This is a genomic window from Cupriavidus nantongensis (assembly GCF_041726985.1).
In the GTDB taxonomy this organism is placed as follows: Bacteria; Pseudomonadota; Gammaproteobacteria; order Burkholderiales; family Burkholderiaceae; genus Cupriavidus; species Cupriavidus nantongensis_A.
This window is the reverse complement of record NZ_CP168302.1, coordinates 1,991,483-2,105,000: the sequence shown is the minus strand read 5'-3', so window position 1 is coordinate 2,105,000 and position 113,518 is coordinate 1,991,483. Positions and strand designations below refer to the sequence as shown.

The window sequence follows — 113,518 nt, the reverse complement described above, 5'->3', positions numbered from 1 at the left end:
ATCGGAATTCGGCCTCACGCGCAACAACGCCCAGCGCATGGCGGGGCTCCTGCTGTACGTCAACGACATCCACGCCGCTATTTCGAGAAGCTGAAGAAGATGCCCAACATGAGCCAGGCCGGCGCGTATTCGTCGGTGATGCACTACCTGAAGGCAGTGCAGGCGGCGGGCACCGACGAGACCGCGGCGGTGATGAAGCAGATGAAAGCGATGCCGATCAACGACTTCTTCGCGAAGAACGGCCGCATCCGCGAAGACGGCCGCATGATCCACGACATGTACCTGTTCGAGGTGAAGACGCCGGCCGAATCGAAGTACCCGTGGGACTACTACAAGGTGGTGGCGACGGTGCCCGGCGAGCAGGCTTTCATGCCGGCATCGAAGTCGAAGTGCCCGCTGCTGCGGCACTGACAGCGTTGATCGGGGTGCAACGAGCCGCGCTGCCCATGCGCTCCTGACGGAAGCAGCATGGGCACGTGCCCGCTCAAACCTCCAGCTCTTCCAGCACCCGTCCCTTGGTCTCGATGCCAAGGCAATGCACGGTGATGGCGGCCAGCGCCGGCACCACCGACAGCGCGAAGAACGCAAAGCTCAGGTCGCCGCTGCCGATGGTGCTGGCGATCAGGCCCGGCGCGAAGATCGCTGCCAGCTTCAGCCACGCTCCGCCGAGGCCGCAGCCCATGGCCCGCACACTGGTCGGGTACAGCTCCGGCGTATAGACATAGGCGGTGATGAAGCCGCTGGCGAGGAAGCCCATCGCCAGCGCGCAGAAGGTCGCGACCACGTACACGCTGGAGGCGTGGAACACCCCGGCCAGCACCAGCGACAGCGCGCACAGCAGGAACGACACATTGATCACCGGCTTGCGCCCGACCTTGTCGACAATCATGGCGCAGACCAGCGAGCCCACCACGCCCAGCACCGATGCCGCCGCGGCCAGGTTCAGCGCCAGCTGCAGCGGCGCGTGGTAGACCGTCTTGTAGACCGTGGGCAGCCACGTCGACAACCCGTACTGGATGAAGCCGCACGTAGCCCATAGCATCCACACCGCCAGCGTGCGGCCGAGATAGGCCTTGCTGACCAGGTCACGCACGCCCCGGCGCGGGTGATGGACCATGTGTTCGTAGGCGCCGGCGTTCTGCGGCGGCGGCAGCGGCCCCCTGGCGCGCGCCTCGAACGCGCGCAGCGCGGCGTCGGCCTCTTCCAGGCGGCCTTTTTCGGCCAGCCAGCGCGGCGACTCGGGAATCACGCGCCTCAGGATGAAGAACAGCACCAGCGGCACGCCGCCAATGAAGTACATCACCTCCCAGCCGTAGTGCGGCACCAGCCAGGCGCCGACGCCGTTCGACACCATCAGGCCGATCGGGAACACCACCTCGTACAGCAGCACGAAGCGCCCGCGGCCGTGCGCGCGCGTGACTTCGTTGATATAGGTGGCGGCGACCGGCAGCTCGCCGCCGAGGCCCAGGCCCTGCACGATGCGCAACAGCAGGAAAATCTCGAACGACGGCGCGAAGCCGCAAGCAAGGCTCATCAGGCCGATGATGCCCGCGCTCCAGCCGATCGAGCGTAGCCGGCCAAAGCGCTCGGCCAGCCCCGGAAACAACAGCGCCCCGACCAGCTGCCCGACCGACGGCGCCGCGATCAGGACCCCGATCTGCCCGGGTGTAAGCGACCACTGCGCGATCAGCAGCGGCAGCGTGGCGGCGATGGCGATCACGTCGAAGCCATCGAAGAAGGTCGCCAGGCCGATCAGCAGCCGGGCGCGCACATGCATGGCGTTGCCGGGCATGCGCTCGATGCGGGCGACGATATTGCCGCGCGTCAGCGGGCCGGTGCGGGCGCTGGCGGCGCGCTGGCCGGCGCTGTCGGCCGTGGCCACGATACCTGCGGTGGCGGCCACCGGTGCGCCGGGGGACGCTGCGTCTTGTCTCTGGGTTAGCACGGGAACTTCTCGGTAGATTCTGGGGCGGCCCGCTTGGGGAAGGTTTGCTCCCCTCTCCCGCCTGCGGGAGAGGGGCCGGGGGTGAGGGCCGGCGGCTCTAACGGCGTGGTGCCTTGCCAAACCACCCCTCACCCTGCCCTCTCCCCATGAGGGGAGAGGGGAACACCGTCGGCATGCGATGGCGCTACGGCAGGATTACAAATCCAGCACCAGCTTGCTGCCCTTGCATCCCGACACGCACACCATCATGGTCTTGTTGCTGGCGCGCTCGCTGTTGCTCAGCACGCTGTCGCGGTGGTCCGGGCAGCCTTCCAGCACGGCGGTCTCGCACGAGCCGCATACGCCTTCGCGGCAGCTGTATTCGACCTCCACGCCGGAATCCAGCAGCGCGTCCAGCAGCGACTTGCCCGACGGCACCTTGACCAGGCTGCCGGTGCGCGACAGCTGCACCACGTATTCGCCTTCCTGCACCGCTTCGGTCGACGGGTCGGCGGCGAAGCGCTCGATATGGACGTTGGGATAGGCATGCGCTTCGCAGGCGGCCTCGAACGCATTGAGCATCGGGCCGGGGCCGCAGCAGTAGAAATGCGTCTGCGGATCCAGTCCGCCCAGCATGTCCTTCAGGTCCGGCGGCGCGCCCGCTTCGTCGTCGAAATGGAAGCGCACCGCATCGCCGTACTCAGATAGCTGTCCGACGAAGGCCGCCTCGGCACGCGAGCGCGCGCAGTAGATCAGCGTGAACGAGCGGCCCAGCTCTGCCAGCCGGCGCGCCATGCAGACGATGGGCGTGACGCCGATGCCGCCGGCGACCAGCACGGTGTGCGCGGCGCTCTCGTCGAGCTCGAAGTTGTTGCGCGGCGCGCCCACGGTCAGCGTGGCGCCGACGCGCAGCTGCTCGTGCACGTAGCGCGAGCCGCCGCGGCTGCCGCGGTCCAGCAGCACGCCCACGGTGTAGCGGGTGCGCGTTTCCGGCGCGCCGCACAGCGAGTAGCTGCGCACCAGGCCGTTGCCCAGGTGCAGGTCGATATGGGCGCCGGGGGTGTACTCGGGCAAGGTCTTCCCTTCGGGGTCTTGCAGTTCGATGCTGACCACGCCGCGCGCTTCGTAGCGCATGGCCTGGACCCGCAGGGTCAGGGACTGGTGGGCACTCATTTGCTGCTTCCTTCGTCTGTCATTCCCGCGAAGGCGGGAATCCAGTGTCTTCTTGAATGTCGCCAGCGCTTCAAAGACGCTGGACTCCCGCCTGCGCGGGAGTGACGATGGCTTACCGCTTCTCGGTCAGGAACTTTCCTGCCGGGCCGCCCGCGTCCTTCTGGCGGCGGGTGTTGCCGTCGATGCCGCCCTCGATCGCCCATTCGGCGAACATGGTCGGGCCCGGCTCGAAGGCGCGCGGCTCCCAGTGCTCGTCGAGCTGGTCTTCGTCGGCGTAGTACTCGATCAGGCCGCCGGCCGGGTTCCTGAAGTACCAGAAGTAGGCCGACGAAATCGGGTGCCGGCCCGGGCCGAGCTGCGTATCCCAGCCCTTGCGCGACACATGCATGCCGCCGCCGAAGACCTCGTGGATGTCGCGCACGGTGAAGGCGACGTGGTTCAGGCCGCTCTTCGGCTCCGGCAGCTGCAGCAGGAACAGGTCGTGGTGGCCGCCGTCGGCGGTGCAGCGCAGGAACGCGCCGCGGTCGGGGTAGCGGTCCGACGGCACGAAGCCGAACTTCTCGACATAGAAGCGCTCGGTCGCCTTGACGTCCTTGACGAAGAACACCACGTGGCCCACTTCGATCGGCGTGGCGTGGTCGTAGATCGGGCTGCGCTGGTTCAGGCGCGGCTTGTCGTTCCACGTGTTCATCAGCGCGCATTCGACCTGCACCTCGTGCTTGCGCGTGACCTGGAAGCGCACGGCCAGGCCGTTCGGGTCGGTGCAGCCGAGGCGCAGGGTGTCGCCTTCGCCCTGCTTCACAAAGCCCGGCGCATCGGCAATCGCTTCGGCGAGGTGGTCGAGCGATGCCTGCGATTCGACGCCCCACACCACTTCGCGCAGCGTCGGCCCGGCCTCGATCGCGGGCGGCAGCGACGGATCGTCGATGCGACGCACCAGCACGCGGCAGCCATTCAGCGTTTCGAAATCCAGACCCTGCGCGTCGTCGCGCTTGATGGCCAGGCCCCAGTCGGTGAAGAAACCGCGGCAGGCGTCGAAGTCATCCGCGCCGTACACGATCTCGTCGATTCCCAATACCTTGATCATGGCTTTTTTCTCCAGCGTGCCGGGTTCAGTGGTTGGCCCACGGCAGCGGTTGTTCATTCAGGCCCCAGTACACGCTCTTCTGCTCCATGTACTGCAGGATGCCCAGCCGTCCCTTCTCGCGGCCCAGGCCGCTGTCGCGCCAGCCGCCGAACGGCGTCGAGATCGAGAACTGCTTGTAGGTGTTGATCCACACGTTGCCCGCCTGCACCGCACGGGCCACGCGCCAGGCGCGCTTGTAGTCGCGCGTCCAGATGCCGGCGGCGAGCGCGTAGACGCTGTCGTTGGCCTGCGCGATCAGGTCGTCCTCGTCGTCGAACGGGATCGCCACCAGCACCGGGCCGAAGATTTCTTCCTGGCTGATGCGGGCGTGGTTATCCAGACCTTCGATGATGGTCGGCGTGTAGAAATAGCCGTTGGGCAGGCCGGCCACGTCGGGGCGCACGCCGCCGGTGCGCAGCTGGCCGCCTTCGTCCACGCCGGCGGCGACATACGACTCGATCGAATCGCGATGGCGGTCGGTGATCAGCGGGCCCATCTGGGTGCGCTCGTCGGCCGGGTCGCCCACGCGCAGCTGCGCGGCGCCATGCGCCAGGCGGTCGATAAAGGCCTCGTACTGCGAACGCGCCACGAACAGGCGCGAGCCGGCGATGCACGATTCGCCCGACGAGCTGAAGATGCCGTACAGCACGCCGTTGACCGCATGGTCGAGGTCGGCATCGTCGAACACCATGGTCGGCGACTTGCCGCCCAGCTCCAGCGACACCGGCATCATCTTGTCGGCGGCGATATGCGCGATGTGCTTGCCGGTGGTGGTGCCGCCGGTGAACGACACGCGCCGCACCAGCGGATGCTTCGTGATGGCGTCGCCGATCACCGAGCCCTTGCCGGGAAGCACGCTGATCAGACCCCTGGGCACGCCGGCCTCCTCGCAGATGCGCGCCAGTTCCAGCGCCATCAGCGGCGTGACCTCGGCGGGCTTGACTACCACGGCATTGCCGGCGGCGAGTGCGGGCGCCATCTTCTGCGCCTCGCTGGCGATCGGCGAATTCCACGGCGTGATCGCCGCGACCACGCCCATCGGCTCGTAGACGCTCATGGTCAGGCAGTCGCCGCGCTGCGGCGTGATGGTTTCTTCCAGCGTTTCGCAGGCGGCGGCAAAGAACTGGAAGGTGCCGGCGGCGCTGGCCACCAGCGCGCGGGTTTCGCTGATGGGCTTGCCGTTGTCGAGGCGCTGGCGCTGGGCCAGTTGTTCGCCCTTGGCACGGATCAGTTCGGCGACGCGATACAGCACGGCGGCGCGCTCGTGCGGCTTGCGCTGGGCCCAGCCGCTGGTAAGGAACGCGTGGTGGGCACCCTGCACGGCTTCCTCGACGTCGGCCAGGCTGGCGGCGTTGAGTTCGGCGACGACTTCGCCCGTGGCGGGGTAGCGCGTGGCGTAGCGGTCGCCGGTGCCCGGGCGCCAGTGGCCGGCGATGCAGATGGAGAGTACTTCTTGTTTCATGTCGTTGCCTGCTAGTTCTGTTTGCCTGCGGAGCGTTGCTGCCGGCTGTACTGCGTTATCTCGGTGCGATGCCCCCACCCACGCCGGGGCGGGACTCCCCTCTCCCGCTTGCGGGAGAGGGGTGGGGGAGAGGGCGGGAGTCTCCACGAAGTGACGCGCGTCGTGCCTGGCACGCTCCTGCCCTCTCCCCCGGCCCCTCTCCCGCGCGCGGGAGAGGGGAGCAAACCGTCGGTCCTTCAAATCGATACCGCGTGCGCCCTATTCCCCAGCGCCCTTACCACGCTGAACACCGTCAGCGCCGACGTCTTCGGATTCGCCGCCAGCGGCTTGCCGCGCATGGTCAGCTCAAACCCGCCGAACGCCCCGCGCGCTTCCACGTGATGCACGTTCTCCACGGCATGCGGATCGGCCAGCAGCTTCACCGAAGTCCGGTCCAGCCCGAGGCCAGCCAGCGACACGGTGGCGGCGACATTGGCGTTCTTCGGATAGAGGCGCGCCGCATCGCGCGCGGTGCCTTCGAAGATCACCGTGGTCTCGGTCAGCGCCTCCAGGTCGAACAGCTGCTCGGCCGGCGTGCCGGTCCATGCGCGCGCGGGCTTGCGGCCGGTGTAGATGACCTCGTCGAGCCCGCCGACACGGGCCGCGGCCAGCGCGTCGATCGCGCCGATCGCGCCGGACAGCAACTGCACCTGCGTGCCGCCGCGGCGCGCCGCGGCTTCCAGGCGCTCGGCCATGCCCGGCTCGGACAGCGCGCCCACCGACACCACCATGCACGGGATGCCGCGCTCCAGCGCCGGCACGATGTGCTCTTCCAGCGCATGGTGGCCGGCGCACTCGACCAGCAGGTCGGGCCGCTGGTCGTCCAGGTGGGTGGCGACGCGCGCGCGCGGCGCCAGCGCGGAGACTGCGCCGCGGGCCTCGTCCATCGTGTGCTCCGGCACGATCACCACGTCAAACACCACGTCCGGATCGCTCTTGAGCAATTCCAGCACGCCGCGGCCGATCGCGCCGCAGCCAACCATGGACACATGCAGCATCGCGGCTCTCCCTCAGGCGTTGACAGTGGTTTGTTCGCGCGCCGGCTCTTCGTTATCCTTGTTCACCGGCGGACCGGCGAAGATGGTCTTGAAGGAACCGATCGACAGCATGTCGATTTCCAGCAGGAACGGGCCGGACTCGGCCGTGGCCGCCGCGAGCGCAGCGCCCACCTCGGCCAGGTTGCTGACACGCGCGTGGCGCAGCGACAGCGACTTTGCCAGCGTGGCGTAATCCGGCGTATGCAGGTCCACATAGTGGCGGCGGCCGCCGTACTGCGCGTCCTGGATGTTCTTGATCACGCCGTAGCCCTTGTCGTTCATCAGCACGATCACCATGTCGGCGCGTTCCTGCACCGCGGTCGCCAGTTCGCCCAGGTTCAGGATGAAGCCGCCGTCGCCGGCCAGCGTGTAGGTCTTCTTGCCGGAGCCGGTGGCCGCGGCACCGATCGCGGCGCCGATGCCCATCGCCAGGCCCTGGCCGATGCCGCCGCCCAGCGCATGCACGCCGGCGCGGGAGTCGAAGATACGCAACTGGCGGTTGCCCCAGGTGCTGTTCGACACCGTCACGTCGCGCACCCAGTTGAAATTGCGGCCGACCGCGTCCTGCAGCGCCCGCACCAGCGACGAGTACGGGCCCAGGCCGTCGACCAGGCTGTTGACCGCGGTATCGTGCGCGCGGCGCAGGTCGGCGGCGAACGCCGGGTCGACCTGCATGCGGCTTTGAAGCCGATCCGCCAGCGCATCCAGCGCCAGCGCGGCGTCGCCGCTGACAAAGTAGTCGCTCATATAGCAGCGGCCCTCGGCGGCGGGATCGGCGTCGATGCGCAACAGCGGGCGCGGCAGCTTCAGCTCGTACTTCAGGGTTTCATTGCCGCGCAGGCGCGAGCCCACCACCAGCATCGCGTCGCAGGTCTGGTAGAAGTTCTCGACCGGCTTGTGCAGGTTGAACGCGCCCAGCGAGCGCGGATCATCCTCCGGCACGATGCCGCGGCCCTGCGTGCTGGTGACCACGCCGAAGCCCAGGTCCAGCAGGCGCTGCACCTGCTTGCTGGCGTGGCGCGCACCGCCGCCCAGCCACAGCAGCGGGCGCTTGGCCTTGACCAGGCGCTCGGCGAGCGCGTCCAGCGCATGCGCCGACGGCACGTGCTGCGGCACCGGCAGCGGCTGCAGGTCGGCCGGCAGGTCGATCAGCGCGGCCTGGATGTCGATGGGGATTTCCACGCTGACCGGGCCGGTCGGCGCCGTCAGCGCGGTCTGCACCGCCAGCTTGATGGTGCTGATCGCGGTGTCGGCGCTGCGGATGCGGAAGGCGGCCTTGGAAACGGCCTTGAGCATGGTGAGCTGGTCCGGGGCTTCGTGGATGTACGCGAGGCTCTGGTCCAGGTAAGGCGTTTCGATCTGGCCGGTGATATGCAGCATCGGCGTGCCGGCGGTCAGCGCTTCGACCATGGCGCCGGCGGCGTTGCCGGCGGCGGTGCCGGTGCTGGTCAGGCACACGCCCAGGCCGCCGGTGGTGCGTGCGTAGGCGTCGGCCATATTGGTGCCGCCCGCTTCGCCGCGCGCCGGCACAAAGCGGATCTTGCCGCGCTCGCCCATGGCGTCGAGGATCGGCATGTTGTGGATCGAGATCACGCCGAACGCGGCCTTGACGCCGCACTGCTCGAGAAACGCCGTGATGGCGCAGCCGACGGTAACCTGCTGCTGTTCGTACGGTTGTTGATTAGGCATGACGGGAGTGTCCTCCGGAGATATCGATATGGCTGCCCGTGGTGTACGAAGACAACGGCGAGGCAAGGAACAGGATGGCGCGGGCTGCCTCGACGGGCAGGCCCAGGCGGCCAAGGGGAATATGTTTCTGCCGGGCCAGGCGCGCGGTCCACGCGGCCCAGTCCAGGTGACGGTCTGCTTCGGGACGCGCGTCGAAACGGCGGCGCCACTGGCCCGACTCGACCAGCCCGATCAGGATGCCGTTGACGCGCACGCCCTTGGGCGCAAACTCGGTGGCCATCGAGCGCACCAGGTTGAGCACGCCGGCGCGCGCGGCGGAGGTTGCCACCATGTGCGGCTCGGGCTGTTGCGCCAGCAGCGAGTTGACGCAGACGATGGCGCCCTGCCCCGACTGCTCCAGCTGCGGCAGGAATACGCGCGTCGGGTGGATCACCGAGAAGAACTTGAGCTGCAGCTCGTCCATCCAGGCCGCGTCCTCGGTATTGGCGAAGGTGGACACGCGGCCCTGGCCGGCGTTGTTGACCAGCATGTCGACGTTGCCGAGCCTGGCCTGCACCTCGGCGGCAAAGGCGGCGACCTGTTCGGCCTGGAGCACGTCGCAGCTGGCGGCATGGAGCCGGCAACCGGGGAATTGCTCGCGCAGCTGCGCTTCGGCGCTGCGCAGGCGGGCCTCGTCGCGGCCGCACAGGGCGACGGCGGCGCCCGCTTCGAGCAGCAGTTCGACGGTCGCCAGCCCGATGCCGGAGGACCCGCCGGTAACGACGGCAACCTTGCCGCCGAGATCAATCATGGACATAGTCCTCACTCCCGATACAGATTCACCACCTTGCCGGCGCTGTGCAGCGACGGCCGGTAGTCGAGCAGGCGCGACAACTCGCCCGCGCTGTCCCTGACCTTCTCCACCATCGCGTCCAGCTGGTCCGGATCGAAATGCGCCGGATCGATATGCGCCGCGGGGATGGTCGCGCCCAGCGCCGCCACCACCTTGCCGGTGCGGTCGCGCACCGGCGCCGCGATGGTCGAGATGCTCGATTCGAAAAAGCCTTCCTGCAGCACGTAGCCGCGCTCGCGGTCACGCTGGACGATGGCGAAGAGCGCATCGGCCGTGCGCGGCGTGCTGTCGGAGAACACTTCGAGCTGCACCTCCGGGTACAGCGCGCGCAGTTCCGCCAGCGACAAGTCTTCCAGCAGCACCCGGCCCAGCACGGTGGCATGCGCGGGCAGCCGCGTGCCGACGTTGACGGTGCTGGCGAAGGGCCGCGGCGACACCGCCTTGGCCACGTAGACGATCGAACGCCCGTCTCGTACCACCAGGTTGGTCGGATAGCCGATCTCGTCGCGCAGCCGCTCCAGCAACGGGCGGCCCAGCTCGGTCAGCTCCAGCGACGCCAGGTACTCGAAGCCGAGCCGCAGCACCGCCATGCCCAGCCGGAAGTCGCGGCCGCCGTCCGCGCGCTCGACGAAGCCCAGCATTTCCAGCGTCGCCAGCAGGCGGAACACGGTGGAGCGCGGCACCTTCAGGCGGCGCGCCAGTTCCGCGGCCGACATGCTGCGGTCCTTGCTGCTGAACTCGCCGAGCAGGCGCAGGCCGCGCTCCAGGCCCGGGACGATGTACTTGTCCGGGGTCTCGTTGGCGGCGGGCGTGGTCGGGATGGCGTTGGTGCTCATGGTGGCGGCGTGCGGCTGGGCCGAGGGCGCGTCAGCGCTTGATCTTCGTCAGCGGGTGCTCGGGCGGATAGGTCGGTGTGATCGGCTTCTTGGCGCCGAGCATTACGCACATCAGCGCGTCTTCCTCGCCGATATTGATTTCCTCGCGGTACACGCCCGGCGGCACCGAGACCAGGTCGCGGTCGGTCAGGATGGTCTCGAAGCGCTCGCCGTCCTTTTCCAGGATCAGCTTGATCTTGCCGCGCAGGATGAAGAACACCTCTTCCACGTCGGTGTGCAGGTGCGACGGGCCTTCATGGCCGGCCGGGATGATCATGGTGGAAAACGTGAAATGCTCGCTCGGCACGGTGTTGGTATCGGCGGCCACGCCGGTGCCGCCGGTGCCCAGGTAGCGCATCTGCGCGCGGCGGTACTTGGGGTCATAGTCGGCCTGAAACTTCAGCGCGTCCCAGTCGTACTTGCGCGTGGCGAAGCGCGCGACGCGGCTTTCCATCCACTGGTCGAACGAGGCGCCCTCCGGCTGGTCCCAGGAACGCTTGATGTTTTGCTGTTGGGAAAGATCGCTCATTTGGATTCCTTCTGCTTGATGGGTCTTTCAGTGGATCGGTTGGATCAATGCATGACAAAGCCGCCGTTGACCGCCAGGGTCTGGCCGGTCACGAAACGGGCAAGGTCGGACAAGGCAAACAGCACCGCGCCGCAGACGTCGTCGGGCAGCTGCTCGCGCGAGATCGCGCGCTGCTCGCGGTACAGGTCGTGGCGATGCTGCGGCACGTATTCGGTGGCTTCCACCAGGGTCAGGCCCGGCGCCACGGCGTTCACCGTGATCTGGTCCTTGCCCAGTTCACGCGCCAGCGAACGGGTCATGCCGATGATGGCGCTCTTGCTGGCCACATAGGCCAGCAGGTTGGGCGCGCCCCACAGCGGCGTATCCGAAGCCAGGTTGACCACCGCGCCGCGGCCGCTGGCGCGCAGCGCCGGCAGGCAGGCGGTAGTCATCAGCCAGGTGCCGCGCACGTTCACGTTCATCACGCGGTCCCAGGTGGCGACGTCGATGGCAGCGGCGTCGCGGCCACCAGAGTCGGTCACGGCGGCGTTGTTGACCAGGCCGTCGAGGCCGCCCAGCGCCTTCACCGCCGCGTCGGCGCAGGCCTGCACCGAGGCGGGATCCGACAGGTCCAGCGTGACCGGCACCACCTTCAGGCCGCGGGCGCGCAGCGCATCGGCTTCCTGCTGCAGGCGCTCGGCCAGGATGTCGGCCATCGCCACGCTGGCGCCGGCTTCGGCCAGCGAGGTGGCGAAGGCCAGGCCCAGGCCGCGCGCGGCGCCGGTGACCAGCACCTTGCGCCCCGCCAGCAGCGGGTTGTGCTTGATGGCTTCAGGCATGGCTGGCGGCTCCGGCAGGCTTGAGCATGGCCACCGGCTCGTCGGCGACTTCCTGCTCGGCGCGGCGCTTGAGCAGGCGGCGCACGCGCGTGATGCCGGCGTCGTGCTGGTACAGCATCTCGTGGTCGCGCGCGTTGGGCGCCATCATTTCCAGCACCACGCGGTCCTGCTCGAGCACGTCCCAGTGCAGCTGCTCCAGGCGGTTGCGATACAGGAAGCGCCACACGTCGCGCTCCCAGCCCTGCACGTGGCGGGTGCGCCAGAAGAACACCATGCAGTGGTCTTCATCCACCGGCGTGGCCATGCCGACGATGCCGAAGGGGCCGCCGGGGCCGACCTTGGCGCGGTACGGGATCGCCAGGCGCAGCCACAGCGTGCCGGTCTCGCCGAACTCGACCCAGTCGAAGTTGACGCCGCGCTGGCCGGTCTTCTCGAACACCAGGCCATGCTCGGTCTCGCGGATCTGCATCACGGCGGACTTCTCGCCGGACGCCATCGAGTGCGACACCGCATGCAGGTAGGCGCCGTGCATCGGGTCCATGACGTTGTCGATGGCGTAGCGGTAGTTGCAGTCCCAGTGCGCCACGCAGAGGAAATGGCTGTGTTCGTCGCTGACCAGTTCCTCCGGCAGGCGCAGTTCGTCGGGACTGCCCTCGGCCTGCGGGGCCTGGTCGCCGAACCACAGGAAGATCGCGCCGGCCTTCTCCTGCACCGGGTAGTTGCGCACGCAGGTGCGGCCTTCCAGCGGGCAGCTTTCCACTGCCGGCACGCTCTTGACCTGGCCATCGCCGCCCACTTCCACGCCGTGGTACCAGCAGGCGACGCGGTCGCCCAGGTTCCAGCCCATCGACAGCCGCGCGCCGCGGTGCGGGCAGCGGTCTTCCAGCGCATGCACCTGGCCGGCGCTGTCGCGCCACAGCACGATGTTCTGGCTCAGGCGGGTGATGCCGATCGGGGCATGCGTCACCGCCCACGAGGCGGCGACCGGGTACCAGTAGTTGCGCAGGCCGGTGTTGAGGCGGGCTTCGGCGCGGGCTTGCTTGTTCGATTCCATGTGGTTCTCGCTAAGACGCTGTGCTGGGGCGGCTGGGGCTTACGCGTTCAGGCGCCCAGGCGGCGCATTTCCGACAGGAAGCGCTCTTCGGTCCAGGGCTGGCTGTCGGCGGTGAGGAAGCCGGCGGCGTTGAACGCGCGCACGATGTCCTGCGGGTTTTGCGCCCCGCCTTCGAAGGCGGCCTCGAGCGCATCGCCCAGCGCGTTCTCGTACGCGCTCGGTGCGGCGGCGCGGGTCTGCCAGACGATGTTGGCGACCTTGCCGGGTTGCTCGATATGGCCCTTGCCCGCCACGTTATTCGGCGCCGGACGCTCCCACGGCACCAGGTTCGGGTTGTACGAGAGGCTTTCCATTGCGCTTGGCTCCATGTCTTGCAGCAGGGGGACCGTGTTCCGCGTGTGCGGCGGGCCTTTTCCGGCTGCCACGCTACGTTTTACTAATGAAACACTGGTTTAGATATTGAACACAGGTACGACTATAGACAACGACGGCGCAAAAATTGACTGGGGTTAACCCGCGACCCGGGCTGATTGCCCGGCGCTGCGGCGCAAGCGAGGCGCCGCCGATGCGGAGACCGCGGCGGCAGGAGGCCGCCGCGGGATTCAGTGGCCGGCCGGCAGCGCCGAACGGATCAGCCGCGCCGTGGCGGCGGCCTGGTCGATATAGCAGGCATGTCCCGCATCCGGGATCAGCGAGAACGGCAGGCCGAAGCGCTCGGCCAGCGCCGCGCAGGCGGGCGGCGTGGTGACGACGTCGCGGCCACCGCAGGCGATCTGCGTCGGCAGTCGTTGCGGGCGGCGCGCCAGGTAGGCGTCGATGTCGTCGCCGCACAGCATCGCCACGGCCTGCCGGTAGCCGTCCGGGTTCAGCCGCCGCATGTTCCAGCGCACCCAGGCCTGCGCGCCTGCATCGGCCGCTTCGCCGAGCAGCCGCGCCGGGCCGCGCTCGGCCAGCCCGTCGACGCCCAGCGACGCCAGCGCCTCCAGGCGCTGGCTTGCCACCGCGCTGGCCTGCGCCTCCTTGCCGGCCGCGCCGTAGCCTTGCGCCACACTCAGCAGCAGCAGGCGCGCCGGCAACTGGCGCGCGGTGGCGGCATAGGCGGCCGCCATCAGCGCGCCCAGCGAGTGCCCGACCACCAGCGCCGGCTGCACGCCAAGCGTCTGCAGCAGGCCCTCGAGCCGCCGCGCGTAGTCCGAGGCCAGCGGCCGTGCCTGCGCCAGCGGCGAAGAATCGCCGTAGCCGGGCGCGTCCCAGGCGATCACGCGCGCATGCGCGGCAAGCAGGCTGGCGCACGGCAGCCACGACGCCGCTCCGGAACTGATGCCGTGCAGCAGCACCACCACCGGCCCAGAGCCGCCGCCGCAGCGGTAGGCGACACGCTCGCCATCCACATGCGCCACGCGCTGGGCAAAGCCGCTGTCGAGTGCCTCCAGCAAGCCGCGGTCCGGATCGGGGGGCATCTGCGGCTGATTTTGTTCCATATATAAAACTTTAGTTGGTAAATAAAACCATTGAAGGATAGGCGCTGTCGCGATGCCGGCGGGATCAGGGTTAACGATAGGCAAGCCTGTAAACGGCGTCGCCACGCCAGCGCCGGTCATCAAGGTCCCCGGCTTTAGGGATAACCCTCCTCACATCTTCCGGAAAGTCGCGGCTATATTTTGCTCAACGTTTCTTATGTTGTTTGACGTTTCATATATAAAACACAAAAGAGACCGAGACGACATCCAGTGCCGCCATCCGCAGGGGTACCGGAGCACAAGACCAAAACACCACAAGACGGAAAACGGAAGGAAACTGGTAGATGAAACTTGCACGAACCGCCGCGGCGCTGCTTGCGGCTTTCCCCCTGCTGGCCTCGGCGCAATCGTCGCAGTCGTCGGTCACGCTGTACGGCGTGATCGACAGCGGCGTCGAGTACGTGAGCAATGTCGGCGCTAACGGCGACGGCCTTGTGCGCATGCCCAACAACACCGCCACGGTGCCGTCGCGCTGGGGCATCCGCGGCACGGAAGACCTCGGCGGCGGGCTCAAGGGCCTGTTCGTGCTGGAATCGGGCTTCTCGCCCGACACCGGCAGCGCCAACCAGGGCGGCCGGCTGTTCGGGCGCCAGGCGCTGGTCGGCCTGAGCAACCCGTACGGGCAGCTGTCGTTCGGCCGCCAGTACACCATGCTGTTCTGGGCCATCCTCGATAGCGATATCCTCGGGCCCAACGTCTACGGCTCGGGCTCGCTCGACAGTTACCTGCCCAATACGCGCGCCGACAACGCGGTCGCGTACAAGGCCAATTTCAAGGGCTTCGTGGTCGGTGCCACCTACAGCTTCGGGCGCGACGCGGTCAACGCCGGCCCCAGCCCCGCCGGCACCAACTGCGCCGGCGAAAACCCGGCCGACAAGAAGGCATGCCGCGAATGGTCGGCCATGGTCGGCTACGACAACAAGAGCTGGGGCGTGATCGCCGCGTACGACTCGCAGCGCGGCGGCCCCGGCGCCTTCGGCGGCCTCACCAACAGCAACCTGACCGACGACCGCCTGTCGCTGGGCGGCTACATGCTGCTGAAGAACACCAAGCTCGGCGCCGGCTGGATCCGCCGCGACAACGAGGGCAGCCCGACGCCGGTCAGCGACCTGTACTACGCCGGCATCTCGCACGACATCACGCCGGCGGTCAACCTGGCCGGGCAGGTGTACTTCCTGAACTACCACGGCAGCGACAACCAGGCCCTGCTGTACGCGCTGCGCGCGACCTACAGTTTCAGCAAGCGCACCTCGGTCTATGCCACCGCGGGCTTTATCAACAACGGCGGCCAGCTGGCGATGTCGGTCAGCGGCGGCTCGCCCGGTTCCGCCCCGCGCGCGGGCGAGAACCAGTGGGGCTCGATGCTCGGCATCAAGCACATCTTCTAAGTCCGCACTATCCATCCGAGCCGCCGACGCGCGCCGGTTCCACGCAACGCGGCACCGCCCCCGGGCCGGTGCCCGGTTTTACCGAGGTCTGAAGATCATGAAGTCCGCACGACGCCACCTCCTGGCCACGCTGGCCGCCGCCACGCTCGCTCCCGCCGCCCTGCTGGGCGCCGGCAGCGCGCTGGCCCAGGGTTCGTACCCGAGCAAGACCGTCACCATCGTCGTCGCCTACCCCGCCGGCGGCGACGTAGACGTGCTGGCGCGCATGCTGGCCGAGAAGCTCGCCCCGCGCCTGAAGCAATCCGTGGTGGTGGAAAACCGCACCGGCGCCGCCGGCACCATCGGCAGCGCCTACGTGGCGCGCGCCAACCCGGACGGCCACACGCTGCTGCTCGCGCCCAACACCGTCGCGATCGCGCCGCTGGTGCTGCGCGCCGGCACAGGCGCCAGCTACGACGTGCAGCAGGACTTCACGCCGATCAGCCAGATCGGCACGCAGTCGCTGTTCGTGGTGGTCAACAAGGGCACCGGCATCACCAAGGTCAGCGACCTGGTGGCGCGCGCCAAGGCCGGCAAGGTCGAGACCTATGCCACCCCCGGCAACGGCTCGCCGATGCACATCATGGGCGAGCTGTTCAACAAGTCGGCCGGCATCAAGATCAGCCAGGTGCCGTACCGCGGCCTGGCGCCCGCCATCGTCGACGTGATCGGCGGGCAGGTGCCGGTCACTTACATCACCTACGGCGCGATCTCGCAGTACGTCGGCAATGGCAGCCTGGTGCCGCTCGCGGTGGCCGACCCGAAGCGTTCGCCGTTCGCGCCCAACGTGCCGACGCTGGCCGAGCTGGGCTACAAGGATGTCGAGATCGGCGCCTGGCAGGCGCTGCTGGGGCCGAAGAACATGCCGGCCGAGGTGGTGCGCACGCTCAACGCGCACGTCAACGAGATCCTGAAGATGCCCGACGTGGTGGCGCGCATGGCCACCATCGCGGTCACCCCTTCCGGCGGCGAGCCGGCCGTACTCTCCAGGCTGATCGCCAGCGATACGTCCCGCTATACCAAGGTCGTGAAGGAGTTCGGCATCCAGGCCGACTGAGCGCGCCCTGCAGGCACGGCCAGGCCGTGCCTGTAAGAATTACCATTCGATACCTGCGGTATAGCGGCGCCGGCGCCACCGTGCGGGCGCTGGCCACTGTCAATGTGCTGGCAAGAAAGTTGCAGCGCCGCCAGCATGGACTTATCGTTCGACTGGCGCGAAGCGCTCTTCTTCACCATCTCGCCGCTTGAGATCATCGTGCGCGGCACGGTGATGTACTGGTCGCTGTTCCTGCTGTTCCGCTTCGTGGTGCGGCGCGATATCGGCTCGATGGGCATTGCCGACCTGCTGCTGGTGGTGATCGTCGCCGACGCGGCGCAGAACGGCATGGCCGGCCAGGGCGAAGGCGTGGCCGACGCCGTGCTGCTGGTGCTCACGTTGATCGTATGGAATCGGCTGATCGACTTCCTGTCCTACAAGTACCCGGCCTTCCAGCGCTTCGCCGAAGCCAAGAAGGTGCTGCTGGTGCGTGACGGGGTCAAGCTGCACGAGAACATGCGGCGCGAGAACATCACCGACGACGAACTCGAGGCCAAGTTCCGGCAGGAAGGTGTCGAATCGATCGAAGGCGTCAAGGCGCTTTACCTGGAAGCGGACGGCAAGGTCAGCGTGATCAAGAAGGAGTAGGAATCGGGCCACCGTCGTTCCCGCGCAGGCGGGAACCCAGTGACTTTGAAAGACGCTGGATTCCCGCCTGCGCGGGAATGACAGTAGTGTTTGATACCTTAGCTGGACAGCTCAGTTCACCTGCCGGTTCATCCCCTCCCAGAACGGTTCGCGCAGCTTGCGCCGCAGCAGCTTGCCCGACGGGTTGCGCGGCAGCGCGTCGACGAACTCGATGCTCTTCGGCACCTTGAAACCGGCCACGCGCTGGCGCGTCCAGGCGAGGATGGCATCGCGGTCCGCCGCCTGCCCCGGCTTGAGCACGACGATGGCCTTGACCGCCTCACCCCATTTCTCGTCCGGCACGCCGATCACGGCCACGTCGGCCACCTGCGGATGGCCGTAGATGGCGCTTTCGACCTCGGCCGGATAGACGTTCTCGCCGCCGCTGATGATCATGTCCTTGACGCGGTCGTGGATGTACAGGTAGCCCTCGGCATCCATGTAGCCGGCGTCGCCGGTGCGCAGCCAGCCGTCGGCATCGATGGTGCGCGCGGTCTCTTCGGGCTGCTTCCAGTAGCCGGCCATGTTGTGCTGCGAGCGCACCACCACTTCGCCGACCTCGCCCGGCGCCAGCTGGCGCCCTTCGTAATCGACCACCTTCAGCTCCACCCCCGGCAGCGCCTTGCCCGCGGCGCGCATGCGCGGCACCTCGTCGGTGGTGTGGTCCTCGGGCGGCAGCGCGACGATGGTGCCGGTGGTTTCGGTCATGCCGTACTGCTGCACGAAGCCGCAGCCGAACACTTCGATGCCTTCGCGCAGCAGCGCCGCGGGAATCGGCGCGGCGCCGTACAACAGGTACTTCAGGCGCGAATAGTCGACCTGGCGCGCGCGCGGGTCGCGCAGCACGATCTGCATCGCGGCCGGCACCAGGAACAGCTTGCTGACGCGTTCCTTCTCGATGAAGTCGAGCACCGCGCGCGGATCGAACTCGCGCGCGACCACGCCCTTTGCGCCCGACAGCAGATTGCGCAGGCCCCAGCCGGAGCCGCCGATATGCGCCACCGGCATCGCCACCAGCGAAATATCGTCGGCGACCCAATGCGACCAGGCCAGGTGCTCGCGCTCGCTGACCTCGGTGCCGATGGTCAGGTTGCGGTGCGTCAGCATCGCGCCCTTGGGCCGGCCGGTGGTGCCCGACGTGTACAGCTGCAGCACCACGTCGTGCGCGGCCGGCTCATGCGCCGGCGGCGTAGCCGGATGCGCGTCGCGCCACTCGGTGTAGCAAGGCCAGTCGCCCTGCCCGTCGCACGGCTCCATCACCACCACCTTGCGCACCAGCGGCAGCGCCGGCAGCAGGTTGCGCACCATCGCCGCCGACTCGGCGCCGACAAACAGCACCACGGCATCGCAATGCGAGAGGATGAACTCCACCTCGGGCGGCGCCAGGCGCCAGCTGGCCGGCGCCATCACCGCGCCGGTCTTGCCCGCGCCCAGCAGCAGTTCGAAATAGTGGTCGCTGTTCTTGCCGATATAGCCGATGCGGTCACCCGCGCGCACGCCTTCGGCCAGCAAGGCCTGCGCCACGCGGTCGGTGTTGCGCTCGAATCCGGCGTAGGTGGTCTGCCGGCCTTCGAACGAATACGCCACCGCCTCCGGCCGCAGTCGCGCGAAATGGCGCACCGCGTGAGGCAGCGTCGTCAGATAGCTGAAATCCATCCGCGTCTCCCAAAGATTTCATGCCATGCGCGGACTCGCGTGACGCGGATCCGCACAGGGCGACATGCCGCTCGTGAGTTCAGCGCGGCGCCATGCGGATGGCGCCATCCAGTCGCACCGACTCGCCGTTGAAATAGCCGTTGCGGCACATCTCGACCGCCAGCGAGGCAAACTCTTCGGGCTGCCCCAGGCGCTTGGGGAACGGCACCGACGCGGCCAGTGCGGCCTTGACGTTCTCGGCCGCGCCCTGCAGCAACGGCGTATTGAAGATGCCGGGCAGGATGGTGTTGACGCGGATGCCTTCGCCCGCCAGGTCGCGCGCGATCGGCAGCGTCATGCCAACCACGCCGGCCTTCGACGCCGAGTACGCCGCCTGCCCCATCTGTCCGTCCTGCGCCGCAACCGAGGCGGTGTTGATGATCACGCCGCGCTCGCCGCCGGCGGTGTCCAGCGTCAGCATGCCGGCAGCCGAACGCGCGATGCAGCGGAAGGTGCCGATCAGGTTGATCTGGATGATGCGTTCGAAGGCGTCGGACGGGAAATGCTTGATCTGGTCCGGCGCCTCCTTGGAGCGCGAGGCGGTCTTGATGGCGTTGCCGGTGCCGGCGCAGTTGACCAGGATGCGTTCCTGGCCGATGGCGGCGCGCGCCTTGGCAAAGCCGGCCTCGACCTCGGCCTCGGAGGTCACGTTGACCTGGCAGAACACGCCGCCGAGTTCACGCGCCAGCGCTTCGCCCTTCTCGGCGTTCAGGTCGAACAGGGCCACGCGCACGCCCTGTGCCGCCAGCGCCCGCGCCGTCGCCGCACCCAGCCCCGAAGCGCCACCCGTTACCACTGCCGATACCGATGCATTGAGTTCCATGCCGTCTTTCCTTTGTCTCTTGTTGCCATGCGGCCGGCGCTGCGCGGCCGCGTTCTGGTTGAAGCCGGCAGGCGAGAAGCGCCTGTACCGGTGTGGGTTCGAGATTCGGGGATCGGGGCCGCCGATGCATCGTCTGAAGCGACGAATGCGACGAATGCGCCCGATGCGTGCACCAGAAGGCCGCCCGGCACACCACGCGACCGATGCGTTACAGTGGCGCGATCGATGGCCATTCCGGCGCCGGCGCCAGCCGGCAAACGATCACCCGCCATGCGCAAACCCGACTCTCACGCTTTCGCCCGACGCCGCCGGCCAGCCGCCCTGGCCACGGCACTGGCCTTGCTGGCCAGCCTGCTTGCGCTGCTGTGCGCCATGCCGTTGCGCGCCGCCCCCGCCGGCCCACTCGCCGCGCTGCTGGCGCCGGCGGAAAAACCCGCGGCGCCCGCCAGCACCGCTGCCGCCAGCATGCCGCTGGCGCAGTCGCTGGACCAGGTGATCACCACGCTGCAGGACGACGGCGAGCGGCGCGCGCTGGTAAGCCAGCTGCAAACCCTGCGGCAGGGCCTGGCGGCGTCGGCGGCCACGGCGCCGCCGGCCGCGGCCTCGGCACCCGGGCTGATCGGCGCCGTAGCGCAGGTGCTGGACGAAGTCGACTTGCACCTGCGCGAAGATCGCGGCCCGTGGCAGTACTGGGGCTGGCGCACGCGCTTCGCGGCCGAGGAATGGCGCGCCGCACTGACGCAGGGCGGCACGCGCCCGGCACTGGACGCGTTGCGCGAATTCGCGCTGGTGCTGGCGGCTTGGGGTGTATGCGGCTGCCTGCTGCGCGAGGCCGGCCATCGGCTGCGGCTGCGGCGGCGCACGGCCGGCGCCGCGCACGCGCCGCGCGGCAAGCTGCCCGAACTGCCGTCGTGGCTCGACGTCGGCATCTACATGCTGCGCCATATCGGGCCGTGGGTAGTGGCGTTCGGGTTGACGCTGCTGCTGGCCCGCCAGCTGTTCGCGCAATCGCCGGCGAGCGTCGCCGCCGTGCTGCTGGCCTACGCCATCGTCGCCGGCGCGGTCGCGGCGGCGGTGTGCCAGGTCATCTTCGCGCTGTTCCGCAGTGCGCACCGGCAACTGGCGGTGCGGCAACTGCTGACGCGTTCTCCGTGGCTGCTGTTCTGCACCGGCGCGCTGGCAGCGCTGGGCAACGGCGCCGCCGACGGCCGCGTGGCCGCGGTGCTGGGCGGCAACCTGTGCGCGCTGGTCTCGACCCTGGCCAATATCGCCGCAGCGCTGGGGATCGGCGTGTTCGCGCTGGGCTTCCGGCGCCAGGTCGGCCAGTTGATCAGCCAGCGGCCGCTGGGCTTCCGCCAGGCCCATCCCGCGGTGACCGACCTGCTGCGCCTGGCCGGCCACGCCTGGCACCTGCCGGTGCTGGCGGTGGTGGTGGCATCGGTGATTGGCACGGTGCTGGCCACCGGCCATGCCGATGTGTTCCTGCGCCGCACCGTGGCGTCGGTAGTGCTGTTCGTCGCCGCGCTGCTGCTGACCATGGTGCTGGGGCGCTCGCCCAAGGCCGGCGCGCGCGCGCCGCGCATCCGCGACCGCCGCCGCTCGGCCTACCTGCAGCGCTTCGGGCGCTTTGCGCTGGCGCTGGTGCGCGTGCTGGTGTGGGCGGTGTTCGTTGAAATGGTCATGCGCGTGTGGGGCTCGTCGCTGGTGCGGCTGGCCGAGTCGTCGGCCGTCGGGCGCCACCTGACCGAGACCGCGTTCCGCGTCACCAGCACCGTGCTGCTGGCCTGGCTGGTCTGGCTGCTGATCGACACCGCGATCATGCAGTCCCTGTCGCCCGCGCATGCGCGCGCCGCGCAGCCCAGCCTGCGGGCCCGGACCATCCTGCCGCTGGTGCGCAATGCCTCTTTCATCGGCCTGCTGGTGCTGACCGTGATCGCGGTGCTGGCCAACCTGGGCGTCAACGTGACGCCGCTGCTGGCGGGCGCCGGCGTGGTCGGCCTGGCGATCGGCTTCGGCGCGCAAAGCCTGGTGCAGGACCTGATCACCGGCCTGTTCATCGTGGTCGAGGATTCCATCGCCATCGGCGACTCGATCGAGCTGCCCGACCACGCCGGCGTGGTCGAGGCCATGACCATCCGCACCGTCAAGCTGCGCGACGGCCGCGGCGCGCTGCACACGCTGCCGTACAGCCAGATCAAGGCGGTCAAGAACCTGTCGCGCGGCTACGGCTACGCCGTGCTCAGCATCGGCATCAGCTACCAGAGCGACCTGGACCGGGCACTGGAGCTGATCCGCACCACCGGCGCCGAGCTGGCGCGCGACCACCGCTACAGCCGCAAGCTGATGTCCGGGCTCGAGATCCTGGGCCTGGACCGCTTCGATCCGAGCGGCCCGGTGGTGATGGCGCAGATCAAGACCCGGCCGCTGATGCAGGCGGAAATCACGCGGGCCTTCAATGCGCGGCTCAAGCGCAACTTCGACGCCAACGGCATCCGCATGGCCTCGCCGAACCTGCCCATCCAGGTCGATAGCGGCGCGGTGGAACTGCCCGCGGGCGAACTGGCGACCAAGGCGGCGCCCCAGTGACCACGATCGCGCCCGCCAGAGTCAAAAAAAGCGTCGCGCAATGAGCCTTATCAGGAATCTTGCGCCCACAATCGGGGTTTCCCCCCCCAACACGGGGTATAAAACATACAACATTGTTTGGCATGATTGCGGCACGGCAAGCGCGACCGACCAGGCGCGCTGCCGGCAGCAGCCGTATCGGCGCCACTACAGAACGCCAGAACGGAACCGATAACACGAAGGGATGTGGCCACTTTGCCGTGGCGCAGAGCAAGAGGCGTTTGCCACCGGGGGGATTTGAACATGGGCGAACACCCGACAACGGACGAGGACTTCCATCGTCTGGTCGACTCCATCTATGAGTCCGCGCTGGACGTCGCGGCCATGCCCGCCGCCCTCGACCTCTTTTCACGGTACACCTGCACCGTCAGCCCGCGCTACCTGATCTGGGACAAGCTGGCCGGCCACGCCCGCCTCGGCGTGACCCCGCACGGCTGCTTCACCGGCGGTGCCAGCCTGCCCGACCGCCTGCCGGGAACGCCCGACGGCGCCTGCCACGGTGCCGGCCCGGCCCCGCTCGACGCGGCCGCGCTGTACTACGGCGGCGCCGCGACCGCCACCGATGTCGCGGCGCTGGCCTGCAGCGAACTCGAGCAAGGCATCCGGCTGGTCGAGAACGCCGAAGTCTGCGTGCTGATGAGCGGCACCAACGCCGGCAGCATCAGCACGGGCCAGCGCGAACGGCGCCTGTCACATGTGATGCCGCACTGGGTGCGCGCCGCGCGCATGCAGCAGCGCAACTTCGAACTGAGCGGGCTGGCCAGCCTGGGCCTGGCCGGGCTGGATACCCTGGACTTCGGCGTGATGGTGCTGCAGGCCGACCTGCGCGTGCGCTACGCCAACAGCTGGGCCGAAGCGCTGGTGCAGGCCGACAGCCACCTGTCGCTGCAGGACGGCGTGCTGCGCGCCCACAGCGACACGCTGCAGGCGGTGCTGCGCAAGCTGCTAGACGGCGCCATGCGCGGCCGCGGCGCCGACGCCGCGTCGGGCTCGTGGATGCATATCACCTCGGGCGGGCAGCCGGTGCCGATCATCGTCACGCCGCTGGTGTCGCGCCAGCCGGTGGAGGGCCCGTGGCAGTTGCCCGCGGCAATGCTGCTGCTGGGCAACTCCGAATCACGCTCGGTGCTGGATGCCGGCGTGCTGACTTCGCTGTTCGGGCTGTCGCGCAAGGAAAGCATCATCGCCATCCGGCTCGCCGCCGGCGAAACCCTGAACGAAATCGCCGAACGCGAGTTCCTCTCGCCCCATACCGTGCGCGTGCATATCCGCGACACGCTGCGCAAGACCGGCACGCACCGCCAGTCCGAACTGGTGCGGCTGCTGCACCTGCTGCCGGGCGTCAACCTGGAGCGGGCCGGCATGACCTCCGCGGTGCGGCCGCGCGCGCCGCGCCCGCGCGCCGCCTGACGCGGCGCAGCCTGCTTCGGCTATTTGTCCGCCGCCTGCACCGCGGCCTGCGCCGCCGCCAGGAAGCGCTGCACCTGGCGGTCACCGTCATCGGGCCGCGCCGCCAGAGCAATGCCGATGCGGCCGGCCGGCCGCGGGCTCGACAACGGCAGGAAGCGCACGCGCTGATTGGCGTAGCGCGCCGCCACGCTCGGCACCAGTGCCACGCCCAATCCGCTTTCCACCAGGCTCACCTGGGTCTGCACCTGCACCGCCTCCTGCGCGACGCGCGGCACGAAGCCCGCCTGCTGGCACAGCATCATCGCCACCGCATGCAGGTTGGGCACCTGGGCCGCCGGATACATGATGAAGGGCTGCTCGGCCAGGGCGCGCAGCGCGATCGCGTCCGCGCGCGCCAGCGCGCTGTCGGCCGGCACCGCGGCGACGAAGACATCGTTCTCCAGCGGCGTCAGCGCATAGCCGCCGCTGCTCAGGATCGGGAAGCGCACCAGCCCGGCATCGATCTGGTGCTTCTCGAGCCGGTCGAGGATTGCGGCGGTGGTCGATTCATGCAGGATCAGCTCGATGCCGGGATGCGCGGCGCGGAACGCAGGGATCAGCTTGGGCAGCAGCGCATAGGTGGCCGAGCCGATAAAGCCGATGCGCAACGCGCCGCGCTCGCCCTGCCCCGCCGCGATCGCCGCGGCGCGCGCCTGCTGCGCGTGGAACAGCGCCCGGCGCGCGTCATGCAGCGCGGCCTCGCCCGCCTGCGTCAGCCGCACCCCGCGCGAGGTGCGCACGAACAGCGCCGTGCCGAGCTGCTCCTCGAGCTTGCGGATCGAGATCGAAAGGGGCGGCTGCGCCATGTGCAACCGCTCGGCGGCGCGGTGGAAGTTGCCGGTCTCGGCCAGGGCGACAAACTGCTGCAGTTGGCGCAGGTCCATGGTTGCCAATATTCAGGGAATATCGATTGCTAAAAAACTAATATTAGACCAGCCGTTGCCCCGTGATCTACCCTGTGGTCCACAGTACAAAAGACCGGAGACACTATGCTGCCGCTTGCAGGCATCCGCGTGGTCGGCCTGTCCACGGTGGTGATGGGGCCGTATGCCAGCCAGTGGCTGGCCGACCTCGGCGCCGAGGTGATCAAGGTCGAGCCGCCCGAAGGCGATTCCACACGCCGCACCGGGCCCGCCGCCGAACCCGGCATGGCGGCGATCTTCCTGGGAGTCAACCGCAGCAAGCGCAGCGTGGTGCTGGACCTGAAGCAGCCCGCCGCGCAGGCCGCGCTGGAGCGCGTGCTGGCCGGCGCCGACGTGCTGATGCACAGCATGCGCCCGCAGAAGCTGGCGGCGCTCGGCCTGGACCCCGACGCGGTGCGAGCGCGCCATCCGGACCTGGTCTTCGTCAGCCTGCTGGGCTTTGCAGAGGACGGACCCTACGGCGGCCGGCCGGCCTACGACGACATCATCCAGGGCCTGTCGGGCAATGCCGCACTGATGGCGGCGCAGACCGGCGACAGCCGCTACTTCCCCACCATTGCCGCAGACAAGACCAGCGGGCTGGTGGCAGCGCTGTCGGTATGCGCGGCGCTGGCCGGCCGCGCGCGGCGCCAGGCCGATGGCGGCGCCGGCCATGGCACGCTGGTGGAAGTGCCGATGTTCGAGTCGATGGTGGCGTTCAACCTGGTCGAGCACTTCTACGGCCGCCACTTCGAGCCGCCACGCGGCCCGAGCGGCTATCCGCGCGTGCTGGCGCCATTGCGCCGTCCCTACCGCAGCGCCGACGGCCATGTCTGCATGATGCCGTACACCGATGCGCACTGGCGCGACTTCTTCCACGCCGCCGGACGCCCCGAGCTGGCTGCCGATGCGCGCTTTGCCGACATCGCCGCCCGCACCGAGCATATCGAGACCCTGTACGAACTGACCGGCGAGATCGTGCAGGCGCACGGCACCGCGCACTGGGTGGCGCTGTGCGAACGGCTGCAGATCCCGGTGGCGCGCATCAACACGCTCGACGACCTGCCCCACGATCCGCACCTGGCCGCGACCGGCTTTTTCGAGACCGCCGACGATCCGGCCATGGGCAAGCTGCGTTTTCCCGGTGCGCCGGTGCGTTTCGACGGCCAGCGCGCGCCGCTGGCGCTGCCGCCGCGGCTGGGCGAGCACACCCGCGCGGTGCTGGCCGACGCCGGTCTCGACGCCGAACAGATCGCACAACTGCAACAGAGCGGCGCCGCGCATTGCGCCACCGCCACGGAGACACCATGACGCATGCCGAACTGCCCCGCCTGGGCCAGGGCTTCTACTGGCAAGACCTGCACGAGGGCCAGGCCTTCCGCACCTTCGCCCGCACTGTCACCGAGACCGACCTGGTCAACTTCATCTCGGTCACCGGCATGGTCGAGGCCATCTTTATCGAAGCCGGCTACGACGGCGGCGCGATCCAGGGCCGGCCGGTGCCGGCCGCGCTGACCTATGCGCTGATCGAGGGCTTCATCCTGCAGACCATGATCCAGGGCACCGGGCTGGCAATGCTGGAACTGACGCAGCAGATCCACGGCCCGGTGCTGGTCGGCGACACCATTCACGCCACCGTGACCGTGACCGGCATCCGCCCCACCTCGCGCAGCGGCCGCGCCGTGGTGGACTCGCGCATCGAGGTGTTCAACCAGCGCGGGGAACAGGTGATGACCTATACCGCGCGCCGGCTGCTGGCGGGACGGTGACGCTGCGCGGAATCTCAAGCACGCCTCTGCCATATCCAGCGACAGGACTCAAACGTGACAGCATTGCTCTCCACCTTCAGCCTCACCACCCTGCCGCCCCACGCCGCGGCATTCCGCGCCGAGGTGCGGGCCTTCCTCGACCAGCACCTGCCGGCGCTGCCGCCCGAAACGCGGGCGCGCTCGTGGATGGGCTTCGATGCCGGCTTCAGCCGGGCGCTGGCCGCGCGCGGCTGGGTCGGCATCACGCTGCCGGCGCAGTACGGCGGCGCCGGGCTGGATCCGTTTTCGCGCTTCGTGCTCGTGGAAGAGCTGCTGGCGTGCGGCGCGCCGGTGTCGGCGCACTGGATTGCCGACCGCCAGAGCGGCCCGCTGATCCTGCGCTACGGCAACGACGCGCAGAAGGCGCGCTACCTGCCCGCGATCAGCCGCGGCGAGGCCTTTTTCTGCATCGGCATGAGCGAGCCCAATTCGGGCTCGGACCTCGCCAGCGTGGCGACGCGCGCGGTGCGCCAGCCGGATGGCAGCTGGCGCCTGAACGGGCGCAAGATCTGGACCACCAACGCTGACCGCTGCCACTTCATGATCGCGCTGGTGCGCACCTCGGGCACGCCGCAGGACCGGCAGGCCGGGCTGTCGCAGTTCATCGTCGACCTGCAGGCGCCGGGCGTCACGGTGCGGCCGATCCGCGACCTGGCCGGCGATGCACACTTCTCGGAAGTGACCTTCGACGACGTGGCGCTGGCCGCGGATGCGCTGGTCGGCAACGAAGGCAGCGGCTGGGAACAGGTCAACGCAGAGCTGGCGTTCGAGCGCAGCGGTCCGGAACGGCTGTATTCCAGCGTGGTGCTGCTCGACACCTGGCTCGACGCCGTGCGCCAGCTGCCGCCCGCACGCCGCGACACCGTCACCGCGGGCCGCCTCGCCGGCCACCTGGCGGTGCTGCGCGCGATGTCGCTGGCGGTCACGGCGCGGCTGGCCGGCGGCGAAAGCCCGGTGGTGGAAGCCGCGCTGGTGAAGGACCTGGGCACCACCTTCGAACAATCGATCCCGGCCCTGGTCGAAGCCGCGCTCGGCGATGAGCCCGCGCTGGCAGCCGACGGCGCACTGTACCGCACGCTCGCCTATGTCACGCAGATCGCGCCGTCGTACTCGCTGCGCGGCGGCACCCGCGAAATCCTGCGCGGCATGATCGCGCGCGGACTGGGCCTGCGCTGATCCGCTCCCGTCGACCGCCATCCTGAACGAAATTGCCCATGCATAACGCCTACTCCGATGCCCTCGACGCGCTGCTGCGCGACTGCTGCACGCCCGCCACGGTGCGCGCCCTGGAACAACAGGCCGACCCGCAGCCGCTGTGGCAAGCGCTGCAAGACAGCGGCTTCGCCGACTGCCTGTTGCCCGAATCCGCCGGCGGCGCCGCGCTGCCGCTGCGCGAGCTGGCGCCGGTGCTGTTCGTCACCGGCCGCCACGCGCTGCCGCTGCCGCTGGCGCAGACCCTCTTTGCGCGCGCGCTGCTGCATGCCAGCGGCGTCGCGCTGGTCGACGGACCGATCGCGCTCGCAAGCCTCGACGACGGCGCCGCCGCCACGCTGGTGGCGGACGCCCGCCATGCGCGGTGGTTCCTGCTGCAGGACGGCGAGCGCTGCCTGCTGCTGCCCGCCGCGGCGGCACGTGCCGAGGCCACCGGTGCGCACGGCGACCTGACGCTGCGCGTGCCGCGCCCCGAAGCCGCCGTGCCTGCGGCATTCCAGCTGCCGGCCGGCACCGTGCGCACGCTGGGCGCCTGCCTGCACGCGGCGCAACTGGCCGGCGCGCTGTCGCATGTGCTTGACGTGACGCTGCAATACGCCAACGACCGCCAGCAGTTCGGCCGCGCCATCGGCAAGTTCCAGGCGATCCAGCACCAGGTCAGCGAGATGGCAGAGCATGTCGCCGCGGCTCGCATGGCGGCGCAGCTGGCCTGCGACAGCGACGGCGCCACGCCCGACCCGCTGCGCGCGGCAATCGGCAAGCTGCGCGCCAGCGACGCGGTCACGCCGGTGGCCGCGATCGCCCATGCCGTGCACGGCGCGATCGGTATTACCGAGGAATACGACCTGCAGCTCTATACGCGCCGGCTGCATGCGTGGCGCGTGGCGGACGGGTCGGAACGGTGGTGGAGCCGCGTGCTGGGCGAAGCGGTCTGTGCCAGCGACGTCCGCAACGCGGTGGAACTGGTGCGCGACTGGTGCGAGCCGGCGCCCGCCGCCTGAAGCGGCGGGGCCAGCGGTGCCGCCTGCCGGTCAGGCGGCCAGGCTCAGCCCGCTGCCGTGCGGGCGGCGGTGGCGGCGCTCAGGCTTGCATTCGTACTTGAGCTCGGTGCGGCCGTCTTCATAGGCCACCTCCAGCCGCACGGTAAAGCCCCACAGCCGGGTCACGTGCCGCACCACCTCGTCGAAGTTGTGCGCCAGCGGACGCCGGTCGTTCTGCAGGTGGCGCAGCGTCAGCGAGCGGTCGCCGCCGACATCGACGTTGGTGACCTGGATATTGGGCTCCATGCTGGACAGGTCATACTGCGCCGCCATCAGCTGGCGGATCGAGCGGTAGCCCTCGTCGTCATGGATGGCGGTGACGCGCAGCTTGCCCTCGCGGTCATCGTCCAGTACCGAGAACAGCTTCAGCTCGCGGATCACGCGCGGCGACAGGAACTGCAGCAGGAAGCTCTCGTCCTTGAAGTTGCGCATGGCGAAGTCCAGCGTCTTGCGCCAGTCCGTGCCGGCGATCTCGGGCGCCCAGCGGTAGTCTTCGTCGGTCGGGTTCTCGCACATGCGGCGCAGGTCCTGGAACATCAGGAAGCCCACCGTGTAGGGGTTCATGCCGCTGTAGTAGGGGCTGTGATACGGCGGCTGGTAGATGACGTTGGTGTGCGCCTGCAGCAGCTCCATCATGAAGGCGTCGTTGACCAGCTTTTCCTCGTACAGCTGGTTGATGATGGTGTAGTGCCAGAACGTGGCCCAGCCTTCGTTCATCACCTTGGTCTGGCGCTGCGGATAGAAGTACTGCGCGATCTTGCGCACGATGCGAACGATCTCGCGCTGCCATGGCGCCAGCTTGGGCGCGTTCTTCTCGATGAAATACAGCAGGTTCTCCTGCGGCTCGGGCGGGAACGGCACATCCGGCTCGGGCGTGTCGTCGTCCGACGCCAGCGCGTGCGGCCGGTGCTTGGGCAGCGTGCGCCACAGGTCGTTGACCTGCATCTGCAGGTAGTTCTCGCGGTCGGCCTGGCGCGCCTTTTCCTCGGTGATCGACAGCTTCTTGGGCCGCTTGTAGCGGTCCACGCCGTAGTTCTGCAGCGCGTGGCACGAATCCAGCAGCAGCTCGACCTCCTGCTCGCCGTAGCGCTGCTCGCACTCGGCCACATAGTTCTTGGCGAACAGCAGGTAATCGACGATGGCATCCGCGTTGGTCCAGGTGCGGAACAGGTAGTTGCCCTTGAAGAAGGAATTGTGGCCGTAGCAGGCATGCGCGATCGTGAGCGCCTGCATCGGCATGGTGTTCTCCTCCATCAGGTAGGCGATGCAGGGATTGGAGTTGATGACGATCTCGTAGGCCAGCCCCATGTGCCCGCGCTGGTAGCTGCGCTCCGACGCCAGGAAGTGCTTGCCGTAGGACCAGTGGCTGTAGCCCACCGGCAGCCCCGCCGACGCGTAGGCGTCGAGCATCTGCTCCGCGGTGATGATCTCGATCTGATTGGGATAGGTATCCAGGCCGAATTCGCCGGCGATGCGAGAAATCTCGCGGTCATACCGGTTGATCAGCTCGAAGGTCCATTCCGAACCCGTGGACAGATAAGCCATCTTCGCCCCTTTCGTCCGCGCAAGACAGGCAGGCCGGTGCTTGCGGCATGGGCGCGCCGCCGGATCCCCTGTCTTGCCAATTTTGCCTTCTTCACCGCGGCTTTCCGGCCCTTGCCGCCAATGGCCGGCCAGCACTGATTATGCCGCGCGTTTCTGGAACAGGTCGTGCAGCACCGGGTAGATCTCGTCCGCGCCGATGATGCGCTGCATCGCAAAGTGATCGAACTGGCTCTTCACCGTCAGATACTCTTCCCAGAGGTTCTGCGGCTCTTCCGAGGCTACCTCCACATAGGCGTAATACTGCACCAGCGGCAGGATCGACTCGCGCAGCAGCCGCCCGCACAGCTCGGAATCGCCGGCCCAGTTATCCCCGTCCGAGGCCTGCGCGCAATAGATGTTCCACTGGCTGGGCGGATAGCGGTCGTGGATGACCTCCACCATCAGCTTGAGCGCGCTCGACACGACGGTGCCGCCGGACTCGCGCGAGTGGAAGAAATCTTCCTCTTCGACTTCCTTCGCCACGGTGTGATGGCGGATGAATACCACGTCGATGCGCTCGTAGTTGCGCTTCAGGAACAGGTACAGCAGCATGAAGAAGCGCTTGGCCAGGTCCTTGCGGCTCTCGTCCATCGAGCCGGACACGTCCATCAGGCAGAACATCACCGCCTGGGCCTGCGGGCGCTTCTTCAGCACGCGGTTGTTGTAGCGCAGGTCGAGCTTCTCGATAAAGGGGACGCGGTCGATGCAGGCGCGCAGGTGCCGCATCTTCTCCATCAGCTCGAGCGTGCCTTCGGCATACGGTCCGTCCTGCTCCAGCGCCTCGGCATAGGCCAGCTCCAGCTGGCGCAGGCGCTTCTGGTAAGGACTGGACAAGGCGATGCGCCGCCCCAGCGAACTGCGCATGGTGCGCAGGATCGACAGGTTGGACGGGGTGCCGTCGATGGAATAGCCGGCGCGCACCTTGCGCACCTCGGCAATCTTGGCGAGGTGGCGCTTGGCCAGGTCCGGCAGCGCCATGTCCTCGAAGAAGAAATTGAGGAAGTCCTCGCGCGACAGCGTGAAGACGAAATCATCCTCGCCCTCGCCGCTGTCGCTGGCCCGCGAACCGGTCCCGCCGCCGCCCTGCTGCTGGCGGTCGAAGGAATCACCCTTGACGAACTTCTTGTTGCCAGGGTGAATCCACTCGCGCCGCCCGCCCGGGCCGTGGTGGAAGATCGGTTCGCTGATGTCCTTGACCGGAATGGACACCTGCCCGCTCTGCTCGATGTCCATGATCTTCCGGCCGGACACCGCCTTTGCCACCGCTTGCCGGATCTGCTCGCGGTAGCGCTTGATGAAGCGTTGCTGGTTGACGGCACTCTTGTTGCCGCCGTTTTCGCGCCGATCGATGACCGTAGCCATATGTTGCCCTCGTTGAGAGACCTGTTCCGCGGCGCCGTTACGATGACTTTCTTACGCGCAGATACCACTCCACCAACAGTCTCACTTGCTTGGGCGTGTACCCCTTCTCGACCATGCGGTTGACGAAGTTCTCGTGCTTGTCCTGGTCTTCGCGCGAAGACTTGGCATTGAACGAGATCACCGGCAGCAGGTCCTCCGTGGTGGAGAACATGCGCTTCTCGATCACCATCCGCAGCTTTTCATAGCTGGTCCAGACCGGGTTCTTGCCACCGTTGTTGGCCCGCGCCCGCAGCACGAAGTTGACGATCTCGTTGCGGAAGTCCTTCGGGTTCGAGATCCCCGCGGGCTTTTCCACTTTTTCCAGCTCGTCGTTCAGCGCGTTGCGGTCGAGGATTTCGCCGGTGTTGGGATCGCGGTATTCCTGGTCCTGGATCCACAGGTCGGCGAACACCACATAGCGGTCGAAGATGTTCTGCCCGTACTCCGAATACGACTCCAGGTAGGCGGTCTGGATCTCCTTGCCGATGAACTCCACGAACGGCGTGGTCAGGTACTCCTTGATATACGACAGCAGCTTGGCTTCCTGCTCCGGCGGGAACTGCTCGCGCTCGATCTGCTGCTCGAGCACGTACAGCAGGTGCACCGGGTTGGCCGCCACTTCGGTGTTGTCGAAGTTGAAGACCTTGGACAGGACCTTGAACGCGAAGCGCGTCGACAGCCCGTTCATGCCCTCGTCGATGCCGGCGTAGTCGCGGTATTCCTGGTACGACTTCGCCTTCGGGTCCACGTCCTTCAGGCTCTCGCCGTCGTAGACGCGCATCTTCGAGAAGATGTTGGAATTCTCGGGCTCCTTGATGCGCGTGAGCACCGCGAACTGCGCCATCATCTTCAGCGTGTTGGGCGCGCACGGGGCGGCCGACAGCGAACTGCTGCGCAACAGCTTGTCGTAGATCTTGACCTCGTCGGACACGCGCAGGCAGTACGGCACCTTGACGATATAGATCCGGTCGAGGAAGGCCTCGTTGTTCTTGTCCGCCTTGAAGGTCTGCCACTCGGCCTCGTTCGAGTGCGCCAGGATGACGCCGTCGAACGGGATCGCGCCGAAGCCTTCCGTGCCCTTGTAGTTGCCTTCCTGGGTCGCGGTCAGCAGCGGGTGCAGCACCTTGATCGGCGCCTTGAACATTTCGACGAACTCGAGCAGGCCGCGGTTGGCCAGGCACAGGCCGCCGGAATACGAGTACGCGTCCGGGTCATCCTGCGGGAAGTCCTCAAGCTTGCGGATGTCGACCTTGCCTACCAGCGACGAGATATCCTGGTTGTTCTCGTCGCCCGGCTCGGTCTTCGAGATCGCGATCTGCGACAGCACCGACGGGCGCAGCTTCACCACCTTGAACTTGGTGATGTCGCCGTTGAACTCGTGCAGGCGCTTCACTGCCCATGGCGAGGCAATGGTATTGAGATAGCGCAGCGGGATGCCGTAGTCCTCTTCCAGGATCTTGCCGTCTTCTTCCGGCGAGAACAGGCCCAGCGGCGACTCATGGATGGGCGAACCCTTCAGCGCGTAGATGGGGATCTGTTCCATCAGCGCCTTGAGCTTCTCCGCGAGCGAGGACTTGCCGCCGCCGGGAGGCCCGAGCAGATACAGGATCTGCTTGCGCTCTTCCAGGCCCTGCGCGGCGTGCTTGAAGAACGAGACGATCTGCTCGATCGTGTCCTCCATGCCGTAGAAGTCGCGGAAGGCCGGATAGATGCGAATGACCTTGTTGAAGAACAGGCGGGACAGCCTGGGATCGTGGTGGGTATCCACCAGCTCAGGCTGACCGATCGCGGCGAGCATGCGTTCGGCAGCGGTCGCGTAGGCAGTCGGATCCTTCTTGCAGATCTCCAGGTATTCCTGGATGCTGTATTCCTCTTCCTTGCGAGCTTCGAACCGCGTAGCGTAATGGCCAAAAATGTCCATACCTCACTCCCGTCAGAGTTCACGTCCGAGGCGTAGGTAGTGCTACCCCCAAGGCTTCGCGCAACGTTCGCGGTACACCACCCCGGCCTGGCGACCTGTCATGTTGCGAAGTCTTTACTTCATCATAGTCAAATAACGGCGATGGTGGAGGTCGAGTTGACGAATCCGGCATCGACGCAACGGTTGTTTCGTACTGCCTTTCCGCTGCATTTGCGGCCGGATTCTTCTGTCAGCCTTCGGCTGATTTTTACTCGGCTTCGCCCCCGCGCGCGACGGGCCATTGACCATGCTTGTGACACACCTTACACCTTTCCCGGGATCCGTGCACATCCGGTTTTGTAACCATAAGCACGAAAGCCGGCAATGGTGCCGGCTCTCATTTTTGCGCATGTGGTCAGGCGTTTTGCGACGTCTCGCACTACTTGCGCGCACTAGCACACAGACAGTGCTGATAGCGCAGCGCCCGCGCTGACGTGCTCAGAGCGTGCGTGCGACCAGCTCCTTCATGATCTCGTTGGAGCCACCGAAGATCTTGCTGACGCGTGCGTTCGCGTACATGCGCGCGATCGGGTATTCCAGCATGTAGCCATAGCCGCCGTGCAACTGCAGGCACTCGTCGATGACCTGGCAGTTCTGTTGGGTGCACCACCATTTGGCCATCGCCGCGGTCGCCGCGTCGAGCTGGCCGTCCATCAGGCGCTGCATGCAGTCATCGACGAAGGTCGCGGCGATGGTGGCCACGGTCTTGCACTCGGCCAGCTTGAAGCGCGTGTTCTGCAGCTCGCCGAGCGGCTGGCCGAACACCTTGCGCTGGCGCACGTAATCCGTGGTCAGCTCGATCGCGCGCTGCATGGTGGCGACCGCGCCCAGCGCAATGATCATGCGCTCCTGCGGCAGCTGCTGCATCAGCTGGTAAAAGCCCTGCCCCTCCTGCGTGCCGAGCAGGTTATCGCACGGCACCAGCACGTCGTCGAAGAACAGCTCCGCGGTGTCCTGGCCCTTCTGCCCGATCTTTTCCAGAATGCGGCCGCGGCGGAAGCCCGGCAGGTCGCGGGTTTCCACCATGACCAGCGACACGCCGCGCGAGCCGGCTTCCGGATCGGTCTTGGCCACCACGCAGATCAGGTCGGCGTGGTACCCGTTGGTGATGAAAGTCTTGGCGCCGTTGATGCGATAGCAGTCTCCGTCCGGGGTCTGTTCCCGCAGCGCGCGGGTGCGTATCGCTTTGAGGTCGGAACCGGCGCCGGGTTCCGACATGGCGATGGCGGCCACCAGTTCGCCGCTGGCCATCTGCGGCAGCCATTTTTTCTTCTGCGCTTCGGTGCCGTAGCGCAGCAGGTAATGCGCCACGATGCCGCTGTGCACGTTGTTGCCCAGGCTGGTGCAGACCGCGCGCGACATCTCCTGGGTAATGATGGCCTCGTGGGCGAAGGTGCCGCCGCCGCCGCCGTATTCCTCGGGGATGCTGGCGCACAGCAGCCCGATCTGGCCGGCGCGGCGCCACATGTCGCGGTCAATGTAGCCTTGTTCGGCCCAGCGCGCCTCGTTGGGGGCGAGTTCGCGCTCGACGAAGCGGCGCACCGTGTCCTGGAACATTTCCAGCTCTTCGTTCATCCAGGGGGTGTGGCGTGCGGCGGGCGCCGCGTTCTGGTCTTGGGATCCCATAAGTCGTACCGGTATCAGGGTAAACGTGAACAATGAAGCGGCAGGCGTCGGATGATGCCGGAAACCTGCCTATATAAATAGGGGCGAAGAACAGGGTGGCGATGCTGCGGGGCAGCAAGCCTCGCCCTGTCCTTTCAGTCCGGCCAGCGGTAGCGCAGCGGCTGCTTGGCCATGAAGCGGTCGGCGGCCTCGCGGCGGTAGCCGGTGGAGAAGGCGATGCCCTGCGCGTCCGCCTCCATCGCCAGCATGGTGCCCAGGTCCTGGCCCAGCGACGCATTGAGCGCCTGCTTGGTCAGGCTGACCGCCACCGGCGAGGCCTCGGTGAATGCCTGCGCGAGCGCCCGGGCGCGCGCCTGCAGGCCGTCGGCCGGCACGATTTCCATGACGATGCCAAGGTCTTGCGCGGCCTGGGCATCGAGCTCTCGCATCGAGAACATCAGCGCCTTGGCCCGCTGCAGGCCGATCATGCGCGGCAGCGTGTAGAACACGCCACAGTCCGGCACCAGCCCCATGCGCAGGAACGGCAGCCCGAAGCGCGCGCGCGGCGTGGCCAGGATGATGTCCGCCGTCAGCGCGAGGCTGAACCCTGCGCCATAGGCGGCGCCGTCAACCGCGGCGATGACCGGCACGTCGAGCTGGATCAGGTCTTCCAGCCAGCCGTGGAGTTTGCGCAGGCGCCTGCGGCCCTGCTCGGCGCTGATCTCGACCTGCATCGAGCTGATGTCACCGCCCGACGAGAAATCGGTGCCGGCCGCGGTCAGGATCAGGGCGCGCACGCTGCCGTCGTCCCGTATCCGGCGAATCACTTCGCCGATCTCCTCGCGCATCTGCAGCGACAGCGCGTTCTTGCGCGCCGGCGCGTCCAGCGTCAGCGTGGCGACGCCGTCCTCCAGGGCAAAACGGATGGTTTCCATGGCTTGGGCTCCGCGATGTTGTCAGTCGAGCTGGATGTTGGCGTCGCGCACGATCCTGGCCCACTTGGGCGTGTCCCCGGCGACCACGGCAGCCAGTTCCTGCGGCGTCGAGCCGACCGGCTGCAAACCCATGCCGGCGAGCTTTGCCGTCACTTCCGGCAGCCGCACGATGCGCGCGGTCTCGGCCGCCAGCTTTGCGGTCACGTCTTTGGGCGCGTTGCCCGGCAGAAACAGCCCGAACCAGCCATTGGGCTCGAACCCCGCCAGGCCCAGTTCGGAGAAGGTCGGCACATTGGGCAGCGCCTTGTAGCGCTGGGTCCCGGTGATGCCCAGGATCTTGAACTTGCCGCTGGTGAGATAGGGGTTGGCCGAGGTCACGTCGACGAAGGCGCTGTCCACCTGGCCGCCCAGCAGGTCGCTCATCAGCGGCGCCGCGCCCTTGTACGGGATATGTGTGATCTCGATGCCGGCCTGCTGCCGCAGCAGTTCGCCATGCAAGTGCGACGAGGTGCCGTTGCCGTACGAGCCATAACTGAGCTTGCCGGCCTTGGCCAGCGCCAGGAACTCGCGCATGGTGCTGGCCGGCACCCGGTTGGGCACCACGAACAGGTCGGACGACTTGGCGATCAGCGACACCGGGGTGAAGTCTTTGGCGACGTCGTACGGGGTGCGCTTGTACAGCGCGGGCGACTGGATCAGCGCGGTGATCGCCAGCAGCAGGGTGTAGCCGTCGGCGGGCGCCTTGGCGACGGTGTCATTGCCCAGCATGCCGCTGGCGCCGGGCTTGTTTTCGACCACCACCGGCTGGCCCAGGCTTTCGGCCAGGCGCTGGCCAATCAGCCGCCCTACGGTATCGGTGCCGCCCCCGGCCGGGTATGGCACGATCAGCCGGATCGGCTTGGCAGGGTACGGTTGCTGGGCGAAGGCCTGGCCCGCGTTGCCAAGGATGGCCGCGCCGGCCAGGGTGCCGGCCTGCGCCAGCCAGTTGCGTCTGCTCTGCTGCATGGTGTCTCTCTCTTTGCTGCTCGGGTTGCTGCTCGGGTTGCTGCGCGGGGCCGGCATCACCGCTACGCTCAGGCGCCCGGTTGGTCCGCCTGCATCTCGCGCTCCTGCAGCGCGCGCCACAGGATCTTGCCGGTGGCCGACTTGGGCAGCGCCTCGACCACGTCGACGATGCGCGGCACCTTGTACGCCGCCATATGCTCGCGGCACCAGGCCATAATGCGTTCGGGGTCGGCCTCGGCCGTGCCGCGCGCGTCGGGGCGCAGTGCCACCACCGCCTTGACGGTTTCGCCGCGGCGCTCGTCGCGCGCCGCGATCACGCAGGCCTCGTGGATGGCCGGATGGCCGTACAGCATGTTCTCCACCTCGGCCGGCCAGACCTTGTAGCCCGACGCGTTGATCATGCGCTTGAGGCGGTCGCGCATGAAGAAGTAGCCCTCCTCGTCCATGAATCCCAGGTCGCCGGTGCGCAGGAAGCGCTTGCCGTCGAGCTCGATAAAGGTGGCGGCGTTGGCGTCCTCGTTGTGCCAGTAGCCCTGCATCACCTGGCCGCCGTGGACCACGATCTCGCCGGTCTCGCCGTGGGGCAGCTCGCGCAGCGTCTCGGGGTCGACCACGCGCGCGTCCACGCCGAAGGTGGCGATGCCCAGGCATTCGCGCTTGGGCTGGTTGCGCGGGTTCGACAGGATGAAGGCCGCGGTCTCGGTCATGCCGTAGGCCTCGACATAGGGCAGGCCGAAGCGCTGCTGCAGCATGTTGGCCACCGCTTCCGGCATGGCCGCGCCGCCGCCGCCGACGTAGGCCAGGCTGGACAGGTCGCGCGCGTCGATGCCGGGCTGGGAGAAAAAGTCCACCATCATCGCCGGCGGCGCGCCCCACACCGAGACGCGGTAGCGCTCGATCAGGTCCGCGGCCAGGGCCCGGTCCCAGCGCGGCATCAGCACCACCGTCGCGCCCAGGTAGAGCGGCGAGTTCATGCAGTTCTGCATGCCCAGCAGGTGGAACATCGGCGCCACCGCCAGCACCACGGATTCGGGCGAGCCGCCGCGCCAGATCACCGAGCCGGCGGCCGCGGTCATCAGCGTGCCGTGCGTGTGCATGCAGCCCTTGGGGTTGCCGGTGGTGCCGGAGGTATAGGCCAGCATGCATAGCGTGTCGTGGCCGGCCTGGTGCGGCAGCGGCCGGTGCCCGGCGTGGCTGGCGGTGTCCCAGGCCACCGGCATCGCCACCGAGGGTGCGGCCTGCGGCGCGGGCGGCGCTTCGCGCAGCCAGGCCGGCACCGGCAGGCCGCCGTCGTCGCGCAGCATGCCCGCGTAGTCGTGCAGGATTACGTGGCGCAGCGCGGGACCGTGCAGCGGCGCCATGCGCGGATACAGCTCGCTGCCGGCGAAGGCCGCGACCGCGCCGCTGTCCTGCACCACGTGTGCGAGCTCGGCTTCCAGCCACATCGGGTTGGCGGGCACGACCACGCCCTCGGCGCGCAGGATGGCGTAGTAGGCAATGATGAACTGCGGGCAGTTCTGGCTGAACAGCACCACCCGGTCGCCGGGCTGGATGCCGCAGGCCTGCTGCAGGTAGCCGGCCATCCGTTCGATCTCTTCACGCAGCTCGCCATACGAGATCGCGGTGCCGAAGTACTGGATCGCGGTCTTGTCCGGATAGCGCTGCGCCGCGACCTCGACGTTGTAGAACAGGCTGGTGCGCGGCGTATGCAGCGTCGCCGGCAGGCCGGGCGGCCAGGCAGGGGAACGGAACGGCTGGGTGGTGCGTGTGGCAGGCTTCATTGCAGCAATGGGTAGGTCAGATGCGGTTCAGACAAGGCTAAAGCGGAGACGACTCAGTCCAGGCGGATATTGCGCGTGCGGATCACCTTGCCCCAGCGCACGTAGTCGGCCTGGATGGTCTGGGCGAACGCATCCGGCGTGCTGCCGGTCAGGATCACGCCGAGGTCGTTCATGCGCTTGCGCACGTCGGGCTGGGCCAGCACGCGGTTGACGTCGGCGGAGAATTTTTCGACGATCGGGCGCGGCGTGGCGGCCGGCAGCAGCAGGCCGAACCAGCCCATCGCGTCCATGCCCTCGATGCCGGCCTCGCGGAAAGTGGGCACGTCGGGCAGTTGCGGCGCGCGCGCGGGTCCGGTCACCGCCAGCGCGCGCAAGCGGCCGGTGGCGACATGGGGCTTGGCCCCCATCACCGAGATCACCGCGGCCGGCACCTGGCCGCCGAGCAGGTCGTTCAGCTCCGGCGCCTCGCCCTTGTACGAGACATGGAGCATGTCGATCTTGGCGGCGTCGTTGAAGACCTCGCCATACAGGTGGCCGCTGGAGCCCGCGCCAAACGAGCCGTAGGAGAACTGCTTGGGCTTGGTGCGCACCAGCGCAATAAAGTCCTTCAGGTTGGTGGCCGGCACGGCATTGGTATTGACCGCGAACACCAGGTTGGTGGTGCCGAGCTCGGAAACAGCGGCAAAATCCTTCACCGGGTCGTACGGCGCGCGCGCATACAGGCTCGGCGCCTGCACCAGCGGCGTGATCGTCAGCAGCGCGGTATGGCCGTCGGCTTCGGCACGGGCGACCACTTCGGCGCCCAGCATGCCGCTGGCGCCCGGGCGGTTCTCCACCACCACCGGCCGCTTCCACTGCTTGCCCAGGCCCTCGGCCAGCGCGCGCGCCAGCACGTCGGTAGCACCGCCGGCGGGGAACGGCACCACCATGCGCACGGTGCGTGTCGGGAATTCCTGGGCGTGGGCCATGCCGGCGCCCAGCATGCCGGCTGCCAGTCCGCTCCACGCCAGCAGTCCCGCGCCCAGGCGGCCCAGGGTACGGCGACGCGGACTACGCTCCCCACTACGACGATCTGACTGCATGTGCTGTCTCCTTTGGTTTTTCCGTGGGCGGGCACGGGCTTTTTGCCGCGTTGCAGGATCCGCCCGGGCCGGTGGGCCGGCCTTGTAGAGGTGCTTGCCGGAGAGTGCGCGATGCTGCGGTGCGTGGACAATGACCAGACGCGCCAAAATGATTGGCCGAATCGCTCAGGCGGAAGGCAGGCTTTGGCAAATCCCGATTGTGCGGCGCCGCGCTGGCTTGCTAAGGTGACGCCATGATGTGGCCAGAGGGCTGAAAGGCCTGGAGAGGCCGGCACCGGCGTGTCGCCGTGACGAGGAGACCCATGCAAACAGCCGTTCTGCCATCCCTGCGCCCGCCGATGCCGGGCAAGCCGCACATTTCCGGCCACGCGCTGCCGGGGGCGCGCCTGCGCGACGCCGGCAGTCCGCCGGCATCGGGCGCGACGGTGGAACCGCCCGCGCCGGCTCGCCACACCATTGCCATCCAGCATGTGACGCATATCCTGCAGGGAGCGCGGCGGCTCGGCTACGACATCGACGCGCTGCTGCGCCGCGCCGACATCTCGCCGGCACTGCTGGCCTCGCCCAGCGCGCGCGTGACGCAGGGCCAGTATGCGTCGCTGATCCGCACGCTGCGTCGGGTCATGCGCGATGAATTGTGGGGCCTGCTGGACCGGCCCGTGATCCCCGGCGTGTTTGCGCAGGTGTGCCGCAGCCTGGTCCATTGCGCCACGCTCGAAGACGCGATCCGCACCGGGCTGCGCCTGTACCGGCAGCATATCGACGCGTTCGCGCCGCGCCTCCATGTCGGCGCCGACGGCAAGACCGCCGCGGTGGTGCTGCATCCGCGCGCGCCCGCGTCGGCCTGCCGCAGCTTTGCCGAATCGACCTTCGTGTTCCATGCCTATGCGCTGGTCAGCTGGCTGGTCGCCAGTCAGATCCCGCTGACGCGCGTCGACCTGAGCGCCGCCGCGTCGCAGGGCCGCACCGATACCGAGCGCGTGTTCAAGGCCGCGGTCAGCTATGGCCAGCCCGTCACCGCCCTGCACTTCGACGCCGCCTCGCTGCGCCTGCCGGTGATGCAGGACGCCGCCAGCCTGCGCGACTTCCTGCACGAGACCCCGCGCAACCTGCTGATCCGCTACCGTGACAACAGCTGCCTGGCAGAACGCATCCGGCAGCACCTGCGCTCGCACCTTGATGACGAACTGCCGTCGCTGGAGCAGATGGCGCAGCTGCTGCGGCTCACGCCGCAGACCTTGCGCCGCCGCCTGCGCGACGAAGGCCGCGGCTACCAGAGCATCAAGGACAGCCTGCGGCGCGACGTGGCCATCGGCATGATGGAGCGCCCCGGCATGACGCTTCAGGACGTGGCGCTGCGGCTCGGTTTTTCCGAGCCGAGCACGTTCCATCGCGCCTTCAAGAAATGGACCGGCGTGGCGCCGGGGGAATACCGGATGCGCGGCATGCGCAAGGAAGGCGTGCCGGCGGCCTAGCCGGCGATGGCGCAGCCGCCGGCCTACTCGAGCCGGATTTCGCCGTCAAAGCGCGCCTGCAGCTTCACCGCCGCCAGCTCCAGCGTCACCGACACCGGCAGGTGCTCATTGCCGGCCAGCGTGCCGTCGGCCACGGCGCGGGCGATGGCCTGTTCGATCTCGCGCTGGGAATTCACGCCGACCACCTTCAGGAACTTGCGGATGCTGAGGTTGAAGGTCTCTTCGTCCATGGCTGTCTCCGGGAAGGGAGCGGCACGACGCCGCTATCCGGACAGCCTACGCCAGTGACGGCATCTGTCCAAGATTGAATCAGGTTCATGGCGGAGGTCCGGAGACGATGTGGGCGCTGATGCGGTTGACTTCGTGGAGGCGCCGGCCCTCTCCCCCGCCCCTCTCCCGCTAGCGGGAGAGGGGAGCAAACATGCGGGGAGAGAAAGCATTCAGGCTCGTCCACGACAGCGCGTGCGAGCGCAGCGACGCACTCCGTGCCAGAGCATTAGACCTAAGATAGGGAGCGCGCGCAGCGCAGCCGAAGGCGTCCCACCAATAGCGCCAGCAGCAGGCTGCCTACACCCTGTTGGGATCGTTCAAAAGTCAGTGATCGTAGGCACCGTCCCCGACTCACATAGCGTAGCAGGGCCGAACGGGCACCAACGCCAAACGGAAATCACCACCGCCCGACCCACCAACGCCGCGGAATTGATTGCCAGCCGCACAGGCGACGCGCTTCTTGCCTACTTCTTGGCGCTCGGCCAAGAAGTAGGTCGCCGGCTACGCCGGCGAAACAGCCACGCCCGCCAAGCACGACAGTCCAATCAAGCGCCTCAAATTACGCCCTGCTCGCGCATACGAGCGATGCGTTCCCCCGACAAACCCAACACCCTCTCCAACACTTGCTCCGTATGCTGCCCCAACCGCGGCGGCGGCGCATCATATTGCACCGGCGTGACCGACAGCCGCAGCGGGCTCTTGACAGTCGGGCACAGGCTGCCGTCGTCGCGCACCAGATCGACTTGCAACTCGCGATGCCGTACCTGCGGATCTTCCAGCACCTGGCCGTAATCGTTGATCGGCCCGCACGGGATGCCCTGCGCTTCCAGCGCCTGCACCCAGTGCGCGGTCGGCCGCGTGCGCATATGCGCCTCGAGCAGCGGCACCAGCGTGTCGCGGTGGATGATGCGGCCGGGGCCGGTGGCAAAGCGCTCGTCGGCGGCCAGGTCGGCCCGCTCGACGCCGCGGCAATACGCCTGCCACTGCCCGTCATTGCCGGCCGCGACGATCATGTAGCCGTCGGCGGTGGCGAACACATGGTAGGGCACCATGTTGGCGTGCGCGTTGCCGTAGCGCGGCATGGCCTGGCCGGTCACGCGCTGCGCGATGATCGGGGTGGCGCCGACCGCCACCACCGCGTCGAGCAGCGCCATGTCGATATGCTGGCCTTCGCCGGTGCGTTCGGCATGGCGCAGCGCGGCCAGCACCGCCACGGTGGCGTACATGCCGGTCAGCATGTCGACCACCGCCACGCCCACCTTCTGCGGCCCGCCGCCGGGCAGGTCGTCGCGCTCGCCGGTCACGCTCATCAGGCCGCCCAGGCCCTGGAAGATAAAGTCGTAGCCGGGCTTGTGCGCGCTCGGCCCGGTCTGGCCATAGCCCGTGATCGAACAGTAGACCAGCGCCGGATTCACCGCCTTCAGGCTGTCATAGTCCAGCCCGTAGCGTTTCAGGTCACCGACCTTGTAGTTCTCCAGCACGATCTGCGACTTCGCGGCCAGCTCGCGCACGATCTGCTGCCCTTGCGGGCTGGAGATATCGAGCGTGACCGACTGCTTGCCGCGGTTGGCGCCGGCAAAGTAGGTGGCGTCGCGCGACGGTTGCCCGTCCGCGCCAGGCAGCCACGGCGGCCCCCACGAACGGGTATCGTCGCCGGCGCCGGGCCGCTCCACCTTGATCACCTCGGCGCCCAGGTCCGCCAGGTTCTGCGCGCACCACGGGCCGGCCAGGATGCGCGACAGGTCCAGCACGCGCACGCCGGCAAGCGCGCCGCGCACCGGGGCCTGAGCGCGCGCCGAGGCTTGAGCGCCCGTCATCAGATCGGGTCCCAGCTGATCACGTCGGGCGAGCGCTCCAGCTTGAAAAAGCTGCTGCGCATCGCCGGCATGGCGACCTCGCCCACCGACTCCGGCGTCCAGCCCTCGCTCATATGGACCGAGCGCACCGGACGCGGCTGGCTCATCAGGATGATCTCGTTGGCGCGCACCGCGAAGATCTGGCCATTGACTTCGCTCGCCGCCGGGCTCGCCAGGTAGACCGCGACCGGGCCGATCTTGCCGGCTTCCATCTTCTGCAGCTTGGCCACGCGCGCCTTTTCTTCCGGGGTTTCGGCCGGGATCGAGCTGGTCATGCGGCTCCAGGCGAACGGTGCGATGCAGTTCGAGCGCACATTGAAGCGCTGCATGTCCAGCGCGATCGACTTCGACAGCGCGGCGATGCCCAGCTTGGCCGCCGAATAGTTGGCCTGGCCCAGGTTGCCGATCAGGCCCGAGGTCGAGGTCATGTGCACGTAGGCGCCGCTCTCCTGGTCCTTGAAGTAGTTGGCCGCGGCGCGGCTGACGAAGAAGGTGCCGTTCAGGTGCACGTCGATCACCGAGCGCCATTCTTCCTCGTTCATCTTGAAGAACATGCGGTCGCGCAGGTTGCCGGCGTTGTTGACCACCGCGTCGATGCGGCCGAAGTTGTCGAGCGCGCATTGCACGATGGCGTTGGCGCCGGCCCAGGTCGACACGCTGTCGGTGCTGGCCACGGCTTCGCCGCCGGCGGCGCGGATTTCCTCGACCACGCGCTGCGCGGGGCCGGCGTCGCCGCCCTCGCCCGTCATCGACACGCCCAGGTCATTCACCACCACCCTCGCACCGGCGGCCGCCATGGCCAGCGCGATGCCGCGCCCGATCCCACCCCCGGCGCCCGTCACCAGCGCAACCTTGCCTGCCATCAAACCGCTCATTGCATGTCTCCTCTGAACTCGACCTCTGAATACTTTTTGTGCGGTCACCGACCGCAAACCCGGTGAAACAGCCTCCGCGCAGCGGGCAACGCCCGCCGCTGCGGTCAATCCGGATGTCCACGCCGCAGCGGATACGATAAATTGACGCCCGACCCTTTGGAATTCACGAATCACAAAACTGGCCTTTGGCCTGACAGAAGCCCATGCATTACGACCTGACCGACCTCCGTCTCTTCCTGAATGTCGGCGAGACGGAGAACCTGACCCGTGCCGCCGAGCGCAGCTTTCTGTCGCTGCCCGCCGCCAGCACGCGCATCAAGCAGCTGGAAGAGGCGTTCCAGACACAATTGCTGATCCGTCAGGTCAAGGGCGTGCGGCTCACGCCGGCGGGCGATGCGCTGCTGCGCCACGCGCGCGAGGTCTTCCGCGAGCTCGAGTGCCTGCACGCCGACCTGAGGCCGTATGCCAAGGGCGTGAAGGGCCGCGTGCGGCTGTTGGCCAACACCACCGCGACCAACTCGTTCCTCGCCACCGGGGTGTCGCGCTTCCTGAGCGAGAACCCGGACGTCGACATCGAGCTGGAAGAGCACCTGTCGCAGGAAATCGTGTCGGCGATCAGCGCCGGCGCGGCCGACCTGGGGATCGTCGCCGGCGAGGTCGCCACGCAGGACCTGGATGCGATGCACCTGTGCAGCGACGCGCTGATCGTGATCGCGCCGGTCAACCATCCGCTGCCGACCTTCAAGCGGCTGCATTTCGCCGACCTGCTCGATACCTGCCGCTTTGTCGGCCTGAACCAGTTCAGCGCGATCCAGTCGTTTCTCGACCGCATTGCCGCCGGCATGGGCAAGCGCATCAGCCTGCGGATCCAGGTGGGCAGCTTCGATGCGGTCTGCCGCATGGTCGAAGCCGGCGCGGGCATCGCCATCGTGCCCAACAGCTGCGCGCGCCGCTATGCCAGCCGCAAGGTGCTGCGCTTTATCCCGCTGGAAGACGAATGGGCGCGGCGCGAGCTGCGCCTGGTGCGCCGGCCGGGGCGCGAGCTGCCGCAGTTCGCCGAAACCCTGATCCAGTACCTGGTCGACGCCGCGCGCGAGCCCGTGTAGCGCGGCGCGCGGGTTTCAGTGTTTCAGCCGGCGCCCGGCGCGCCGCCCTGCACCATCAGCGCCGCCAGCGGACGCAGCGACACCACCATCACCAGCAGCAGCAGGCCCATGGCGAACACGCCCGGCCAGCTGGTGCGGCCGCGGCGCTCCAGCGAATCGGTCACCAGTTCGGGCGAGTAGTGGTACTCGCGCACATGGCGGATGGTGGCCTCGGCGTGCCAGCGGTACAGCTCGTTGCCGTACAGCCCCAGCAGCAGCGCCATCGCGTACAGCAGCGGCCGGCCCGCCATCGGCAGCTGCAGGCCGAACAATGCGTGCAGCAACGGTTCGGTCCCGACGATCAGCGCATACACGCCCACCTGCCAGTACATGCGCCGGTACGCCATCCAGAACGGGCCCAGCAGGCACGCCGCCCAGTTCCACGAAATGCCGCCGTGGGTCTCGGCTACCGCCCAGCGCTCGCCGTAGTACGGAAATCGGGGCCCCACGAATGCGGCCAGCGCCGCGTCGTCACGGATCGATGCATGCATGCCAACCTCCCCTCTGCTGCGTCGGCGGCGCCCTGGCTTCTCGGCGCGGCCTGTGCCACAGCATATGGGGCACGGGGCTCCCGCTGTGTGCGCCGGCGCGCATTCGGCGCGGATTGGTCGCACGAAAGCCGGGCGAAAGGCGTGGATTGGCGCGCAAGGGCACAGACCGGCGCACCAGTCCGTGGCGCGGGGTGCTACTTCCAGCGTTGCAGGATCTGCAGGATCACCAGCGTGAACACCGTGGCGATCACCGCCGTGGTATCGCGCCCGAGCCCGGCCGCGACGCCGATGGCTGCCACCATCCAGATGCTGGCCGCGGTGGTCAGGCCCTTGATATGGGCCTCGTCGTTCTGCTTGAGGATGGCGCCCGCGCCGAGGAAGCCGATGCCGGCGATCAGCCCCTGCAGCACGCGACTCATGTCGGCCAGCGGCACGCCGGCCTGCAGCGGCACCAGCACAAACAGCGCCGAGCCCAGCGCCACCAGCATATGGGTGCGCAGCCCCGCCGCCTTGCCGGAAGACTCGCGCTCATAACCGATCAGGCCACCGAGCAGCACTGCCATGGTCAGCCGCACCAGGATGCGGGTGGCCTCGGCCGCGTCCGGCACATCGGCAAATTCCGCGCGAAAGGTACGGAAGATATCGGTCCAGACAGACTCCATCGCCAACCTCCGGGGACTAGGGTGCAGGCCTGAGCGTAGCACGGCACACCTGGGCCGCGGCAAGACTTGCGCGCCACATCGGCAGGCGATCCGGCCTGTGCGGCGGCGTCCTACACGGCAAGCGGAAGCTCCCCGACAGTCCCGCCGGCGCGCCATTCCTATATTGGAATCACCAACCACAGTCCTCCCATGGAGTTGCACCATGCCCTATATCCTCGCCTGGCTACTTGGTGTTCCGGCCTTTGTCCTGGTCCTGATCTGGCTCTTCGTCCACTGACCGGCCGGCGGTGCCACGGCACCGGCCCACCCTTCCACCGGCGCCCCGCGCGCCACACCTGCACGCCCGGTTCGCCGGGCGTCTTGCATGGTCGCGCCCGCCCCGCTGCGACGCTTGCTGCTCACCTAAGCCGCCCCTAAGCCGCTCTTTCGCAAATCCGAATTTCAGCGTGCAGGGGCCTCGGGAATAATGGCCTCCAGTTCCAATCGACCCGGCGACCATGCACGCAGACCAGGATCCCGACCAGCTGTACCCCGAAATCCGCGAGGCCGTGCGCAGCCTGTGCGCGGACTTCGATTCGGCGTACTGGCAACGGGTGGAAGAGCAGGAGGCCTTTCCCGAAAGCTTTGTCCAGGCGCTGACGCAGGCCGGCTGGCTGTCCGCGCTGATCCCGGAAGCCTATGGCGGCTCGGGACTGTCGCTGACCGCTGCGTCGGTCATCATGGAAGAGATCAACCGCAGCGGCGGCAACTCCGGCGCCTGCCACGGGCAGATGTACGTGATGGGCTGCCTGCTGCGCCATGGTTCCGACGCGCAGAAGCAGCGCTGGCTGCCTGCCATCGCCTCGGGCGAGCTGCGCATGCAGTCGATGGCCGTGACCGAGCCCAGCACCGGCACCGACACCACCAAGCTGAAAACCACCGCGGTGCGCCAGGGCGACAAGTATCTCGTCAATGGCCAGAAGGTATGGATTTCGCGCGTGCAGCACTCGGACCTGATGCTGCTGCTGGCGCGCACCACGCCGCTGGACCAGGTCAAGCGCAAGACGGACGGCCTGTCGGTATTCGTGGTCGACCTGCGCGATGCCATCGGCAAGGGCCTGACGGTCAAGCCGATCCGCAACATGGTCAATCACGAGACCAACGAGCTGTTCTTCGACAACCTTGAAGTCCCCGCCGATAACCTGATCGGCGAGGAAGGCAAGGGCCTCAAATACATCCTCGACGGCCTCAACGCCGAGCGCATCCTGATCGCCGCCGAGTGCGTCGGAGACGGCTACTGGTTCGTCGAGCGCGCCAGCAACTACGCGCGCGACCGCATCGTGTTCGACCGCCCGATCGGCCAGAACCAGGCCGTGCAGTTTCCGATCGCGCGCGCGTACGTCAACGTCGAGGCGGCCAGCCTGATGCGCTACAAGGCGGCGCGGCTGTTCGATGCCGGCAGGCCTTGCGGCAAGGAAGCCAATATCGCCAAGCTGCTGGCCGCCGATGCCTCGTGGGAAGCCGCCAACGTCTGCCTGCAGACGCATGGCGGCTTCGGCTTCGCCGCCGAATACGACATCGAGCGCAAGTTCCGCGAGACCCGCCTGTACCAGGTGGCGCCGATCTCGACCAACCTGATCCTGTCCTACGTGGCCGAGCACGTGCTCGAGTTGCCGCGTTCGTTCTGAGAACTCTACATGTCCCACTCCTCCCAAGGCATCCGCCCGCTCGACGGCATCCGCGTGGTCTCGCTCGAGCATGCCGTGGCCGCGCCCTTCGCCACGCGCCAGCTGGCCGACCTGGGCGCGCGCGTGATCAAGGTCGAGCGTCCCGGCGTGGGCGACTTCGCACGCGGCTATGACCAGTCCGTGCACGGCCAGGCCTCTTACTTCGTCTGGCTCAACCGGGGCAAGGAGAGCCTGGCCCTGGACCTGAAGGACAACGAAGCGCAGGCCATCCTGCACCGGCTGCTGGCCGATGCCGACGTGCTGGTGCAGAACCTCGCGCCGGGCGCCGCCGCCCGCATGGGTCTGGATTTCGACACCCTGCACGGCAAATACGAGAAGCTGATCGTCTGCGACATCTCCGGCTACGGCGACTCGGGCCCCTATCGCGACAAGAAGGCCTATGACCTGCTGATCCAGGCCGCCGCCGGCCTGGTGGGCCTGACCGGCGGCCCGAACGAGCCGTCGCGCGCCGGGGTCTCGATCGCCGACATCTCCGCCGGCATGTATGCCTACAGCGGCATCCTGTCGGCGCTGCTGCAGCGCGGCCGCACCGGCAAGGGCCTGCGCGTGCAGGTGACCATGTTCGAGGCGATGGCCGAGTGGATGAACCAGGTGCTTTACTTCGGCCACTACGGCGGCACGCCGCCGGCGCGCTTCGGCGCCTCGCATCCGACCATCGCCCCGTACGGCGTGCATCGCACCAGCAATGGCAGCGTTATCTTCAGCGTGCAGAACGAGCGCGAGTTCGCCAATTTCTGCGAGATCGTGCTGGGCGACCGCGCGCTGGCGCAGGATGAGCGCTATTCCAGCAATACCGCGCGCGTGCGCAACCGCCCCGAACTGACCGCGCTGATCGAAGCGCGCTTTGCCTCGCTGACGGTGGCGCAGGCCGAGGCGCTGCTGGACCAGGCGCAGATCGCCAACGCGCCGATGAACGACATCGAGGCGGTGTGGAACCATCCGCAACTGCAGGCGCGCCAGCGCTGGCGCGAAGTCAACACGCCGAACGGCCCGATCGGCGCGCTGCTGCCGCCCGCCAACCTGTCGGGCGTCGAGCCCGTCATGGGCGACGTGCCGGCGCTGGGCGCGCACAGCCGCAGCATCCTGGCGGAGCTGGGCTATGGCGACAGCGACATCGACGCCCTGGCGAGCAAGCACACCATTTGAGCCGACACCGGCGCCCGCAGCTAGCCGGGCGCCCTTCTCTTTCCGCAAGCACTGTTCAATCTCCGGAGCCGGCATGAGCCAAGCCGCAGACACCACTTACCCGACCCGCCAGCTTTGCGAGTTCCTGGCCAACCTCAAGCTGGCCGACGTGCCCGCGCCCGTGATCGAGCGCACCAAGGACCTGTTTCTCGACTGGATTGCCTCGGCCATCGCCGGCAAGGACGCCCCGGCGGTGCGCAAGCTGCAGGAATTCGCCGCGGCCATGGGCCCGTCAGACGGCGGCGCCGAAGTGCTGGTCGACCGCCGCCGCACCTCGCCGTACTTCGCCGCGCTGATCAACGGCGCCTCCTCGCACGTGGTCGAGCAGGACGACGTGCACAACGGTTCGGTGCTGCATCCGGCCGCGGTGGTATTCCCCGCCGTGGTTGCGGCCGCGCAGGCCGAGGGCAAGACCGGCGCCGAAGTGCTGCTGGCCTCGATCTCCGGCTATGAAGCCGGCATCCGCATTGGCGAGTTCATGGGCCGCTCGCACTACCGCGTGTTCCACACCACCGGCACCGTCGGCACGCTGGCCGCCGCCGCGGCCGTGGCCAAGCTGTTCGGCCTCGATGCCGAAGGCATCAACCAGGCGCTGGGCTCGGCCGGCACGCAGGCCGCCGGCCTGTGGGAATTTTTGCGCGACGCCGCCGACTCCAAGCAGCTGCACACCGCCAAGGCCGCCGCCGACGGCTTGCAGTCGGCCTGGCTGGCGCGCGCCGGCTTTACCGGCGCGAAGCAGATCCTGGAAGGCGCGCAGGGCATGGCCGCCGGCATGTCGAGCGATGCCAACCCCGCTTGCCTGACCGATGGCCTGGGCACCCGCTGGGCCACCGCCGAGACCTCGTTCAAGTTCTTCGCCTCGTGCCGCCACACCCACCCGGCCGCCGATGCGCTGAAGGCGCTGATGCAGCGCGAAGGCGTTGCCGCCGACCAGATCGCCAGCGTCACCACGCACGTGCACCAGGGCGCCATCGACGTGCTTGGCCCCGTGGTCAATCCCGCCACCATCCACCAGGCCAAGTTCTCGATGGGCACGGTGCTGGGACTGGTGGCCGTGCATGGCCACGCCGGCCTGGGCGAGTTCGAGCAGCATGCGCTGCAGGACCCCGCGGTGGCCGCGTTCCGCGGCAAGGTCGACATGGAACTGGATGCCGAGATCAACGCCGCCTACCCGCGCCAGTGGATCGGCCGCGTGACGGCAAAGACCACCGACGGCCGCACGCTGGCCGCGCGCGTCGATGTGCCCAAGGGCGATCCCGACAACACGCTGTCGCGCCCGGAACTGGAAGCCAAGGCGCTGCAGCTGGGCGCGTTCCGCCAGGGCGCCAGCGAGGCCGAGATGCGCGCCATCATCGCGCGCGTGTGGGCGCTGGAACAGGCGCCGAACGTCAACGACTGGCTGCCCGCCGCGCGCTGAGGATCGCCATGTCCACTGCCGTCACCTACCTGTTCGTGCCGGGCGACCGGCCCGAGCGCTTCGACAAGGCCGCCGCCGCCGGCCCCGATGTGATGATCCTCGACCTCGAGGACGCGGTCCACCCGGATGCCAAGCCCGCCGCGCGCGAAGCCATCGCCGCATGGCTGGCCGGCCGGCCCGCCGCCAACGCCTTCGTGCGCATCAACGACAGCGCCTCGCCCGCCTTTGCCGCCGATTTGGCCTGGCTGCGCGCATTGCCGCCGGGCACCGCCTTGGCCGGGCTGCTGGTCCCCAAGGCTGAGGATGCCACTGCGCTGAACACAATCGCCCAGGCCCTGCAAGCCATCACCCCACAGGGCGAGCTGGTCGCCATCATCGAGACCGCGCTCGGCCTGCACCAGGTCGACGCCGTGGCAGCGGCCAGCGGCGTGGCGCGCCTGGCCTTCGGCTCACTCGACTATGCGGTCGACCTGGGCTGCAGCCATACCCGCGACGCGCTCGCCTTTGCCCGTGCGCGCATCGTGCTGGCCTCGCGCGTGGCCGGCCTGCCGCCGCCGGTCGACGGCGTCACTACCGCGCTCAAGGACGAAGCCGTGCTCGCCAGCGACGTCGCCTACGCGCGCGAACTCGGCTTCGCCGGCAAGCTCTGCATCCACCCGGCACAACTGGGCGCGGTCCGCGCCGGCTTCCTGCCCAGCCCCGAGCAGCTCGACTGGGCCCGGCGCGTGCTCGACGCCACCGCCAGCGGCAGCCACGCAGTGCAGGTCGACGGCAAGATGGTCGACCGCCCCGTGATCGAGCAAGCCCGCCGGCTGCTGGCACTGGCGCAATAGCGCGCCATCCGACTCCCCTCATGCATCTGAAGGCCACCTGCCATGACTGACGCCACTTCTGAACTCGAACGCCTGCGCGGCTGGATCGGACGCAGCGAAACGCGCACCGAAACGCTGTCGCCCGAACCGGTCGCCGGCCTGGCCGCCACCTTCGACCTCGACCCGGAAGCCGTCGCCGCCGGCCCGCTGCCGCCGCTGTGGCACTGGCTCTACTTCCTGCCGCGCGCGCCGCAGCGCGAACTCGGCCGCGACGGCCATCCTACCCTCGGCGGCTTCATGCCCCCGGTGCCCCTGCCGCGACGCATGTGGGCGGGCAGCGAAGTCAGCTTCAGCCATCCGCTGCATATCGGCGACACCGTCACGCGCACCTCCACCATCCGCGACGTCCAGTACAAGACCGGCCGCACCGGCGAACTCTGGTTCGTCGCCGTCGACCACGAACTGACCGTCAACGGCAACACCGCCGTCAACGAGCGCCACGACATCGTCTACCGCGCCATGCCCGACCCCACCAAGCCGCAACCACCACGCCCGCGGCTGGAGCAGACCGCGCAATGGCAGCGCACGCTGCAGGCCGACCCGGTCATGCTGTTCCGCTATTCCGCGCTGACCTTCAACGGCCACCGCATCCATTACGACCGCCAGTACACGCGCGAGGTCGAGGGCTACCCCGGCCTGGTGGTACACGGCCCGATGCAAGCGATGCTGATGCTGGACCTGGTCGCGCGCGAGCAACCCAAGGCGCGCGTGCGCCGCTTCGGCTTCCGCGGGCTGGCGCCGTTGTTCGATCAGGACACTATCACTGTCGGTGGCGCGGCTGATCCGGCGCAGCCTGGGCGGCTGGTGCTGTGGACGGGGGATGATGCTGGCGGGCAGGCGATGCAGGGGTGGGCGGAGGTGGAGGGGTAAAGGCGCGTGCCTCGGCTCTTGTTAAAACAAGAACTTCATCTGTCGGACCACGCATAACAACCTACCTATTTTCTTGTACCAAAAATTTGCGTGGCGTGAATCCACGGAACGACTCCGGCAGTTAACGAAACGCGGACTGCCTATGCAAGACAACCAGGCTGCGTTCAAACGCGGCCTGGTACCTATCTGAAAGTGGGGAAATCAGTGCGGCAGCCGCAGGACGTACACGCCGGCGGCTGGAGCCGAGGCAGTCACGTTCACATTGGTCCCGTTCACGGTGCCATTGCTGCCTGGCGCGGCGGTATAGGTGACACCGTTGGCGGTGCCCTGAGCCACTTCGATGGCCGGCGCGGCAGCGAGAACAGTCGGGGTAGTGAAAGTCAGGCTGATCTGCGGGTTGAGCAGGCTGGCATAGCCACCGTCCGCCTTGACCTCATAGGTGTAGTCGGCAGCGACACCGGCAGGGACCGGGTCCGGCTTGCCGAGGCAGATCGTGACATTGGCAAGGCCCGTGGCAGGCGTCTTGACGGTCAGCTTGGCAATGCCGTCGTCCGTCACGATGGACATGTTGGCGTTCGGCACTGAGCTGTTGGACAGCGTGAGTTTCCTGTAGCTATCGGGGCAGGAGAACGCAGCCGGCGCGGGCGTTGGGGTTGGGCTGGACGCGCCGCTATTTGCGGCAGACTGGTCGTGCGGGGACGTGCCGCCGTTGCCATCGTCGCCCCCGCCGCCGCAGGCGGCAAACAGCGCGACACTGGAAACCAGACCTACGTACATCGCCAATTTTTTCATTGCTCAAGTCCTCTCCGGATGGGTTAATCGTTCCTGACGGCACCCACACATCTGATTGCCGGCGGTGAACGAATTAACCGTTTTCCAGACTAAGGCGTCTATCAGACTTGCCTTAAAACTTATAGAACAATGAGAACGTTGGCTCTATGTGATGGATCGGGATAACTTCCGCAAAAAATTCGCGTGCGCTGGATGAAACGCACCGAATATTCCGATCCGAACATTCCGAATATTTTTTGGAAATTTCGGATTCACAAAATCACTTCGAAGGAAAAAAGTCCGACGTAGCTTGCGAGAGCGAAAAACGCCCGATCAACACGGCGCATTTCCCGAATCCCGCCCCAAAAAACGAAAAAGGCCGGGGTCGCAGGACGCGCTTATGGCTTATCGCCCGATCGCCAGACGAACGGGCTTGCCAATGCGGCTCAACATCTCGACCAGTGTGTCGATGGTGAACTTGGATGTCTTTCGGTTCACGACGTCCGACACGCGTGGACGAGACACCATCAGGATTTCAGCAGCGTCCGCCTGTTTCAGATGATGCTGCTCAATCCATGCAGCCAGTTCGTCCATGAGTTGTTCCTTCAGCTGCACGGTATCGTTGATCTGCTTTTTCGACGCGGCCTGCAGCCGCTTGGCTTCCGCGGGCGGAAAACCCAGTTCCAGGAACAGGTTAGCGCCCGGCTTGGTGACGTGGCGAATTTGGGTGTCGATCTTCATGGTTTGCCTTTCCTCGCGTTGGTGATAGCTCGATAGCGAGCTTCGGCGATGCGCTTGTCGGCCAGGTTCGTTGCCTGCGTCTTCTTCTGGAAGCAATGCAGCACGTACACGGCTTCCTCGAACTTGGCGACGTATATCACTCGAAATGCGCCGCCTGGTTCACGCAGGCGAATCTCGCGGGTGCCAGGCCCTATGTCATCAAAGGGCTTCCAGTCATCCGGGTCCAGTCCCGCCTGAACCATGCCCAACTGGAATCCCGCCTGCTGGCGTGCCTGCGCGGGAAAAGCCAGCAGGTCGTCATAGGCTGACCCGACCCAGCGAATCTCTTTTTCCATCACGGCATCTGTATAAAATTTTATACGAAAACCACGCCAACGGGAACCGCATGTACACACGGCCACAAGATGTTCCCTCAGCCCCTTCCGTACGTCAGTTCACTGGACGAATCCTCGGCGCGCTTCGTGCCGGCCGGCACGAAGCCTCGAGGGCCGCGCTTGATTAACAGACCATCGCCCCCTCAATGCCCTCCGCGACGTCTTCCACCCTGTCGGCCAGCAATCCAAGGAACGCCTGGCAGAGCCCGCGCAGGGCATCCAACGTAGCGGCCTGCAAGGCTACGCTCCCTTCTTCCTGTGCATCGCATTCGCTGTGAGTCACCAACGTCAGCACGCATGCAGTCCCTCGCGCAACCGCATCGGCCTGGTCCAACAGATTCAAAAGCAACAGTTGTCGAGGAACAGGCAGCGCGTCCCTTCGCGCTGCATGCCGGGTTTCGGGACTGAACCGCGAAAGCGAATCGTCGAGTCGGGGTGGGATGAAGGAATCGGGTTCGATGGCGGATTGGGACATTGCTGACCTCCATAATGAAGACGAGGACATAGCGCACCGGGTTCTCACTCCCGACTCCTGTTAGTCAGGACTCCAGCCAGTCTAGAGAAGCTTGCCGTTCACAATCAAGGCGCAGATTGTGACGGATGGATACGTCGAGACTGTCGCAGAAGTTGCCAAGCTCAGCGTAGCGCTACGAGCAACAACCGGACGGCTTCACTTCGTTGAAGCGCCGGCCCTCTCCCCCGCCCCTCTCCCGCAAGCGGGAGAGGGGAGCACACAAGCAGGAAAGAAGGGCTTCGGGCCTGGCGCGCGACAGCGCCGTGCGAGCGCAGCGACCCACTCAGTGCCAACGCTGTAGACCTGAGATTGATTGCGCGCTCAGTGCAGCCGCCTCAAAAAAACAAAAAGGCCGGCTTCCGCCGGCCCCTTCGCAATATCCACAAATCCTCAATCCGCCTGGATATTCGCCTTCTTCACCACCCCACCCCACAACGCCAGCTCCCGCTGGATCCGGTCACTCAGCGCCTTAGGCGTGCTGATATTGACGTCATAACCACCGGCACTCATCCGCTGCCGGAACGCGGCATCCTCCCCCACCGTCTTCTGTGCCTTGACCAGCTTGTCCACCACGTCGGCCGGCAGCTTCTGCGGCCCAACCAGCGCGTACCAGCCCGTCAGGTCATAGTCCTTCTGCCCGGACTCGATCATGGTCGGGACGTTCGGCAGCGCAGGGTTGCGGGTCTTCGACGTGACCGCCAGCGCGCGCACCTTGCCGCCGTTGATATGGCCGATGGCGGTGCCGGTGATGTCGAACATGAAGGTGACCTTGCCGCTCATCACGTCGGCCATCGCGGGCGCGTTGCCCTTGTACGGCACGTGCAGCATCTTCACGTTGTTCATCTGCGCCAGCAGCTCGGCCGACAGGTGGTTGGACGCGCCCACGCCGGCGGAGCCGAACGAGACGCCTTCGGGATGCTTGCGCGCGTAGTCGACCAGCTCACCGACGTTCTTCGCCGGGAAGTCCTTGTTGACCAGCAGCACGTTGGTGTAGTCGGTGATCAGGCCGATGTAGGTGAAGTCCTTGACCGGGTTGAAATTGACCGAGTGCTGGATCAGCGGGGTCATGGTCATGGTGGGGCTGGCGACGAAATACAGCGTGTAGCCGTCCGGCGCCGCCTTGGCGGTCATGTCGGCGGCGATCGCGCCGCTGGCGCCGGCGCGGTTGTCGACCACCACCGGCTGTTTGAGCACGCGGCCGAGCTGCTCGGCGTAGATGCGCGCGGCGGTATCGACCGGGCCGCCGGGCGCGTAGCCCACCAGCAGCTTGACCGGGCGCGACGGGTAGGCGTCCGCGGCCCATGCCGCGCCCTGCAGCAGCAGCGTGGCGGTCAGTGCAGCCAGCGTTTTCCATGTTTTCATTTGTTCTCCTCCAGGATGGCTTATTGCCCGGGGCCCCGTGCCCCGGGGCTTAGTCGAGCATGGCGCGCAGCGGCTGCTTGAGCAGCTTGCCGCTCGCCGTGGTCGGAATCACGTCGACGGTGCGGACTTCGGCGGGCCGCTTGTACGGCGCCAGGCTGTCGCGCAGGTAGGTGTCCAGCGCCTTGCGGTCGAGTTCGGCGCCTTCCTGCAGTTCGATGAAGGCCACCACCTCTTCATTGCCGTCGCCCGTGGTGCGCCCCACCACGGCAGACTGGCGCACGCCGGCAAAGGCGTTGATCACCGACTCCACTTCGATCGGGTACACGTTGAAACCCGAACGGATGATCAGGTCCTTCGAGCGCCCCGAGATGAACAGCGCGCCGTCGGCATCGAGATAGCCAAGGTCGCCGGTATTGAGCCAGCCGCCCGGCAGCAGCGCCTCGGCAGTCTGTTCGGGATTGCGGTAGTAGCCCACCATCACGCCCGGCCCGCGCACGCGGATCTGGCCGCGTTCGCCGGCGGGCACCGGCTTGCCCTCGGCATCGGTGATTTCGATCTCCACGCCTTCGACGATATAGCCGGCCGAGCAATCGGCGCGCGGCGCGTCCATGCGCGTGATGAAGAGCGAGCCAGCGTACTCGGTGATGCCGTAGCCGTGGTGCAGCGGCTGGCCGAACAGCGTTTCGACGTCGCGCTTGAGCGTGGGATCGAGCGGCGCGCCGCCGGTATAGAGGTAGCGCAGGCGCGGATAGGCGCCCGGCTTCGCGCCCAGCGCGGGTGCCACCGCCATGATGCGCGTGAACATGGTCGGCACGCCCTGCAGGATGGTGACGCCGGGCGCAGCCAGGGCCTCGAACACTTCATTGGCGTCGAAGCGCGGGCGCAGGAACAGGCTGGCGCCGGCGTACAGCGTGGCCATCAGCACCGTGGCGATACCGAAGATATGGGACATCGGCAGCGCGCCGTAGGCCACGTCGGCCGGGCCCATGTCGCGCGAGGTGGCGGAGATGCGCGCAAACTGCGTCAGCCCGGCGTGCGGCACCATCACGCCCTTGGGCGCGCCGGTGGTGCCGGAGGTATAGATCAGCGTGGCGACGCGGCGGGCCAGTTCGGCCGGCTCGCGCTGCGGCGCGGAGGCTGCACGGGCGACGCGCATGCCGTCGTCATAGACCGCGCAGGCGGTGGCCTGCGCGCCCAGCCGCTCGCCGTGCGCCGCGGCCACCTCGGAGACATGGCCGGTGAACAGCACCAGTGCGGGCTGCGCGTGGTCGCGGATATTGTCGATTTCGCGCGCGGACAGGCGCGCGTTGACGTTGATCGGCCATGCGTGCAGCAGGCTGCAGGCGAACAGCGTGACCACCATCTCGTTGCAGTTCTCGCCGACCACCATGACGCGGTCGCCCTCGCCTGCGCCCTGCGCCGCCAGCCAGTCACGCACGGCTTCGATGCGCCGCCACAGTTCGCCATAGCTGACGACAGTGCCATTCTCGTACAGGCATGGTGCCTGCGGGGTCTGCGCGGCCCAGTGGGCGGGGATCTCGTGGATGAATTGCGGGCGGAAGGAAGACATGGTGCTGGTGGATCTCTCGAATGCAAGCTGACTTGGATATGCGGCGGAATGCACCCGGCCACATCAAAACTGGCCGCATCAGTTTGCGGCAAGCCCCGCGCCGCAGCCATTTGGAATTCACTAAGGTCGTGTTCGTCCACGCTGGGGTCCTGACGCTGGCGCCCATGGCGCAGGCATGGCGGGTGCGGCTGGTTCCACCTGCGCGAAGGACGCCTTCCGGATTGATAAAGCAACGAATCCCGGCCCGCCAATACAATCGGCCGGCACAGCAAGGGCTTGCGCCATGACGCGCCGCACAACCCGGCAACCTCGCCGGTTCGCGCGCCGGCATTGCGCAGCCGGCGTACCACAGGGGACATTCAGATGGATTTGCGTTTCACCGCCGAGGAACAGGCCTTCCGCGAGGAAGTCCGCGCTTTCGTGCAGGCCAAACTGCCGGAAGACATCCGCAACAAGGTGCTCAACCACCAGCGCGTGGAGAAGGACGACTACGTCCGCTGGCACCGCATCCTGCAGGCGCAGGGCTGGGGCGCCCCGACCTGGCCGAAGCAATGGGGCGGCACCGGCTGGACCGCGCTGCAGCGCCTGATCTTCGAGATCGAGACCTTCCGCGCCGGCGCGCCGCGCCTGCTGCCGTTCGGCCTGACCATGATCGGCCCGGTGCTGATGAAGTACGCCAGCCCCGAGATGCAGCAGCGCTTCCTGCCGCGCATCCCGGGCGTGGAAGATTTCTGGTGCCAGGGCTACTCCGAGCCGGGTTCGGGTTCCGACCTGGCCTCGCTGAAGACCCGCGCGGTGCGCAAGGGCGACAAGTACATCGTCAACGGCCAGAAGACCTGGACCACGATGGCGCACTTCGCCGACTGGATCTTCTGCCTGGTGCGCACCGATCCCGATGCCAAGGCGCAGGAAGGCATCTCGATGCTGCTGATCGACATGAAGTCGCCCGGCGTGACGGTGCGCCCGATCACCACGCTCGACGGCGGCCACGACGTCAACGAGACCTGGTTCGAGGACGTCGAAGTGCCGGTCGAGAACCTGGTCGGCGAAGAGAACCGCGCCTGGACTTACGCCAAGTACCTGCTTGGCCATGAGCGCACCGGCATCGCCGGCATCGGCCATTGCCACCGCGAGCTGCGCCAGCTCAAGCACTACGCCGCGCAAGCCACCGATGGCGCCGGCCGCCCGCTGATCGAGGACGTGCGCATGCGCGACAAGATCGCGCGCGTCGAGATGGACATCATGGCGCTGGAGATGCTGCTGCTGCGCGTCGCCACGCAGGCCGCCGGCACGCCGGGCCCGGAAGCGTCGATCGTCAAGATCCGCGGCTCGGAGGTGCAGCAGGACCTGGCCATGCTGATGATGGAAGTGGCCGGCCCCAATGCCTGGCCGTATTCGCCGGACTGGCTCGAGCCCGGCGCGACGCAGCCGGTGTCCGGTCCGGATTGGGCCGCGCCGGCCGCTTCCACCTACTACGACATGCGCAAGACCTCGATCTACGGCGGCGCGACCGAAGTGCAGAAGAACATCATCTCCAAGATGATCCTGGGTTTCTGAAGGGATAGCTGACATGGACTTCACCTACAGCGAAGAGCAACAGATGCTGGCGGACAGCCTGCGCCGCTTCATCGATACCGAATACACCTTCGAGGCCCGCCGCAAGAGCGCGCGCCAGGGCGAAAGCCTGGACCGCGGCGTGTGGAACAAGCTGGCCGAAATGGGCGTGCTGGGCCTGACCGTGCCGGCTGACTTCGGCGGCTTCGGCGAAGGCCCGGCCAGCCAGCTGGTGGTGCAGCGCGAGCTGGGCCGCGGCCTGGTGCTGGAGCCGATCACGCCCAGCGGCGTGATGGCCGCCGCGGTGCTGTCCGGCTACGGCAGCGACGCGCAGAAGCAAGAGTGGCTGCCCGCGATTGCGTCGGGCGAGCGCATCGTCACGCTGGCCTACCTGGAGCCGACCACGCGCTACCGCCCGGAATCGGCCCGCGCCAGCGCCGAGCCCAGCGGCGACGGCTATGTGATCAGCGGCACCAAGAGCGTGGTCTGGCACGGCGCCGCCGCGGACGCATACCTGCTGACCGCGCGCATCGCGGGCAGCAACGAGATCGCGCTGTTCCTGGTGCCGCGCGACAGCAAGGGCCTGACGGTGACCGCCTATCCGACCATCGACGGCCTGCGCGCCGCCGACCTGTCGCTGCAGAACGTTGCCGTGCCGGGCAGCGCGCTGGTGGGCCAGCCCGCCGACGGCCTGGCCGCGCTGGGTGTCGGCCTGGAGCACGGCATCGCCGCGCTGTGCGCCGAGGGCGCCGGTGCGATGGAAAAGCTGATCCAGATCACCGGCGAATACCTGGGCACGCGCCAGCAGTTCGGCAAGCCGCTGGCCAGCTTCCAGGCGCTGCAGCACCGCATGGCCGACATGCTGGTGCAGAAGGAACTGGCGCTGTCGATGGCCTACGTCGCCGCGCAGGCGCTGGACGAGACCGACCCCGCCGCGCGCCGCCGCATGCTGTCGGCCGCCAAGGTGACGGTGGCCCGCGCCGGCCGCTTCGTCGGCCAGCAGGCGGTGCAGCTGCACGGCGGCATGGGCATGACCGACGAGCTGTCGGTGGGCGACTACTTCAAGCGCCTGACCATGCTGGACCAGCTGCTGGGCGACAGCGACTATCATCTGCAGCGTTTTGGCGAAGTGATGGAGGCTTGATTCAAGCGCTGGCGATCAGTCAGACTCCAGAGGCCGGGCACTTGCCCGGCCTTTTTGTTGCCCGCTCCCTCGCCTAGGGGAAATCCACTAGTCCGTTCCAACGATTCCCGGCCGCGACGCCGTCACTACCCTGTGACCACAGGCACGGACGTCGCCGGCCATTCCCAAGGAGCGAGACTGCAATGACATCCACTACACATCGACTGCTGCGCGGCGGCCTGCTGGTGACCAGCATGGCACTGGCCGCGGCATCGTGGGCCAAGGTCACCCCGGAAGACCTCAAGCAGCTTGACGGCAACCTCACGCCGATGGGCGCCGAGCGCGCGGCCAGCAAGGACGGCGATGTCCCCGCATGGACCGGCAAGTGGCTGGGCACGCCGTCACACGTCAAGTACCAGCGCGGTGACCGGTATCCGGACCCGTATGCCGACGAGAAGCCGCTGTTCGTCATCACCGCGCAGAACATGGCGCAATATGCCGAGCGGCTGACCGAAGGCCAGAAGGCGATGTTCAAGAAGTACCCCGACACCTTCAAGATGCCGGTGTACCCCAGCCATCGCGATTTCCGCTACGAAGACGCGGTGTACAAGGACATCCGCACCTACGCCACCACCGTCAGCATGACCCCCGACGCCAACGGCCTGAAGAACGCGGGACCGCAGGTGCCCTACCCGATCCCGAAGACCGCGATGGAGCTGCTGTGGAACCAGCGCTTCTCGTCGGCCATCGGCGCGGAGAAGGCGCAGTATGACCAGGCCGTGGTCTATCCCAACGGCTCGATCGCCTGGGGCCGGGTCTCGTACAACATCTTCTCGCCGCGCAATCACGGCACGTTCGACCCGGAAAACAAGCTCAACGACCGCTCCTTCTTCCGCACCGCCACCGACCTGCCGCTGCGCGACCGCGGCCAGGTGATCGTCGGCTATGCGGTGTGGGACCAGGAAGGCTCGGACACCAACCGCACCTGGATCTACAACCCGGGCACGCGGCGCGTGCGCCAGGCGCCGGAATTCGGCTTCGACCAGCCGCAGGGCCCCGGCGGCTTCCGCACCGTCGATGACGACCGCCTCTTCAACGGCTCGGGCGAGCGCTACAACTGGAAGATCGTCGGCAAGAAGGAAATCTATGTCCCGTACCACAACTACAAGCTGCTGAGCGCTTCGGTCAAGTACAAGGACCTGCTGACTAACGGCCACGCCAACCCGGACGTGATGCGCTACGAGCTGCACCGCGTATGGATCCTGGAGGCCACGCTCAAGCCGGGCTTCCGCCACCAGTATGCGAAGCGCGTGCTGTTCCTCGACGAAGATACCTGGCAGGCCCGGGCCGCCGACAACTACGACGGCCGCGGCCAGCTGTGGCGCACCAACCTGCAGGCCTCGGTGTATGCCTACGATGCCCGCCGCTACTATCCGACCACCACGTTCTACCATGACCTGATCTCTGGCGCGTACCTGGCCGACCGCCTGACCAACGAAGGGCCGATGCCGAAGCTGAACAACAGCCCGGAGTTCAGCGAGGCCTTCTTCTCGCCGGATGCGGCGCGCGGATCGGGTACCTGATGGCGTCATAGTCTGTGGCCGGGCGAGGCTTCGCCCGGCCTGACTTGTTTTCCTGCGCTGCTCCTCTGCACCCCCCCTTTCGCCACAGGTCGCGCGCTTCACCGTCACGGCTGGCGCCGGCGTGGCCAAGCGCCATGACCACTTCCCCTTCCCACGCTCTTCCCCACCCGCCTTCCCACGCTCTTCCCCACCCGCCTTCCCTCTCGCACCAGTCCGGGCCGTTCCATGCGATGGCCAAGCCCAGCGGATCCGACTGCAACCTGGACTGCGCCTATTGCTTCTACCTGGAAAAAGCCGCGCTGTATGAACCGGGCGCCGGCGAACGCAAGCGCCGCATGCCGGACGATGTGCTGGCCGCCTATGTGCGCAACTACATCGCATCGCATCCCCCTGGCGCCGAAGTCGTCTTCACCTGGCAAGGCGGCGAGCCCACGCTGCTGGGCCTGGACTTTTACCGCCGGGCGGTCCACCTGCAGCAGCAGTTGCGCGCAGGACGGTCCATCCGCAACAGCTTCCAGACCAACGGCCTGCTGCTGGACGACGAATGGTGCGCCTTCTTCGCCAGCCACGACTTCCTGGTGGGCCTGTCGCTCGATGGCCCGGCGGAAATCCACGATGCCTACCGCGTCTCGGCCGGTGGCCAGCCGACCCACGCGCTGGTGATGCGCGCGCTGGCAACACTGCAGGCGCATCGGGTCCGCCATAACGTGCTGGCTTGCGTCAACCGCCGCAGCGCGGCCGAGCCGCTGCGGACCTACGAGTTCCTGCGCGCCCACGGCGTCAGGCATATCCAGTTCATTCCGGTGGTGGAACGCCGCCCCGGCGCGGCCGACAGTGCCATCGGACTCACGCTGCATGGTCCGGGCGGCAAAGTGCTGGCGCAAGCCTTGCCCGGCGCCGCTGGCAGCGTGACCGAATGGTCGGTACCGTCCGGCGGCTACGGTGACTTCCTCAATGCCATCTTCGACGTGTGGGTGCGCCGCGATGTCGGCACCGTCCACGTGATGAATTTCGAATGGGCGCTGGCGAACTACATGGGGGAACCGGGCGCTGCCTGCCATCACCAGCCGACCTGCGGCCGGGCCGTGGTGGTCGAGCACAACGGCGACGTCTATGCGTGCGACCACTACGTCTATCCGGCGTACCGGCTCGGCAATCTCGGCACCGCGTCGCTGGCGCAGATGGTCGACTCACCGGCCCAGCATGCATTTGGCCAGGACAAGCTGCGCTCGCTGCCGCGGCAATGCGTGGGCTGCAAGATGCTGAAGGGCTGCTGGGGCGGCTGCCCGAAGCACCGCTTCACCACGACGCGGGACGGCGAGCCCGGGCTGAACTACCTCTGCGACGGCTATTACCGCTTCTTCGGCCACGTGGCGCCGTACCTGCGCACCATGTCCGAACTGATCCGCGCTGGCAGGCCGGCCAGCGACATCACCCGGGCCGTCGTTCTGCGTGCGCCGGCCACGCCGTAGCGCAGGCGAACAGAGGGGCCGCAGGCGCCCCCCGCCCCTAGCGCAGGTCGATCGAAACCTGTTCGATGCGCCCGCCGCTGAACGCATAGCCCGGCAGCGCGTCCGCGGGATAGTCGCCCGCGGCCGAACCATGGTCGATGCCGACATCGAAGGTCTCGTCGATGGTGTAGAAGCCGGGCGGGCTCGCCGGCAAGCGGCCCTTGCCCGCGGGCTTGCCGTCGACCAGCAACTGCACGTCGGCGCCCCTGGCATAGCCGCCGCCGTCATAGCGGAAATCGAAGCGCAACTGGTGGCGCCCGGCGGTCAGCGGCGCCGGCCCGCGCAGCGTCACGGTCTTCAGGTTGAACAGGCGGTAGCTGAACACCGGAACGCCGGCGCCGTCCAGGTAGAGCGACCATCCCGCGCTGTGGCCGCCCAGCGTGGCGATCACGCCGCGCGCGCGCTCACCGGCATCGACGGTTGCCGACACGCTCCAGGAGCGGTTATAGGTCTTGGGCAAGGCCGACTCGGGCACGCCGACGACGCCTTGCCCGAACGTCATGCTGGTGCGGCCCGCCGACAACGACGGCAGTGCCTTGGCCGGGTTCGGCGACATATTGCGCAGCGGCAGCACCTGGTTGCGCTGCGCCTCGCGCTGGAACAATGCCTGCATGCGCGCCAGCCGCTCTGGCTCGCGCTGCGCCAGGTCATGGGCCTGCGAGAAATCGCTGTTCAGGTCATAGAGTTCCCATTGGTCGTCCTCGAACTTCTTCTGGCCATAGTCGATCACGGTCCACGGACGGCGGCTGTGGAAGGCCGACGCCATCCAGCCATCCTGGTAGAGCGCGCGATGGCCGAATACCTCGAAGTACTGCGTGGTATGGCGCGTCGCCGCCCTGGAATCGGCGAAGGTGTAGAGCAGGCTCACGCCATCCATCGGCTTCTGCGCGATGCCGTTGACCACCGTGGGCGCCGGGAGTTTTGCGGCTTCCAGGATGGTGGGCACGATGTCGTTGACGTGGCCGAACTGGCTGCGCAGCCCGCCGCGCTGGGCGGCATGCCTGGGCCAGGTCACCACCATCGGATTGCGCGTGCCGCCCAGGTGCGACGCCACCGCCTTGGTCCATTTGAACGGCGTGTCCAGCGCCCAGGCCCAGCCGGCGGGATAGTGCGGATAGGTGCCGGGTCCGCCCAGCGCTTCGAGCTGCGCCAGCCGCGTGGCATCGCTTTCCGGCAGCCCCTGCACCGGCGCGAAATAGCTCGCGCTGCCAAGCAGGCCGCCTTCGGCGCTGGCACCGTTGTCGCCGACGATGTAGAAGAACATCGTATTGTCGAACTGCCCGTTCGCCTTCAGCGCCTCGACCAGCCTGCCGACCTGCGCGTCGGCATGCGCGAGAAAGCCGGCATAGACCTCCATCAGCCGCGACGCGACCCGCTTCTGCTCCGGTGTCAGCGTGTCCCACGCCGGCAGGTCCGGCATGCGCGAGGTCAGCTGCGTGCTGGACGGGATCACGCCGAGTGCCTTCTGGCGCGCGAAGATCTCTTCGCGCAGCTGGTCCCAGCCCTGGTCGAACTTGCCGCGGTATGCCTCGATCCACGCCTTCGGTGCCTGCAGCGGCGCATGCGCGGCACCCGGGGCGAAGTACAGGAACACCGGCTTGTCCGGCGTCACCGCGTGCTGCACGCGCAGCCAGTCGATCGCCTTGTCGGCAAGGTCCGACGTGAGGTGGTAGTCGCGCCCGGGCGGGCGCATCACCGGCGTGGTGCCGTCATAGAGCGAAGGCTCGTACTGGTCGGTTTCGCCGCCATGGAAGCCATAGAAGCGCTCGAACCCTTCGCCGGTCGGCCAGCGGTCGAACGGGCCGCTTGGCGACAGCTCCCAGTCCGGGGTCTGGTGCCATTTGCCGAACGCCGCGGTGTTGTAGCCGTTCTGGCGCAGCACCTCCGCGATGGTGGCGGTGTCCTTGGTATGGAAGCTGCTGTACCCCGGGCGCTCGTCGGCAACGTTCGCCACCGCGCCGATGCCGGTCGCATGCGCATTGCGCCCGGTCAGCAGTGCCGAGCGGGTGGGCGAGCAGATCGCCGTGGTGTGGAAGTTGTTGTAGCGCAGGCCTTCGCGCGCCAGCGATTCCAGCACCGGCGTCTGCACCGGGCCGCCGAAGGTCGAGGCCGCGCCAAAGCCGACATCGTCGAGCAGCACGATCACCACGTTGGGCGCGCCCGCCGGTGCCTTGACCTGGTACGCCGGCCTGCTTTCCGCACCGGCAACGACCGGGGCGTGCTGTGTGTAGGCCGGCGTGGCGGCCAGCGCCAGGCAAGTGGTGATGAACTTCCGGGAGAATGGCATAGGCGTCCTGCGATATCGTTGGCCGGTGCGGCGGCGTGTCACTGCCCCACCCCGCATTGTTCCTGTCACGCCGCGCCGCGGTCATCGTCCGCCCGGACTATCCAATCCGGCCGGACGAACGCCGGCCGGGCTGCCGCTACGGCTGCGCCGGCATGACGTCGCCGAGCTGCCACTTGCCCGCATACAGCGCCTCGGTCGGCCCATACAGGCGGTAGAGCAGGAAGAAGCCGCGTCCCGGCACGGTCTGGATCCAGTTCGACGCCATGCCCGCGGGAGCCGCGGGCCCGAAGTACAGGTCGACCGAACCATCGGCGTTCCGCTTCAGTTCCCTCAGCGAAGACAGCGACGGACGCCGCTCGTCGGCCTGCACGAAGCTGAAGGTGTCCGCGTCATAGGCCGATACCGACCAATAGTCCTGGACCGGCACGTCCGCCGGCACGCGCAGGCGATAGGTGGACGAGCCCTGCAGAAAGCGCCCGCCGGCATCGCGATAGGTGGTTGCATAGATCGCACCTTTCCCCACCAGCGGCTTGTAGCCGGGCGCAAGGAACTTGTGCATGCCGAAGCCGAACCGGAACAGTGCCGCGCGTTCGTCGATCTCCGTGCGCGGACCCAGTTCCTGGGTGTAGTGCGACATCCCGGTTGCCGCACGCCACTGCGTGTCCTTGAACATCCGCCCGCGCGGCTTGCGTGGATTGAATTCCAGGTTCGCGACCATCATCCGTCCGGTGCGCGCGGCGCGCTCCAGGATGGCGGACAGGCGCGCATCCGGCGCGAACGGCTTGCCCAGCTCGATACCCAGCGTGGCCAGCATGCCGAGCATCATGCGGTCGCGCTCCTCGCCCGGCTCTTCCGTCACGCGCTGCGCCAGCAGCCGGAAGAAGTCCAGGCCCTGGGGCGTGAGGCCGTCGTAGTCGTCCATGCCCATGCGCCGCATGCGCAGCGGCGGCGGCGCGGCCCGTGCCGCGAAGGGATACAGGTTGGTTTGTGCCAGCCGTGCCACGGCACCTTCGATGGCTTCGCCCGGCCTGCGCACCGCGCGCAGGAACAGCATGCCGTGGTGAGTCGGCGACCGGCGCACCAGATACCCGTGCGCCGGCAGCTCGCCGCGATAACCGGGCGGCACGATCAGGTAACGGCCGCCATTGCCGGCATCTGGCCCGATCCGGCCGACATCCTCGATCGGCCGCTGCCACGCATCCAGCATCACGCCGTACTGGTTGCCGGCCGGAATCTCCACCACCAGCGGGCCGCTGTCGCGCAGGTTGAAATAGCTGAACGAATAGACCACGTCGTCGTTGCCGGTCTGCAGCCGCTGGTTGACCTGTTCCAGCTGGTCGAACACAAACAGCTCCATCGGCCGGATGCCGATCCGGCGCGCGCCCTCGGCCATGGCAGCGAGCCCGACCAGCGGCTGCGCCCAGATATAGGCCTGCACCGCGCGCTGGTAGTCGAGCTCGTCATAGAGCCGCGCTGCCGTATCACCCTCCGGATAGTGCGATGCCGCGAAGGCCAGGGTGCCATCCGGCCTGGCCGCGCTCCCGCCCGCGGCGTGCGCCAGGCCGCTTGCCGCGGCGACAATGGCAGCGGCAACAAGGGCCGCCGCCAGCCGCGCCGATTTTTGCCATCTCATTGCCATCTCCTCAGTCCTGCCGCACCAGTTGCGGCATGGCGTAAGTCCCGTCGACCAGCGGCGCGGTCGGCCCATAGAAACGTGCCGCCAGCCGGAACGGACCTTTGGCCGGCAGCGGCATCCAGTTGCGCGCCTGTGCCGCGTCGGACGGCTGGTCGCGCTGGAAATACAAGGTGAGCTTGCCGTCCTTCACCGCGAACTGGCCGGCCGCGACCTGGTAGCTGGTCACGCTGTAGCGGTCGATCGGGTTGTCGACGAAGTAGCCGTGGTCGTCGTAGACCGGCAGCTCCCAGAACTCGGTGACGGGAGGCAAGTTCTTCATGTCCAGCGTCATGGTGTAGCGCCCGCCGCTGTCCAGCGGCTTGCCATGCGCGTCTGTCATGGCATAGGCGATGGTGTGCGACTGGTATGGCACGGGGCTGCCCCAGGCGATGTCCGCGGCGCCGGCCCTGACCTTGTAGTCGTTGCGGTCGTAGAACAGGCTGCTCTGCAGCTTCCAGCCGTTCATGTCGACTTGCGCCGCGCTGAATGCCGCGCGTGCCTCGGCGCGCGCGGCGTCGAAGCCCTGCTGCACGGCGCGGCGCTGCGCGGGCGTAAGCCGCTGCGGATCGAACTGCACGCCCTTGCGCAGGCCCAGCGGCGCCAGCGCGCGCAAGGTCTCGCGCTCGGTCACCGAGTCCCTGCGCTGGGTCAGGGTGTCGTCGTTGATCACCAGGCTGGCCAGTTGCAGGTAGTCGGTCGCGGTCATCGAATTGGCCACATCGGGAATCTGCGCCATGCGCGCAAAGGTGCGGTAGCTGGCGGGCTGCTTCGGCACCTCGGCCAGCGCCAGCGGCTTGCCGCCGTTGCGCTGCCAGCGCTCCAGCGGCTCGACACTGACGCCGTCCATCAGCCGGTGCGCGGCCGCGAAGTCGGCAGCATCGCGCGTGGTGACCGCCACGCGCAGCGTGATCGAGAACGCGTTGGAAGGCGCCCGCACCACCTCCGTGCCGCGGAAACCCGCGGGCAAGGTGCCCTTCCAGTCCGGCCCGACGATCAGGTAGCGCTGCGCCGCGTTGCCGGTGAACTGGCTGCCCACCATGAAAAACCAGTCGGCGTACTGGTCCAGTGCCTGGATGCTCCAGTAGCGGCCATCGTCGACCCTGGGCGAGCTGACCACCACCGGCTGTTGCGACAGGTCGAAGAAGCCGCCCGAGTACAGCGTCGAGGCGTTCGGGGTGGTGGCGAAGCGCTCCCTCGCGGTGAACAGCTGGCGGTTCTGCGCCAGGCGGTTGATGCCGCGGTAGGCCGGCATCTGCTGCGCCTGCGTGAAGACGTAGCGCAGCTCGTAGAAGCCGGTCTGCTGCAGGCCCCAGAAGTAGGCCTGCCGAGTCAGCGCTTCGATCTGCGCGGGCGTTATGCGAGCATCGATGCCAGCGGCGGGTAGCGGTGCCGGCGCCGGCGCGGACCAGGCGTGGGACTGCAGGCAGGCGAGGGCAAGGACAGCGATGCGGGCGTGCCGCATCCAGTTGGCGTTCATCGGCAGGCTCCTTGAGCAAAAGAAGGCGGCACGCTGCGCCGCCACGCATGCCAGTGTCCCGGCAACGCCGGCGGCCGGCATCGTCTGCCTGGGCAAGAGGCCTCTACTACAAATATGGGTGGCGCCGCGACGCGCCGCGTGCCTGGCTCAGCTGAGCGACACGACGCTGTTGAGCAGTGTGCGCACCAGCTCCGCCTGCCGCGTGACGCCCGCCTTCTGGAAGATCGCGCGCAGATGGGCGCGCACGGTATTGGTCTTGACCTTCAGCGCTTCGGCCGCGTCCTCCAGCGAAGCGCCGTTGGCCATCAGCAGTGCCAGCGATGCCTCCGTCGGCGTGAAGTCGAACAACTGGCGCAAGACCTCGACCGAGGTCTGTGCGCTGCACGCAGGGTCGCGGATCACCACCACGCAGGCCGGGCACCACTTGTTTTCGTCCGACCACTCGCGCATCGGGATGGCGCGGATCAGCACCTCCAGCCGGCCCGTGCCGGAAGGCCTGGCCAGCGACATCGCCTCCACCATGGGCACGGCGGCGCCGTCATCATGCGTGGCCGAGATCGAATCGATCGAGCGCCTGACCAGCTCACGGAAGCGGCCGCGATCGCGCGTGTCCGCAAACTCGAACTTGCCGCCGCGCAGGCGGATACCGTCATTCTCGCCCAGCAGCGTGCGCGCGGCCGCATTGGCCTTGAGCACCATGCCCTGGTCGTCCAGCAGCACCATGCCGATCAGCATGCGGTCCACCGCATACTCGTAAAGGCCGCGCTCGGATTCGGCCACGTCGATTCGGGAATACAGGTCGACCGCGCGCTTGATATGCGGCAGCAGCGCCAGGCAGATGGCCTGGTCCTTCTCCGAGAAGTCGTGCGCGTCATGGCCCCGGCACAGGCGGAAGCGGCACACCACGCCGTCGGCGGTCTGGATATCCGCGCCGAGCACATAGCGCATGTCCAGGTCCTTGAGCAGTTCCTGGTAGATCGGGCTGCGGCACCATGCCTCGGCGCCGACGAACCTGTCCACCGTGGTCACCATGCCCGGCGGGAGGTCGACAAACGGGTCCAGCGAGTGGTAGTAGCTGTTGTACGTGACGCCCTGCCGCCGGTAAGTGTCCCGCGGCGGCATGTTGAACATCGAGCCGGGGCGGTCGAACGTGGGCGGGCGCAGGACCAGGGTCGCCGAGCAGGCGTTGAGCAGGACACGCACGGACTCGAGCGCGCTGGACCATGGGGTTTCCTCGAGCGGCCCGCGATAGATGGCGTCGAGCAGTTCGCCATACTGTGCAACGGAAAAGCCCGCCAATGCATAGATTGACGGCTCGACCAAGTGCCCGGTAGTCGCCATCAACTTGTCCCTCTCGTGTCCAGGTGAAAATTTGCCGACGGGATTGTTCCACGCCCGCCGTGGCGAGCGCTATTGGCGTTCACCCGAAGGCATGCCGGCATGGCCGCCGATCGTTCGCCCTCGTCCCGCATCGTCCATGTCGGCAGGGGCCGTCTACTCCATTCCGAGGTGGTGCGCCGACGCCGCCCCCGCCTATCGTCTCCCGACACAACCTCGCCTGGAGATTCCGCCAATGCGTCCACCAGCCCCTTGCCGGCTGAAGGCCGGCGCCCTTGCCTGCCTTGCCCTGCTTTACTCGACCGTGACCGTACCGGCATACGCTGGCACCCTGCCGGATGCCAGCGGGCTGACGCTGCCGCTTTCCGACATCAAGACGAGCCCTGGCATCATTGGCCACACCTACAAGGACTCGACCGCGCCGGCGCGCCAGTGGCAACAGGCCCCGGCGGGTGCGCCGAATGTGGTGGTGGTGCTGCTTGACGATGTCGGCTTCGGAGCTGCCGGCACCTTCGGCGGCCTGGTTCCCACGCCGGCACTCGATGCGCTTGCCAGCCGCGGACTGCGCTACAACCGCTTCCACACCACGGCCATGTGCTCGCCGACACGCGCCGCGCTACTCACCGGGCGCAATCCGCACGCGGTCGGCTGGGGCGTGGTCAGCGAGCTGAGCACGCCGTACGACGGCTATCTTGGCCTCCTCCCGAAGAGCGCCGCCAGCGTCGCCGAGATCCTGCGCCAGCACGGCTACGCCACCTCGGCATGGGGCAAGTGGCACAACACTCCGGTGTGGGAGTCATCCTTCAACGGGCCGTTCGACCACTGGCCCACCGGGCAGGGCTTCGAGCGCTTCTACGGCTTCCTCGGCGGCGAGACCGACCAGTACGAGCCCGCGCTGGTGGACAACACCGCACCGGCACGCCGGCCCGACAAGTCGGGCTACCACCTGACCGAGGACCTGGCCGATCAGGCCATCGCCTGGATGCAGCAGCAGAAATCGGTGGCGCCGGACAAGCCCTTCTTCGTGTACTGGGCACCCGGCGGCACGCATGCGCCGCTGCAAGTCCCCAGGCCATGGATCGATCGCTTCAAGGGCCGTTTCGACCAGGGCTGGGACCAGGTGCGCGAAGAAATCTTCGCGCGGCAGAAGGCACAAGGCGTGGTGCCCGCCGATGCCGTGCTGACACCACGACCGAAAGAATTGCCCGCGTGGGACAGTCTTGCCCCCGACGAAAAGAAGGTCGCCGCGCGCCTGATGGAAACATATGCGGGCTTCCTGGCCCATACCGATGCCCAGGCAGGACGCCTGGCCGCTTCGCTGGAGCGCATGGGGCAGTTCGACAACACGCTCTTCGTCTACATCGTCGGCGACAACGGCGCCAGCGCCGAAGGCGGCCTGCATGGCCACTTCCACGAGATCGATAGCTTCAATGGCGTCGCCGAGGATGCGGCCGTCATTGCCGGGCGCCTCGACCAGATCGGCGGCCCGGCATCGCTGCCGCACTACGCCGCGCCGTGGGCATGGGCCATGAACACGCCATTCCAATGGATGAAACAGGTGGCTTCCCACCTGGGCGGGACCCGCAATCCCATGGTGATCAGCTGGCCGGCGCGGATTCGCTCGCCGGGCGGACTGCGCACCCAGTTCAGCTATGTCAGCGACCTGATGCCGACCATCCTGGAAGCGGCGCGGATTCCCGTGCCGAAGCAGGTCAACGGTGTCGCCCAGCAGCCAGTGGATGGACAAAGCCTGCTCTACACCTTCGACGCCCCGGATGCGCCGCCGCGCCGCCGCACCCAGTATTTCGAGATGGTGGGCAACCGCGCGCTCTACCATGACGGCTGGATGGCCTCGACCCGGCCGGCGCACATGCCGTGGAACGTCATGGCCAGGGGCCCGAGCGCGCTGGGCACCGAGCCATGGGAGCTCTATCACCTCGACCAGGATTTCACGCAGGCGCATGACCTCGCCGCGCAGCATCCGGGCAAGCTCGAGGAGTTGCAGCGGCTGTTCTGGCAAGAAGCAGAAGCCAACAAGGTGCTGCCGCTGGACGACCGCTTCGCCGAGCGGCTGTCGCTGACCAACGATGCCGGACAGGCGCAGTTGCGCCCGAGCCTGACCGCGGGACGCACCCGCTTCGTCTACTACCCCGGCGCGGTCGGTATCAATGAAGCCAGTGCGCCCAATCTCAAGAACCGGTCCTACACCATCACCGCAAGGGTGCGCGCGCCCGCGTCCGGCGTGCAAGGCGTGCTTGCCGCGCAAGGCGGCTCCGGTTCGGGCTGGGCGCTGTACGTGAACGAGCGCGGGCAGCCCGTGTACACCTATGCGTTCGCCGGCAAGCGCACGACGCTGACCAGCGCAGTGGGCCTGCCCGCCGGTGACGCCGAGGTTCGCCTGGACTTTGCCTACGACGGCAACGGGCGCGGCAAGGGCGGCATGGCAACGCTGCTGGTCAATGGCCGCAGCGCGGGCCAGGCCCGCATCGAGCGGACCGTCCCGGCGCTGTTCTCGATCAGCGAGCCGTTCGATGTTGGGACTGACAGCCAGTCGCCGGTCGGCGACTATCCGCGCGACTACCGCTTCGCCGGCGACATCGACAACGTCACTATCGATCTGCGCTAGACACCCGCGCCCCCGCCGCGGGCGATGGCGGGGGCGCGGCTCAGAACGTCAGCGGACGCTGCGCGGCATCGAGGCCGCCGTCGATAAATACCACGTTGCCGTGCATATAAGCCGCCTGCGGCCCACACAGGAATGCGATCAGCGCAGCCACCTCCTCCGCTTGCGCACGGCGGCCCAGCGGCGCAACGAAATCGCGGATGGCATCGCCATAGCGCGGGTCGGCCAGCCCCGCCTTCAGCAGCGGCGTTTCGACCGCGCCCGGCGCGACCACATTGAGGCGCACTCCTGCCCTTCCCCACGCCGCTGCGCGTTGCCGCGCGGCGGCCGTCACCGCATGCTTGGAGCTGGCGTAGGCGATGTACCCGGCCTGGTCGCGCGTGGCTTCGGCCTGCGCGGCGGCGGCCAGCATGGCCAGCACGCCGGCCTCGTCACCGGCCAGGTAGGCGTCGCGCAGCGGACTGCCTTCCCAGGACTGCAGCGTCGCCGAGTTCGACGACACCACCACCGCGCCAGGGTCCGAGCCCTGGCGCAGCGCATCGAACAAGCCATCCAGTAACGCCACCACGCCGAAGTAGTTGACCGACGCCACCAGCGTAGCGGGATCGACATGCGGACCCAGGCCGGCGCAGCAGACCAACTGGTCGATGCGGCCGCCCGACTGCGACAGCACGGCGTCGATGGCCGCGGCGCGGCCCTGCCCGGTGGACAGATCGGCCAGGATGTCCGCATCGCGCAGGTCGACCCCGATCACGCGGCAGCCGTCGGCCAGCATGCGCCGGCGCACCGCCGCGCCCATGCCGGACGCGGCGCCAGTAACGACCACTGTTTTCATGGCTCAGTCCTCGAACACGTGGCGCAGCAACGGCGGCTCGATGTTGCCCGGGTTCATCTCGACCACGCGCCGTGCCACGCTGGACGGCCGCACCTGCTCGACGTCGGTATAGAACTGCTGGTACCAGTCGCGCATCTGGTACATCGGCCCGTCGCCTTCGCACAGCAGCGGGTTGTCGATGCGGATCTTGTTGTCCCAGATCGCCACGTCCTCGTAGAATGCGGCGCGGGCCTGGTCGACATAGGCTTGCGCCATGGCGCGGTTCTGTTCGTCTGACAGCCCGGGCACCTTCTTCACCAGCACGCCGTAGCGCAGCACGAAGCTGTTCAGGTCGATCGGCACATGGCAGTTCAGCAGCACCGAATGGATCTCCTGGTCGCCCATGCGGCCGCTCATGTCGGTGATGTGGTAGGCCGGGCCGAAGTACGTCGACAGTGCGGTCAGCTGCGAGTCGCCGGAGAGCCGCGCGCTGCGGCCGATCATCAGCTGGGTGGCCTTGTGGTTCTCGAACAGGTTGGCGAAGTAGTCGACCGGCGCGCCATGGACGGTGCCGAAATGCGCCATGTCCGAGATGTTGTCGACCAGCTCGCGGCAGTTGGTTTGGATCACCATCTCGTCCATGGCCCAGTCGGACCACTCTTCCGAGAAGCAGGCGTCGATGCGCGGAATGGCCACTTCCGGCGGGGCCGGACGGCCTTCGGGATCGTGCCAGATAAACAGCAGGCGGTTCTGCTCGCAGGTCTCCCAGGCGCCGATGCGCGCCTTGGGCGGGACCCGCTTGCAATAGGGGATGGACTTGCAGCCACCGTCGCCGCCCCACTGCCAGCCGTGGAACGGGCACACCAGGTTGTCGCCCTGCACGGTGCCGGTGCTGAGGTCGGCGCCCATGTGCGGACAGTGGCCGTCGATCACGCGGATGGCACCGGTCGAGTCGGCAAACGCCGCCAGGCGCCTGCCAAAGATGTCCAGCGTGTGCGGCTTGCCGTCGCGGTAGCTGTCAGCCAGGCCCAGGCAATGCCAGCCGCGCGCGTAGCGGGCCTCGGGCGGGCGCGATTCGATCTTGTAGCCTTGTACGCTCATGGCGTCTGTCTCCTTGAAATCCCGTGGGACTTTCAAGATAGGGGCGTCCGGCCCGGCCCTCATCGTCCCATCGGACTACTGCAGCGCAACCATGCGGGTCAGCGCCGGGTCGTTGCCCGGGCCATGCACGCAGCTGACGCCGGCGGGATCGTAGATGCGCGCCACGCAGCCGTTGCAGCTGTCACAGGCCGAACGCCGCAGCGCGCCGGCGCGCCAGCCGGAGACCAGCGCCGGGTCGTGGATCAGCGCACGCGCCAGGGCGACGGCGTCGAAGCCCTCCCCCATCAGCTGCGCCACGTTGTCGAGCGACTTGACCCCGCCGATATAGGCCAGCGGCATCCGCACCGCCTGCCGCACCACGCGCGAGGCTTCCAGGAAATAGAGTTCGCGGAAAACCAGGTCGCGCGGCGTGCGCTTTTCCAGCATGGTGATGCCCAGGCGCGCCAGCGCGGTCGGCGCCGCCGCCTTCATCTGCGTGGTCGGCATCGGGCTGCCGAACAGCGCCCACGGGCTTTCCACGTTGCGTCCGCCGCTGAGAGTCAGCAGGTCCGCGCCCTCCGCTTCCAGCAGGTGCGCCGTCAGCGCCGAGTCTTCGGGCTGGTTGCCGCCCGGCACGCCGTCGCTGACGCTGAGCTTGCAGCACACCGCAAGGTCGGCGCCGACCGCGTCCTTCACCCGGCGCAGCACCGCGGCCGGAAAGCGGCTCCGGTTCTCCACGCTGCCGCCGAAGGCATCGCGCCGCCGGTTGCTCAGCGGCGACAGGAACTGGTTGAGCAGGTAGCCGTGCCCCATGTGGATTTCGACCGCGTCGAAACCGGCGTCGCGCGCCAGCCGTGCGGCCGCGGCAAACTGGCCGGCCACGCGCTCCATGTCCGGCGCGCGCATGGCGCGCTGGAAATACACGCCGTGCATCATGCCGAAGGCATTGAGCCCCGACGACGCACTGCCCGGTGCCCGGCTGCCGCCGTGGCGCATGGTGGTGAACGAGCCCGCGTGCGTGATCTGCAGGCAGGCCGCCGCGCCTTCGCGATGGACCGCGTCGGTCAGCACGCGCAGGTGCGGCACCAGCTCCGCGCGCATGCTGAGCTGGTGCGCGAAGGTCAGCCCGTCGTCGGCAACCGCCGCGTAGGCCACCGTGGTCATGCCCACGCCGCCCGCGGCCATGGCGCGATGGTGCTCCACCAGCGCCCGGGTCGGCAGCCCTTGCGGCGTCATGCCTTCATTCGCGCCGGCCTTGATAAAGCGGTTGCGCAGCGTCAGCGGGCCAATGCGGAGCGGCGTGAAGGCCGGCGCGGCGGAGGTCTGGATCTCGGGCATGCAGTCTCTCCGGTGGTGATGTTCAGGCCGCGTCTGACTTCAGACCATGCGTCACCGGCGCGCTGTCGCCGCCGATGGCGGCGCCGGCCAGCCTGGCGGCCACGCCCCGGGCACGGGCGCGCTCCTCCTGCTCCACGCCCAGCCATGCCGCCAGCGCCGGCAGCAGCGACACCGCGCCGAACAGGTTCACCAGGAACATGAACGCCAGCAGGATGCCCATGTCGGCCTGGAACTTGAGGGCGGCAAAGGCCCACGTGCCCACGCCGATGCACATCGTCAGCGCGGTGAACAGCGCCGCCGAGCCGCGCTGGCGCATGGCCTCGGCAAAGGCCTGCGGCAGCGCCTGCCCTTCCTCGCGGATCTGGTGCTGGATGCGCTCGTACAGATAGATGCCGTAGTCCACGCCGACGCCCACGCCCAGCGTGATCACCGGCAGCGTCGACACCTTCAGGCCGATGCCCAGCCGCGCCATCAGCGCGTTGCACAGCACCGACACCAGCGTCAGCGGCACGATGATGCACAGCACCGCGCGCCACGAGCGGAACGTCAGCAGGCACAGCAGCGTGATCGCGCCGAAGATTGCCAGCAGCATCGCGACCTCGGCCTCTTCCACCGCCTCGTTGGTCGCCGCCATCACGCCGATATTGCCGCCCGCCAGGCGGAAGGCCACGTTCGGGGTTTTGTCGCTGGCATCGAAGCGGCGGATCTCGCGGATGATGTGGGCGATGGTCGCGCCTTCGTGGTTGGCGGTGTAGATCAGCACCTGGATTGCCTGGCAGTTCGACGTATTCATGCCGTTGTCGGGGTCGAAGGCCTTGGCGCCCTGGCTCAGGCCGGCGCTGTTGCGCGGCAGCGCCTCCCAGCGCGGGTTGCCCTCGTTGTAGGCGCCGATCACCACCTTGGCCAGCGACGACACGCTGACCACCGACTGCACGCCGGACACGCCGCGCATATGCATCTCGAAGCGCTCCACTGCGCTCATCACCGGATAGTGCAGGCAGCCGTCGTCGAAGCCGGTGGGCTCGACCACCACGGTGAGCGCGTCCGAGCCGATGTTGTACTGGCTGACGATGCTGGCGCTGTCGCGGTTATAGCGCGAATCCGCGCGCAGCTCCGGCGCGCCGGTGCCGACATCGCCGATCTTCAGGCCGCGCGACTCGATCGCGCCGAACGCCAGCAGCGCCAGCGCCGCGACGAACACGCCCAGTGCCGGCGCCGGACGCGCCAGCACGCCGAACTTGTGCCACAGGCTGCCCTCGCCCTTTGCGTTCGATGCACGCGTTGCGCGCGCCAGCGCCGAGGGCTCCAGCCTGGTGTACGACAGCAGGATCGGCAGGAACACCTTGTTGGTCACGATCATCAGCAGCACGCCCAGGCAGGCGGTGATGCCAAGTTCGCGCACGATATCGATCTCGATGCGCATGATCACCATGAAGCCCAGCGCATTGGTCAGCAGCGCCACGGTGCCGGGGATGAACAGCTTGCGGAAGGCCGCGCTGGCGCTGTCCAGCGGGCCGTGTCCCTGCGCCACTTCCTGCTTCCAGGCATTGGTCATCTGCACCGCATGCGAGACCCCGATCGAGAAGATCAGGAACGGCACCAGGATCGACATCGGGTCGATGCCGTAGCCGAGCAGCGGCAGCAGCCCCAGCAGCCACGCCACCGGTAGCAGCGCCACCACCAGCGCCAGCGCGGTGATGCGCAGCGAGCGCGTGTACAGCCACAGCAGCAGCGCGGTGACGGCAAAGGCCAGCGCGAAGAAGCCCATCACGCCGGCGATGCCGTCTTCGACATCGCCCACCAGCTTGGCGAAGCCGACGATATTGACTTCGACATCGGTGCCGCCGAACTGCGCGCGGATCTTCTCCAGCTGGCGCGCCACCGAGCCGTAGTCGATGGTCTTGCCGGTAGCCGGGTCGGTCTCGCGCAGTTCCGCGCGGATCAGCGCCGACTTCAGGTCATTGCTGACCAGCCGGCCGATCTGGCCGGAACGCGCCACGTTGCGCCGCACCTTGTCGAGCTCGTCCGGCGCGCCGGAGAAGCGCCCGGGCACCACCACGTCGCCGCGGAAGCCCGCTTCGGTGACCTCGGTGTAGCGCACGTTGGGCGTAAACAGCGAGAACACGCGCGAGCGGTCCACGCCGGGGATGAAGAACACTTCATCAGTGGCGTGGCGCAGCTTGTCCATGAAGGCGGCGTTGTAGATGTCGCCGTCGCCCTTCCAGCGCAGGCTTACCAGCACGGTGTTGGCACCGGAGAAGGTGCTGGCGTACTTGGTGAACACCTGCATGTACGGGTGCTGCAGCGGGATCATCTTGTTGAAGCCGGGATCGAGCCGCAGGCGCGTGGCGGAAACGCCCAGCGCCACGGTCACGGCCAGGCACAGCAACAGCAGCAGGCGGCGCCGGTGCATCAGCACGCCGGCGCAGGCGTCGACGAAGCGGTTGAGGCGGCCGAGGCGGCCGGAGGATTGGGGGCGGGTCATGATGGTTCTCGCGTCCGGTCGGTCGGTTTCAGGGATTGGCGGCCAGCGTGGCGCCGGCCAGGCCGCCATTGCCGCCGAGCGCCAGCGTGTCCTTGCCCGTGGGGGCCAGCGCGGCCAGGGTCTGCGGGCTGCCCGCCGGCAGCACGGCGAAGCGGCGCCCGCCGTCGGCGGACATCACCAGCACGCCGCCCTGCCCGGCCAGCACGATGCGGCCGTCGGCAAGCTCGGCGCCGCCGAAGAACGAGGTCCTGAGGCCAGTCTCCGCCGCGCGCCAGGTGGTGCCGAAGTCTTCGCTGCGCAGGGCGTTGCCGCGCATGCCGTAGGCCAGCCAGGCGCCGTCGCGCAGCGGCAGCACGCCGTACAGCGAGCCTTCATAAGGGGTCTTGAGCGGCTCCCAGTGGCTGCCGCCGTCGCTCGAGCGCAGCACCAGCCCGGCCTCGCCGACCAGCATCAGCCGCCCCTGCCCGTCGCTGGCGATGGCGTTGAGGTGGCGGTCCTGCATGGCCCTGGCGGCGGCCTCTTCCCAGTGCCGGCCCTGGTCGCGCGACACCAGGAAACGGCCGAAGCTGCCCACCGCGAACCATGGCCCGCTGGCCTGCGCTAACGCGCCAAGCAGCGGATCCGACGATTCCGGATCGAACGCGACCTGCTGCCAGTGCGCGCCACCGTCTTCCGTGCGCAGGATCTGGCCGCTGTGGCCGACCGCGATGCCGCGGCGGCTGTCGGCAAAGGACACCTGCGTCAGCGTGGCGCCTTGCGGCTTGTCCACCGTTGCCGGGCGCCAGCTGCGCCCCAGGTCATCGCTGAACAGGATCTTGCCGCGCTCGCCGACCGCGACCAGGCGCTCGCCGGCGCGGGCGATGCCGTTGACCTGCAGGCCGTCCGGGCGCAGCGCGGTAGCCGGGAACGGCGGCAGCGGACGCGGCGCGAAGGCCCATACCGCGGTCGCCAGCACAGCCAGCGACATGGCGATGCCGATCAGTCGTTTCATGATGTCTCCTCCGTGTTGGAGTGATGTTGTTTGTTTGCTCCCCTCGCCCGCTTGCGGGAGAGGGGAGCAAACCAGCGGTGCTTACAAGACGTCGAACAGCGCCGCCGCCCCCATGCCCCCACCAATGCACATCGTCACCACCGCCTGCTGCACGCCGCGGCGCCGGCCTTCGATCAGCGCGTGCGCGGTCATGCGCGCGCCCGACATGCCGAACGGATGGCCGATCGAGATGGCGCCACCGTTGACGTTCAGCCGCGCATCGGGGATGCCCAGCTTCTGCTGGCAATACAGCACCTGGCAGGCAAAGGCTTCGTTCAGCTCCCACAGGCCCACGTCGGCCACCGTCATGCCATGGCGCGCCAGCAGCTTCGGCACCGCGAACACGGGGCCGATGCCCATCTCGTCCGGCGCGCAGCCCGTCACCGCCATGCCGCGGAAGCGCCCCAGCGGACGCAGGCCGCGGCGGCGCGCCTCGTCGGCGCTCATCAGCAGCACCGCGGCGGCGCCGTCCGATAGCTGCGAGGCATTGCCGGCGGTGATGTGTTCGCCCGCGGCCACGGCCTGCCCGCCGCTCCAGACCGGCTTGAGCGCCTCCAGGCTGGCGGCGGTGGTATCGGGCCGGTTGCATTCGTCCTGCGCCAGACGCACGGTCTCGTGCCCGGTCAGCGCGCCGGCCTTGTCGAACAGCGCGCGCCGCGTTTCCAGCGGCACGATCTCGTCATCGAAGGCGCCGCGCCGCTGTGCTTCGGCAGTGCGCTGCTGGCTGCGCCAGGCGTAGGCGTCCTGCTCGGCGCGGCTGATGCCGTAGCGGCGCGCCACCACCTCGGCGGTCTCGATCATCGCCATGTAGGCCGCCGGCTGGCGCGCCAGCACCGCTTCGGACTGGGCGCGATAGCTGTTCTTGTGCTTGTTCTGCGTCAGCGAGATCGACTCCGCACCGCCGGCGACGATGATGTCGGCCTCGCCGCATTGAATCGCGCGCGCACCGGCCGCAATCGTCATCAGGCCGGAGCCGCACATGCGGTCCATGGTCATGCCCGGCACGCTGTCGGGCAGGCCCGCCGCCACCGCGCTCAGGCGGCCCAGGTTGTAGCCCTGGGTGCCCTGCTGCGCGGCCGCGCCGATCAGCACATCGTCGACCTCGGCCGGGTCCACGCCGGCGCGCTCCACCGCCGCGCGCACCACGTGGCCGCCCAGCACCGGGGCTTCGGTATCGTTGAAGGCGCCACGGAAGGCCTTGCCGATGGGAGTGCGCGCGACGGCGACGATGACTGCGTCTTTCATGCTGTGTTCCTGTTCAGAAGTAGTAGCGGCTGATGGTCTCAGCCACGCAGGCAGGCTTGGGCTCGCCTTCGATCTCGACGGTCATGCGCACCACCGACTGCACGCCGCCATCCAGGGTCTCGGCGCGCACCACCTCGCCCACGCCACGCACGCGCGCACCGACGCGCACCGGCGCCGGGAAGCGCACCTTGTCGCAGCCGTAGTTGACGCCGAACTTCATGCCTTCGACGGCGACCAGCTCGGGCAGGAACTGGTTGACCAGCGCCAGCGTCAGGTAGCCGTGCGCGATGCAGGCGCCGTAGGGACCCTGCGCGGCGCGTTCGGCGTCGACGTGCAGCCACTGGTGGTCACCGGTGGCATGGGCAAACTGGTCGACCTGTTGCTGGGTGATGCGGGTCCAGGCGCTGGCGCCGAGGTGGTGGCCGACGGCGGCGTGGATGTCTTCGGCGCAGCGGAAGATTCTTGGCATTGCTGTTTCCTTCGATTCCTCATCGGTGCAAGCTTCACCGGTGAGTCCTGCATCCCGCTTGTTTTCTCCCCTCTCCCGCTTGCGGGAGAGGGGCCGGGGGAGAGGGCAGGCGCTGGCATACCGGCGCGCTTTACTTCGTGGAAGCTCCGGCCCTCTCCCCCACCCCTCTCCCGCGCGCGGGAGAGGGGAGCTTTTGCGAGGGGTGGCGGCAAGCGCCAGTGCTTTCACATACCGGCTGCCTATGCCCGCTGACTACTCACGGGCAACACTTCCCCCGTCATATACGACGCGTAATCGCTGGCCAGAAACACCATCACATTGGCCACCTCCCACACTTCCGCCGCCCTCCCGAAGGCCTCGCGCTCGCTCAGCTGCCGCAGCAGGTCCGCCGGCGCCGACTTCTTCAGGAAGTCATGCAGCGCGATGCTTGGCGCCACGGCATTGATGCGCACGCCAAACTCCGCGGCCTCCATCGCGCTGCAGCGCGTCAGTGCCATCACGCCGGCCTTGGCCGCGGCGTAGTGAGCCTGCTCCTTCTGCGCCCGCCAGCCCAGCACCGAGGCGTTGTTGACGATGGCGCCGCGGCGGCGGGCCTGCATGTGCGGCAGCATCGCGCGCGTCATGCGGAAGGTGCCGGTGAGGGAAATATCGATGACGCGCGACCACTCGGCATCGTCCATATCAACTAGGCGGCGCGAGCCGCCCAGGCCGGCGTTGTTGATCAGCACGTCGGTGCCGCCAAGTGCTTCTTCCGCCGCGGCCACCAGTGCGCGCACCTGCGCTTCGTCGGACACATCGCACAGCTGCCCGTGGATGGCCTGCAGCCCGGTTTCCGCGCGCAGGCGTTCGACCGCCTCGTCGAGCCGCTTGGGATGGATGTCGGAGATCATCAGCGCGCGGCAGCCCTCCTCCGCGCAGCGGCGCGCGGCAGCAAAGCCGATGCCGGCGCCCGCGGCGGCGGTGATCAGCACGCTCCTGCCGGCGAGCAGTTGGTGGCCCGGCACATAGGCCGGGGCGCTGGGGGTTTCTGCATGAAGGGTCATGACTGTCCTCGCGCCTCGCGCGGCATGCCCAGCCCGCGTTCGGCGATGATGTTGAGCTGGATTTCGTTGGTGCCGGCGTAGATGGTGTCGGCGCGCGAGAACAGCGCCATCTGCTGCAGCCGGGTGCGGCGCGTGTCTGCGGGGTCCAGCACGTTGGCGAGCGGGCCCAGCACGTCCAGCGCCAGCTGCCCCAGGTCGCGGTGCCAGTTGGACCAGTAGTACTTGTAGATCAGCGCCTCGCGCTGCAAGGCGGTGCCGCCGTCCTCGCTGGCCTGTGCCGCACCGGCCAGCATGCGCAGCGCATTGGCGCGCATCACGCGCAGGCCGGCCCAGGCGCGCGCGATGCGCTGGCGCACCAGCGCGTCGCGGCTGCTGCCGTTGTCGCGCGCGGCCTGCGCCACCCATTCCAGCTCATGCGTGAACTGCATCTGCTGGCCCAGCGTGGAAATGCCGCGCTCGAAGCCCAGCAGCGCCATGGCGATGCGCCAGCCGTCGCCGGGCTCGCCCAGCACGTCGATGGCCGCGGCGCGCGCGCCGTCGAAGAACACCTCGTTGAACTCGGCGCCGCCGCCCATCTGGCGGATCGGGCGGATTTCGATGCCGGGCTGGTTCAGCGGCAGCATCAGGAAGATCAGGCCCTTGCTGCCGCGCGAGCCGGGCTCGCAGCGCGCCAGCACGAAGATCCAGTCGGATTCATGCGCGAGCGAGGTCCAGACCTTCTGCCCGCTGACCAGCCAGTCGCCGCTGGCGGCATCGCGCACCGCGCGCGTGCGCACATTGGCCAGGTCCGAGCCCGCGCCGGGCTCCGAATAGCCCTGGCACCAGAACGTGGTGCCGTTGCGGATGCCGGGCAGCAGCCGCGCCTTCTGGTCTTCGGTACCGAAGGCGATCAGCGTCGGGCCGATCAGCCCCTCGCCGATATGCCCCATGCGGCCCGGGCCGCCGGCGCGCGCGTATTCCTCGTGGAAGATCACCTGCTGCATCACCGGCAGCTCGCGGCCGCCATGCGCGCGCGGCCAGCCCAGGCCGGTCCAGCCGCCTTCGGCAAGACGCCGCTCCCACGCCTTGCGCAGTTCGGGGTAGGCCTCTTCGTCGCCGGGGCCGCCACGGTGCTTCAGGCATTCGAATTCGCCGGCCAGGTTCCCGGCCAGCCACTGCGCCACCTCGGCGCGGAATGCCGACTCGTCATTCGTTTTCATGCTGTCCTCCATGCCTGCGGGCCGTTGGCGGCAATGTAGGCAAGCGCGGCGCCGGCACCCCCCAGCCACTGGCTGGCGGCCTGCGCACGCTTGAAATAGAGCTGGGGGTCGTATTCCCAGGTGAAGCCGACGCCGCCATGCAGCTGGATGGCTTCCTGCGCGCCGAAGCGCAGCGCGTCGTCGGCGGCGACGGCGGCGGCGCAGATCTCGAGCCGCGCGTCGGCGACGGCCGCTGTCTCCCACGCCTGCGCCGCGCCATACACGGCCGAGCGCGCCGCTTCCACAAGCACCATCATCTGCGCGCAGCGGTGCTTGACCGCCTGGAACGAAGCAATGGCGCGACCGAACTGGATGCGCTCCCCTGCATAGGCAACGGTCAGGTCCAGGCATTGCTGGGCCGCGCCCAGCTGCTCGGCCGCCAGCATCAGCTTGCCGTGCCACCACGCCTGGGCCAGACCCTGGACGGCGGCGTCCCCGCGCGCCAGGCAGGCGCTTGCGGCAACGGGCACGCCGTCGAGCCGCAGCGACGCCAGCGGGCGCGTGCGGTCGAGCGTGTCCAGCGGCGCGCTGGCGAAGCGCGCATCCTCCGCCAGCGCGGCGGGCTCCAGCAGGAACAGCGCCGGCTCGACGCCGTCGAGCCGCGCCGGCACCAGCAGCCAGTCGGCCCCGGCGAGGTCGGCGACCTGCGCGGCGCTGCCGCGCAGCACGAAGCCATCCGCGCCGGCCTGCGCAGTGATCGGGACACCGTCGTAATGCCAGCCGCCATCGTCCGGCAGCACCGCCGCGGCGCGGCACTCGCCCGTGGCCAGCCGCTCCAGCCACGGTCCACTGTGGCCGACGCTGGCCTGCAGCCACGGCGCCGCCACGCAAGCCGTCGACCAGAACGGCACGCACGCCAGCCGCTGGCCCAGTTGCTCCTGCAGCAGCACCAGCCCGGGCGCGCCCAGGCCGGCGCCGCCCACGGCTTCAGGCAGCGCGATGCCGCACCAGCCGAGCTCGCCCGCGAGCGCACGCCACAGCGCATCGTCGTGAGCCGGCCCGGCCTCGGTCACGCGCCGCACCGCCGCCGAATCGCTGTGCGCGGCGAGGTAGTCGCGTGCGCTGTCGCGGACCATCTGGTGTTCGACGCCGAATTCAACGGAACTGGAAAAATCCATGGCCGTCGCGCTCAACTGCCGTACACCGCCTGGGGCGGCTGCGCCTGCGCTAGCAGCCCCGCTACTGCCGCACCCACTTCGGCGGGTTGCCAGCGCCCGCCCTTGTCGGCCTTGGGCCCGGTGCGCCAGCCGTCGGCGACCGACACCATGCCGCCGGCCGCCTCGAACATGCGGCCATTGACCTGCGCGGACTCCGCGCTGCCCAGCCACACCACCAGCGGCGCAACGTTGGCCGGGTCGTAGTAGTCGAAGCCGCCTTCCGGCGCCTTCATCATGTCGGCGAACACGTCTTCGGTCATGCCGGTGCGAGCAGCCGGCGCCAGCGCATTGGCGGTGATGCCGTAGCGGCCCAGCTCCGCGGCCTGCACCAGCGTCAGCGCGGCAATGCCGGCCTTGGCCGCGGCATAGTTGGACTGCCCGACCGAGCCCTGCAGGCCCGCGCCGGAGCTGGTGTTGATGATGCGCGCATCGACCGCACGGCCTGCCTTGGCCGCATCGCGCCAGCGCCGCGCCAGCAGGTTGGCCAGGCAGAAGTGGCCGCGCAGGTGCACGCGCATGACGTCGTCCCAGTCCGCTTCGGTCAGGCTGACGAACATGCGGTCGCGGCAGATGCCGGCGTTGTTGACCAGCACGTGGACCTCGCCATAGGCCTCGACCGCGGCATCGACGATGCGTTGGGCGGTGGCAAGCGTGGTGATGTCGTCATCGCTGGCCAGTGCGCTTCCACCAGTTGCGCGGATCTCCGCGCAGACCGCCTCGGCCGCATCGCGGCGGATGTCGTTGACGACCACGTTGGCGCCCTCGGCGCCGAAGGCCTGCGCATAGGCACGGCCCAGCCCGCCGCCGGCGCCGGTGATGATGACGGTGCGTCCCTTGCAGATTCCCATACCACTACTCCTTGCGATCACGCAAAAATGGCGACCGTCATTCCCGCGTAGGCGGGAATCCAGCGTCTTTCAGGCCATCCGATGGCCGTTAAAAGTCACTGGGTTCCCGCCTTCGCGGGAACGACGAACTTACAGCCGTTCGATGATGGTGACGTTGGCCAGCCCGCCGCCCTCGCACATGGTCTGCAGGCCGTAGCGGCCGCCGGTGCGTTCCAGTTCGTGCAGCAGCGTGGTCATCAGGCGTGCGCCGGTGGCACCCAGCGGGTGGCCCAGTGCGATCGCGCCGCCGTTGGGGTTGGTGCGCTCTGGGGCATAGCCGGTCTCGGCCAGCCACGCCATCGCCACCGAGGCGAAGGCTTCGTTGATCTCGACCACGTCGATATCGGCCAGGCGCAGGCCGCTGCGCTCCAGCGCGCGCTTCGTCGCCGGAATCGGCGCGGTCAGCATCCACAGCGGGTCGTCACCCAGCACGCTCAGATGCGCGATGCGCGCGCGCGGCGTGAGGCCGTAGCGTTTGAGCGCGTCCTCCGAAACGATCAGCAGCGCGGCGGCGGCATCGGCGGTCTGGCTGGACACGGCAGCGGTCAGCGAGCTGCCTGGCATCAGTGGCTCCAGCGAGGCCATCTTGGCCAATGTGGTATCCGGGCGCGGGGTCTCGTCATGCTGTACGCCTTCGCAAGCGATGATCTCGCGCGCGAAGCGCCCGTCCTCCCTTGCGGCCGCGGCCCGCCGGTGGCTCTCCAGCGCATAGGCCTCCATGGCCTCGCGCGACAGCTTCCAGTGCTCGGCAATGCGCTGCGCTGCGTGGAACTGCGACACCGGCGCATCGCCAAAGCGCGCCTGCCAGCCCTTGCTGCCCGAGAACGGGTCGGCAAAGCCCAGCGCCTGCCCGGCCAGCATCGCCGACGAGATCGGGATCTGCGTCATGGTCTGCACGCCGCCGGCGATCACCACGTCCTGCGTGCCGCTCATCACCGCCTGCGCGGCGAAGTGGACGGCCTGCTGCGACGAGCCGCACTGGCGGTCCACCGTCACGCCCGGCACCGTCAGCGGCAGGCCTGCTGCCAGCCACGCGCTGCGCGCGATATTGCCGGCCAGCGGGCCGATGGTGTCGACGCAGCCGAACACCACGTCGTCATAGTCCTCGGTCGGGATGCCGTTGCGGCGTACCAGCTCGGCCAGCACGAAGCCGCCCAGGTCGGCGCCGTGCACGTGCGACAGCCCACCCTTGCGGCGCCCGGTAGGGGTGCGCAGGGCATCAACGATATAGGCGTGTTTCATGGTCTTGGGTCTCCTTGGGATCGGGCCATTCAGGCAAAGGTGGCGCCGGCGCCGATCGCGGGCTCGCCATCCAGGATGTGCGCGCCCACGCGTGCCTTGTGGAAGGCGCGGTCGCCCCAGCTTCCCGCCAGGGCCCAGGCGCGCTTGGTGAAGATCTGCAGGTCCAGCTCCCAGGTGTAGCCCATCGCGCCATGCACCTGGATCGCCTGCCGCGCCGCGCTCCACGCGCAGCGCGCGGCGGCGACGCGGGCATGCGAAACATGCAGGCCGGCATGCGGCAGGCGATGCGCCAGCGCGGCGGCGGCGCGCAGCAGCACTGGTTTGGCAAACTCCAGCTGGATCGCCACGTCCGCCAGCAGGTGCTTGACCGCCTGGTAGGCGCCGATGGCCTTGCCGAACTGCTTGCGCTGCGCGCTGTAGTCGATGGCCAGGTCGAGCATGCGCTGCGTCAGGCCGAGCTGCTGCGCGGCCACGCCCAGCGCGCCGCGGTTCAGCGCCGCGTCCCACAGGCCGGCACCAGCTCCGGCCGGCACCAGCTCGGTTTCGGCGCTCGGCGTCCACGCCAGCTCGAACAGCCGGCGCGACGGGTCGAGGCCGGTGCGCGCGGTCAGCGTGGCCTGGTCCGGCCGCAGCAGGTGCACAGCGCCTTCATGCGCACACAGGATGGCGTCGGCGACATGTGCGTCGGCCACCAGCCGCTGCTGCGGATGGGCCACCGCCACGCGCGCCTCGCCGGCGGCGACGCGTTGCAGCAGCGCAGCGCAGCGCGCCCGCGTTGCGTCGTCGGGCGCGGCGTCGAGTGCGTCGCGCAGCAGGCCAGCCGCCACCAGCGCGGTGTCGAGCAGCGGCTCGGGCAGCGCGAAATAGCCGCACGCCTGCGCCAGCGGCGCCCATTCAAGCTCCCCCAGCCCCAGCCCGCCCTGCTCCGCCGGCACCATCACGGCGGTCATGCCCTGGTTGGCCAGCTGCCGCCAGAGCGCATCGGAGCGGCCGGTCTCGGTCGCCCACAGCTCGCGCGTCAGTTCCGGCGTCATCTCGGTCATCAGGAAGCGCCGGATCGCCTCGGCAAACTGTTCCTGCTCTTCGGTCAATGCGAAATCCATGTCTATTCCCCGGGTGCCGTCATGCGCGCGGCATGCCGAGCAGGCGCTCGGCGACGATGTTGCGCTGGATCTCGTTGGTGCCGGCATAGATCGGCCCGGCCTGCGCGAACAGGAAGCCGTCCAGCCAGTGGCCGAGCGAACCCGGCGGCTGGCCGGCGGGCGCGACTTCGGCGGCCTGCCCCAGGATGGCCAGCGCGGTATCGTGCATATGGATGTCAAGCTCGGACCAGAACACCTTGTTGGTGCTCGACTCCGCGCCGATGTGGCCGCCCTTTACCAGCCGGCTCGCGGTGGCGTAGGTCGACAGCGTGTAGGCTTCCGCATCCATCCACGCGCGCAGCACCGCTTCGCGCAGCGACGGGTCGCGGTTCGCGGCCTCGCGATTGGCCTGGTACAGCCGCACCAGCGCGCGCGCGGTTTCCTGGAAGCGGGCCGGCGAGCGCAGCATCAGCCCGCGCTCGAAGCCGGCGGTGGCCATCGCCACCTGCCAGCCGGCGCCCTCGGCGGCCAGCCGGTTCTCCACCGGCACGCGCACGTCGTCGAAGAAGATCTCGGCAAAGCCGGTCTGGCCGTTGAGCTGGCGGATCGGGCGCACGGTGATGCCGGGCGTGTCGAGCGGCACCAGCACGAAGGTCAGCCCGTGGTGGCGCGTCGACGCCAGGTCGGTGCGGAACAGGCCGAACAGCCAGTCGGCCCACACCGCGCGCGTCGACCAGATCTTCTGGCCGTTGATCACGTAGTCATCGCCGTCGCGGATCGCACTGCAGCGGATCGCGGCCATGTCGGAGCCGGCGTTGGGCTCGGACCAGCCCTGCGCCCAGATATGCTCGCCGGCGGCCATGCGCGGCAGGAAGCGCCCCTTCTGCGCCTCGGTGCCGAATTCCATCAGCGTCGGGCCCAGCAGGAAGATGCCGTTCTGGTTCACGCGCATCGGCGCGCCGGCGCGCCAGTACTCTTCCTCGAAGATCAGCCACTCGATCAGGTCGCAGCCGCGCCCGCCCAGCTCGGCCGGCCACGTGACCATGCTCCAGCGGCCCTGGTTGAGCGTGGCTTCCCAGGCGCGGTGCTGCGCAAAGCCGGCTTCGGTGTCAAAGCTCTCCAGCGGGTTGCGCGGCACGTGCGCGGCCATCCAGTCGCGCACCTCGGCGCGGAACGCGCGCTGGGCGTCGGTGTATTCAAGCTGCATCGCGCGCCCCCTTTGCGAAGGAAGCTTCTCGGCCTTCGACAAACGCGGCGCGCGCCTCTCCGGAGTCCGCGCTCATATAGGCCTGCAGCGTGAAGCCCTGCTCCCAGCGGTACTTGTCTTCCAGGTTGCCGTCTTCCACGCCGTTGAGCGCTTCCTTGGCCAGCTGCAGCATGGCCGGGCTCTTGGCCGCGATCTGGCGCGCCAGCGCCATGGCGGCGTCGCGCAGCTCCGCGCGCGGCACCACGCGCTCGACCGCGCCCAGGCGATAGGCCTCGGCGGCATCGATCATCTCGCCGGTGAAATACATCGCCCGGACCTTCTGCACGCCGAACATGCGCTGCAGGTGCGCACCGCCGCCCATCGCGCCGCGATCGATCTCGGGCACGCCAAAGCGCGCGCACGCCGACGCCACGATGATGTCGGCCGCGCCGCAGATGCCGATGCCGCCGCCCAGCACAAAGCCGTGCACGGCGACGATGACCGGCTTGGGATTGCGGTGCACGGCGCGGAAGGTGGCGTAGTTGCCGGCATTGACGCCGACGATGCGCTCCGGGTGCGCCGACAGCTCCTTGATATCGACACCGGCGCAGAAGCCGCGGCCTTCGCCGCGCAGCACGATCACGCGCACCGCGGGATCGGCGCCGAGGCGGTCGATGGCGGCGGACAGCGCATGCCAGCCGGCGTTGTCGAGCGCGTTGACGGGCGGGTGGTCGATCACCAGCTCGGCGATGCCGTCGGCGGTGTCGATGCGGAAGGGTTGGTCCTTCGTGTTCATGGTGGATTTGCCTGTGATGGTTGTTTGTGCGTTGGGTCGGCTTTTTTTACGGCTCGCTGCGATGGAAACGCCGGCCCTCTCCCCGGCCCTCTCCCGCAAGCGGGAGAGGGAGTACACAAGCGAGATCTCGAACGCATGTGGCCTTGCCCATGCCGCCGGTTTGCTCCCCTCTCCCGCTTGCGGGAGAGGGGCTGGGGGAGAGGGCCGGCGCATCAACGAAGCTCGGCCTCCCGCGATGCCAAGGCCTCCATCCGCGCTCGCGCCTGCACCACCATCCCCCCCACGATCTGCTCGCACGACTCGATCGCGCCGATCGCGGCAGCAGCCTGTCCGCTCGGCAGCACGCCCTCATCCGGGCACCCCTCCACCATCGCGCGCTGGATCAGCACCGGTGCATTGGCAGCCATCAGCGTCTGCGCGGCGCTGTAGTCCTGCTCCCGCATCGCGCGCCAGGCGGTCGCCAGCAGCTGCGTGCTGCGCATGCCGGTGCGCGCCTGCCATTTGCGCGCGGCGGCCAGCGCCAGCCAGGTGCGGCGCAGCGGGCCGGCCTTTTCCAGCCCGACCAGCAGGTCGTTGTCGATCATCCGCTGCGGCAGCCCGTCGATCGCCAGCGAGACGCGGATCTGGCCAGCGTCACGCACCTTGACGTAGCGCTCCAGCGTCTGCGCCGGCACCGGCGACTCGGCCGACATCAGGAAGCGCGTGCCCATGGCCACGCCGGCGGCACCGTAGGCCAGTGCCGCGGCCAGCCCGCGCCCGTCGAAGAAGCCGCCCGCCGCCACCACCGGCACGCTGACGCTGTCCAGCACCTGCGGCAGCAGCAGCGTGGTCGGCGTGCCACCGGTATGGCCGCCGCCCTCGCCGCCCTGCACCGTAACCACGTCGGCGCCCATTTCCACCGCCTTGGCCGCGTGCTTGGCCGCGCCCACCGTCGGCATGCAGACGATGCCTGCCGCCTTGAGCCGGCCGACCATCTTCGCGTCCGGCCCGCGCCCGTAGCTGACCGCGCGCAGCCGGTGGCGGATCGCCATCTCGATGACCTCGTGCGCGTTGGGCTGGAACATGTGGAAGTTGATGCCGAACGGCCGGTCGCTGAGCGCCTTGACGCGCAGGATCTCCTGCTCGACCTCGCCCGGCGGAATGGTCGCGCCGGCCAGGAAGCCGAAGGCCCCGGCATTGCCGCTGGCGGCGACCAGCTTCGCATCGGCGACCCACCCCATCGCCGTCTGCACGATCGGGTAGCGGCAGCCGAGCAGGTCGCACAGCACGGTGTGCAGGCCCGGGGCGTTCATGCCTTCCCCTCGCTGCCAGTACGCTGCGACGCCGCCATCGCGCGCGCGTCGTAGCCGCCCAGCTTGTCGCCGCTGACCAGCTCGTTGTGCGCATGGGCAAAGTGGTGCCAGGCAAAGACCGCATCCATCGCGCTGCGCTTGCCCTGCAGGTCTTCGACGTGGTTGACCGCCTGCTTGGTCAGCGTCAGGCCCAGGCGCGGCATCTGCGCCACCTTGGCGGCCATGCCGTAGACGGTGTCCTCGAGCGCGTCGCGCGGCACCACGCGGTTGACCATGCCCATGCGCTCGGCGCGCTCGGCGCCCATGCGCTCGCCCAGGAACAGGAATTCCTTGGCGATGCGGGGGTGCAACTCATACGCATGCGCGAAGTATTCGACGCCGGGAATCCCCATGCGCACCACCGGATCGGCAAAGAAGGCATCGTCGGAGGCGACGATCAGGTCGCACACCCACGCCAGCATCAGGCCGCCGGCGATGCAGGCGCCGTGCACCATGGCGATGGTCGGCTTGGGCAGCTCGCGCCAGCGCCGGCACATGCCCAGGTAGACCTCCTGCTCGCGCGCATAGAGGAATTCTCCGCCCGGCTTGTTGACGTGGTCGTACCAGAGCGAGGCGCGCTCGAAGGTCTCGTTGATATCGCGCCCCGGCGTGCCGATGTCGTGCCCGGCCGAGAAATGCTTGCCGGCGCCGCGCAGCACGATCACCTTGACCGCGTCGTCGGCGGCGGCCCGCCGGTAGGCCTCGTCCAGCGCATACGTCATCTTCGAGTTCTGCGCGTTGTGGAACTGCGGCCGGTTCATGGTCACCGTGGCGATGCCGTCGGCGACCTGGTAGAGCACCTCGGCGTTCGGACCGAGGCTGATGGGTTCGATGGCAGGCGATGTCATGGCAGTCTCAGGCGCGTCCGGAAGGATTGCCGCGCACGATCGCGGCGCGCAGGTTGTGCGGGTCGAGCTGCGCGATCAGCCGCAGCTCTTCCGGCGTCGGTGCCGCCGTTTCCGGCAGCGCTTCCTCAGGGGTATTGGCCAGCGCAAAGCCGGTGGCGGCCTGTACCTGTTCCAGGCTGATGCCGGGGTGCAGCGAGCGCACGCGGATGGCGTGATCCGATCCGCCGAAATCCATCACGCACAGGTCGGTGACGATCACGCGCAGGTCGACGAAGCTGCGCATGCCTTCGATCTGGCGCGCAGGGTTGTAGCCGACGCTGCAGACCATGTCGACTTCGCCGGCGACAAACGAGCGCGTGCTGTGTCCCGACACGAAGTACGAATTGGCGTGATTGATGCTGTTGCCGGGGAAGCCGCGCGCGCCCAGCAACTGGGTCTTGGGCTGCGCATGGGTGCCGCCCAGGCACGAGATATTGGCCTGGCCGAAGCGGTCTATCTGCGTCGGCATCACCAGCGCGTGGCGGCGCCCTCCCCACAGGCAGTCGAACACGCGCGCATAGCCCATCCAGCCGCTTGCGCGCACCTGGTAGTCCGGTTCGCGCGGGCCCAGCGGCACCGGCGTTTCGACCAGGTAGGCCTCGCCGTCGGTCAGCAGCAGGCCGGGGTTGTGCGCAAGCCGCGCCAGGCCGGCGGCGATGCGCGGGCCGGTGCCGATGCCGGTGGCCAGCACCTCGCCGTCGTCGCGCCAGGCGCGGGCGGCGACGGCGATCATCAGCTCGGCGCGGGTAAATTCATAAGTGGCGCTCACGGTCGCTCCTTCGGGATCAAAGTACGGGAAGCGGCAGGTCGTGCACGTGGCCAAGGCCGCCGATGCACGCCAGGTAATGCGCCTCGCTGTCGCCCACCACCTCGTCGCGGTAGGCGCGGAAGCCGTCTTCCGCTTCGGCGCTGGCGCAGTAGGACTTCAGCGCCGGCAGGTCCCAGCCATAGGCCGGCGCGCACGAAGTGGGATGGGCGCCCGCCGGCGCGTGCACCACGCCGGTCACCAGCGCGCGCTCGAACGGGTTGTTGCGGGCGCGCGCCAGCTCGGTGTCTTCCAGGCGCGGGTGCAGCGTTTCGCAGCTGACATAGCAGCGCTGCGCGGCGCGCGCGAACCACTCATCGAAGAACGGATCGGGGCCGTCGATGCGGGTGTTGCCCAGCACATCGCTTTCGTTCACGTGCAGCAGCGCCGCATCCAGCGGGATCGCCGGCATCGCCAGCAGGACTTCACCGTCTTCGTATGGCGAACGGACGGTCTTCAGGTGCGGGTTGCGGTCCAGCACATCGGTGCCCAGCGCGGCGCGCGTCGGCAGGAACGGCAGGCGCGCCGCGGCGGCGCGCAGGCCCAGCTGCAGCATGCCTTCGTCCAGCTCGGTCACCGCCAGCAGGCCGCGCTCGCGCGCCTGGCGGAAGTAGGGCTCGAGCGGGATCACGTCGAGCGAGACAAAGCCGAACACCAGCCGGCGCACCTTGCCGGCGGCGCACAGCATGCCTACTTCGGGGCCGCCGTAGGCCACCACGGTCAGGTCTTTCAGCGGCGAGCGCAGGATCTCGCGCACCAGCGCCATGGGCTTGCGGCGCGGGCCCCAGCCGCCGATGCCGATGGTCATGCCATCGGCGAGCTGGCCGACCACGTCGGCCGCGCTCATGGTCTTGTCGATCGTCTTGGTCATAGGTCTGTGCCGCGCTTAGCGGTATCCGATGCTGAAGTCATGGCCCCACAGGCTGACCCGCGTGGCCTCGTAGGCGGCGTGGTGGCTCCAGTCCACCACCAGCCCGCCGTGCCCGAACTCGAGGTCGAAGCCGCCGGGGGTCTTCATGTAGAAGGAAGTCATGCGGTCATTGCAGTGCTGCCCCAGCGTGGCCGACAGCTTCACGCCGTGCTGCTGCACCCGGTCCAGCGCGCGGCCCACCTCGGCCATGTCTGGCACCTCGGCCATCACGTGGATGCAGCCGGCTTCGGACGGCATCTCGAAGATCGCCAGGCTGTGGTGGCGGCCGTTGGCGCAATGCAGGAAGTGGATGCGCTTCTCCGGCTCGTTGGGGTCGGTGGTGAAGCGCACGCGGAAGATGTCCGACAGGCCAAAGCCCATCACATCGCGCAGGAAGGCATAGGTCCGGTCGAAGGCCGGTGCAGGCAGCACGGTGTGGCCCGCCCCCATCGGGTCGGTGATGAAGCGCGGCACGCCGACCGGCGAGACGAAGCGCAGGAAGTCCGAACGCATGCCCCACGAGATCTCGTGGCGGTTGCCAGACGGATCGGCAAACCACGCCATCGCCTGCACGCGGCGCTGCGCCAGCTCGGCGGGGCTGGCCTGCACGACTTCGACCTTGGCCTGGCGCAGCGTCTCGAGCGCATGGCGGTAGGCGGGCTCGTCGGCCAGCTCCCAGCCCGATGCCAGGTAGCGGTCGCGCGTACCCGGCACCACCAGGTAGCGATAGTCGCGATCATCCATCTTCACGTACAGCGCACCGCCGGGCGCGCCGGAACAGGCCATGCCGAGCACCTGCTCGGCATAGTGTCGCCACTGCCCGATGTCGGTGGACTCGACCACGATGTAGCCAAGCGCACGAATATCCAACATGCCGGTCTCCTCAGGTTCGATGTGGGTGCTGGCTGCGGCGCGGCTGCAGCCAGTCGATGGGACCGATTCTTTCGTGTGCGGGCGCCCGGTGCATCGTCCTGGCGGACTAGCCGGTCTCGCCACGCCGGGCTTGCCGCCCGACGCGCGGGCGCGGCCCGGGGTAGTCCGAACGAGTGATGTGCCAACGGTGTGCTGGCCGCACCCTCTGCGCGGGACAGACCCCTACACAGAGGAGCAGAGATGACGGAATCAGGACAAGCCTGCGTCGCCGTGGTCACCGGCGCATCGCGCGGTGCGGGCCGGGGCATTGCGCTGGCGCTGGGTGCGGCGGGCGCCACGGTGTATGTCACCGGCCGCACCGAACAGGAAGGCAGCGCGCCGCTGCCGGGCACCATCCACGCCACCGCGCGCGAGATCGATGCGCTCGGCGGGCGCGGCATCGCGGTGGCCTGCGACCACGGCGACGACACGCAGGTCTCGGCCCTGTTTCGACGCGTGCGCGAAGAAGCCGGACGACTCGACATACTGGTCAACAACGCCACCTTCCTGCACGACCAGCTGATCCAGCCGGGGCCGTTCTGGCAGAAGCCGCTGGAGATGGCCGGCATCCTCGACGTAGGGCTGCGTTCAGGCTACGTCGCCAGCTGGCACGCCGCGCCGGTGATGGCGGCGCAGGGGCGTGGGCTGATCGTGTTCACCTCGTCATTCGGCGCCAACTGCTATATGCATGGGCCGGCGTACGGCGCCCAGAAGGCCGGCATCGACAAGTTCGCGCACGACATGGCGGTGGACCTGCGGCCCTACGGCGTGGCGGCGGTGTCGCTGTGGATGGGCCCGCTGCGCACCGCGCGCACGCTGCGGGTATGGGAAGAACATCCGGACAAATACGCGGCGTTTGCGCCGGTGGCGGAGACGCCGGAATTCACTGGCCGCATCATCGACGCGCTGTACCGGGATCCGGCGTTGATGGACAAATCCGGGCAGGTGCTGATCGGCGCGGAGGCGGCGCTGGCCTATGGCATCGTCGATGCGGAGGGCGTGCAGCCGCCGTCGTACCGGGACGCGCTGGGCGGGCCGCCGGCGGTGCATCCGGCGATTGTGGAATAGGGGTCGGAGGCACTGGCGTATTGGACGCGCCTGCCCTCTCCCCCGGCCCCTCTCCCGCAAGCGGGAGAGGGGAGCAAGCCCGCAGCATCATCAACGACCTCGGGCTTTCCAACTTCAGCTTGTGTACTCCCTCTCCCGCTTGCGGGAGAGGGTTGGGGAGAGGGCCGGAGCATCAACGAAGTAAAGACCGTCGCTATTGCACGCGCCCACCCTCTCCCCTGCAGTTGGCCAACTCAAGCGCCGTCAGCCTACTCCCCCACCGACAACAACCCCGTCGTGAACACCGTCGATCGAATCACCCAAGCCCCCTGCTCCCGCACATACACATCCACATAGCGCCCAGTCAGGAAAGTCCGCGTCCCGCTGGCATCATCCAGCGCCAGGTAAGCCAGGTCCCAGCTCCCCTCCGCCGTGCCGTCCTTCCGCACGCGAATATCCCCCTGACCCGCAAAATGCATCTCCCGCAGCGTAGGCCGGCAGGCCAGTTCCGCAAAGCACTGCACCAGCGCATCGCGGCCAGCAAAGGTCCCGATCCGGTCATAGTGGATATGCGCTCCCTCTGCGACAAAGCACGCCCGCATGGCCTCGGGGTCCTTGTCGTCGCAGGCGCGCAAATAGCGCAGCTTGAGCGCACGGATCGCCTCTGCAGCCTCCAGCCGGTCCAGCCTTTCGGCAAGCGACTTCATGTCCGTCATCGCGTATCCCCTATCACGACGCCCGCAACTGGTACTTCAGCACCTTCCCCGCCGCACTCACCGGCAGCGAACTCACGAACAACACTTCACGCGGCACCTTGTAATTGGCCATGTGCCGCCGCGCCCACGCGATCAGCGTGTCCGCATCGACGCGCGCGCCGTGGCGCAGCACCACGTAGGCGCGGCCCACCTCCCCAAGGCGCTCATGCGGCATGCCCACCACCGCCACCTGCGCCACCGCCGGATGCGCGACCAGCAGCTTCTCCACCTCGGCCGGATAGCAGTTGAAGCCGCCGACGATAAACATGTCCTTGATGCGGTCTGTGATGCGCAGGTAGCCGCGCGCATCGAGCGTGCCGACGTCGCCGGTATGCAGCCAGCCGTCGCTGTCGATGGCTTCGGCAGTGGCTTCGGGCAGGCCGAAATAGCCTTGCATCACGTTGTAGCCGCGCACCAGCACTTCGCCCGGCTCGCCGGTGGCGACCGGCTCGCCCTGCGCGTCGATGCAGCGGATCTCGATGCCCGGCATCGCGCGGCCGGAGGTGCCGGCGACGGTCTCGGCGTCGTCGCCGGCGCGCGTCAGCGTGGCGAAGCCGCACGATTCGGTCAGGCCATAGCCGGTGATGATGGTGTCGAAGCCCAGTTCGTCGCGCATGCGCTGGATCAGCGCCGGGGCTATCGCCGAGGCGCCGGTCACCGCTACGCGCAGCGAGGACAGGTCGAATTCGCGCAGGCGCGGCGCGTTGAGCAGCGTCTGGTACAGCGTGGGCGGGCCGGGCAGAACCGTAATGCCTTCGTTTTCCACCCGCGTCATCACGGCCTCGGCGTCGAACACCAGGTGGGGCAGCACCGTGGCGCCGCGCGACAGCGCCGCCAGCCAGCCGGCCTTGTAGCCGAAGGTATGAAAGAACGGATTGACGATCAGGTAGCGGTCCCCTGCCCGCACCCCGGTGATGGCGGCCCAGCCGTCGATGGCGCGCAGGTTCTGCGCATGCGCGGTCATCACGCCCTTGGGCCGGCCGGTGGTGCCGGAGGTGAACATGATGTCCATCGGCGTGTCGCCGCGCACGCCGGCTTCGCGCGCGGCAAATGCGGCCATGTCGGTGCGCGTCGCCAGCGCGAGGAAATCTTCCCATGTCAGTTCGTCCGCGCCCGCGGCCCGCCCTTGCCCCGGGCGCAGGATCACCAACTTCTCCAGCGTAGCGGGACGGTGCGGCGCCAGCATCTGCGGATAGCTTTCGCCGAGGAAGCCGTCGACGCAGAACAGCAGGCGTGCGCCGCTGTCGGCCAGCACCGCGCCGGCTTCGGCTCCTTTCATGCGCGTATTGAGCGGCACCAGCGCCGCACCCACGCTGTGCGTGGCCAGCGCCGCGATAATCCACTCGGAGAAATTCGGCGCCCACAGCGCCACACGGTCGCCAGGCTGCACGCCGAGCGCGATCAGCGCGCGCGCCGCCTGGATCCGGCTGTCGTCGAGCGCGGCGTAACTCAGGCGCAGCCCGTCTTCCTGGATGGCGATGCGCTCGCCGTGGCGGCTGGCCGCGCGCCGCAGCAGTTCGGGAATGGTCTCGGCGATGCTGTCGTTTGCCGCGGCTTCGATGCCGGCCGGTGCCACTATGGCGTCGAGGGTGTCAGATGGAGTCATGTCAATCCGGGAACTTCAGGTGGATCTCGCTGCTGGCCGGGCGCGCCTGGCAGGCCAGGGTCCAGCCCGCCTCCAGGTCGGCGCGGTCGAGCACATGGTTTTCGCCGAGCGTCACGTCGCCCTGCGTCACCTGGCACATGCAGGCGCCGCACAAGCCGGCGCGGCAGGAATTGGGCGCCGCCACGCCGGCGCGCTGCAGCGCGTCGAGCACGGTCTCGTCGGGTGCCACGCTGACCTGATGGGTGGCGCCGTCCAGCTGCACGGTGAGCGCGGCGCCGCGCATCGCGGATACGGCCTGGCTGGCCTCGGCTGCCACGCTGGCCGGCGCGGTTGCCGCCGGCGCATCGGGCAACGATACAAAGCGCTCCACGTGCAGCTGGCCACGCGGCACGCCCAGCGCCTGCAGTGCGGCCTGGGCGCCGTCCATGAACGGGCCAGGCCCGCAGACAAAGCACTGCGCCATGCTCCACGGCCGCACCAGTTCCTCGAGCTGGCGCTGCGTGGGCGGGCCCTGCACACTATCCAGCCAGTGGATCACGCGCAGGCGGCCGGGATGGCTGCGCGCCAGCTCAGCCAGCGCCTCGCGGAAGATGATGGAGCGCTCGTCGCGGTTGGCATACAACAGCGTGACCGCGCCGCGTCCGTGCCGCAGCGCCGCCTTGGCGATCGACAGCACCGGCGTGATGCCGCTGCCGCCAGCCAGCAGCAGGAAATCGCCCTGCAGCGCGGGCGGCGTGAACACGCCGGCGGGCGGCATTGCCTCGACCGTGTCGCCGGCGCCGAGATGGTCGCAGATCCAGTTGGATACGCGCCCGCTCTGCACGCGCTTGACGGTCACGCGCAGCGCGCCGTCCACGCCCGGCGAGCTGGACAGCGAATAGCAGCGCTGCAGCGGCACGCCGTCGACGGGCACGCGCAAGGTCAGGAACTGGCCCGGGCGGTAGGCGAAGGTCTCGCGCAGCCCGTCCGGCAGCGCGAAAACCAGCGAATGCGCCTGGTCCGTCTCCGCGACCACTTCGGCAATCTGCAGCCGATGGAATTGCACTGGCGCCATGATGTCCTTGTCCTGCGGTGAGTGCGGTGAGCGCCTTCAGGCCACGCCCATGATGGTCTGGGCGTTGTCGATGCGCAGTTCCGCGCCGTTGATGAAGCGCGATTCGTCCGATGCCAGAAACAGCACCAGGTTGGCCACGTCGCGCGGATGGCACATGCGCTGCATCGGCTCGGCGCCGCCGACTTCTTCCGGCAGCGCGGTGGCGCCGCCGGGCAGGAAGGCCGCGGTCATCGGCGTCAGGATGCCGTCCGGATGGATCGAATTGCAGCGGATACGGTAGCCGCTCTGCTTGCAATGGCCCGCGACGGCGCGCGTCAGCGCGGCCACCGCGCCCTTGCTGGCGCTGTAGGCGCAGAACGCGCCCATGCCGCCCAGTGCCGCCGCCGACGACATGTTGACGATGCTGCCGCCGCCCGCCTTCATCGCGGCCACGCCGTACTTGCAGCCCAGGAAGTAACCGTCGGCGTTGATGCGCATCACGCGCTGCCACTGCTCCAGCGTGGCTTCCTCGACCGTGCCGAGCATCAGGATGGCGGCGTTGTTGACCAGCACGCTGGGCGCGCCGAAGCGCTGTTCGGTGCGCGCCATCACCTGCTGCCAGCCGGCTTCGCTGGCGATGTCGTGCGGCACGAACAGCGCGGTCTCGCCGATCTCGCGCGCCAGGGCGTGGCCCGCTTCCTCGTTCACGTCGGTCAGCACCACGCGCGCGCCTTCGCGCGCCAGCAGCAAGGCGTCTTCCTTGCCGACGCCGCTGGCGGCCCCGGTGACGATGGCGATCTTTCCTTCAGTACGTCGGCTCATGGGTACTCTCCTGGTTGGTATGCGCCTGCCGTCCACCGGCAGGCTGTTGTGCGAGATGGCGGCCCGCGTTGCGTCCCGACCAGATGCAGTCGGCAAGCGACAGGCCGCTTACGTAGTGATTGGAGGCGATGCCGACGGCGGTACGCCCCACGGCATAGAGCCCGGGTATCGGCGCGCCGCCAGCGGCAGCCAGCACGCGGCCGCTGGATTCCTCCACCGCCAGCCCGCCCAGCGTGATCGCCGGACACGGGAAGACCCGGCTGCCGGCCGAGATGTCGATGGCCAGCCACGGCCCGTTCTCGAGCGACGCGCACATGGCCGCCGACTTGCCGGCCGGATCCGGCGTCTCGCCGCGCGCGGCGGCGTTATACGCGCCGAGGGTCGCGCGCAGCGCGGGCGCCGGCATGCCCAGCTTGCCGGCCAGCGCATCGATGCTGGCGGCGCGGCGCGCACCGGCCAGCATCAGCAATGCCGCCGGCACTGCCTGGAATGCCCACAGCCGGCCGCCCAGGCATTCGCGCAGGGCCTCGCGCGCCAGCGCCCGGTTCAGCACCAGCCAGGCGCGCCCGCTGTGCCGCTCGCAGATGGCATGGCCAAGGGTGGCGCCATAGGTTTCCTCGTTGCCGATGCGCGCGCCCTGCGCGTCGACCACACAGCCGCGCGCCCACGCGAACGGCGGATTGATGAAGCGCCACGCCGACACGCGCTCCAGGTGCCGCGTGGCGCCGCCGGCCGACTCGCCCAGGCGGATGCCGCTGCCATCGCAGCCGGTCGCGCCCAGGCGCCAGGCCTGCTGGTACTTGCCGGCATGGCGCGCCACCATGGCGCGGTTGAAGATAAAGCCGCCGGTGGCCAGCACCACCGCGCTGGTCCGTATTGCGACCGGCTGTGCATGACGCAGCTCAAGCTGCAGCACAAGCGCGCGCAGACGGTCGGCCAGCGCCGGCAGGCCGTTGTGCAGGCGCTCGGCCAGCCGCGCCAGGCGCGCATGGCGTTTCTGGTGACGGCCCGGCGGCAGCTGCCACAGTTCGACGCCGACCACCGCCCCGTCGCGGTCGAGGATCAGCCGCCGCGCCGCGCACTGGCGCATGACGGTGATCTGCCGGCTGTCCTCCACCGCGCGGCGCAGCACGCCATACAGCGTGCGGCCGGACATGCCGGGGCCTTTCACGCGATGACCGCGCGGTGCGGGCTCGGCATGCTGCGCGTAGGCGGGCACCGCTTCGTTGCCGGAGTAGTACAGGTAATAGGGCTGCGCCGGATACGAGGTCTTGCGCGGCGGCACGGTCGCGGCAAAGCGAACCCCCAGCGCCTCCAGCCATCCGAGCATCGCGCGGCTGTGCTCGCAGAAGTCCCGCAGCGTGGCGTCGCTGACGACCGCCTCGGTTTCCTGGCGCAGGTAGCTGGCCATGGCCTGCGGCGTATCGTCATAGCCCGCGGCACGCTGGTAAGGCGTGCCGCCGCCGGCATAGACCACGCCGCCGCTCCTGGCACTGGCGCCGCCGCCGTCGAATCGTTCCGCCACGATCACGCGCGCGCCGCCCTGCGCGGCTTCCAGCGCGGCGCAGGCGCCGGCGGCGCCGAAGCCGACCACCACGGCATCGCAGGCGGCCTGCCAGGGATGCGCGTCGGGGTCATCGAGCCGCAACGGGGCGTGGACGGGGGTGACGGCGTCGTAAGCCATGCTGGCGCTTGCTCCGGATCAGGCCGAACACAGTGCGCCCAGCGGCGCTGAGGTGGTATAGGCGCCGTCGACGTAGACCAGCGGCGAGACCTCGCCGGCCAGCCTGACCTCGCGCAGCCGGCCGATAAAGACCGCATGGGTGCCGTAGTCGAAGCGGCCGTCCTGCTGGCAGATCAGGTTGGCCTGCGCATTGCGCAGCGCTGGCACGCCCAGCAGGTCGTCTTCCCACTCGCCGCTGGTGAAGCGTGCTTCGCCCTTGAGCCGGCCGCTGCAATCCACCGCGATATCGCGATGGTCGGCGGCGAGCAGGTTGATGCAGAAGTCCGCGCCGGCATCGAGCGGCGGGTAGATCGACGCATTGCGGTTGATGCAGATCAGCAGCGAGGGCGGATCGGCCGACAGCGAATCGACCGCGGTCACCGACATCGAATAGCGGCGCTCGCCGTGGCGGCAGCTGATCACGGCAACGGAGCGGGCCATGCGGCGCATCGCCTTCAGCATGTCATCGCGCAGCGCGCCACCGATGTCAGTGCTGGAATCTGCGCTGGAATCCGGACTGGATTGGGTTCTGGCGCTCATAGAGCCTCCTGTACAGGTTGAGCGGGGTGCGTGGCGGCGGGCTGCCGCACAGGCTGCGACATCACGTCCGCGGCGATCATGCCGAAGGTCATCGCCGGGCCCAGCGTGGAGCCGGCGCCGGGATAGCTGGTGCCCATCACCGAGGCGCTGGTATTGCCGATCGCGAACAGGCCGGCGATGGCGCTGCCGTCATCGCGCAGCACGCGCGCGCTGGCGTCGGTCACCAGTCCGCCCTTGGTGCCAATATCGCCAGCGTCGAGCCGCACCGCGTAGAACGGCGCCTTGCCGATCGGCGCGAGGCAGGGATTGGGCCGCACCGCCGGGTCGCTGTAATAGGTGTCGAACAGGTTGTCGCCCTTGCCAAACTCCGCGTCCACGCCGGTGGCGGCGTAGTCGTTCATGCGCGCGACGCTGGCGGCCAGGCCATCGGCATCCACGCCGATCTTCTGCGCCAGCTGCGCGAGCGTGTCCGCGCGCACCAGGATGCCGGACAGGCTGGCCGGGATGCTGCGGTCCGGCATCACCGAGCCGGGCAGGATCGGCCCGCACGGGTACTTGTGGCGGAAGGTGGCGTCGAACACCATCCAGGCCGGCACGCTGCACCCGGTCTGCTCGTGGTCGCGGTACATCGCGGGTACGAACTCGGAATACGGCGCGGCCTCGTTGACGAAGCGCCGGCCCTGCCCGTTCACCACCAGGCAGCCCGGCATGGCGCGCTCGATAAACAGCGCGCGCTGTTTCTCCTCGCCCTGCACCTGCACCGTGGGTGCGCCCCAGATGTGCGACATCAGTGCCACGCCAGCGCCGGCTGCCTGCGCGGCGCGGATGGCGTCGCCGGTATTGTTGGGCGGCGTCGCGCTCCACGCGGCGCGGGTCGGCTGCGGCAGGTATTGTTCGCGCATGGCCTGGTTGCGCTCGAAGCCGCCGGCTGCCAGGATCACGCCGCGCAGCGCGCGGATCTCCACCACGCGTCCGTCCTGCACTGCGCGCACGCCACGCACCGCGCCGTCCTCGACGATCAGGTCCTGCAAGGCGGTATCGAGCCACAGCGGGATCGCGCGATCCATCATCGCGCGCCGCAGGCCGCCGACCAGGCTGTTGCCAAGCGTGAGGCGGCGGTCGCGCCGGGTCCTGCGGCGCCAGCCCAGGTCGAGCCAGTAGCGGGCAAACTGGCGCACTGCCAGCCCGAACCAGCCGGGCGCGCGGCACAGCAGCGCGTGGGCCTCGGCCGAGGTCACGGCCACGCGGCGGCCGACCAGCGTGCCCGGCGATGGCGGACGCAGCCGGTCGAATTCTTCGCGCAGGCGCGCGCCGTCGAACGGCATCGGGTCGAGCGCGCGGTAGCCCGGCATCGCCCCCGGCAGCTTCTGGAAGTAGTCTGCGTAGCGCGGCAACGTGTAGTAGCGCACGCCGGCCTGCTGCTCCAGGTATTGCAGCATGCGCGGCGCCTGTTCGAGATAGGCGCGGATGCGCTGCGGGTCGCCGTGCTCGCCGGTGCAGGCGAGCACGTATTCCAGCGCGCTGGCGTAGTCGTCCTGCCCGCCCGCCGGCGCGATATGGTGGTTCAGCGGAATCCAGATGCCGCCGCCGGACACCGCCGAGGTGCCGCCATACTGGCTGCTCTTCTCCAGCACCACCACCGACAGGCCGCGGTCGGCGGCGCGGCAGGCGGCCAGCATGCCGCCGGCGCCGGAGCCGACCACCACCACGTCAAACTCGCCGGGCTGCATGCGCGCTCTGCTCTGGCTCATGTTGGGTCCTTGTGCCGGTGCGGCTCAGATGAAGAAGTCCGTGTTGGCGCGGCCCATCATCACGCCACCCAGGTTCTGGCCGAAGCGGTCCATGTTGTTGGCATAGTGGGCGCGCGCCGCGTGCAGGTCGAGGAAGCGGCGCACCATCGGGTTGCTGCGGTAGATGCCGTTGCCGCCGGCGTAGCGCAGCAGGCCATTGGCCAGCTGCGCGCAGCGCTCCGCCACCTGCGCGGACTGGTAGCGGAAATGCAGGCGGCGCGGGGTCTGGACCTGGCCGCCGTCGCGGGCCACCGCCAGCAACTCGTCAAAATTGCGCTCCAGGATGGTCCGCATCTCGTCGATGGCCACCTGTGCACTGGCGCACGCCATCTGCGCGCCGCCGTCTTCCGCGGTCTTGCCGCCGCCGTTGCTGCTGACGCGGCCGTCGGCGTAGGCGACGAAGTCGTCCAGCGTGCCTTCGAGCGCGCCGATGCAGGCGGTGCAGACCGCGCGCACGAAGATCTGCGCGAACGGCAGCCGGTACAGCGGCACGTCATTGACGGCCAGCCCCGGGCTGGTGCCCATGGCGCCGTCGACGGCGCGGTGGGTGCGGTAGTCGGGCACGAACACGTCGTCGACCACGATGTCGTGGCTCCCGGTGGCACGCAGGCCCAGCACATCCCAGTTGCGCACGATCTTGTAGTCGGAGCGCGGCAGCAGGAAGGTGCGGTAGTCATAGGCGCCGCCCGGCTCGGCGGGGGGTACCAGGCCACCCAGGAAGATCCAGTCGCACAGCTCGCTGCCGCTGGAGAACTTCCAGTGGCCGGAGAAACGGTAGCCGCCTGCCACCGGCGTGACCTTGCCGACCGGCATGTAGGTCGAGGCAATCAGCGTGGCGGGATCGTTGCCCCACACTTCCTGCTGCGCGCGTTCGTCGAACAGCGCCAGCTGCCAGTTGTGCACGCCGACCACGCCGTAGACCCAGGCGGTGGACATGCAACCCTTGGCCAGCGCCATCTGGATGCGGAAGAAGGTCTGCGGGTCCAGCTCGTAGCCGCCGTGGCGGCGCGGCTGCAGCACCTTGAAGAAGCCCGCGGCCTGCATCTCGGCAATGGTCTCGGCGGGAATGCGCCCGTCGGCCTCGGCCTGCGCGGAGCGCTGGGCCAGCGCCGGGATCATCTGCTCGGCACGCGCGATCAGGCGCGCGGCCAGTTCCTTGGGATGGTTGTCGTGATGCACCGCGGTCTCCTTGTTGGCCTGGTTTTGTGGCTGGCATCGATGTTTGCACCGGCGCGGCGGCGTGCCATCGTCTGTTGGGACTAGCTGGTAGCGCGATGTGCGGCGCCGTACTTCGTGGAGGCGCCGGCCCTCTCCCCCGCCCCTCTCCCGCAAGCGGGAGAGGGGAGCACACCGTCGCGGAGCAAGCAGCGCCTGTCAGGCCACGCGCAGCTTGTGGCCCTGCTTGCGGAAATGCGGAATCACGTGCTCGCCGATATTGCGGATGGTCTCCAGCTGCGCCCACTGCGGCACCGTGCCCATCTGGCAGATAAACAGGATTTCATCGGCGCCGGCATCGATCAGCCGCTGCACATAGCCGATGCAGTCCTCCACCGTGCCGTAGGCGTGGTTCGGGTTCAGCATCATCATCGACGGATCGCTGAAATCCACCGACACCTTCTCCGATGCGAACTTCGTATTGATCACCGCCTTGCCCTGCGCGTCGGTCGCTGTGACATGCTCGTCGTCCCACGCCGACGGGTCGGGACGCTCGCCGCCGGCATACCAGTACGACAGCGATTCCATGAAATAACGCTGCCCCTTGATGCCGATCTTGCGCGCGGCCAGGCCGTCTTCCAGCACGATGGTCGGGCACAGTGCCGCCAGGTGCTGGTGCGGGCGGAAGCCCACCTGGTCTTCCGGCTTGCGCGTTTCCCACGCGGCGCGGTAGATCTCGTTCTTCCTGGCGACATCCTCCGGTCCGCCGAAGCCCAGCACCAGCGCGCCCATGCCGCGTGCGCCGGCGCGCTGCAGCGTGTCGGCGTTGGTGCAGGCCAGGTACATCAGCGGGTGCGGGTCCTGGCGCGGCTTGGGATGGATCGGGCGGCGAGGGATCTTGATGAATTCGCCGTCGTGCTCGATCTCGTCCTGCGTCATGATCTTCGGGATCAGGTACATCGATTCGTCGATCATGGGGTGCAGGGTGTTCAGGTCGTAGCCGAAGGTGCCGGCCTCCTGCTGGGTGCCGCCCTTGCCGACGCCGAAGTGCACGCGGCCGCCGGACAGGATGTCGAGCGTGGCGATGCGTTCGGCCACCTTCACCGGATGGTTCATCGCCGGCGGCAGGCACACCACGCCGTGGCCGATGCCGATGCGCTGCGTGCGCCCGGCGACGAAGGCCAGGAAGGTTTCCGGCGCGCTCATGTGCGCGTAGTTGGTCAGCGCGGTGTGCTCCACCGCCCAGACCACGTCGAAGCCCATGTCCTCGGCCAGCACCACCTGTTCCATGATTTCATCGAACACCTTGTGGTCGCCGGCGCGCGAGGCATCGACGGTCTGGGCTTCATAGATCAACGAAAAACGCATTGCAGTCCCCTCTCGCTTTGTCGGTACAAGACCGCATCCGGGGCACTGCGAGGCGCTGCGCCTTGGGCCGGAAGCGGCCTGCGTGATCGCAGTGTGGTCGGCGCAAGACGTCGCAACATCGTCTGATTGGATTATGAGCAGCGCCGGGCGCGTCCCTATCATGGGCAGCGGGCAAACCGCCCGCGCTTATCGAAAGGAACCTACACCATGCAAGCCAGGCTGCTGCTTTACCCCGTTGCGGACATCGACGCCGCGCTGCCGTTCTTCACCGAAGCCCTGGGACTGCCGGTGAAGTTCCGCGACGCCGACCGCTATTGCGCGCTCGACGCGGGCGCGCTGACGCTGGCGCTGGTGGCCGGCGAGGAACAGCTGGTGGACCAGCCGGCGCTGGCCTTCAAGGTGGATGAGGGAGTCGATATTGCCGCGGCGATGGCGCGGCTGGTGGCAGCTGGCGCCACCGTGGCGCAGCCCGCGGCGCAGGGACCGCACGAGACGCGCGCGGTACTGCGCACGCCGGAGGGCTTTGCGCTGGTGCTCAGCGCAAAGCCCTGACGCCTTGCCCTAGCCCAGCGAAATCACGCTGCTCAGCAGCATGCGCACCAGCGTGGCCTGGCGGGTCACGCCGGTCTTGGAGAAGATCGCGCGCAGGTGCGCGCGTGCGGTGTTCTTGCTGATGCCGAGCTCGTCAGCGGCTTCATCGAGCGTGAGGCCGTTGGCCAGCTGCAGCGCGAGCTGCGTCTCGGCGGGGGTGAAGTCGAACAGCTGGCGCACCACGTCGTGCGAGGCCTGCGAGCGGCGCTCGGGATCGCGGATAAAGACCACGCACGCGGGGCGCTTGCGGTTGTCCTCGGACCACTCGCTCAGCGGAATGGTGCGGATCAGCACGCCCAGCCTGGCGCTGCCGGACGGGCGCGTGATCGACATCGCTTCCATCAGCGCCGGCGCGGTGCCGAGGTGTCCCATCATGGCCTGGCGCAGCAGGCGCTGGAACTTGCGGTTTTCCTGGCCGTACTCGACATCGAGACCGCCCTTGGCAACGCGGATGCCATCCTTGGCGCCGAGGATTTCATCGGCGGCGGCATTGGTCTTGATGATGGTGCCCGACTCGTCCAGGATCACCATGCCGACCAGCATGCGGTCGATGGCGCTGGCGTAGACGGTACGTTCGGACTCGACCACGTCCAGGCGCGAATGCAGGTCCACCGCGCGCTTCAGGTGCGGCAGCAGCGAGGTGCACAAGGCCTTGTCCGCCGCGGAGAAATCCGGGCCGTCATGGTCGCGGCACACGCGGAAGCGGCATTCCACGCCGTCGTCGGTGCGGAGGTCGGCGCCGAGGATATAGCGGATGCCAACGTCCTTGAGGAACTGCAGGTACAGCTCGCTCTTGCACCACATGCCGGGCCCGAGGTGCTCGTCGATGGTCACCACCCGGTCCGATGGCAGCCCGATGAAGGGATCCAGCGCGTAGTAGTAGTTGTTGTAAGAGGTCTCGCCCGGCAGCGTCGACCCATGCTCGGAGGCGTTGATCATCAGCCCGGGACGGTCGGTGGCGGGCGAGCGCAGGATCAGCGTGGCGTAATTGGCATTGAGCTGCCGGCGGATCTGCTCCAGCGCCTTGCCCCAGGGCACCTGCTCCATCGGGCCCTGGTAGATATTGCCCAGCAATGCGCTGAACTCCGACAGCGACACCGTCGCCTGCGCGAACAGGTGTGCGGCCGCCTGGCTCTGGCTAACCTCCATCAGCATTTTCCTCTGTCTCCATTGTGGCGTGCTCAGCGCTCCGGTCGAGCCGGGCCGCTGGCTTGTGCGGGCTCTGTGGCCCTTTTTTGTGCCCCGATTATAGGGACGGCAAAGGGGTCGCGGCTTGCCCCCCGCCTTCATGGTTTGCCCTAGGCGGCCTGGCCACACATGTGGGGCCACACATGCCCGCCGGACTAGTCCCGCGGGACAGGCCCATCGTCACGCGGCGGCGGCGCAAACACATACTCCAAACAGACTAAGGACAGACCCATGCCCGCCCGCCAAGGGCAAACCCCTATGCAACCGGTAGCGCAGGTGCGTCCTACCCAAACAGACGATGCCCGCGCGCCGCGCCGCCGCTACAACGAGCCATGCGCGGCGATCGGCGCCGCCGTTTTCAGGAGACTTCCACCATGGCGGCAAACCCGCGGCAACAGGCCGCAGTCATCACCGGCGCAGCCGGCGGCATCGGGCTCGGGCTGGCCCATGCGCTGGCCGCGCAAGGCTATGCGCTGGCGCTGGCCGATATCGATGCCGAAGCGCTCGAAGCCGCACGCGCGGCGCTGGCACGCGACGGCGCCACCGTCGTCGCCGTGCGCACCGATGTCGCCGACGCGCGGCAGATCGCGCACCTTTGCGACGAGAGCTTCCGGCAACTGGGCCGGGTCGACCTGCTGTTCAACAACGCCGGCGTGCTTGCCACCGGCCGCTGCTGGGAATTGCCGCCCGAAGTCTTCGACAAGGTGATGCGGGTCAACCTGTGGAGCGTGCTGCATGCGCTGCGCTGCTTCGTGCCGCGCATGGTGGCGCAGGGCTCGGGGCATATCGTCAATGTCGCATCGATGGCGGGCCTGGCCGTGGGACCGTGGCTGGCCCCTTACACGCTGTCCAAGCAGGGGGTGGTGGCGCTGAGCGAAGGGCTGGCGCTGGAGCTGCAGGCGGCGGGGCTGCCGATCAAAGTGTCGGTAGTCTGCCCGGGTCCGGTTGCCACAGGCATCGCGGCGGACCTGGACGGCGCCGCGCCGCAGGAGGTGCACCAGATGAACGGCGCACTGCGCACCGGCATCGCTGCCGGCCTGACGCCGGACCAGGCCGCGCGCGTGATCCTGGACGGCGTCTCGGCCGGGCAGTTCTGGATCCTGCCGCACGAACAGGCCGCGCACGCGGCGCTGGCGCGCGCGCAGGGCATTGCCGCGGGCAACGCGCCGTCGTTTGCGATGCAGGTTTGATTCCCACAGCCCTCCAGGAGACACCATGCCGCTCGATCCCCAGGCCCGTGCCATGCTCGATGCCATGGCCGCCATGCCCGGCCTCGACTTCTCCAAGCTGCGCGCCGCCGACTACCGCGCCGCACTGGCAGCGATGCCCGGCTTCGCGCCAGGCGACGCCATCGCCGCGCAGCAAGACCTGACCTTAGACGGCCCGGCCGGTCCGCTGCCGGCGCGCCTTTACCGGCCGCACGCGCCCGATGAAGCCCAGGGCAACGCGGCGCTGCCGCTCGTGATCTATTTCCACGGCGGCGGCTTCGTGCTGTGCGGCCTCGATTCGCACAACAACATCTGCCGCAGCCTGGCGCGTCGCAGCGGTGCGCTGGTGCTGTCGGTGGACTACCGCCTCGCACCCGAGGCACGCTTCCCGGCCGCCGCCGACGACGCCGTCGCCGCGGTGCGTTGGGCCGCAGCGCATGCGGCGCAACTGGGCGCCGACCCGTCGCGGCTGGCGGTGGCCGGCGACAGCGCCGGCGGCAACCTGGCCGCCGTGGTGTGCCAGCAGCTGCGCGGAAGCGGCATCGCGCTGCGGCACCAGCTGCTGCTCTATCCCTGGCTGGACTGCAGCGATGCCGCAACGAGCAGCGCCAGCTATCGCGAATGCGCGCAGGGCTATTTCCTCAGCGCCGCGGAACTGGCGTGGTATCGCGCCCAGTACCTGGCCACGCCCGCCGACGCCGGCGATGTCCGCGCCAGTCCGCTGCAACAGCGCGACCTGCGCGGCCTGCCCCCGGCCACCATCATCACCGCCGAATTCGATCCGCTGCGCGACCAGGGCGAGGCCTACGGCGAGGCGCTGCAGCGCGCCGGCGGCAATGCGGCCGTGCGCCGCTGGCCCGGCCAGATCCATGGCTTCGCCAGCATGCAAGGGGTGATGGATGCCGCCAGCCATGTGCTGGACGCGGCCGCGGCGTCGCTGCGCCAGGCCTTCGACCCAGGCAACCGGCAGGAGGCAGCATGAGCGCGGCCAAGCTCCTGGCGCCGATGGCCGAAGTGCTGGCAGCGCTCGCCGCGGGCGAGCGCGTGGTGGTGCTCGAAGACGAGAGCGCGGAAGCCACCGGCTGCGTGCTGGTGGCCGCCGAGCGCGCCACCGAGGCCGACGTCAACTTCATGGCGGCCGAGGCGCGCGGCCTGGTGTGCATGGCCATCACCGAGGCGCGCCGCGCGCTGCTGCAACTGCCGCCGATGGCCGCCAGCCAGCGCCAGCGCGAGCGCTACACCGTGTCGATCGAGGCCGCCAGCGGCGTCAGCACCGGCATCTCCGCCGCCGACCGCGCGCTGACGCTGCGCGTGGCCGCGGCGCCGCGCGCCCGGCCGCAGGACCTGGTCCAGCCCGGCCACGTCTTCCCGGTGGTGGCGCAGCCGGACGGCGTGCTGCGCCGCGCGGGCTTTGCCGAAGCATGTTCCGACCTGCCCCGGCTGGCGGGGCGCGTCGCGGCCGGGGCCTATGCGCTGGTGCTCGACGACGACGGCGAGCTGATGCGCGGACCGGCCCTGCTGGACTTCGCCAAACGCCACGGCCTGCCGGCGGTCTCCGTCAGCGCGCTGATCCACCATCGGCTACTGACCGAGGGCGCGCTGCGCCGTACCCGCACGACCGAACTGGCGACGCCGTTCGGGCGCTTCACCGTGCACGCCTACCATGACGCCCCGGTGGATGCGCTGCACCTGGCGCTGGTGCTGGGCCAGCCCGACCCGCACACGCCCGTGCTGACGCGCGTGCAGGCGGTGGAGATGCAGCGCGACGTGCTGGCCTTCGGCACGCCCGCGCAGCCGGCGTGGAACCTGGAGCGCTCGCTGGAACGGATCGGCGCGGAGGGCTGCGGCGTGCTGGTGCTGCTGGATGAGCGCGAGTCACCGCAGCAACGGCTGGATCGGCTGGCCGCTCCGGCCGCGGCAGCGCCCGCGCCGGCTTTCGCGCAGCGCGCGCTCGGCGTCGGCGCGCAGATCCTGCGCGACGTGGGCGCGCACAAGCTGCGCCTGCTGAGCCATCCGGTGCCGTACCGCGCGGTCACCGGCTTCGACCTGGAAGTTATGGAGTTTGTCCCGCCGGGCTGAGCGGCTTAGCCTTGCCCGTCGTCCCCGCGCAGGCGGGGACCCAGTGTCTTGTCTGTTCGCGGGCCAGGGACAAAGACGCTGGATTCCCGCCTGCGCGGGAATGACTGTGGTTTATCGCAGCACCTCGGCTTTTAGACGGCTCAGCATGACTTGCCGAAGCAGTCGGCAAAGCTGCGCGTGAAGCGCTCCACGTCGGCGTCGGGCAGGTAGTTGATGCCGCCGGCCAGGCGCCGGCCGCCGCCGGTGTCGAAGCCGCGGCAGAAGTCGGCCGCGCCGGTGGCGCTTTGCGGCGGCACCCGCACGCTGACGGCAAAGCCGCCGCCGGACCGGGGCGACAGCAGGCCGATCGCATCGCCGGGGCGCCCGCGCACCAGTTCGTTGGCAAGCACGCCGATCGCGCGCCGTGCCCACGGCGCGTCGGGCAGCACCAGCAGCGCGGCGCCGGGTATCTCATGCATGGGCGAGAGGCGGCGCGCCTGGGCCATGTCGTCCTCGTAGCCCTCGCACAGCAGCGTGAAAGTGGCGCACTGCGCGGCGAAGTCCAGCGGGTCGGCGAAGGGCAGCATGTGCTGCGCCAGTTCAGCGGGGTTGCAATGCAGGTCGGCCACGCACTCGCCGTACGCGTTGTAGTTGAGGCAGGTGCCGAGCCGTTCCAGCACCGCCGCTTGGCCCGCGTCCAGGCCAAGCTGCGCCGCCATCGCGCGCGCCACGTCGCCGAGGTTGTCGCCAAAGGCAGCGGTAACCGCCCAGCGCCGGTGGCGCCCGCCCAGGTGGCGGTCGACCAGGATGCTGGTGCAGACCTGCGCGGCCTCGTCGATATGCGCGCGCAGGCCGGCATGCGAAGGCACGTCGCCGGCGTGGTGGTGGTCGAAGTAGTCCACCTCCACCCCGGCGTCGAGCAGCCGCAGCAGGCCATCGCGGTTCTGGTCGAGCGAGATGTCGAGCGCCGTCACGGTATCGCCGGCGCGCGCGTCGATGCGCTCCAGCAGCCGGATATCGCGCTTGACGCCGGTGACCAGCATGGCGTCGCTGGCGTGCGAACCGCCGGCCAGGCGCAGTTGCTGCAGCGCGCACAGGCCGTCGGCGTCGCCGTTGAAGGCAAAGTAGCTTGTCATGGCATGCGGTGCTGTGGGCTCAGGGCATGAAATCGCCACCATTGGCGTCCAGCGAGGCGCCGGTGATGGCCCTGGCGT

The 113,518-nt window shown here is 68.5% G+C and carries 97 protein-coding genes and 1 pseudogene (2 of these 98 cut by a window edge); 27 read left to right on the top strand and 71 right to left on the bottom strand.

What is annotated here, in order from left to right; all coding sequences use genetic code 11:
• Positions 1-411 (top strand): annotated as a pseudogene (locus tag ACEI37_RS09220) (ABC transporter substrate-binding protein) (its annotated part extends 59 nt beyond the left edge of the window); the annotation flags it as partial.
• Positions 412-484: 73 nt separating this feature from the next.
• Here the strand turns inward: ACEI37_RS09220 and ACEI37_RS09215 are convergent.
• The 13 genes from ACEI37_RS09215 to ACEI37_RS09155 form a co-directional block, all read right to left on the bottom strand.
• Positions 485-1,903 (bottom strand): MFS transporter, encoded by a 1,419-nt coding sequence (locus ACEI37_RS09215; RefSeq protein WP_373376429.1) that lies wholly within the window; start codon positions 1,901-1,903, stop codon positions 485-487.
• A 237-nt stretch (positions 1,904-2,140) separates the two neighbouring features.
• Complete coding sequence (locus ACEI37_RS09210) at positions 2,141-3,097, bottom strand: 2Fe-2S iron-sulfur cluster-binding protein (protein ID WP_373376428.1); 957 nt, start codon at positions 3,095-3,097, stop codon at positions 2,141-2,143.
• A gap of 112 nt (positions 3,098-3,209) precedes the next feature.
• The gene (locus ACEI37_RS09205; RefSeq protein ID WP_373376427.1) at positions 3,210-4,184 is read right to left on the bottom strand and encodes a VOC family protein; all 975 of its coding nucleotides are present in this window, start codon (positions 4,182-4,184) and stop codon (positions 3,210-3,212) included.
• A 25-nt stretch (positions 4,185-4,209) separates the two neighbouring features.
• The gene (locus tag ACEI37_RS09200; protein WP_373376426.1) at positions 4,210-5,685 is read right to left on the bottom strand and encodes an aldehyde dehydrogenase; all 1,476 of its coding nucleotides are present in this window, start codon (positions 5,683-5,685) and stop codon (positions 4,210-4,212) included.
• A 236-nt stretch (positions 5,686-5,921) separates the two neighbouring features.
• Positions 5,922-6,722, bottom strand: coding sequence for an aspartate dehydrogenase (locus ACEI37_RS09195; RefSeq protein WP_062802652.1), 801 nt, complete (start codon positions 6,720-6,722; stop codon positions 5,922-5,924).
• Between the two features lie 12 nt (positions 6,723-6,734).
• Complete coding sequence (locus ACEI37_RS09190; protein WP_373376425.1) at positions 6,735-8,450, bottom strand: thiamine pyrophosphate-binding protein; 1,716 nt, start codon at positions 8,448-8,450, stop codon at positions 6,735-6,737.
• Complete coding sequence (locus tag ACEI37_RS09185) at positions 8,443-9,246, bottom strand: SDR family oxidoreductase (RefSeq protein ID WP_373376424.1); 804 nt, start codon at positions 9,244-9,246, stop codon at positions 8,443-8,445. The genes ACEI37_RS09190 and ACEI37_RS09185 overlap by 8 nt, the downstream gene beginning before the upstream one ends.
• 5 nt (positions 9,247-9,251) lie before the next feature.
• Complete coding sequence (locus tag ACEI37_RS09180; protein WP_373376423.1) at positions 9,252-10,118, bottom strand: IclR family transcriptional regulator; 867 nt, start codon at positions 10,116-10,118, stop codon at positions 9,252-9,254.
• A 31-nt stretch (positions 10,119-10,149) separates the two neighbouring features.
• Positions 10,150-10,686: a cupin domain-containing protein gene (locus ACEI37_RS09175; RefSeq protein ID WP_373376422.1), complete on the bottom strand. Its 537-nt coding sequence runs from the start codon at positions 10,684-10,686 to the stop codon at positions 10,150-10,152.
• Between the two features lie 44 nt (positions 10,687-10,730).
• A complete protein-coding gene (locus ACEI37_RS09170) occupies positions 10,731-11,504 on the bottom strand; it encodes an SDR family oxidoreductase (RefSeq protein WP_373376421.1) in 774 nt (257 codons plus the stop codon).
• The gene (locus tag ACEI37_RS09165; RefSeq protein WP_373376420.1) at positions 11,497-12,558 is read right to left on the bottom strand and encodes a Rieske 2Fe-2S domain-containing protein; all 1,062 of its coding nucleotides are present in this window, start codon (positions 12,556-12,558) and stop codon (positions 11,497-11,499) included. The genes ACEI37_RS09170 and ACEI37_RS09165 overlap by 8 nt, the downstream gene beginning before the upstream one ends.
• Before the next feature lie 47 nt (positions 12,559-12,605).
• On the bottom strand, positions 12,606-12,911 hold the full coding sequence (locus tag ACEI37_RS09160; RefSeq protein WP_373376419.1) for a recombinase-like helix-turn-helix domain-containing protein: 306 nt from the start codon (positions 12,909-12,911) through the stop codon (positions 12,606-12,608).
• A gap of 249 nt (positions 12,912-13,160) precedes the next feature.
• A complete protein-coding gene (locus ACEI37_RS09155; protein WP_373376418.1) occupies positions 13,161-14,039 on the bottom strand; it encodes an alpha/beta fold hydrolase in 879 nt (292 codons plus the stop codon).
• A gap of 323 nt (positions 14,040-14,362) precedes the next feature.
• Between ACEI37_RS09155 and ACEI37_RS09150 the strand changes: the two genes are divergently transcribed.
• The 3 genes from ACEI37_RS09150 to ACEI37_RS09140 all read left to right on the top strand — a co-directional run bounded on the left by ACEI37_RS09150 (position 14,363) and on the right by ACEI37_RS09140 (position 17,189).
• Complete coding sequence (locus ACEI37_RS09150) at positions 14,363-15,466, top strand: porin (RefSeq protein ID WP_373376417.1); 1,104 nt, start codon at positions 14,363-14,365, stop codon at positions 15,464-15,466.
• A 97-nt stretch (positions 15,467-15,563) separates the two neighbouring features.
• Positions 15,564-16,562: a Bug family tripartite tricarboxylate transporter substrate binding protein gene (locus ACEI37_RS09145; RefSeq protein ID WP_373376416.1), complete on the top strand. Its 999-nt coding sequence runs from the start codon at positions 15,564-15,566 to the stop codon at positions 16,560-16,562.
• A 135-nt stretch (positions 16,563-16,697) separates the two neighbouring features.
• Complete coding sequence (locus ACEI37_RS09140; RefSeq protein ID WP_373376415.1) at positions 16,698-17,189, top strand: DUF421 domain-containing protein; 492 nt, start codon at positions 16,698-16,700, stop codon at positions 17,187-17,189.
• A gap of 111 nt (positions 17,190-17,300) precedes the next feature.
• On the opposite strand, the gene ACEI37_RS09135 is transcribed toward ACEI37_RS09140, so the two are convergent.
• Complete coding sequence (locus ACEI37_RS09135) at positions 17,301-18,884, bottom strand: fatty acid--CoA ligase (protein WP_373376414.1); 1,584 nt, start codon at positions 18,882-18,884, stop codon at positions 17,301-17,303.
• Between the two features lie 79 nt (positions 18,885-18,963).
• Positions 18,964-19,746 carry an SDR family NAD(P)-dependent oxidoreductase gene (locus ACEI37_RS09130; protein ID WP_025586544.1) on the bottom strand — a complete coding sequence of 261 codons (783 nt, stop codon included), beginning with the start codon at positions 19,744-19,746 and terminating at the stop codon, positions 18,964-18,966.
• Between the two features lie 270 nt (positions 19,747-20,016).
• Between ACEI37_RS09130 and ACEI37_RS09125 the strand changes: the two genes are divergently transcribed.
• Both ACEI37_RS09125 and ACEI37_RS09120 read left to right on the top strand, forming a co-directional pair.
• A complete protein-coding gene (locus tag ACEI37_RS09125; RefSeq protein WP_373376413.1) occupies positions 20,017-22,332 on the top strand; it encodes a mechanosensitive ion channel domain-containing protein in 2,316 nt (771 codons plus the stop codon).
• 282 nt (positions 22,333-22,614) lie between these two features.
• On the top strand, positions 22,615-23,781 hold the full coding sequence (locus tag ACEI37_RS09120) for a helix-turn-helix transcriptional regulator (protein WP_373376412.1): 1,167 nt from the start codon (positions 22,615-22,617) through the stop codon (positions 23,779-23,781).
• Between the two features lie 20 nt (positions 23,782-23,801).
• Here the strand turns inward: ACEI37_RS09120 and ACEI37_RS09115 are convergent, their stop codons facing one another.
• Entirely contained in the window at positions 23,802-24,704 is a 903-nt protein-coding gene (locus ACEI37_RS09115) for a LysR family transcriptional regulator (protein ID WP_373376411.1), read from the bottom strand.
• Between the two features lie 105 nt (positions 24,705-24,809).
• On the opposite strand from ACEI37_RS09115, the gene ACEI37_RS09110 reads away from it, so the two are divergent.
• From ACEI37_RS09110 to ACEI37_RS09095, 4 genes are read left to right on the top strand one after another with little or no spacing between them, the layout of a single operon-like run.
• Positions 24,810-26,033: a CaiB/BaiF CoA transferase family protein gene (locus tag ACEI37_RS09110; RefSeq protein ID WP_373376410.1), complete on the top strand. Its 1,224-nt coding sequence runs from the start codon at positions 24,810-24,812 to the stop codon at positions 26,031-26,033.
• Positions 26,030-26,491, top strand: a complete 462-nt coding sequence (locus tag ACEI37_RS09105) for a MaoC family dehydratase N-terminal domain-containing protein (protein WP_116339219.1) — start codon at positions 26,030-26,032, stop codon at positions 26,489-26,491. The genes ACEI37_RS09110 and ACEI37_RS09105 overlap by 4 nt, the downstream gene beginning before the upstream one ends.
• A gap of 54 nt (positions 26,492-26,545) precedes the next feature.
• Positions 26,546-27,706, top strand: coding sequence for an acyl-CoA dehydrogenase family protein (locus tag ACEI37_RS09100; protein WP_373376409.1), 1,161 nt, complete (start codon positions 26,546-26,548; stop codon positions 27,704-27,706).
• A gap of 38 nt (positions 27,707-27,744) precedes the next feature.
• On the top strand, positions 27,745-28,743 hold the full coding sequence (locus tag ACEI37_RS09095; protein ID WP_373376408.1) for an acyl-CoA dehydrogenase family protein: 999 nt from the start codon (positions 27,745-27,747) through the stop codon (positions 28,741-28,743).
• Between the two features lie 30 nt (positions 28,744-28,773).
• Here the strand turns inward: ACEI37_RS09095 and ACEI37_RS09090 are convergent, their stop codons facing one another.
• The 8 genes from ACEI37_RS09090 to ACEI37_RS09055 form a co-directional block, all read right to left on the bottom strand.
• Positions 28,774-30,327 (bottom strand): SpoVR family protein, encoded by a 1,554-nt coding sequence (locus ACEI37_RS09090; RefSeq protein WP_373376407.1) that lies wholly within the window; start codon positions 30,325-30,327, stop codon positions 28,774-28,776.
• Positions 30,328-30,465: 138 nt separating this feature from the next.
• Positions 30,466-31,728: a YeaH/YhbH family protein gene (locus ACEI37_RS09085; protein WP_115681563.1), complete on the bottom strand. Its 1,263-nt coding sequence runs from the start codon at positions 31,726-31,728 to the stop codon at positions 30,466-30,468.
• 37 nt (positions 31,729-31,765) lie between these two features.
• Entirely contained in the window at positions 31,766-33,688 is a 1,923-nt protein-coding gene (locus ACEI37_RS09080; RefSeq protein WP_012355394.1) for a PrkA family serine protein kinase, read from the bottom strand.
• Positions 33,689-34,165: 477 nt separating this feature from the next.
• The gene (locus tag ACEI37_RS09075) at positions 34,166-35,353 is read right to left on the bottom strand and encodes an acyl-CoA dehydrogenase family protein (protein WP_373376406.1); all 1,188 of its coding nucleotides are present in this window, start codon (positions 35,351-35,353) and stop codon (positions 34,166-34,168) included.
• Between the two features lie 134 nt (positions 35,354-35,487).
• A complete protein-coding gene (locus ACEI37_RS09070) occupies positions 35,488-36,267 on the bottom strand; it encodes an enoyl-CoA hydratase/isomerase family protein (protein WP_373376405.1) in 780 nt (259 codons plus the stop codon).
• A gap of 21 nt (positions 36,268-36,288) precedes the next feature.
• Complete coding sequence (locus ACEI37_RS09065) at positions 36,289-37,272, bottom strand: Bug family tripartite tricarboxylate transporter substrate binding protein (protein ID WP_373376404.1); 984 nt, start codon at positions 37,270-37,272, stop codon at positions 36,289-36,291.
• A 68-nt stretch (positions 37,273-37,340) separates the two neighbouring features.
• The gene (locus ACEI37_RS09060; RefSeq protein WP_373376403.1) at positions 37,341-39,053 is read right to left on the bottom strand and encodes a long-chain fatty acid--CoA ligase; all 1,713 of its coding nucleotides are present in this window, start codon (positions 39,051-39,053) and stop codon (positions 37,341-37,343) included.
• Positions 39,054-39,106: 53 nt separating this feature from the next.
• Positions 39,107-40,135, bottom strand: a complete 1,029-nt coding sequence (locus ACEI37_RS09055) for a Bug family tripartite tricarboxylate transporter substrate binding protein (protein WP_373376402.1) — start codon at positions 40,133-40,135, stop codon at positions 39,107-39,109.
• Positions 40,136-40,437: 302 nt separating this feature from the next.
• On the opposite strand from ACEI37_RS09055, the gene ACEI37_RS09050 reads away from it, so the two are divergent.
• On the top strand, positions 40,438-41,610 hold the full coding sequence (locus ACEI37_RS09050; protein WP_373376401.1) for an AraC family transcriptional regulator: 1,173 nt from the start codon (positions 40,438-40,440) through the stop codon (positions 41,608-41,610).
• Between the two features lie 23 nt (positions 41,611-41,633).
• On the opposite strand, the gene ACEI37_RS09045 is transcribed toward ACEI37_RS09050, so the two are convergent.
• The 3 genes from ACEI37_RS09045 to ACEI37_RS09035 form a co-directional block, all read right to left on the bottom strand.
• The gene (locus ACEI37_RS09045; RefSeq protein WP_062802625.1) at positions 41,634-41,840 is read right to left on the bottom strand and encodes a DUF6494 family protein; all 207 of its coding nucleotides are present in this window, start codon (positions 41,838-41,840) and stop codon (positions 41,634-41,636) included.
• Positions 41,841-42,434: 594 nt separating this feature from the next.
• Positions 42,435-43,697, bottom strand: a complete 1,263-nt coding sequence (locus ACEI37_RS09040) for a CaiB/BaiF CoA transferase family protein (RefSeq protein WP_373376400.1) — start codon at positions 43,695-43,697, stop codon at positions 42,435-42,437.
• Positions 43,697-44,611, bottom strand: a complete 915-nt coding sequence (locus ACEI37_RS09035) for an SDR family NAD(P)-dependent oxidoreductase (protein WP_115681571.1) — start codon at positions 44,609-44,611, stop codon at positions 43,697-43,699. The genes ACEI37_RS09040 and ACEI37_RS09035 overlap by 1 nt, the downstream gene beginning before the upstream one ends.
• A gap of 203 nt (positions 44,612-44,814) precedes the next feature.
• Between ACEI37_RS09035 and ACEI37_RS09030 the strand changes: the two genes are divergently transcribed.
• The gene (locus tag ACEI37_RS09030; RefSeq protein ID WP_012355383.1) at positions 44,815-45,717 is read left to right on the top strand and encodes a LysR substrate-binding domain-containing protein; all 903 of its coding nucleotides are present in this window, start codon (positions 44,815-44,817) and stop codon (positions 45,715-45,717) included.
• Positions 45,718-45,740: 23 nt separating this feature from the next.
• On the opposite strand, the gene ACEI37_RS09025 is transcribed toward ACEI37_RS09030, so the two are convergent.
• Together ACEI37_RS09025 and ACEI37_RS09020 are read right to left on the bottom strand one after the other, a co-directional pair.
• On the bottom strand, positions 45,741-46,247 hold the full coding sequence (locus ACEI37_RS09025; protein ID WP_373376399.1) for a DUF2628 domain-containing protein: 507 nt from the start codon (positions 46,245-46,247) through the stop codon (positions 45,741-45,743).
• A 194-nt stretch (positions 46,248-46,441) separates the two neighbouring features.
• Positions 46,442-46,909 (bottom strand): MgtC/SapB family protein, encoded by a 468-nt coding sequence (locus tag ACEI37_RS09020; protein WP_373376398.1) that lies wholly within the window; start codon positions 46,907-46,909, stop codon positions 46,442-46,444.
• A 497-nt stretch (positions 46,910-47,406) separates the two neighbouring features.
• Here ACEI37_RS09020 and ACEI37_RS09015 point away from each other — a divergent pair, with 497 nt between their 5' ends.
• From ACEI37_RS09015 to ACEI37_RS08995, 5 genes are all read left to right on the top strand, one after another.
• Positions 47,407-48,576: an acyl-CoA dehydrogenase family protein gene (locus ACEI37_RS09015; RefSeq protein ID WP_373376397.1), complete on the top strand. Its 1,170-nt coding sequence runs from the start codon at positions 47,407-47,409 to the stop codon at positions 48,574-48,576.
• Positions 48,577-48,585: 9 nt separating this feature from the next.
• Positions 48,586-49,782, top strand: a complete 1,197-nt coding sequence (locus ACEI37_RS09010) for a CaiB/BaiF CoA transferase family protein (protein ID WP_373376396.1) — start codon at positions 48,586-48,588, stop codon at positions 49,780-49,782.
• A gap of 73 nt (positions 49,783-49,855) precedes the next feature.
• The gene (locus ACEI37_RS09005) at positions 49,856-51,238 is read left to right on the top strand and encodes an MmgE/PrpD family protein (protein WP_373376395.1); all 1,383 of its coding nucleotides are present in this window, start codon (positions 49,856-49,858) and stop codon (positions 51,236-51,238) included.
• A gap of 8 nt (positions 51,239-51,246) precedes the next feature.
• The gene (locus ACEI37_RS09000; protein ID WP_373376394.1) at positions 51,247-52,071 is read left to right on the top strand and encodes a CoA ester lyase; all 825 of its coding nucleotides are present in this window, start codon (positions 51,247-51,249) and stop codon (positions 52,069-52,071) included.
• A 42-nt stretch (positions 52,072-52,113) separates the two neighbouring features.
• Positions 52,114-52,980 carry a MaoC family dehydratase N-terminal domain-containing protein gene (locus tag ACEI37_RS08995; RefSeq protein WP_373376393.1) on the top strand — a complete coding sequence of 289 codons (867 nt, stop codon included), beginning with the start codon at positions 52,114-52,116 and terminating at the stop codon, positions 52,978-52,980.
• Positions 52,981-53,181: 201 nt separating this feature from the next.
• Here ACEI37_RS08995 and ACEI37_RS08990 read toward each other — a convergent pair whose 3' ends face one another.
• The 6 genes from ACEI37_RS08990 to ACEI37_RS08965 all read right to left on the bottom strand — a co-directional run bounded on the left by ACEI37_RS08990 (position 53,182) and on the right by ACEI37_RS08965 (position 58,312).
• Entirely contained in the window at positions 53,182-53,772 is a 591-nt protein-coding gene (locus ACEI37_RS08990; protein ID WP_373376392.1) for a hypothetical protein, read from the bottom strand.
• Between the two features lie 384 nt (positions 53,773-54,156).
• Positions 54,157-54,492, bottom strand: coding sequence for a helix-turn-helix domain-containing protein (locus ACEI37_RS08985; RefSeq protein ID WP_373376391.1), 336 nt, complete (start codon positions 54,490-54,492; stop codon positions 54,157-54,159).
• Complete coding sequence (locus tag ACEI37_RS08980) at positions 54,489-54,827, bottom strand: type II toxin-antitoxin system RelE/ParE family toxin (RefSeq protein WP_373376390.1); 339 nt, start codon at positions 54,825-54,827, stop codon at positions 54,489-54,491. The genes ACEI37_RS08985 and ACEI37_RS08980 overlap by 4 nt, the downstream gene beginning before the upstream one ends.
• 163 nt (positions 54,828-54,990) lie before the next feature.
• The gene (locus ACEI37_RS08975) at positions 54,991-55,341 is read right to left on the bottom strand and encodes a hypothetical protein (protein ID WP_373376389.1); all 351 of its coding nucleotides are present in this window, start codon (positions 55,339-55,341) and stop codon (positions 54,991-54,993) included.
• 429 nt (positions 55,342-55,770) lie between these two features.
• Positions 55,771-56,742, bottom strand: coding sequence for a Bug family tripartite tricarboxylate transporter substrate binding protein (locus tag ACEI37_RS08970; RefSeq protein ID WP_373376388.1), 972 nt, complete (start codon positions 56,740-56,742; stop codon positions 55,771-55,773).
• A gap of 49 nt (positions 56,743-56,791) precedes the next feature.
• Positions 56,792-58,312 (bottom strand): class I adenylate-forming enzyme family protein, encoded by a 1,521-nt coding sequence (locus ACEI37_RS08965; RefSeq protein ID WP_373376387.1) that lies wholly within the window; start codon positions 58,310-58,312, stop codon positions 56,792-56,794.
• 363 nt (positions 58,313-58,675) lie between these two features.
• Here ACEI37_RS08965 and ACEI37_RS08960 point away from each other — a divergent pair, with 363 nt between their 5' ends.
• The 4 genes from ACEI37_RS08960 to ACEI37_RS08945 all read left to right on the top strand — a co-directional run bounded on the left by ACEI37_RS08960 (position 58,676) and on the right by ACEI37_RS08945 (position 64,044).
• Entirely contained in the window at positions 58,676-59,869 is a 1,194-nt protein-coding gene (locus ACEI37_RS08960) for an acyl-CoA dehydrogenase family protein (protein ID WP_373376386.1), read from the top strand.
• Between the two features lie 13 nt (positions 59,870-59,882).
• Positions 59,883-61,010, top strand: coding sequence for an acyl-CoA dehydrogenase family protein (locus ACEI37_RS08955; protein ID WP_373376385.1), 1,128 nt, complete (start codon positions 59,883-59,885; stop codon positions 61,008-61,010).
• 182 nt (positions 61,011-61,192) lie between these two features.
• Positions 61,193-62,572: a DUF1329 domain-containing protein gene (locus ACEI37_RS08950; protein WP_373376384.1), complete on the top strand. Its 1,380-nt coding sequence runs from the start codon at positions 61,193-61,195 to the stop codon at positions 62,570-62,572.
• A 230-nt stretch (positions 62,573-62,802) separates the two neighbouring features.
• Positions 62,803-64,044, top strand: coding sequence for an anaerobic sulfatase maturase (locus tag ACEI37_RS08945; RefSeq protein WP_373376383.1), 1,242 nt, complete (start codon positions 62,803-62,805; stop codon positions 64,042-64,044).
• A gap of 37 nt (positions 64,045-64,081) precedes the next feature.
• On the opposite strand, the gene ACEI37_RS08940 is transcribed toward ACEI37_RS08945, so the two are convergent.
• The 4 genes from ACEI37_RS08940 to ACEI37_RS08925 all read right to left on the bottom strand — a co-directional run bounded on the left by ACEI37_RS08940 (position 64,082) and on the right by ACEI37_RS08925 (position 70,863).
• A complete protein-coding gene (locus ACEI37_RS08940) occupies positions 64,082-66,370 on the bottom strand; it encodes an arylsulfatase (RefSeq protein WP_373376382.1) in 2,289 nt (762 codons plus the stop codon).
• A gap of 136 nt (positions 66,371-66,506) precedes the next feature.
• Positions 66,507-68,003, bottom strand: coding sequence for a DUF1254 domain-containing protein (locus ACEI37_RS08935; RefSeq protein WP_373376381.1), 1,497 nt, complete (start codon positions 68,001-68,003; stop codon positions 66,507-66,509).
• Positions 68,004-68,013: 10 nt separating this feature from the next.
• Positions 68,014-69,522, bottom strand: coding sequence for a DUF1254 domain-containing protein (locus tag ACEI37_RS08930; protein ID WP_373376380.1), 1,509 nt, complete (start codon positions 69,520-69,522; stop codon positions 68,014-68,016).
• A gap of 147 nt (positions 69,523-69,669) precedes the next feature.
• Positions 69,670-70,863, bottom strand: coding sequence for a helix-turn-helix transcriptional regulator (locus ACEI37_RS08925; protein ID WP_373376379.1), 1,194 nt, complete (start codon positions 70,861-70,863; stop codon positions 69,670-69,672).
• Between the two features lie 232 nt (positions 70,864-71,095).
• On the opposite strand from ACEI37_RS08925, the gene ACEI37_RS08920 reads away from it, so the two are divergent.
• Entirely contained in the window at positions 71,096-73,486 is a 2,391-nt protein-coding gene (locus ACEI37_RS08920; RefSeq protein WP_373376378.1) for a sulfatase-like hydrolase/transferase, read from the top strand.
• A gap of 40 nt (positions 73,487-73,526) precedes the next feature.
• Here ACEI37_RS08920 and ACEI37_RS08915 read toward each other — a convergent pair whose 3' ends face one another.
• From ACEI37_RS08915 to ACEI37_RS08820, 20 genes are all read right to left on the bottom strand, one after another.
• On the bottom strand, positions 73,527-74,318 hold the full coding sequence (locus ACEI37_RS08915) for an SDR family oxidoreductase (protein WP_373376377.1): 792 nt from the start codon (positions 74,316-74,318) through the stop codon (positions 73,527-73,529).
• Positions 74,319-74,321: 3 nt separating this feature from the next.
• On the bottom strand, positions 74,322-75,398 hold the full coding sequence (locus tag ACEI37_RS08910) for a Rieske 2Fe-2S domain-containing protein (protein ID WP_373376376.1): 1,077 nt from the start codon (positions 75,396-75,398) through the stop codon (positions 74,322-74,324).
• Positions 75,399-75,473: 75 nt separating this feature from the next.
• Positions 75,474-76,715 (bottom strand): NADH:flavin oxidoreductase, encoded by a 1,242-nt coding sequence (locus tag ACEI37_RS08905; RefSeq protein ID WP_373376375.1) that lies wholly within the window; start codon positions 76,713-76,715, stop codon positions 75,474-75,476.
• Between the two features lie 22 nt (positions 76,716-76,737).
• On the bottom strand, positions 76,738-79,200 hold the full coding sequence (locus tag ACEI37_RS08900; RefSeq protein ID WP_373376374.1) for an RND family transporter: 2,463 nt from the start codon (positions 79,198-79,200) through the stop codon (positions 76,738-76,740).
• A 28-nt stretch (positions 79,201-79,228) separates the two neighbouring features.
• On the bottom strand, positions 79,229-80,191 hold the full coding sequence (locus tag ACEI37_RS08895; RefSeq protein WP_373376373.1) for a WD40/YVTN/BNR-like repeat-containing protein: 963 nt from the start codon (positions 80,189-80,191) through the stop codon (positions 79,229-79,231).
• A gap of 81 nt (positions 80,192-80,272) precedes the next feature.
• A complete protein-coding gene (locus tag ACEI37_RS08890; protein ID WP_373376372.1) occupies positions 80,273-81,475 on the bottom strand; it encodes an acetyl-CoA C-acyltransferase in 1,203 nt (400 codons plus the stop codon).
• A gap of 13 nt (positions 81,476-81,488) precedes the next feature.
• Positions 81,489-81,944, bottom strand: coding sequence for a MaoC family dehydratase (locus ACEI37_RS08885; protein ID WP_373376371.1), 456 nt, complete (start codon positions 81,942-81,944; stop codon positions 81,489-81,491).
• A 239-nt stretch (positions 81,945-82,183) separates the two neighbouring features.
• Positions 82,184-82,987 (bottom strand): SDR family oxidoreductase, encoded by an 804-nt coding sequence (locus ACEI37_RS08880; protein WP_373376370.1) that lies wholly within the window; start codon positions 82,985-82,987, stop codon positions 82,184-82,186.
• The gene (locus ACEI37_RS08875; RefSeq protein ID WP_373376369.1) at positions 82,984-84,186 is read right to left on the bottom strand and encodes an acyl-CoA dehydrogenase family protein; all 1,203 of its coding nucleotides are present in this window, start codon (positions 84,184-84,186) and stop codon (positions 82,984-82,986) included. Before ACEI37_RS08875 ends, ACEI37_RS08880 begins: the two co-directional genes overlap by 4 nt.
• Positions 84,183-85,343, bottom strand: a complete 1,161-nt coding sequence (locus ACEI37_RS08870; protein WP_373376368.1) for an acyl-CoA dehydrogenase family protein — start codon at positions 85,341-85,343, stop codon at positions 84,183-84,185. Before ACEI37_RS08870 ends, ACEI37_RS08875 begins: the two co-directional genes overlap by 4 nt.
• Positions 85,344-85,354: 11 nt before the next feature.
• A complete protein-coding gene (locus tag ACEI37_RS08865) occupies positions 85,355-86,230 on the bottom strand; it encodes an SDR family oxidoreductase (RefSeq protein WP_373376367.1) in 876 nt (291 codons plus the stop codon).
• A 129-nt stretch (positions 86,231-86,359) separates the two neighbouring features.
• On the bottom strand, positions 86,360-87,511 hold the full coding sequence (locus ACEI37_RS08860; protein WP_373376366.1) for an acetyl-CoA C-acetyltransferase: 1,152 nt from the start codon (positions 87,509-87,511) through the stop codon (positions 86,360-86,362).
• A 29-nt stretch (positions 87,512-87,540) separates the two neighbouring features.
• Positions 87,541-88,614, bottom strand: a complete 1,074-nt coding sequence (locus ACEI37_RS08855; protein ID WP_373376365.1) for an acyl-CoA dehydrogenase family protein — start codon at positions 88,612-88,614, stop codon at positions 87,541-87,543.
• 19 nt (positions 88,615-88,633) lie between these two features.
• Positions 88,634-89,800 (bottom strand): acyl-CoA dehydrogenase family protein, encoded by a 1,167-nt coding sequence (locus ACEI37_RS08850; protein WP_373376364.1) that lies wholly within the window; start codon positions 89,798-89,800, stop codon positions 88,634-88,636.
• The gene (locus tag ACEI37_RS08845) at positions 89,790-90,575 is read right to left on the bottom strand and encodes an enoyl-CoA hydratase family protein (protein WP_373376363.1); all 786 of its coding nucleotides are present in this window, start codon (positions 90,573-90,575) and stop codon (positions 89,790-89,792) included. Before ACEI37_RS08845 ends, ACEI37_RS08850 begins: the two co-directional genes overlap by 11 nt.
• Positions 90,576-90,787: 212 nt before the next feature.
• The gene (locus ACEI37_RS08840; RefSeq protein ID WP_373376362.1) at positions 90,788-91,867 is read right to left on the bottom strand and encodes an NAD(P)H-dependent flavin oxidoreductase; all 1,080 of its coding nucleotides are present in this window, start codon (positions 91,865-91,867) and stop codon (positions 90,788-90,790) included.
• Positions 91,864-92,754, bottom strand: coding sequence for an enoyl-CoA hydratase (locus ACEI37_RS08835; protein WP_373376361.1), 891 nt, complete (start codon positions 92,752-92,754; stop codon positions 91,864-91,866). Before ACEI37_RS08835 ends, ACEI37_RS08840 begins: the two co-directional genes overlap by 4 nt.
• Before the next feature lie 7 nt (positions 92,755-92,761).
• Positions 92,762-93,562 carry a CoA-transferase subunit beta gene (locus tag ACEI37_RS08830; RefSeq protein WP_373376360.1) on the bottom strand — a complete coding sequence of 267 codons (801 nt, stop codon included), beginning with the start codon at positions 93,560-93,562 and terminating at the stop codon, positions 92,762-92,764.
• 16 nt (positions 93,563-93,578) lie between these two features.
• Positions 93,579-94,469: a CoA transferase subunit A gene (locus ACEI37_RS08825; protein WP_373376359.1), complete on the bottom strand. Its 891-nt coding sequence runs from the start codon at positions 94,467-94,469 to the stop codon at positions 93,579-93,581.
• Positions 94,470-94,484: 15 nt separating this feature from the next.
• Positions 94,485-95,381 carry a VOC family protein gene (locus tag ACEI37_RS08820; RefSeq protein ID WP_373376358.1) on the bottom strand — a complete coding sequence of 299 codons (897 nt, stop codon included), beginning with the start codon at positions 95,379-95,381 and terminating at the stop codon, positions 94,485-94,487.
• Between the two features lie 240 nt (positions 95,382-95,621).
• On the opposite strand from ACEI37_RS08820, the gene ACEI37_RS08815 reads away from it, so the two are divergent.
• A complete protein-coding gene (locus tag ACEI37_RS08815; protein ID WP_373376357.1) occupies positions 95,622-96,488 on the top strand; it encodes an SDR family NAD(P)-dependent oxidoreductase in 867 nt (288 codons plus the stop codon).
• Between the two features lie 248 nt (positions 96,489-96,736).
• On the opposite strand, the gene ACEI37_RS08810 is transcribed toward ACEI37_RS08815, so the two are convergent.
• The 9 genes from ACEI37_RS08810 to ACEI37_RS08770 all read right to left on the bottom strand — a co-directional run bounded on the left by ACEI37_RS08810 (position 96,737) and on the right by ACEI37_RS08770 (position 107,259).
• Entirely contained in the window at positions 96,737-97,183 is a 447-nt protein-coding gene (locus ACEI37_RS08810) for a nuclear transport factor 2 family protein (protein ID WP_373376356.1), read from the bottom strand.
• A 13-nt stretch (positions 97,184-97,196) separates the two neighbouring features.
• Complete coding sequence (locus ACEI37_RS08805) at positions 97,197-98,828, bottom strand: FadD3 family acyl-CoA ligase (RefSeq protein WP_373376355.1); 1,632 nt, start codon at positions 98,826-98,828, stop codon at positions 97,197-97,199.
• 1 nt (position 98,829) lies between these two features.
• On the bottom strand, positions 98,830-99,882 hold the full coding sequence (locus tag ACEI37_RS08800) for a 2Fe-2S iron-sulfur cluster-binding protein (protein WP_373376354.1): 1,053 nt from the start codon (positions 99,880-99,882) through the stop codon (positions 98,830-98,832).
• A gap of 36 nt (positions 99,883-99,918) precedes the next feature.
• Complete coding sequence (locus tag ACEI37_RS08795; RefSeq protein ID WP_373376353.1) at positions 99,919-100,683, bottom strand: SDR family oxidoreductase; 765 nt, start codon at positions 100,681-100,683, stop codon at positions 99,919-99,921.
• Positions 100,667-102,367 carry an FAD-binding protein gene (locus ACEI37_RS08790; protein WP_373376352.1) on the bottom strand — a complete coding sequence of 567 codons (1,701 nt, stop codon included), beginning with the start codon at positions 102,365-102,367 and terminating at the stop codon, positions 100,667-100,669. The genes ACEI37_RS08795 and ACEI37_RS08790 overlap by 17 nt, the downstream gene beginning before the upstream one ends.
• A gap of 18 nt (positions 102,368-102,385) precedes the next feature.
• Positions 102,386-102,946, bottom strand: a complete 561-nt coding sequence (locus ACEI37_RS08785; RefSeq protein ID WP_373376351.1) for a flavin reductase family protein — start codon at positions 102,944-102,946, stop codon at positions 102,386-102,388.
• Positions 102,943-104,697, bottom strand: a complete 1,755-nt coding sequence (locus ACEI37_RS08780) for an FAD-dependent oxidoreductase (RefSeq protein WP_373376350.1) — start codon at positions 104,695-104,697, stop codon at positions 102,943-102,945. The genes ACEI37_RS08785 and ACEI37_RS08780 overlap by 4 nt, the downstream gene beginning before the upstream one ends.
• Before the next feature lie 24 nt (positions 104,698-104,721).
• Positions 104,722-105,915 carry a flavin-dependent monooxygenase gene (locus ACEI37_RS08775; RefSeq protein WP_373376349.1) on the bottom strand — a complete coding sequence of 398 codons (1,194 nt, stop codon included), beginning with the start codon at positions 105,913-105,915 and terminating at the stop codon, positions 104,722-104,724.
• Between the two features lie 195 nt (positions 105,916-106,110).
• Positions 106,111-107,259 carry an LLM class flavin-dependent oxidoreductase gene (locus ACEI37_RS08770; RefSeq protein WP_373376348.1) on the bottom strand — a complete coding sequence of 383 codons (1,149 nt, stop codon included), beginning with the start codon at positions 107,257-107,259 and terminating at the stop codon, positions 106,111-106,113.
• A 207-nt stretch (positions 107,260-107,466) separates the two neighbouring features.
• Here ACEI37_RS08770 and ACEI37_RS08765 point away from each other — a divergent pair, with 207 nt between their 5' ends.
• The gene (locus ACEI37_RS08765; protein WP_373376347.1) at positions 107,467-107,811 is read left to right on the top strand and encodes a VOC family protein; all 345 of its coding nucleotides are present in this window, start codon (positions 107,467-107,469) and stop codon (positions 107,809-107,811) included.
• A gap of 9 nt (positions 107,812-107,820) precedes the next feature.
• Here the strand turns inward: ACEI37_RS08765 and ACEI37_RS08760 are convergent, their stop codons facing one another.
• The gene (locus ACEI37_RS08760) at positions 107,821-109,005 is read right to left on the bottom strand and encodes a helix-turn-helix transcriptional regulator (RefSeq protein WP_373376346.1); all 1,185 of its coding nucleotides are present in this window, start codon (positions 109,003-109,005) and stop codon (positions 107,821-107,823) included.
• Positions 109,006-109,412: 407 nt separating this feature from the next.
• On the opposite strand from ACEI37_RS08760, the gene ACEI37_RS08755 reads away from it, so the two are divergent.
• Genes ACEI37_RS08755 through ACEI37_RS08745 form a run of 3 tightly spaced genes read left to right on the top strand, consistent with a single transcriptional unit; the run spans position 109,413 to position 112,325 of the window.
• Complete coding sequence (locus tag ACEI37_RS08755) at positions 109,413-110,228, top strand: SDR family NAD(P)-dependent oxidoreductase (RefSeq protein WP_373376345.1); 816 nt, start codon at positions 109,413-109,415, stop codon at positions 110,226-110,228.
• 25 nt (positions 110,229-110,253) lie between these two features.
• A complete protein-coding gene (locus tag ACEI37_RS08750; RefSeq protein ID WP_373376344.1) occupies positions 110,254-111,228 on the top strand; it encodes an alpha/beta hydrolase in 975 nt (324 codons plus the stop codon).
• Positions 111,225-112,325 carry a 3,4-dihydroxy-2-butanone-4-phosphate synthase gene (locus tag ACEI37_RS08745; protein WP_373376343.1) on the top strand — a complete coding sequence of 367 codons (1,101 nt, stop codon included), beginning with the start codon at positions 111,225-111,227 and terminating at the stop codon, positions 112,323-112,325. Before ACEI37_RS08750 ends, ACEI37_RS08745 begins: the two co-directional genes overlap by 4 nt.
• Before the next feature lie 140 nt (positions 112,326-112,465).
• Here the strand turns inward: ACEI37_RS08745 and ACEI37_RS08740 are convergent, their stop codons facing one another.
• A complete protein-coding gene (locus ACEI37_RS08740; protein WP_373376342.1) occupies positions 112,466-113,440 on the bottom strand; it encodes an acetyltransferase in 975 nt (324 codons plus the stop codon).
• A 19-nt stretch (positions 113,441-113,459) separates the two neighbouring features.
• Positions 113,460-113,518, bottom strand: partial view of an SDR family oxidoreductase gene (locus ACEI37_RS08735; protein WP_373376341.1) — the 3' end only. Its footprint extends 733 nt past the window's final position; 59 of the gene's 792 nt are visible here — the last part of the coding sequence; the start codon falls outside the window, past its right edge; its stop codon occupies positions 113,460-113,462.

Excerpts from the sequence above, each read along its gene's own strand:
- ACEI37_RS08840 (WP_373376362.1), bottom strand. The coding sequence starts at position 91,867 with ATGAACGCCCCGGGCCTGCACACCGTGCTGTGCGACCTGCTCGGCTGC.
- ACEI37_RS09010 (WP_373376396.1), top strand. The coding sequence starts at position 48,586 with ATGTCCCACTCCTCCCAAGGCATCCGCCCGCTCGACGGCATCCGCGTG.
- ACEI37_RS08860 (WP_373376366.1), bottom strand. The coding sequence starts at position 87,511 with ATGAAACACGCCTATATCGTTGATGCCCTGCGCACCCCTACCGGGCGC.
- ACEI37_RS09065 (WP_373376404.1), bottom strand. The coding sequence starts at position 37,272 with ATGCAGCAGAGCAGACGCAACTGGCTGGCGCAGGCCGGCACCCTGGCC.
- ACEI37_RS08870 (WP_373376368.1), bottom strand. The coding sequence starts at position 85,343 with ATGGATTTTTCCAGTTCCGTTGAATTCGGCGTCGAACACCAGATGGTC.
- ACEI37_RS08810 (WP_373376356.1), bottom strand. The coding sequence starts at position 97,183 with ATGACGGACATGAAGTCGCTTGCCGAAAGGCTGGACCGGCTGGAGGCT.
- ACEI37_RS08760 (WP_373376346.1), bottom strand. The coding sequence starts at position 109,005 with ATGCTGATGGAGGTTAGCCAGAGCCAGGCGGCCGCACACCTGTTCGCG.
- ACEI37_RS08890 (WP_373376372.1), bottom strand. The coding sequence starts at position 81,475 with ATGAAAGACGCAGTCATCGTCGCCGTCGCGCGCACTCCCATCGGCAAG.
- ACEI37_RS09085 (WP_115681563.1), bottom strand. The coding sequence starts at position 31,728 with ATGGCTACGGTCATCGATCGGCGCGAAAACGGCGGCAACAAGAGTGCC.
- ACEI37_RS08755 (WP_373376345.1), top strand. The coding sequence starts at position 109,413 with ATGGCGGCAAACCCGCGGCAACAGGCCGCAGTCATCACCGGCGCAGCC.
- ACEI37_RS08880 (WP_373376370.1), bottom strand. The coding sequence starts at position 82,987 with ATGACCCTTCATGCAGAAACCCCCAGCGCCCCGGCCTATGTGCCGGGC.
- ACEI37_RS09180 (WP_373376423.1), bottom strand. The coding sequence starts at position 10,118 with ATGAGCACCAACGCCATCCCGACCACGCCCGCCGCCAACGAGACCCCG.
- ACEI37_RS09115 (WP_373376411.1), bottom strand. The coding sequence starts at position 24,704 with ATGGACCTGCGCCAACTGCAGCAGTTTGTCGCCCTGGCCGAGACCGGC.
- ACEI37_RS08780 (WP_373376350.1), bottom strand. The coding sequence starts at position 104,697 with ATGAGCCAGAGCAGAGCGCGCATGCAGCCCGGCGAGTTTGACGTGGTG.
- ACEI37_RS08945 (WP_373376383.1), top strand. The coding sequence starts at position 62,803 with ATGGCCAAGCCCAGCGGATCCGACTGCAACCTGGACTGCGCCTATTGC.
- ACEI37_RS08910 (WP_373376376.1), bottom strand. The coding sequence starts at position 75,398 with ATGAGCGTACAAGGCTACAAGATCGAATCGCGCCCGCCCGAGGCCCGC.
- ACEI37_RS09110 (WP_373376410.1), top strand. The coding sequence starts at position 24,810 with ATGCTGCCGCTTGCAGGCATCCGCGTGGTCGGCCTGTCCACGGTGGTG.
- ACEI37_RS08920 (WP_373376378.1), top strand. The coding sequence starts at position 71,096 with ATGCGTCCACCAGCCCCTTGCCGGCTGAAGGCCGGCGCCCTTGCCTGC.
- ACEI37_RS08820 (WP_373376358.1), bottom strand. The coding sequence starts at position 95,381 with ATGTTGGATATTCGTGCGCTTGGCTACATCGTGGTCGAGTCCACCGAC.
- ACEI37_RS08795 (WP_373376353.1), bottom strand. The coding sequence starts at position 100,683 with ATGAGCCGACGTACTGAAGGAAAGATCGCCATCGTCACCGGGGCCGCC.
- ACEI37_RS08895 (WP_373376373.1), bottom strand. The coding sequence starts at position 80,191 with ATGAAACGACTGATCGGCATCGCCATGTCGCTGGCTGTGCTGGCGACC.
- ACEI37_RS09035 (WP_115681571.1), bottom strand. The coding sequence starts at position 44,611 with ATGAGCGGTTTGATGGCAGGCAAGGTTGCGCTGGTGACGGGCGCCGGG.
- ACEI37_RS08930 (WP_373376380.1), bottom strand. The coding sequence starts at position 69,522 with ATGAACGCCAACTGGATGCGGCACGCCCGCATCGCTGTCCTTGCCCTC.
- ACEI37_RS08925 (WP_373376379.1), bottom strand. The coding sequence starts at position 70,863 with ATGGCGACTACCGGGCACTTGGTCGAGCCGTCAATCTATGCATTGGCG.
- ACEI37_RS08750 (WP_373376344.1), top strand. The coding sequence starts at position 110,254 with ATGCCGCTCGATCCCCAGGCCCGTGCCATGCTCGATGCCATGGCCGCC.
- ACEI37_RS08900 (WP_373376374.1), bottom strand. The coding sequence starts at position 79,200 with ATGACCCGCCCCCAATCCTCCGGCCGCCTCGGCCGCCTCAACCGCTTC.
- ACEI37_RS09205 (WP_373376427.1), bottom strand. The coding sequence starts at position 4,184 with ATGATCAAGGTATTGGGAATCGACGAGATCGTGTACGGCGCGGATGAC.
- ACEI37_RS09015 (WP_373376397.1), top strand. The coding sequence starts at position 47,407 with ATGCACGCAGACCAGGATCCCGACCAGCTGTACCCCGAAATCCGCGAG.
- ACEI37_RS09165 (WP_373376420.1), bottom strand. The coding sequence starts at position 12,558 with ATGGAATCGAACAAGCAAGCCCGCGCCGAAGCCCGCCTCAACACCGGC.
- ACEI37_RS09005 (WP_373376395.1), top strand. The coding sequence starts at position 49,856 with ATGAGCCAAGCCGCAGACACCACTTACCCGACCCGCCAGCTTTGCGAG.
- ACEI37_RS09125 (WP_373376413.1), top strand. The coding sequence starts at position 20,017 with ATGCGCAAACCCGACTCTCACGCTTTCGCCCGACGCCGCCGGCCAGCC.
- ACEI37_RS08885 (WP_373376371.1), bottom strand. The coding sequence starts at position 81,944 with ATGCCAAGAATCTTCCGCTGCGCCGAAGACATCCACGCCGCCGTCGGC.
- ACEI37_RS09090 (WP_373376407.1), bottom strand. The coding sequence starts at position 30,327 with ATGGCTTATCTGTCCACGGGTTCGGAATGGACCTTCGAGCTGATCAAC.
- ACEI37_RS08800 (WP_373376354.1), bottom strand. The coding sequence starts at position 99,882 with ATGGCGCCAGTGCAATTCCATCGGCTGCAGATTGCCGAAGTGGTCGCG.
- ACEI37_RS09020 (WP_373376398.1), bottom strand. The coding sequence starts at position 46,909 with ATGGAGTCTGTCTGGACCGATATCTTCCGTACCTTTCGCGCGGAATTT.
- ACEI37_RS08965 (WP_373376387.1), bottom strand. The coding sequence starts at position 58,312 with ATGTCTTCCTTCCGCCCGCAATTCATCCACGAGATCCCCGCCCACTGG.
- ACEI37_RS09170 (WP_373376421.1), bottom strand. The coding sequence starts at position 11,504 with ATGCCTGAAGCCATCAAGCACAACCCGCTGCTGGCGGGGCGCAAGGTG.
- ACEI37_RS08875 (WP_373376369.1), bottom strand. The coding sequence starts at position 84,186 with ATGAAAACGAATGACGAGTCGGCATTCCGCGCCGAGGTGGCGCAGTGG.
- ACEI37_RS08740 (WP_373376342.1), bottom strand. The coding sequence starts at position 113,440 with ATGACAAGCTACTTTGCCTTCAACGGCGACGCCGACGGCCTGTGCGCG.
- ACEI37_RS08990 (WP_373376392.1), bottom strand. The coding sequence starts at position 53,772 with ATGAAAAAATTGGCGATGTACGTAGGTCTGGTTTCCAGTGTCGCGCTG.
- ACEI37_RS09140 (WP_373376415.1), top strand. The coding sequence starts at position 16,698 with ATGGACTTATCGTTCGACTGGCGCGAAGCGCTCTTCTTCACCATCTCG.
- ACEI37_RS09210 (WP_373376428.1), bottom strand. The coding sequence starts at position 3,097 with ATGAGTGCCCACCAGTCCCTGACCCTGCGGGTCCAGGCCATGCGCTAC.
- ACEI37_RS09185 (WP_373376424.1), bottom strand. The coding sequence starts at position 9,246 with ATGTCCATGATTGATCTCGGCGGCAAGGTTGCCGTCGTTACCGGCGGG.
- ACEI37_RS09050 (WP_373376401.1), top strand. The coding sequence starts at position 40,438 with ATGCAAACAGCCGTTCTGCCATCCCTGCGCCCGCCGATGCCGGGCAAG.
- ACEI37_RS09145 (WP_373376416.1), top strand. The coding sequence starts at position 15,564 with ATGAAGTCCGCACGACGCCACCTCCTGGCCACGCTGGCCGCCGCCACG.
- ACEI37_RS09120 (WP_373376412.1), top strand. The coding sequence starts at position 22,615 with ATGGGCGAACACCCGACAACGGACGAGGACTTCCATCGTCTGGTCGAC.
- ACEI37_RS08985 (WP_373376391.1), bottom strand. The coding sequence starts at position 54,492 with ATGAAGATCGACACCCAAATTCGCCACGTCACCAAGCCGGGCGCTAAC.
- ACEI37_RS09155 (WP_373376418.1), bottom strand. The coding sequence starts at position 14,039 with ATGGAACAAAATCAGCCGCAGATGCCCCCCGATCCGGACCGCGGCTTG.
- ACEI37_RS08785 (WP_373376351.1), bottom strand. The coding sequence starts at position 102,946 with ATGAGCGCCAGAACCCAATCCAGTCCGGATTCCAGCGCAGATTCCAGC.
- ACEI37_RS09030 (WP_012355383.1), top strand. The coding sequence starts at position 44,815 with ATGCATTACGACCTGACCGACCTCCGTCTCTTCCTGAATGTCGGCGAG.
- ACEI37_RS08935 (WP_373376381.1), bottom strand. The coding sequence starts at position 68,003 with ATGAGATGGCAAAAATCGGCGCGGCTGGCGGCGGCCCTTGTTGCCGCT.
- ACEI37_RS09150 (WP_373376417.1), top strand. The coding sequence starts at position 14,363 with ATGAAACTTGCACGAACCGCCGCGGCGCTGCTTGCGGCTTTCCCCCTG.
- ACEI37_RS08845 (WP_373376363.1), bottom strand. The coding sequence starts at position 90,575 with ATGAACACGAAGGACCAACCCTTCCGCATCGACACCGCCGACGGCATC.
- ACEI37_RS09175 (WP_373376422.1), bottom strand. The coding sequence starts at position 10,686 with ATGAGCGATCTTTCCCAACAGCAAAACATCAAGCGTTCCTGGGACCAG.
- ACEI37_RS09000 (WP_373376394.1), top strand. The coding sequence starts at position 51,247 with ATGTCCACTGCCGTCACCTACCTGTTCGTGCCGGGCGACCGGCCCGAG.
- ACEI37_RS08805 (WP_373376355.1), bottom strand. The coding sequence starts at position 98,828 with ATGACTCCATCTGACACCCTCGACGCCATAGTGGCACCGGCCGGCATC.
- ACEI37_RS08825 (WP_373376359.1), bottom strand. The coding sequence starts at position 94,469 with ATGACCAAGACGATCGACAAGACCATGAGCGCGGCCGACGTGGTCGGC.
- ACEI37_RS09055 (WP_373376402.1), bottom strand. The coding sequence starts at position 40,135 with ATGCAGTCAGATCGTCGTAGTGGGGAGCGTAGTCCGCGTCGCCGTACC.
- ACEI37_RS09135 (WP_373376414.1), bottom strand. The coding sequence starts at position 18,884 with ATGGATTTCAGCTATCTGACGACGCTGCCTCACGCGGTGCGCCATTTC.
- ACEI37_RS09105 (WP_116339219.1), top strand. The coding sequence starts at position 26,030 with ATGACGCATGCCGAACTGCCCCGCCTGGGCCAGGGCTTCTACTGGCAA.
- ACEI37_RS08980 (WP_373376390.1), bottom strand. The coding sequence starts at position 54,827 with ATGGAAAAAGAGATTCGCTGGGTCGGGTCAGCCTATGACGACCTGCTG.
- ACEI37_RS08975 (WP_373376389.1), bottom strand. The coding sequence starts at position 55,341 with ATGTCCCAATCCGCCATCGAACCCGATTCCTTCATCCCACCCCGACTC.
- ACEI37_RS08905 (WP_373376375.1), bottom strand. The coding sequence starts at position 76,715 with ATGCCCGAGATCCAGACCTCCGCCGCGCCGGCCTTCACGCCGCTCCGC.
- ACEI37_RS08815 (WP_373376357.1), top strand. The coding sequence starts at position 95,622 with ATGACGGAATCAGGACAAGCCTGCGTCGCCGTGGTCACCGGCGCATCG.
- ACEI37_RS09095 (WP_373376408.1), top strand. The coding sequence starts at position 27,745 with ATGCATAACGCCTACTCCGATGCCCTCGACGCGCTGCTGCGCGACTGC.
- ACEI37_RS09025 (WP_373376399.1), bottom strand. The coding sequence starts at position 46,247 with ATGCATGCATCGATCCGTGACGACGCGGCGCTGGCCGCATTCGTGGGG.
- ACEI37_RS08850 (WP_373376364.1), bottom strand. The coding sequence starts at position 89,800 with ATGCAGCTTGAATACACCGACGCCCAGCGCGCGTTCCGCGCCGAGGTG.
- ACEI37_RS08865 (WP_373376367.1), bottom strand. The coding sequence starts at position 86,230 with ATGGGAATCTGCAAGGGACGCACCGTCATCATCACCGGCGCCGGCGGC.
- ACEI37_RS08950 (WP_373376384.1), top strand. The coding sequence starts at position 61,193 with ATGACATCCACTACACATCGACTGCTGCGCGGCGGCCTGCTGGTGACC.
- ACEI37_RS09080 (WP_012355394.1), bottom strand. The coding sequence starts at position 33,688 with ATGGACATTTTTGGCCATTACGCTACGCGGTTCGAAGCTCGCAAGGAA.
- ACEI37_RS09040 (WP_373376400.1), bottom strand. The coding sequence starts at position 43,697 with ATGACGGGCGCTCAAGCCTCGGCGCGCGCTCAGGCCCCGGTGCGCGGC.
- ACEI37_RS09190 (WP_373376425.1), bottom strand. The coding sequence starts at position 8,450 with ATGCCTAATCAACAACCGTACGAACAGCAGCAGGTTACCGTCGGCTGC.
- ACEI37_RS09195 (WP_062802652.1), bottom strand. The coding sequence starts at position 6,722 with ATGCTGCATGTGTCCATGGTTGGCTGCGGCGCGATCGGCCGCGGCGTG.
- ACEI37_RS08960 (WP_373376386.1), top strand. The coding sequence starts at position 58,676 with ATGGATTTGCGTTTCACCGCCGAGGAACAGGCCTTCCGCGAGGAAGTC.
- ACEI37_RS09045 (WP_062802625.1), bottom strand. The coding sequence starts at position 41,840 with ATGGACGAAGAGACCTTCAACCTCAGCATCCGCAAGTTCCTGAAGGTG.
- ACEI37_RS08970 (WP_373376388.1), bottom strand. The coding sequence starts at position 56,742 with ATGAAAACATGGAAAACGCTGGCTGCACTGACCGCCACGCTGCTGCTG.
- ACEI37_RS09200 (WP_373376426.1), bottom strand. The coding sequence starts at position 5,685 with ATGAAACAAGAAGTACTCTCCATCTGCATCGCCGGCCACTGGCGCCCG.
- ACEI37_RS08955 (WP_373376385.1), top strand. The coding sequence starts at position 59,883 with ATGGACTTCACCTACAGCGAAGAGCAACAGATGCTGGCGGACAGCCTG.
- ACEI37_RS09060 (WP_373376403.1), bottom strand. The coding sequence starts at position 39,053 with ATGAAGCCTGCCACACGCACCACCCAGCCGTTCCGTTCCCCTGCCTGG.
- ACEI37_RS09130 (WP_025586544.1), bottom strand. The coding sequence starts at position 19,746 with ATGGAACTCAATGCATCGGTATCGGCAGTGGTAACGGGTGGCGCTTCG.
- ACEI37_RS08790 (WP_373376352.1), bottom strand. The coding sequence starts at position 102,367 with ATGGCTTACGACGCCGTCACCCCCGTCCACGCCCCGTTGCGGCTCGAT.
- ACEI37_RS08915 (WP_373376377.1), bottom strand. The coding sequence starts at position 74,318 with ATGAAAACAGTGGTCGTTACTGGCGCCGCGTCCGGCATGGGCGCGGCG.
- ACEI37_RS09070 (WP_373376405.1), bottom strand. The coding sequence starts at position 36,267 with ATGGAAACCATCCGTTTTGCCCTGGAGGACGGCGTCGCCACGCTGACG.
- ACEI37_RS08995 (WP_373376393.1), top strand. The coding sequence starts at position 52,114 with ATGACTGACGCCACTTCTGAACTCGAACGCCTGCGCGGCTGGATCGGA.
- ACEI37_RS08835 (WP_373376361.1), bottom strand. The coding sequence starts at position 92,754 with ATGACATCGCCTGCCATCGAACCCATCAGCCTCGGTCCGAACGCCGAG.
- ACEI37_RS08855 (WP_373376365.1), bottom strand. The coding sequence starts at position 88,614 with ATGGATTTCGCATTGACCGAAGAGCAGGAACAGTTTGCCGAGGCGATC.
- ACEI37_RS08770 (WP_373376348.1), bottom strand. The coding sequence starts at position 107,259 with ATGCGTTTTTCGTTGATCTATGAAGCCCAGACCGTCGATGCCTCGCGC.
- ACEI37_RS08940 (WP_373376382.1), bottom strand. The coding sequence starts at position 66,370 with ATGCCATTCTCCCGGAAGTTCATCACCACTTGCCTGGCGCTGGCCGCC.
- ACEI37_RS08745 (WP_373376343.1), top strand. The coding sequence starts at position 111,225 with ATGAGCGCGGCCAAGCTCCTGGCGCCGATGGCCGAAGTGCTGGCAGCG.
- ACEI37_RS08765 (WP_373376347.1), top strand. The coding sequence starts at position 107,467 with ATGCAAGCCAGGCTGCTGCTTTACCCCGTTGCGGACATCGACGCCGCG.
- ACEI37_RS09075 (WP_373376406.1), bottom strand. The coding sequence starts at position 35,353 with ATGGGATCCCAAGACCAGAACGCGGCGCCCGCCGCACGCCACACCCCC.
- ACEI37_RS09160 (WP_373376419.1), bottom strand. The coding sequence starts at position 12,911 with ATGGAAAGCCTCTCGTACAACCCGAACCTGGTGCCGTGGGAGCGTCCG.